This window comes from Pseudomonas sp. CFBP 13602 (assembly GCF_014842725.1).
Classification (GTDB): domain Bacteria; phylum Pseudomonadota; class Gammaproteobacteria; order Pseudomonadales; family Pseudomonadaceae; genus Aquipseudomonas; species Aquipseudomonas baltica.
In genome coordinates this window covers 459,424-573,544 of sequence record NZ_JACYVT010000001.1, presented here as the reverse complement: position 1 = coordinate 573,544, position 114,121 = coordinate 459,424, and the positions used below count along the sequence as shown (strand labels likewise).

Genomic DNA, 114,121 nt, shown 5'->3' with positions numbered 1-114,121 from the left:
TTAGCCATCGCCCGCTTCACGCGGTTGAAGTTCTCATCGCGCTGCCAAAGGCTGCTCTAGACCATGACCGGTTTCTTGCCTTCGGATTCAGCCTCGGCAAGCTTCCAGATTGCCTGGCGATCGAAGGTCATCAGCATGTCCATGGCGCAGACTGCCAGGCGCAGGTCGTCATAGTCGGGCCGCTCGCCTGAGCGTGACGCTTCAACAATTTCGCCGAGAGTTTTCATGACGTCACCACACGGCGAGCCCACTGCACATAGGGGCCGTCATCCGTATCGAAGATTCCCATCAGGAACCACTCAGGCCCTGGGGGTTCAGGATTCCACGCACTGCACGCGGCATCCTCGTCAGGAAGCTCTTCGAGCTCGTCGCCTGAGTGCCATCCTTTTAGCTCAAGGCCTTGCTCTTTCGTCCAGGCAATGTAGGGCGCAGGGTCCTCGCCGCCGCCAAAATCCGGAATGTCGGGGTGGTACCACCAGCCGTCTTTGTCACGAACCACGGCCACTGGCTGGATCAAAATAGTTTCTTCAGGCATGACTTCGTCCTCACCGCTAAAGCGGCTGACTTTGAATTGAAGGGGAAGGAATTACTTGGCGATGACGTCGGCGCTTGCGATGTAGCGGCCGAGGGGGCTGGCGATGATGCAGCCGAAGGCGAACCACATGGCCAGGACTATGCAGAGGGTCATGATGGTTGCTCCCCATCCGCGCAGCCGGGGCGGGCAAGGAGCTCATCATGTGTCAGCCCGCAAAGCGCGCGATCATCCAGGCCCATATGGCGCATCACCTGCCGCCAAGTTTCGTCCAGTGACCTACGATGAACATTGACCAAAGGCCTGTTGGCGACTTCTGCTTGCCAACGATAAACAACCCATTTCTCCGCTTCGGCCAGGCGCTGCTGGAGGGCAGAGACCTCCTCTCGGAGATTGTTAATTCGCAGCCCTTGACGGATTTGATTTTCATCGGAGAACGCCAGCGTCTTGCGCAACTCCGCCTCCCGCGCCAACCCTTCATCGCGCTGGGCAGCGAGAGCGTCATAGTCGGAGGCCAGCAGTGCATTGCTGCCCGAGCACACGTCGTCGCGGCTATTCGAGGCGACCTTGACGAAGAGGTGGGCATTCCAGTTCCTGGAGATTTGCTCGAATCGCTTGCTCGCGATCTCCGCGCCGAATATCGTTTCATCCGGCACTTCGGTATCGTCGAATTTGATTAGGTACAGCGGATGTATATTTACGTCACTCATCTAGTTACCTCAGATGTGGGTAAGCTATGATCGTCCGCCCCAAAAGACAGAGGACGTCATATGAAACGTTCGGAATTTATCGCGGCAATGCGTCGGTATAGAAATGGTGAGCGACCCTATAAATTTTTTGCTCCCAGTTGGTATTTCTTTGGGGAGGACGGATTTGCCTATCCACTGAAATATGTCTATGTCATGGCGTCGGGTTCGGCTCCTTTGGATGTTCATACCGGTGCCGCCAAGGTCGCAGCGGAGCGTGCGGGGTTTGAAATATTCGAGACGAATAGGGCGGCCAATACTGAGCTTGCTGGTATGAATTTCTGGTGGGTGAACCACAAGCAGACCCATCGCGACGAGTACGCGGGTGGTTACATTTGGTCGCCCAAGAAAAAGAAGAACAATGTAGCTAACGAGGGCTATCTCAACCTAACCCGCGTGATTGCTGGCGATCGTATCTTCTCTTACGCAGCCGGGGTTATTAAAGCAGTTGGTGTCGCAACGCAGTCACACGTTGAGGCCGTAATCCCACCGACACACTCAGATGCTGCGGACTGGGAAGAAGCTGGCTGGAAGGTGGGTGTCGAATGGATGTCGCTAGAAACTCCCATCCGTCCGAAGGATTATCTGGACTGGATCGTCCCACTGTTGCCCGCTAAATACTCTCCCATTCAGAAAAATGGAGACGGAAACCAAGGGTGTTACTTGGCTTCTATTTCTCGTGAGCTAGGAAGTCTTCTACTTGAACTCGCATCTCAGGCAGATTCCCACTCCATTCAGCTGGTTCATGAAATTGATACGGAAGCGGAGGAACTTCTAGAAGAGGAAATTTTGAAAAACTGCGATATCCCAGAAACAGAAAGGACTCAGCTTATACGCTCGCGTGTTGGCCAGGGAATCTTCAGGATGCGGGTCGCCCTACAGGAGAAGAAGTGCCGACTTACTGGGGTAGATAACTTGGCCTTTCTAGTTGCGAGCCATATCAAGCCATGGCGTGCTTGCAATAATGATGAACGCCTGGACGGAAGCAATGGCTTGCTACTATCTCCGCATGTAGACAAGCTTTTCGACCGCGGATGGATTTCCTTTACGGATGATGGGCATATTTTGATTTCAGACCAGGCGAGATCCGTATTGGATGCTTGGCGCCTGGATCATGCTTCATCTGTAGGCGCTTTCACCGCCAAACAGCGATCTTTTTTGAAGTTTCACCGAGAAAAAATTTTCGAAAAAGGTTTACAGATTGTATAGCTTCCGGTGGCTTGTCTGACGCCGCCGCGTTGTTTAATCCGGCAGCTTTGCGCGGGGATACACTGCACTTATCTTCTGTGTAAAATGCATGCTCCCAAACGTTGCGGATAGCGAAAACCCTCATGGAAGAGCAAGCAAAACAGCTTCAAGACCGTCTGGCCGAGGTTGATGTTCTGACCCGTCCATCCCGCAGTTCAGAAATGATGGAGCTCTTAATCAAACGTCTGCTGAGGCTTGGTATACGAATGGAGGCAGATCAACACGAGCGTGCGCATGTGCATATTGACTACGGCAAAGAGCGACATCACGCGAGCTATGCTGTCGACGATGGTTCTCGCCTGGCGGGAAGCTTGCATCGGAAATACGATCGGGTAGTTAAAATCTGGATAGAAGACAACCGAGAAGAGCTTCAGGCTCTTTGGGAAGCTATGAAGACAGGCTGTTCGCACAGCGTTGTCCTTGCAAAGCTCAAGGCTGATTAAGCCTCCCCTACAGCGTGATCTCCAGTTGTGGTGCTCGATGCCAGATCGATGAACTACTATGGGCCTCGATCCGGTCCGCGATCACGCACGCTCGCTGACCGGCCGTGGGAGGCGCGTATATACCAAAGCGTTTGATGCTGCCACCGTTGACGGCGGCGTTTGTGGAGTCGGCCGAGGAAAAAGGCAGGTGCTGGAAGATGCTTGGGTCGAGCATGCGCAGCCCGTGCAGGCGGCAGGCCGGCCGGCCTTTGTCGTCGCAGATGGCGTCCATGGCCGCGGCCATTCGCTTCCACCACGCCGCTGTGCCGGGCGAGCGCCATTGCCCTGAACTGCCGAAGGCCACCATCGACCACTCGCTGGCGAGCCGTTGCAAGCGCTCGAGCGATTCATGCAGATGCCATACTGGCACGCCGCGCAGCGCCCTTGGCCACGCTGCGAGCAACGCATCGTTCGCCGCTTCATCCCCATCGATCACATCGGGGATCAACGCCCAGTCGAAGCCTGGATGGCGGTGCCAGTCCTCAACCCAGCGGGTATAGCCGTCGACGTCGAGTGTCCCACCCTTGTTCCAGATGCTGAAGGCACCGTTGTCGAACACGAACGATTGGCACACCTCAGCGACTATCCCCACGTCGTCTTGGCGCGGGAAGGGCACCAGTGCGTGACGACCAGCAAGGAACCTGGCCCCATCCTGCCGGGTGCCCCCGACCGGGGTACCGTGGTAGTGGATCATCCGCTCAGCCTCACCGTTTCGATCTCGACGCCTTGGTGCACAGCCTTGATGGTTTGGTCACCACCCAGGCGCTCCGCCAGGTCATCGGCGATGCGCTCGTGATAGCCGGATTTGATCAGCGCCGTAGCGGTCCGGATGTGCTCGACCATCACCACGGCCAAAGAGCGAATTTCCAGGCTGTAGATGATCGTGTCCCCGTCCGACGGGCAGGTGGCCGCGAACGTATGCCGATAGATATTCATGGATACTCCAGACAGCCGCCCGCCTGCCGAGGCGTTCAGCGTGATAGGTGAAGGTAGGGGATAGCTATCCAGTCAGGATGTGGTGCGACGTCAGAAGTTCTGGCAGGCACAGCTCAGGTCGCTGCATTTGGACTGACCAACCCAGTCGGGCATTAGCTCTCCCTCGTAACGCTCGGTGGAGGAATGGGTGACACCGCTGCGGCGCAAATCGTTAATGAAGCGACCCAAGTCTGCGGCGTTGCCGGCGCGCTCTGGCTGATCCCAGCGGCTCATCACAATGCGGCCACATTTGGTCAGGCCCTGGTCCATGCGACCTAGATACTTCCGATCGGTATTCATGGCAATCTCCATGGTGCTGCCCCCGATATCTCGATGAGTGGCAAATAAGGGTAGGGTGGGCTATAGGTAATGACCGGCATCGTGCCGGTCCACGCGGGGTAACTATGGATATTCCAGTAAATAGACCACGAAATATCAGTTGGACCGGTCCTAATAAAGAGGCCGGAAGAATCGAGTTCAAATGGGGTGAATCTTCGAATCACGTTCCGAGAGGCGTTCGGATTTTGGTGGAAACCATCGATGGGCGTGGTCTTAAGCACGAAAACGATGACAAGTACGCGTCCTATGAAGAGAGTCGCGACCAAGCTATCAAACGCATGCAAGAGATGATGTGTTCACTGGAGATTTCCGGTTAGGTATCGTCCGAAAGCCGAACTGACGCTCGCTGGTAAGCCAGCTCCAGCCTCCGCGCTACAACCGGCGATACCGTGATCTCGTGGCGCGGCACTTCCAGCAAAGGCAGTACCCGATCAGGCCCTAATTCAGGCAGCCGGTGAATCATCAGGGTCAGCACCTCGCCCTTTTACTGGATGCCAGCCCTCTCCTAAGGCTTGGCCAGTGATTTTTGGGGATTTCCATTACAGGCGCCGCCCTTCGATATCTCGGTGAGTGGCAAATAGGGGTAGGGTTTAAGGATTGAGTACTAAGTCTCGACGGTGTTAGCGTGCGATCTCACCACTGGAGACTCGCCCATGAAGACGAAGCTGATGAAAATGCAGTTGGATAACGGTGTGATCGTTGAGTACGCCCGCATTACTTGGCGCGATCACTCATGCAGAGGTACCTTCCACGGAAAGTCAGTACTCATGTGTCGCCTGACGCCTCATCAGCAAGCGTGCGTAAGGGCTGGACTCGATATCTAGTCGGGTTTTATAGGCTCGCGGCAGTCGGCAACCACAGGCCGGATGCTGCGGGCAATCCCTGGTATTTTCGTAACCAGCCCCAGCTTCACCAGTGCGCCAAGGCGCTCGGTGACGCAGTTCGGCGTTACGCCTGCGGTAGCGGCCAGTTCGGCTATGGTAGGGGAGTACTGGTGAGCCTCAATGTATTCTTTGATGTGCTCCAGGGTTTCGAGTTGGACTTTAGTGGGCTTCTTGCTAGCCGGCATTGATTGCCTCCTTTGCTTGCAGAGTGGGCGGGCCTGACACAGGCCCGCGCATTTTTAGCGTGGATCGAACTGGCCCAGTGCAAGGCTCGCCGCTTCGCCGATCTTGTCCTCGAGCACTGCTTTGAATTCTTGGGCGATGTATTCGCGCTGGACCTCTTCCCCGATCCAACGCAGCTTCAGTACCGGCTGTTGGCCGCTGGTAATGACCGAGAGACGAAATTTGATCTGCTGCTCTGTCAGGCCTTCGAACGGGATGACGTTAAACAGCAGTGCTACCGGCAAGGTTTCCTTGCTGCGGGCCTCGATCTGGTCCATGGCGCTGCGGCTGGCGCTGGTATCCCCGACGGTTGTTTCCGATTCGCTGGTGGCCTTCACGGTGATGGTGCGCACCGCGGCGATAGCCTTGGCGATCGCGATGGCGGTTTCGTTCTCGTCGACCGGGGTCAGGTACTGGTGCCAGTCCTCGATCCAATCACTCATATCCTTCTGGGTCATCGCTTTGCCGTTGACCAACTGAGCGGCCTTGTAGCCTGCAGACGGCTTCAGCTTGAGCAAGGCACGGTCATCAGCGTGGCCCGGGCTGAGCTCGTCACCGATGTTGAAGAAAAGAGAGCAGGACATCTCGTCCTGGTCGATGAAGCCCTTGGCGCCAGGCATGTTGCGCTTGATCACATGGCCAACGAAGTCAGCCAGCGAATGGGTAGAGAAGGTGCCGCGGAAGCGGCTACGTCCGGCCATGTAGCGCTCAAGGTCGGCTACGCTCACCGCGTCTGGTATCAGCGCGATAGGTGTGTTGGTGGGTAGCATCTTGCCAGCGGCCGACAGTGCGGTCTCGGTAATCTGCTGGATTGCTTCTTTGGTCAGGGACATTTTTCTATTCCTGGTGGTGGGGTTCGAAATCAGGTGCGGGGTTTGATCGGGGCGTCTTCACGACTGAACAACTGGTCGTGCTTCTCTTGGAAGAGGCTGATGCGGCCGCCGGAGCCGACGTACATCGGAGTATCCAAGCTGGTGTTCTCACTGCGGGTGCCGCGCTTGGTGGGCACCTTGTAGTCAAGCTTGTGCTTGATCTTCACCTGGTGGGATTCACCGATCTGGCTGAAGTCCAGGGTGATGACCAGTTTCCCGGCCTTGCCGTGGTCGACAACGCCCGAGGCGACTTCGGACAGGGCATGGCCGATCTGGCTGGCGAAAGCGCCGCCGTTCAATTCCTCGAGGAACTCGGCGGTATCTGTTGGTGTAGGCATCACGTATCTCCAAGCAATGTTGTTCAGCTAGCCCAGCGGGTGCGGTACTTCACGATGTCCCGAGCAGTGGAAACACCGCAGCCGTACTTGGCCGCCAGATATTCGTAACCGCCAACGCCCGCTTCGTACTCGGCGCGCATGACGGCTACCTGTTCAGTGGTAAGTTTTGCCCGCTGGTGGCTGGCGCCGCAGCGATGGTTCGTGTGGTTTCGAGTGATCTTTTGCATACAGTCGCCCGTCGGTAAATCCAGCCAGGCCAGGCGTCGCCGCTGGCTTAGCGTCTTGGCGAAACACTTCAAGATTCGAACCCGGAGCCATCGATCAGCGCTTTGGCGTCAGCGCGCGATTCCATCTCCTGAGCGAAGTTGCTCGCTGCCTTCCAAGTGTCCCGCTCGCCAACTACCTGGCCGGTCGAGCGCTCCGTGACTTGGAAGGCGCCTGGGCCCTTGCCCACGATCTGATAGCGAATCTGCTGCACTGGTGAGCGTCTCCCGATGCGGGTGAAGAGGTCGACGGTGGCGGTGTTCATTCGAGCGCGCACGGCCTCAAGGACGGTTACGCGCTGATGCATCAAAGGGTGCATGTCTTTCTCCTTGTCAGAAGGCATTGGTCAGGACCCTGGGGCAGGGTGCTGGCTCATATCGACGGCCAAAGAAAAGCCCGGACATGCCGGGCTTTGCGCTCAAGTGGTACCACCCTACGAGAGCGGTGCGTGCTGCCCTGGGCGGGCACTGGTTATCGCTTCATGGGCTCAACCCTCCATCAGTACGCCGCTGGTATGGCAGCGGCACCCGTCAAGCGCAGTATTCGAAGGCCTCGGCCTTGCGCATCACACGCACCTCGGCGGTACGGCGTTCCGGCGCGCGGCGGTCGCGGCGCATTGAATGGTCATCAGCCACCGCGTGCATGGTGATGAGCGCGGCGAGCAGGATGCACACCGGCGAAATGATCTGACGCTTCATGGCCTCGGCCACCAGCGCGGCCCGGCGGTGCACACCTAGCTTGAACATGGCCACGTCCAAGCGCTTCTTCACGGTGCCAGGCGAGATGCCGAACACCTTGGCGATCTCCTTGGCTGTCATGCCGGCGGCGACAGACATGCAGTACTGCAGCTCTTTGGGCGCCAGACCTCGTCCAAGGTGGCCTTTCCATTCGCCGCTGATGATGGTTTCCATGATGATTCCTCAGACTTGGTAACTCGTTCGATTTCCCGTCTGGCCCTGTCGCCAAGGCCAGCCAGTGAAATCCGTGTCGCTTAAAGAACTTGGTTCCAGTCGATCCCTCGCGGGGCTGGGAGGCCAATTCGCTGGCCCCGTGCTAACTGGCGGCTTCACCAGTCGTGTCCCGAGTCGCTGTGGCGTCTCGATGGAGTAAATATGCACCAGTGCAATTAACGTGTCAATGCACCAGTGCATAATTTTATTCGTGCGCGCATCAGGGAAAAATACGAAAGATCAGGGTTCACATTTCCGAAGGTCGTCGCTATGCTTCGCCAATTACTGGATATACATACAGCTTTGGAGGTGCGGTATGGCGAGGCAGGTAGAGGCGGCGCAACAGGAGCGCCAAGGAATGTCAGGGATGGAGCGCCTGAGCTTGCGCGTATCCGAAATGATCAATCACCCGGTGGCGCAGCTTCAGCGCTGGGTACTGATTCACCGGCTTGATAGCGACGGCGAGCGGGAGTGGGAAGAGGCACTGAGCCAGATGTCGGCAACCGACGAGCTCGAGCTGGAGCACCGAGATAACGGTAGCGTGCTTGTGCGCTGGGAAGAGCCGGAGAAGACGGGCATACCAGGTGTGGACGAGTGGGAGCGGGATAACGAGGTAGAAAGCGATCCTTGGACGGCATGCCCTGAGACGGCGCCTTTCTAGCAGGCACAAAAAAGCCCGCTCAGTGGCGGGCTTTAGATTGAGATCAGCTTTAGCTGGTCTGGGGCAGGTACAGGTCACCGTGAATACGATTGCGGTCCCTCAAAGATTTCTGCACTACCTTGGCATCGTGTTCACTTTCATAAAAGCCGAGGATTAGGACCGCGCCATCTGGGGGCAACATAGGGTGTCCTAGGTGGCCGAGAGCCGCTTTCGTTGCCTCAATATCTTGGGGGCGGCAGGGTATGCGGATAGTCCATCCGTGAGTAATAGGTTGTGGAGGAGCTGGCTCAATGCTTGAGCCGCAGTGTTTGCACAAAATTGCTGCCTGATTTATCGGCTCTGCGCAAAACGGACAGGCCCTTGAGTCCCGCTGCGATGCCATCAACTCATCTGCCGAGGCCACGCTTCTCCTACCGCCAAAAAGGATCATGAGAAGCCCTGCCAAAGCCACAAATCCACCAATCATAGTTTGATTAGATCGCTCAGCCATCAAACCTATATTGTTGATTCTTCCGCCTGACCCTGTAGCCACAGAGACGTCAGATCCGGCAGCTACGATCAACCAAATCACACCTGCGATCAGGATGATTATTCCTAAACCACGCATAAATTTACCTCCCTGTTAACGACTTAGGAGTCTAACACGCAGGCTATCAGCCATCACTTATTAGCTGGACAAAACCTGTGCAGAAGAGGGCTACGATTCACACCGGAGGCGTGCATGCCGACCGCAAAGCTGCAGGTCGTTGGGGGAGTGGCAGGAGGTGCAGGGGGCATGCACAGGGAGGATTGACTACGACAGGGCAGGAACAAAAAGCCCGGCGCTGGGCCGGGCATGTTAGGCATAGGGCGCGCGGAGCTTTCATGGTCGCCAAAAAAAGCCCGCATATGGGCGGGCTTTTCTGGGATTAGCTTGAGAAATAGCAGTTTAGTCGCGCTTCATGATCTTAGGCCTCTCATCTGAACGTACACGAGTCTGAAGGAAAAAAAACCGGCGCGCAAGAGATTTCATCGCTCCGTATCATACTGGCTTTCAGGGTTCAATCCATCACGCTCAGTGCCATAAAAATGAGGCTCTGATTGTTCTGCCGCTTCGAGCCGGCAGGGCTTGAGGTTTTCTTGATCAGTACTAGGCGATACATCTTTTTCGATATCTGTATGCGTGTTGCTAGATGGGTTTGTATGAGTCTCGTCGAGACTTTCAGTTACAGTATATTTGTAGCCATACACGTTTTCAAATGCAGACTTAAACCAATGCGTTTCTCGGAACCATCTGAATAATGGCCACTCCCGATAGTGAGATTCCCTAAGTTCGCCGTCTTTGCCCATCCTTTGCATTAGCGTGGCCGCATCTTCGTACTTTTCAAGAAGAACCAGGTTCGCGAGTTTAAACTTGTTTGACAATGCTGAAAAATCTTCATTCGAAAGTAAAGGTGCGCAATCTTTTTCTTGGCCCTTGACCGCGATAGCTAGATTGATCAGGATTAAAAGTCTTGACTCTGCGTCAACCTTAGCAAAGTTTCTCTCTTTGCTAAGCTCAAGAATTGACTCAGCTAGTTTATACTGTTTTGATATAAGAAGATCATAAGTTGTTTGAATAAATGAGGCTTCAGCCTCCTTTAGGTCCTCAGGTAGGATTTTTCGCCAAATTACTTGATTTAATTTTAAGCCGATCTCTATAACACATGCGCAAGATCTTTTGTAGTAGTCGGGATCTATCTCAAGCTTATCCCCAACTTTTGTACCTTGTTTGACACTGATTTTGTATTTTTCGCACGTGTCTAAGTAATGGGCGCTGACCCTTGCGTCTGCATGGACTAAAAGATTTCTTCGCTCTGTGAGTTCTATGAAATCTATCCATGCGGGAAGCTTGGTAAGTATCACTCCCAGCCTTTTTTCTAATATTTCGAACTGAGTGATATGACTTTCGCGGAGTATCGTCTCAATTTCTTTTTCAACGAAATGTTGTTGCGCTGATTCAAAACTCCCAAAAGCTAACAGTTCAGAAAATGTTATTGATCTGCCGCTACTATGTAATAGCTCGGGCTTTATTAAAAGTATGCTTTTCAAAAGGCGAGCTAAATATGCATCGAACAAGCTTACTATCGATACAAAAGCCATTTTTGGAAGTGCGCTAGCGAATATCGAGAAGTCGCTATGATCATTCCTTAGTTTGCTATGTGCGGTATAGTGACCCTCTGGGACAATGTACTTTTTTATTGTCTGGTCTTTGTTGTATTCGATAGATGGCGAATGCGACTCAATAAATTTTATGAGTTGCTCATCGCAATCATTTGCTATTTTCTCTGCAGTATGTGCGAATACGGGTAGAGCGCGCTTCCTGCTACTCATTTGATTTAAAAACCAGTTTGCATCCTTGGTGAAGCTATGAGTGTAGCCAGTGTTGTCAGTCATAGTCGTCCTTGTTTCTTCATCACCGCAGTTGTTTAAGTAGCCAAGCTTTATTTGTCGTATCTAAACAGGCTGTCCATTCCATACGTAAAGCACACGCGCAAGGATATGCGTGTCGTCCACCCTAATCTCCTCAGGATCGTGACGCTCGTTGTCCGAGATCATCTTGAAGCGCTCCTTCCCCTTTTTCTGCAGGCGTTTCACGTACAGCATCTCGTCGTGCGAGAAGAGGTAGATCCCATCACCGGTGAACTCCCGGATCGTCACGTCCACCAGCAGCGGGTCGCGATCCTTGATCGTCGGCGCCATCGACTGGCCCCAGCCGGTGATCATCTTGAGGTGGAAGTGCTCCTTGAACCGGACTCCCATCTCCCGCAAGTGCCGAGGACTGACGCGCACGTCCTGGAGCATTTCAGGGTATTCATGCGGGATCTGCCCGCCGCCCATTGCCGCGCGGACGTCGTAGTGGGCAATCCACACTTCATCACCGACCTGACCTGGGCGAGAGAAGTCGGCGGTGATGACGTTGTCACCTTGTTCCGCCGTGGCAAGGATTCGCTGCTTCAGCCCGTCGGGCAGCTTCGACGCACGCGCAAGCATCTCCTTCACTGCATCCATAGTGGATGAGGTGCTGGGCTGCGCGACCGACTCCCCCTCAGCCGCCGGATCTAAGGGCAAATACCCTCGCAGCTGATCGGTGCTGATCTGGAAATGATCGGCGATCGGCCGTACTTGGGTATCGGTAGGGTTTTTGATTCCCTTGGGCCCGTTCGGCTTCAATATTCGCGAGATTGTCGGCTGCCCAACCTTCGTCAGTGCTGAAAGCCTGGCTTGGTTAAGGCCTTCGCGAGCCATCAGCTCAGCCAGAATTTTATCAATAGTTTTATGCATGAGTGCAATCGTCGCCTTGGGCGGTGCATACATCAATAGATCAGGCCGTTGACAGTTATGCACCAGTGCATGATCATGTGCATATCTACAAAAGGAGGCAGCCATGAGCGCTACCGATCTTCCGAAAAAACTGGATGCATTGCTGGGCTCTGGGCTGACCTACAAGGCCATTGCGGAGCGAGCTAAATGCGACATATCGACCATTTTCCGCATCCGCAACGGCCAGATCAGCAACCCCAGCTACATCGCGGGCATTGCGATCGACCAGATGCACGGTGAGCTGAGCAAGTCCGCCAAACCATCCAGCAAAAAATCTGCGGCGTAAACCGGTGGCGCTCGGGATGAGTGAATTATCCCGGTGTTGGCGGCTTGCCGGTAGTTACCACGCAGGGCTGTTGATTTAACCAGTAACAAAACGTAGACGAAAAAAAACCGCCTGGCCGGGCGGCTTCTTAAACAGCATCGAAACTGAGGTTGATTATGCACACCCAGATCACCCCCCGCAATACCCACGATGACGCGTCATTGATAGTTCAGAACAATGGCATAACGCGTCATGTCATGCCGTCGCGCGAGATCGCCGAGCTGACCGGCAAGCGGCACGACAACGTCAAGCGCACCATAGACAACTTGGTCGGCGACCGCGTGATCAGTTCTCCTCAGGTTGAGGAATACCCCGCCAGCATTGGCCGTCCAGGGAAACACTACCTAATCGGTAAGCGTGACAGCTTTGTGGTAGTTGCCCAACTCAGTCCTGAATTCACCGCCCGCTTGGTCGACCGCTGGCAGGAGCTCGAAGAGCAGGCTGCTTCGCGCATCCCCGCGAACTACGCCGAGGCTCTGCAACTGGCAGCAGACCAGGCGCGTGAGAACAGCCAGCTGCTTGGTGTTATCCAGCTGCAGGCCCCGAAGGTCGCCGCGATCCGCCGCTTGGCCGCCGCCGACGGCGCCATCTGCATCACCGACGCTGCCAAACAGCTGCAGCTCACTCCGTCGAAGCTCTTCACTTGGCTGCAGGCCAATCGCTGGATCTTCCATCGCGGAAGTTCAACGCGCTGGGTCGCCTATCAGCCGCGCATCACCGCCGGCTATATGGTGCACAAGGTCACCCAGCTCAAGCCTGACGCTCAGACCGGTGCCGATCGCGCGGCCTACCAACCCCTCATCACCCCGAAAGGCCTCGCGTGCTTGGCCGAGAAGAATATTGGAGCCTCGCTGTGAGCGTTCAAGCAATGTCCTGGGCTCTGTCCCGCCGCGACTTGGGTAAAGATTCGAGCGCGCGCCATGTGCTGCTGTGCCTGGCCAACTATGCCGCCGCCGACGGCCGTGGTGCTTTCCCATCGGCCAAGACCCTGACCGAAGACACTGGCCTGTCCGAGCGCACCGTTCGTTCGAAGCTGGACCTGCTGGAAGGTCGGGGCCTCATAGTTCGCGGCAATCAGGCTCTGGCCGCCGTGTACATTGATCGCCATGACCGCCGCCCGGTGGTGTACGACTTGATGCTCAAGCGGGGTGCAGTAGATGCACCCCGTGAAGAGGGAGCGGGGTGCAGCCAGCAACAGAACGGGGTGCAACCTATGACAGAACGGGGTGCAGCCATTGCACCCAATACATCACTTAACCATCAATTAACCGAACAGCAGCAGCCGCACGAGTTTGCGGGTGTCATCGCTGAGCAGGATCTGGCCGCTGTTGCAGCGCTGGATGGATCTGCAGAAGCTCGCCAGCGCTTTTCGATGCACGCTGACTGGGCCGTCAACCACGCCGCCCTGGCTGCCCAGCTCAAGATCATGGGGATCACCACGGCCCTCACCGACGAGACCTTCGGATCGTTCATGGGCTTCCACATTGCCAAGCCTGATATCCGCGACACCGACGGCAGCTGGCATCACCGGCTGGCCAAGTGGATCAAGCGGCAGGCTGCCGAGAAGAGTGCGGCCCCGGACTTCAACGACACCAGCTGGGCTGACGACTTGGGGGCGCTATGAACAAACCAAAGCCAACCCAGAGCATCAAGGCGATGATCGGCGACGTCCAGGATCGTACCCAGCTGACCGCCAAGATGAGCAGGATCCCCGTTTCTGCGCATGCTCCCAAGCAGTTAGCGCCCGGCACCGTCCAAGTCGTCAACACCCTGTTCATCGAGCTGATGGCCATCTTCCCAGCCTGGAAACAGGCCTGGCCGGATGATGAGTCCCTGGCCGCCGCCAAGCGCAGCTGGATCAAGGCGTTCATGGTTGCCGGGATCAACACGCTCGAGCAGATCAGGTTCGGCGTTGAGCGCTGCCGGGCGCTGGGCCGGCCATTCGCCCCGAGCGTGGGTGAGTTCGTCGCCATGTGCCAACCGACGCCGGAAATGCTGGGTATCCCTGCATACGACAAGGCGTTCCGCGAGGCGCTGGAAAACGCCCACCCGAGTCGGGCCAGCTCCCGCACCTGGTCGCATCCAGCCGTGCGCCACGCCGCACTGCAATGCGAGATGCACAACCTGGGCGACCAGATTTCCGAGCAGGCCAGCAAGATTTTCGACCGCGCCTACGACATCACCATCCGCCAACTGATGGCTGGGCTCCCGCTTGATGACATCGCTATCGGCATCGGGCAGGACAGCCAGAAGTCCGAGCTGGAGCTCGCCAATGAGCAAGCCGATCGGCAGACCCGGGAGCGAATCATTCAGCAAGGCATACCAGCAGACGGCGCCTCGGCGCGCGCGTTGCTGATGGCGAAATTTGGGAAGAGGGCTTCTTCATGACCAAGCGCAGCTGGCAGGTAACCGTCCCTGGCTACAACCCGTTCCGCATGGGCGGCGAACCTATGGATTACGACGAGGCCTTGGCCACGGCTCGTTCGATTTGGCCATTGGCCGAGGTGGACTGATGAATATCCGACAGACCCAGCTGACCAAGGCCGCCCGCGGCCGCGATTGCCAGGTGCGCGTGCCCGGTGGGTGCAACGGCAATCCAGAAACCACTGTGCTGGCTCACTACCGATTGGCCGGTACCAGTGGCATGGGCTTCAAGCCGAACGACTTCCAGGGCGCCTGGGCTTGCTCGGCCTGCCACGACTACGTTGACGGGCGCGGCTCAAGCCGCCGTGGCGTCGACCGCGAAGAATCCCGCTTGCTCCACGCCGAGGGCGTCATGCGCACGCAAGACATTCTGATCCGTGAAGGGAAGGTGGAATCGTGATAATCAGCGACAAGATGCGAGAGCAATTCGAAGCCTGGGCGGCAACGAAGGGCATGGGTATGCACCTGCCCCGCGCTAAATCCGGCCTGTACGTGAGCCGGGTCACGCAGAACTACATGGATTGTTGGTTGGAATCGCAGGCTGGCCAAGCGGCCGAGGTCCAAGCGCTACGCGATGCACTGTCTGCGGCTCGCCCGTATGTTGCTTTTGCTTTCAGCGAAGGTATGGATGGATCGCACGAAGCAGGGTTGCAACTGGACGCGGCCCTGACAAAGGATGCGTCCAATTGAAGGCTGCCGAGCTGATGCTGTTCAAGCCCAAGGTGGTACGTGCCAAACCGGGTGACCGTGAAGGCCGGGAGCAGGCCGCGCTCATGCGCGAGATCGAGCTGCGCTATCCGGATGTGTTCGTGCTGATCTACCACGTCCCGAACGGTGGGCATAGGCACAAGGCCGTCGCCGCTAAGCTGAAAGGGCAGGGCGTGAAGGCCGGCGTGCCGGACCTGGTCTTGCCAATGGCGCGTGGCGGGTTCTTTGGCCTGTACATCGAGTTCAAGGCCACATCGCCGAACGACGCCGCTGTATCGATCAGCCAGTACACGTGGATACGTCAGCTCACTGAGCAGGGTTATCTGGCGATCATCTGCCGTGGCCACTTCGATGCCATGGAACAGCTGCGGGCCTACCTGCGCCTGGAACCAACGAGGGTCGCTGTATGACCCTACTGGTCGCTTTTTCCGATGCCGAGCTTCGCCGCCGTGCAGATGACCCCTCTGCTGTGCTCATGCGCGACCCGCGTCATCCCGGCCTGTACTTCCGGTTTACCGAAGCGCGCCCGCGCGGCACCTGGAGTCTGGTCGTGCGCAAGAAGTGGATGCGGATCGGCTCCTACCCTGATCTGTCGGCCAAGGCTGTGCTGGCTGCGTTGCCTGAAACCCGCCAGCGGCTGGGCGCGGATGCCAACGCTACCGCTGCGGTATGCCCGTGGGCCACCTTGGGCGAGCTGTTGGCCTGGTACAGCGACCGGATGAGTCGAGACCGGCATCTGTCCGCCAAGCGCAAGGCCACGGCCAAGTCCGCCATTGCGTGCCATCTGATCCCGCGCGTGGGCGGCCTGGCCTTCACTGAGATTGATCGCGCTACGCTCGACACCAAGCTGATGTGGCCGCTGCAGGAGAAGCTGTCGTTGGAGTTCGTTCGGCTGATATTCGCGCTGCTGGTGCTGGCATGCCGGCAGGCATTCGTGCTCGGCATGATCCCCACCAATCCGATGGCCGGGATCAAGTTCAGCGATTTCTCCAAGACGAAGATCAAGGCCAAAGCGGCACGGCTGCGCGGTGTGCAGGTCCAGGATCTGCTCGAGCAACTGGTCGATGCCTTCAAGCGGCGCCCAGCCCACGGCATGCTGGCCTTGATGATGCTATGCCATGGCACGCGCGTCGGTGAGACACGCATGGCGCTTTGGTCGCATATCAGCCTGGCCGACCGCACCTGGCACATCCCGGCGGTGCACACCAAGACCCGAGTCGAGCATTCGCTACCACTGACCGATCAGCTGTGTGCACTGCTGGCCCGGTACCGTCAGCGCCAGACCGATATCGGCTACAGCGGGCAATACCTGTTCCCGGCCCGTCATGGCAAAGGCATGAGCGAGGGGCAGGCCAGCCTGGTGTTCACGCAGCTGGGGCAGGGCGAGTGGACCAGCCACGACCTGCGCAAGTTGGCCCGCACTGGCTGGGCTGACCTGGGTATCGACTTCCTGATCGGCGAGATGCTGATCAACCACGCCATGGGCCACAACGTGCAGGCCTACATCCATACCACTGTTGAAGAGCGCAAGCGCGAAGCCTTGGAGAAGTGGCACAGCCATTTAGACGCCAAGGGATTCAGCGTGATTCACGGGTTGGAGGGCGTCGAAAACAAAGAGTCCAGCATCGGTCTGGAAGCCGCGCCGCATAAGGGCTGCGAGCCAATTCAAGAATCAACCATAGGCGAGGTTTCAAAACCATGAAAAAGAGCCATGGGCCTGCTTTCCGTACTCCTCGCATCGAGCTCACCAGGTGCTCGGCCTGCAGTGGTCGCGCCGTGACGCAGGGTGTTTTCCATGAGTTGCCATGTGTGCAGTGCAATGCGTCCGGCTGGGTTTCGGCTGAAACCGGCCAATCGCTACCGCTCGAGGTGCTGGTGACTCACCTCAGCATCAGGCTGCAGGCCGCCGAACAGCAGATCGAACAGTTGAAGCGGCCGGCGCACGTGAGTGGACCGGCCGCTCATTACACACAGAACAATCGCCGCGGCGCCGGCGGCACGAATTACACAGGGGATTGAGCAATGGGCATCTATAAAGACGTGATGGGCACCCTGGTGCGCGTGCTGGCCGCAGACAACATCGACAACAGCACCAAGCAGTCCTGGCAGAAGTTGATCGATGCCGATCTGCGCCAGGGCGGTACCGGCAGCACGATATCGGTCCGCGACAAGTTCGACTATGACTGCTGCCTATACGCACTTCTGCACCGCGAGCTGGCATCCGCCCATTGGGATGTGCTGGTCGCCAAGTACTCAACCCACAAGGCCAACAAGGTCGCCGCAATTGGCCGTCTGGTAAGCCGCATGACAAGCCCGGCGCCGCAACTGTTTGTCTACAAAGCGCTCACCGCCTGGGCTATCCCTAAGCTCAAGGGTGCGCAGTCTGGCAAGCGCTCTACCGACATGATCATTCTGCCGCCTGAGTTCTACGACATGAACACTTGGGACCCCGAAGCCTCGCCGGAGCGTACCCGTCGCAACTGGCGCGCAGGAATCCATAAGCGCCTGGAGCAGTTAGAGGAAGCCGCCGTGATCCATGCGACTGAGATATTCGACGCCGAGCAAATCTTTCTGGACGCTGCTTGACCAAGATGGCCGATTGGCCGTAAATTAGCCCCATCATGTCGATCTTGCGTGCGGTGATGCGCAACGACAAAAAAATATCCGAAACCCGGCCATTGCGCCGGGTTTTTTCGTTTCTAGCTCCCCAGTTTGGGGAGGCATTCGGATTTCAATCATGCCAGAGAAAGACCCCGACCTCTGGGCTCAGGTATGGCTGCACCTTCGCCTGTACCTGGCCAACCCTCTCTGGCAAGGAGCGATCATGGCAACGGTAATTTCTGGGCTTCGTGTGTTGTACGAGGCCAAAGAGACCAGCAAGCGCCGCATCCTGCTGGAGTCACTGATTTGTGGCGGGCTAAGCCTGTCCGCGAGCAGCGTCATCGAGTGGATGGAGTGGCCTTCGAGCCTATCCGTTGCCGCTGGTGGTGCGATCGGCTTTGTGGGTGTGACCGTCATCCGCGAAATGATCGTGAAGTTTCTGGGACGCAAGGCGGACAGTCTATGAGCCTGCTCAAAAACATTGCCGCCGCACTGATCATCGCTTTGGTGGCTGCACTGCTCATTGCCATCCAGCAATACCGCGTTATCGCGCTGGAGGGGCAGGTGACGGTGCAGACACGGGCGGCCAAGGATGCAACCGAAGCCAACACCGAAAGCTTGAAGACCATCACCACGCTCCAGGCCGAGGCCAAGCGTAACGCCAATTACCTGGCCGATCTGCAGCAGCGCCTCAAGGCCAGCGAAGACAAGGCCCGCCAAGCGAGGAAGGACTTTGAAGACCTCAAGCGTAAAAGCCCGGCTGTTCGCAAGTGGGCTGATCAGCCTTTGCCTGACGGCCTGCGCGGCAAGCCCGCAGCCAGCGCCGGGAAAGACGTCAGCGGTAAGGCTGGAAGCGCCGGTAATGGTGCCGTGCGAACGGGTCAGCGATAGCGATGACAACCTCACGCTGAACGGTGACCTTTGGGCGCTAAAGGATCGAGCCATCAACCTGCTCGATACTTGCGCTGATCAAGTCGACGCGCAGATCAAGCGGAGCCAGAGCAGGTAGGCCGCGCCACAAGTTCACGGCGGCCATTTTGTGGCGCGCATCGAGGTGCAGTGATGGCCAGACTAAAGACGCTCGGCCCGCGTCTCAAAGAGTGCAGCACTTCAAGGGTCCAAGTGGTCACGACCGGTAGCTGGCGAAGCGGTATGACCAGCTCGCAGCGAGGCTACAACTACAAATGGCAGAAAGCTCGAGAGCGCTACCTCAATAGCAACCCACTGTGCGTTTACTGCCAGCAGATTGGACGCGTGATGGCGGCAAGCATCGTCGACCACATCGTGGCCCACAGGGGTGACATGGTCCTCTTCTGGGATCAGACCAATTGGCAAAGCCTTTGTAAGCCCTGCCACGATTCGGTCAAACAGGCAAAGGAAGCTACCAGCCGTGGAGGCTAGGGTGTTGGCCTGCGCGTAAAACTACGAAATCCGGACCTGGGCACGTCATTGACGTGCCTCAAGGGGGTAGGGGGGTTAAAAGCTTAGGGCGTTCCACTAGCTAGACCGCTTCCGACCCCACGTACAGATTTTTTCCCGCTCAGGATTTTTTGTTAATGGCCCTCACCCCCAAAAAAAGCGCATTTGTCGATGCGTTGAGGGGAGGTGCGTCTAATAAAGATGCAGCCATAGCCGCAGGATACGCGGCTTCCAGCGCTGCGCAGGCCGGCGCTCGGCTGGCGAAAGACAGGTTTGTCATAGAGGCTTTGACAGACCCGGCAGTTAACAAAAAAGTTAACAAATTTGTTAAAGGCAGCCCACCTGCAGCGGCGGCACTCTCGGTACCTGCCGGTGACGATCAACCGGCTGAAGAGCAGCCCGACGCAGGCGTCGATCTGTCGAAGGCTCTGCGATTTTCTGATCCGAAAGATTTCCTGCTGGCGACGATGAATGACTTCGAGGCTGAGGCCAAGCTGCGCGTGGACGCAGCCAAGGCGCTGATGCCGTTCATTCATCCGCGCAGAGGGGAGAGTGGCAAGAAGGAGGCCGCCAAGGACAAGGCAGCGAGTGCTGCCCAGGGCAAGTTCGGCGTGCGTAAAGGCCCGCTGTCGGTGGTGAAATGATGGAATGGTCAACGGCCTGTACAGACTGGGAGCAGCGCATTGTTGCCCGCCGGAGCTTGATACCGTTCGAACCTCTATTCCCTGATCAAGCGGCCGAGGCACTGGAAGTCTTCGGCGGCCTGCGAATGGTAGATGCCACCGGCAGCCCGCTGATGAGCGAGACCGTGCGATCCTGGGTGAATGAGTTCGTCGGCGCTATCTTCGGTGCCTATGACCCGTACAGCGGTCGTCGCCTGATCAGCGAATTCATGTTGCTGATCAGCAAGAAGAACGGGAAATCGACTATTGCTGCCGGCATCATGCTGACGGCTCTGGTGCTGAACTGGCGGACGTCGGGTGAGTTCATCATCCTAGCCCCGACCAAGGAGATCGCTGACAACTCCTACATCCCGATTCGGGACATGGTGAAGGCTGACGAGGAGTTGTCCGCCTTGCTGAAGGTGCAAGACCACCTACGTACCGTGACCCACATGGAGACCGGTGCCACGCTGAAGGTGGTGGCGGCTGACAGCGAGACTGTGTCGGGCAAGAAAGCCATCGGCGTGTTCATCGACGAACTATGGGTGTTCGGCAAGCGAGCCAACGCCGAAGCCATGTTGCGCGAGGCCACCGGCGGCCTTGCGTCACGGCCGGAGGGATTCATCATCTGGGCAACAACTCAGTCTGATGCGCCGCCGGCAGGCGTCTTTCGGCAGAAGCTCATGTATGCCCGCAAGGTGCGAGACGGCGAGATCAAAGACCCCTCGTTTCTTCCGGTGTTGTATGAGTTCCCGAAAGCCATGCTTGACGCCGGCAAACATCGCGAATTTTCCAACGCTTATGTCACCAACCCCAATCTAGGGCTGTCGGTCGATGAGCCGTTCATTGAGCGCGGTTACACGCAGGCTCAGCTCGACGGCGAAGAGTCGTTCCGTGGCTTCCTGGCCAAGCACCTCAACGTCGAAATCGGCTTGGCGCTGCTTTCTGATAGGTGGGCAGGGGCGGAATTCTGGGAGGTGCAAGCCTCCGAGCTGTGTCGCACGCTGGAAGACCTGGTCGAGCGCTGCGAGGTGATTGACATCGGCGTCGACGGCGGCGGGCTGGATGACTTGCTGGGTTTGGCTGCGGTCGGGCGTGAGCGTGACACAAGGCGCTGGCTGACCTGGACTCATGCGTGGGCTCACCCCTCGGTGCTCGAGCGGCGAAAGGCAGAAGCACCGCGCATCCGTGACTTCGCGAAAGATGGGCACCTGACCTTGGTCGAGCGCATCGGCGATGACATAGAGGAGGTGGCACAGCTGGTAGCGCAGGTCGAGCAGGCCGGCCTGCTGGATAAGGTCGGCCTTGATCCAGCAGGCGTTGGCGCAATTCTCGATGCGCTGGAGGCTTTAGGCATCCCGCGCGAAAAGATCGACGGCATCTCACAGGGCTGGCGCTTGGGCGGGGCGATCAAGACTACCGAGCGCAAGCTGGCCGAGGGCACGCTGCTGCACGGTGGTCAGCCAATGATGGCCTGGTGCTGCGGCAACGCCAAGGTCGAGCCGCGCGGCAACTCGATCCTGATCACCAAGCAGGCCAGCGGCTCAGCCAAGATCGATCCGCTGATGGCGCTGTTCAACGCCGTGACGCTCATGGCCCTCAATCCAGAGGGGCAGGGCGGAATGGAAAATTTCATGGCCGGCATTCGGGACCCATTGATCGCATGAACGCATTTCACTACTTCATTATCTGCGCGCTGTCCGCGTTCGGCCTGGCCTGCGGCGGGGTATGGGTGCTGTTCGGCACGGGCTGGTCACTGCTCGCCGGCGCGGCCAGCTTGTTCAGCATCGCAGCATTCATCCGACGAGGGCTGAGCAGTGATTAGATCCCTCACCCAGGCGCTGGGTACCGCTGCAACGAAGCCATCCGCTAGCGTAAGCAGCTGGCTTGGCAAAAGCATCCGCCTCTCTGATGGCGGCTTCTGGAACGCCTTCATGAACGCGCAGTCCAGCAGCGGCAAGGCGGTCACGGTCGACAAGGCCATGCGGCTTTCAGCCGTCTGGGCGTGTGTGCGGATTATCTCTACGTCCGTCGCAGGGTTGCCGCTCAGCATCTACCGTCGTCTCCCCGACGGGGGACGCGAGACAGCCCGGGACTTCCCGCTCTACGACGTTGTGCACAACAGCCCGAATGAGGACATGGCGGCCTTCCACTTCTGGCAAGCGGTCGTCGCTTCGATGCTGCTGTGGGGCAATGCTTACTGCGAGATTCACCGGGCTGGCGGTCGGGTGATCGCGCTGGACTTCCTGTTGCCGTCGCGGGTGACGCCAGAAACGGACGACGATGGTCGGCTGCGCTACTTCTTCCAACCACGTAAAGGCGCTCGCCGGGAGATCGCCCGGGGAGACATGCTGCACATTCCGGCCTTCACCTTGGATGGCAGGATGGGCTTGTCGGCCATTCGCTATGGCGCTGATGTATTTGGCTCGGCGATGTCGGCTGATGATGCGGCGAACACCACATTCAAGAACGGGATGATGCCCACCGTAGCCTTCTCGGTGGACAAGACGCTCAACCCAACGCAACGCGCTGAGTTTCGTGACTACGTCAAGACGATCTCCGGCGCGCTCAATGCGGGCAAGAGCCCAGTGCTCGAGCAGGGCGTGAAGCCCGAGATGATCGGCATCAACCCGGCTGACGCTCAGTTGCTCGAGTCGCGCGGCCACAGCATCGAGGAGATCTGCCGGTGGTTCGGCGTGCCGCCCTGGATGGTGATGAAGACTGACAAGGGCAGCAACTGGGGTACCGGTCTTGAACAACAGCAGATCGCTTTCCTCACCTACTGCATCATGACCTACACCGCGCCGATCGAGCAGTGCGTCAACAAGCGCTGCATGACGGCGGTGGACCGGATCAAGCATTACTCGGAATTCTCGCTGGAAGCTTTCCTGCGCGCTGACAGCGCTGGCCGTGCCGCCTACTTGAGCACCATGAGTCAAAACGGCCTGATGACGCGAAACGAGGGCCGGCACAAAGAGAACATGCCGAGCAAACCCGGCGGCGACATCCTTACGGTGCAATCGAACCTGGTGCCGCTTGAGCAGTTGGGCAAACAGAACGACAGCCAAGCCGCGCGCAACGCGCTGATGAACTGGCTCAAGAGCGAATCCGAGGAGTAACCATGAAACACAAGATCCAGTCTCGCGGCCTACGCAGCGAGATGAGCCCGCGTGCGCTCGACAAATGGAATCCTGCCATCCAGGCGGCCGTGGAAAACACCTCTGAGGCCATCACGATCTACGGCGTGATCGGTGAGGACTGGTACGGGGAGGGTGTGACCCTCAAGCGTATCGATGCGGCGCTGCGAGCGATCGGCGACCGTGAAGTGACGGTGTACATCAATTCGCCGGGCGGAGACATGTTTGAGGGCATCGCTATCTACAACCGCCTGCGTGAGCACAGCCAGAAGGTCACCACCAAGGTGCTCGGCATGGCCGCCAGCGCTGCCTCGATCATCTATCTAGCCGGCGCCGATCGCCAGGTGGCCAGCAGCGCTTTCCTGATGATCCACAACTGCTGGACTTTCCTCGCCGGCAATCGTCACTACCTGCGCGATGTGGCCGACGACATGCAAGAGTTCGACGCCGCGATGGCCGACCTTTATGCCGAGACCAGTGGCCAGCCAGTCGACGGCATGGCCGAGCTGATGGATGACGAGACGTTCATTCGCGGCAAACGGGCGGTGGAGCTTGGTCTGGCTACTGGGTTGCTTTCCGCCAATGAGGTCGTCGAACGCGAAACCGAGGACACCACTCAGACCAATGCTCTCAAGGCCATGGACGCTGCATTGGCCAAAGCGGGCATGACCCGCTCCGAGCGCCGCGAGCTGTTCGCCAGTTTCAAGTCCGGTACGCCTCGCGCTGCCGGCGGGGGTACGCGTAACGCTGCCCCGACCGATAAGCCCAGCGCTGTCGCGCCAGACCTCTCCGCCTCTCTGAGCGCGGCAACCGATCTTCTCAAATCTCTGAAAGGAAAGTGACCATGGACTACGAAGCCCAAGTCAAGGAATTCAACGCCACCCTCAAGGGCATTGGCGACCAGATCAAAGCCCAAGCTGAAGCCACCGAAAAGCAGATCAAGGCATCCGGCGAGATGAACGCCGAAACCCGCGCCAAGGTTGACGAACTGCTGACCAAGCAGGGCGAAGTGTCGGCGCGCCTGCAAGAAGCCGAGCAGAAGCTGGTTAACGCTAGCCGTGCTCCGGCTGACCGCGAAGAGCCGCAGAAATCGGTCGGCGCTTTGGTCGTTGGCAGCGAAGAAATGCAGGGCATGAATTCCTCCTTCCGTGGCTCGCGCCGTGTGTCGGTTCCGCGTGCCGCTATCACCACGGCCACCGGCGGCGCTCTGACCACTGCAGATCGCCAGCCAGGCATTATTGCTCCCCCTCAACGTCGCCTGACCATCCGCGACCTGGTGGCACCTGGTACCACCGAAGCCAACTCGATCGAGTATGTGCGTGAAAGCGGTTTCACGAACAACGCTCGAACCGTCGCCGAGAACACGGCCAAACCCTACTCGGACATCGCGTTCGAACTGGCCACCGCCAACGTGCGCACCATCGCGCATCTGTTCAAAGCTAGCCGTCAGATGCTCGACGATGCGCAGGCGCTGCAAAGCTACATCGACGCTCGTGCGCGTTATGGCCTGCTGATGGCTGAAGAGGCCCAGCTGTTGTACGGCAATGGCACTGGTGCCAACTTGCAGGGCCTCATGACCGTCGCGCAGCTGTATGCCGCTCCCGCAGGCGTGGCAGTGGTTGGCGAGCAGCGCATTGACCGCCTGCGCCTGGCCTTGCTGCAGGCCGAGCTGGCCGAGTTCCCCTCGGACGGCATCGTCTTGAACCCGATCGACTGGGCTGCTATCGAGTTGACCAAGGATGGCGAAGGTCGCTACATCATCGGCGAGCCACAGGACGGCACCACTCCACGTCTGTGGAACCGTCCGGTTGTCTCGACCCAGGCTATGACACAGGACGACTTCCTAGTCGGCGCATTCAAGTTGGGTGCACAGATCTTCGACCGTATGGAAATCGAAGTGCTGATCTCCACCGAGAACGACAAGGACTTCGAGAACAACATGGCAACCATCCGCGCCGAAGAACGTTTGGCCTTCGCCATATATCGTGGCGAGGCCTTCGTTACCGGCCCGCTGACCGGCAGCGGTTCGTAACCCTCCATCCCAAGGCACCAGCGATGGCGCCGTACAGGAGCGATACCCATGGCTAGTACCAAGAAGCAGGACAAACCCAGCACGGTAACGGAGCAGGCGACGGCCACGCCCGGTGATCAGGCTTTGAACTCGCCGCTCAGTGGCAACGATGCCACGAGCGCGAACGCGACCACAGGCGATGCCGCGCTCATTACGCCCAGTACCGACTCTGGACTCAGCACCACGCTAGAAGAGGGCGGCCCGGCGACTCCGCTACCGGTGGAGCCGGCTCTGGTGAACCCCTCGACCGCTGGTGCTGCAAGCGCTGGCGCTTCGCCGAGCCAAGTGGGTCAGGCTGACGACACGCTTGAAGTCGCCGACGACCCTGCGGCGCCGGGGGAGCTCGCCCTAAGCGCCCTAGTCCAGGTGAACCCGACCAAAGTCGAGGTTTACCCGTTGCGGTCGTTCATGGACGAGGGCGAGTTGCGCCGGCGCGGCGGGCCGAGTTACCAGGTGCCCAGGCTTCATGCTGAGGAGCTCGAGCAGCGGAAGCTGATATCGCGCACGCCGTTGGAGGAGTGACCAATGTCAGTGATCAGCATGGCGCAGGCCCGCGCCCACCTGCGTGATCCAGACGATGACGACGACTACTTGCAGTTGCTGATCGATTCGGCTGAGCAATCGGCCGTGAGCTATCTCAATAGGCAGGTCTACGCCGATGTGCAGTCGATGGCAGAGGCGGTGGCAGCAGAGGTGGCCGGGGAACAACCCATGCTCAGCAACGCCCCGTTCAAGTCGGCGTGTCTGCTGATCCTGGGGCACCTATACGCCAACCGTGAGGACGTTGTGACTGGCACGATCGCTACCGAGTTACCCAGAGGATCGCAAGCATTGCTAACTCCTTACCGGGTCGGGTGGGGCATATGAGGGCTGGGCCGCTTCGGCACTTGTTCAAAGTGACCTTCCGGCATGAGGAGCGAACCAGGTCCGGGGGCGCAGTTGTCACTTGGCTTCCTGCCGCTCGCCCAGAAATGTGGGGTGAAGTACGAACCCCATCTGGGCGGGTAATCGCGGTGGCCGAAAAGCTGAACGCAATAGTGACGGTCGAAATCATCGGCAGACCTAGAACTGACATGTTTCCAGGCGCGCGGCTGACGCGACGGGGTGTCACGTACCAGGTTGAGGCTGTACTACCTGATAACGAAAACACACTGATGAGACTTCTTTGCTCATCGGTACCGAACCCATGAGGTGAACTATGAAAATCCGTGCATTAGGTCCGCTGACCGGCGCCTTAGGCGAACGCCAGAAAGGTGAGGAATTTACCGTCGCAAAAGAACACGGCGAGGGTCTGATAGCCTGAGGCTACGCCGAAGAGGTTCCTGAGGCTGCCGCCAAGCCAGTGAAAGCCGATCAGGCTAAGGGGTAGCTATGGCCCGCCGCTCGAAGATGCGCGGCGATATACGCCTTCGGCGGACGCTGCGCAATATCCACCAGACGATGGACAACGAACTGACGCCGGCCATGCGCAAGGCGGCTGAGCGTGTCCTGGCCACCCAGCAACAGTTGATGCTCAGAGACACGGGCGCTGCCGCAGCCGCGCTGAAAATCTATGTGGCGCCCAGCGGCCTTGACGCGCAGATCGGCATCCGCGGAAAGCGCGACAACCGAAGGTTTTTTTACCTGCGCTTCATCGAATACGGCACCAAGGGCTACACGGGCGGCAAGCGAGGCAGCAACCGCAACCGACGCACGACCAACAAGAGCGATGGCGTAAATTTTTTTGGCAAAACGCCGGACATTCCGGCTCGGCCGGCGCACCCGTGGCTTCGCCCCTCCATCGACGTGAATCGAGAATATGTGATGGCTGATATCGAGGAAGCCGTGCGCCGCACACTACGGAAGGCGAGCCAGGGGGTGGGTAATGCCTGACCCCTCAGTTGCCCTGCAAGAGGCCATTTTTGCCAGACTGAACACTGGGGTCAGCTGCCCAGTTTACGACGGTGCGCCTATGAACGCCGACATGCCGTACGTCTCAATCGACCGAGAGGTGTCGGTCAACGACAGCCCTATCTCAGGACGTAAGCGCGAGCAGCGCCTGCTCTACCTGTCGGTTTGGTCGGATTCTGTAGGCCAGGCGGAGGTCAAGCGCATCAACGGCGAGGTTATTGCCGCGCTGGACGAGCGTCCGCTGGCGCTGGAGGTTGGTCGCGCTGTCTCTGTACGCGTTATCCAGGCCGATTCCCAGCGCGATGCCGACGGCATCACGTATCAAGGGTCGATTACGGTCCGCGTCATCACCACTCACTGATTCAACATCGGCCGCCTCGCGGCTTTATCCAATGTGCCTTTTGGAGGAATTTCCATGGCCGACAATCTGAACACCGCCGCCGGGTGCCGCCTCGGCATTGGCACCAAAGCCGCTGCCAGCACCGAAGCTGATTACAAAAAAGACGTCTACGTCGACGTGGGCGAGATCGAGGATCTGGGCGAGTTCGGCGACACCTTCAGCAGCGTGAACTTCACGTCGCTCAAGGATGGCCGCGTGCGCAAGTACAAGGGCACTGCTGACGCGGGCGACCTGACGCTGACGGTGGGCCTCGATAACGGCGACCTGGGCCAGAAAGCCGTGAAGGTCGCGCACAAGGACCGTACCAAGGGTGACTACAACATCAAGGTCACGCTGAACGATGGCGACCCGACGGCCAACCCGGTGGTGGTGCCGACCACCTTCTATTTCCGGGTGAAGGTGATGAACAACACCGTGGCACCGGGCGCTGCCGACAATGTCGTCCGCCGCAACATCACCATGGGCATCAACTCCGACATCATCGAAGTGATCGCCGGTCCTGCCGTCTGATAGCCGGGGCTTCGGCCCCGCTTCCCAAGGAATTGATCCATGAGCAAAACCCTACACGGCGCGACCTCGGTGCAGGTCGGTGACGAATCGTTCGACCTGACCATTACCCTGTCTGCGGTGCGCAAGATCGAAGCGCACTTTGGCGGCCTGCGCGGCGCCGCCGAATCGCTGCGTGTACTGAGCGTTGACGGTGTGGCGCTGATCATCGCCGCCGGTGCCGGGCTAAGCGCCGATGCCTCCCGCGAAATGCCGGAAAAGGTATGGCTGGCCGGCGTGTCCGGCATTGCTGCGCAGCTAACCGGTTACCTCGGCGCGCTGTACAACCCCCGCGGCGACACGCCGGGAAACGTCGAAGCGGGGAAGGCGTAAGCGCTGTCGAAGACGGCAGCTATGTGGACCGCCTCTTTGCAGTGGCCACAGGCTGGTTAGGCTGGGCACCCGATGTTGCCTGGCGAACGCCTCTCCCCGAACTCTTCATTGCCATGGACGCCAAGATCGAATGGGCTCGTATCACCAACCCATTTGGTAATGGCCGATCGGCAGAAAAACCAAAACCCACAACTGTGGCTGAAAAGCTGCGCCAGGCACTGACCGGGCGCAAGGCTGCGCAGTAGATCCGTGAACCATCACTAGGGGCCCCGCATGGCTGATTCCGACGTCCAAGGGATGCTCGTACGTATCGAGGCCACCACCGCTCAGTTGCGCCAGGAGCTGGCGCGGGGCGAAACGGCCGTGGCCAAAACGTCCGGCCAAATCGACAACAGCCTGGGCGTAGTCGATAAAGCCTTCGACCGAACCGGTGCCAATGCCAGCGTGCTACAGCGCTCGATCAGTACGGCATTCACGGGCATGGGCCTGGCTGCAACGGCTGCGATCGCGGGGCTGGTGGCAATTACCACCAGGACGACCGAGTACGCGCAGGAGGTGCGCAACCTCTCCACGCTGTCGAACACGTCCACCACCGAGTTCCAGCGCATGGCTGCCGGTGCGCGAACCGTTGGCGTGGAGCAGGAAAAGCTTGCCGATATCTACAAGGACACCACCGACCGCGCCGGCGAATTCATCTCGCGCGGCGGTGGCGAGATGGCGGACTTCTTCAAGGAAATCGCGCCTCGGGTGGGCGTCACTGCCCAGATGTTTGCCAATCTGTCCGGGCCCCAAGCCCTGCAGCTCTACTACAACTCGCTGGAAAAGGCAGGGCTCAACCAGCAGCAGATGACCACCTACATGGAGGCCATGGCGGATGAGGCGACAGCGCTGATTCCACTGCTCAGGAACAACGGCGCAGGTTTCAAGCAGCTTGGCGATCAAGCTGAGACGGCTGGCAACATTCTTTCGAACATTCAGGTCGCCCGCCTGGTGGAGGTCAACCAGTCCATCAAGACGCTGGAGGCATCGTTTGCAGGTGCTTCGCGCCAGTTGGTGGCCGGGATGCTCCCTGGCATCGAAAGCGTCACGCAGCGCCTCAATGCGATGTCGAAGAATGGCATCACCGAAGGCTTGGGCACTGGCATCGGCTTTCTTGCCGACAACCTGAATATTCTGGTAGCGATCCTCGGCGGCAAGGTGGCGGCGGCCTTCGTCGGCTATTTGTCGAACCTGGCTGCGAGCACTGCGGCCAGTGTGCAGTCGCGCTCCGCGAATATTGCCCAGGCAGCCAGCGCAGTGCAGGTGGCCACCGCCAATCAGATCGCGGCGCAATCGGCCGCACTCCGGGCGGAGAAGGAAGCCATCGCGGCGCGCGGCACGGCAGTCCAGACGCAGATGTCGATCCAGTTGGCCGAGGCTCGGATGGCGGAGCGAGCGGCAACTGCGCAAGTTGCCGCGGCGCAGGCCACGTTGAAGACTGTTTCCACCGGCATCCTCTCGTTGCTGGGCGGCCCCGCCGGGATTGCGGCTCTGGCGGTCGGCGCAGGTATTGCGTTTCTGACCATGCGCGACAGCACCAACGAGGTCGCCAGTAGCCTGGACGCCCTGAAGCGTCCGCTGAAGGAAGTCCGCGAAGAGTTTCGAAAGCTGACTCAGGATCAGCAGGGCGCCGAGTTGGTAAAGGTCGCGCGGGATCAGGAGCGGGCGGTGTCCGCCGCTGATGAGGCCTACGGCGACTTCCTGAAGACAGTCCGGCAGAACCTCGGCTCTACGGTGGGCACGCGCGTAGGCGCTGAATTCGATGCTGCGCGTGCGTCCGGCAAGCAGCTTTCAACGGTGGTCGACGACCTCACGAAGCGTTTCAACATCCCTGAGGAAAACCTCAGGTCGATCCGTGAAAGCGCAGGCGCGTTCAGCTCGGCCGACAAGGCCGCGGCCAAGCTCACCAAAACTCAGCAGGCGCTGACGAAAGATCTGGCGGCCGGCCCGACGGCACCTGTGCCGGATAACACGGCCGCGATCAACGCCGGCAACACTTACCTGCAGCAGCTCGACAAGCAGATCCAGACGCTGAAGGACAAAACAGCGCTCGAACAGGCTGAGACGCTGATCCTCCAGGAGAAGATCGACCCCGAAAGCGCATTGGCCGCCAAGATTCGCGAGCGTGCCAAAGCCGTCGATGCGCTGAAGGAGGCTGATAAAGCCGCGACGAAGGAAGAGTCGGCTGCCGAGAAGGCGCGCAAGGCTGCCAATAGCGCGCTGGAGCAACGGGTCAAAACGGCCCAAGCATCGTTCGATGCCTTGAAGAAGGCCTTCGACCCGGTAGGCGCTGCGCAAGACGAGCTCAAGACGAAGACCGAAGAGCTCGACCTGCTGTTCCAAAGCAAAAAGCTTTCGCTCGACGAGTACACCAAAAGCCTCGGCTGGCTGAAAGATCAGTACGACACAACGGTTGCCTCGGCGACTGGCCTATCCCAGGCCATGCAGTATCAGGCCGATCTGGAAAAGCAGCTCAGCAATGCTCGTGCTTCCTACGACTCCATGGCATCGGCTGTCGGTTTGGGCGACAAAGAATCGGAACGCGCGCAGGCACGTCTCGACCTGGAGCGTCAGACCAACGACAAAATCCTGTCGCTACGCACCGACCTGGCCACGGCTACCACCGAAAAGCAACGGCAGGACCTGCAGAAGCAGATCGAGCTGACCGAGGAATACGGCACCCGGCAAGTGCAGGTCATGCAGGAAGGCTGGCAGAAGATCGACCAGGCCCAAAGCGACTGGAGCAATGGCGTAAGCCGGGCGTGGGGAAACTACCGCGACAGCGCTGCCGATGTTGCTGGCCAGACTGAATCGCTGTTCTCCAACGCGCTCAGCAGCACCGAAGACGCCATCGTGCAGTTCGTCAAAACCGGCAAGCTGTCTTTCAAGAGCCTGGCCGACTCCGTCGTCGAGGATTTGATCCGTATCCAGGCCAAGCAGGCCTTGGTCGGGCTTGCCAGTTCCGCCTTCAGCTTTCTGTCCGGCGGTAGTGCGGCTTTGGGGCAGGGAACCATGACTGGATTCGGCGGGGGATCATTCGTCGATACAGTTCAGGCTAAAGGCGGGGTTTGGGATCGGGGCGTGCAGAAGTTCGCCAAGGGTGCAGCGTTCACCAACTCCATTGTCGACTCCCCAACGTTGTTCGATATGGCTGGCGGAAAGACCGGCATGGCTGGCGAAGCGGGACCGGAGGCAATCATGCCGCTCACTCGCTCGGCCGACGGATCGCTCGGTGTGCGCATGGTGGGCGACGACAGTACCAATACTGCCGCTACGACTTCGAGCACCCTACCAGGCGTGACCCAGCACTTTCATTTTGGTGGTGGGGGCGATGCGGTTTCTAGAGCAGACCTCAAGCAGGCGGCGCAGGAAGGCGCCCAGGCCGGGTACCAAATGGTACTCGGCGATCTCAAAAGAAACGGGGCAGCCCGACAACTGATCAATCGCCGGTGACCGGCTTTAGGAGTACCCATGGCGCTTGAGTGGCCTGAATCGTTGGAGCCGACCGAAACCTCGTGGGGCATGACGTACAACAACCAGGCGTTCACCTCGACGCTCTCCAACGCGCAGCAGATCGTTGGCTACCCCGGCGCCTACTGGATATGCACCCTGACCTTCGGCGTGCTGTTTGAAGAGGATGAGCGGCAGCTGACGGCGTTGATCGGTCGACTGCACGGGATGTTCGGCACGGTAAAGATTTCCGCGCTCACCCGCACCCGCGAGGATGACGTTGGCGCGGCGGTGGTCGTTTCCGGAGTTGCCCAGGCCACTACCATGGTCATCGGCGGCGTTACTCCAAATGTCAGAGTTTTTTCGCTGGGCGACTACCTGACGATTGAAGGCGAGATGTTCGAGGTCGTGCAGGACGCCTCCGCGAATGCCCAGGGTCGGGTAACGGTGATGCTGAACAAGCGTATCCGTCGCGCGCTCCAGGCGGGTACCGCGGTGGAGTACCGCAACCCGTACTCGGAGATGCGCCGCGTCGTGGATACCCACGAGGTGGCCATTCAGCCGATCGTGTCCAACTGCACCCTGCAATTTCGGGAGGCCTTCTGATGGCTACTTCATTTCCATTCAGCCAGAGCGTCATCGACATCCTGGCTACCGGCCGCTTCATGGTGGTCTATGCCTGCCAGTTGGATTTCGTCGACGGCATGGTGTACGCGCACACGGGCACTGGCCAGATTGTCATCGATGGGATTACCTACGATGGCGTCGGCGTGTTCGGGGAGATTGGGCAGTCTCAGGAGAGCGACAATTCAGGATCTCCCATGTCGGTCGACCTGAGGCTGTCGGGCCTGGACGCGTACATCCTGCGCGAGACGAATATTCGCGGGTGTCGGGGCAGGCCTGGCAAGCTCATGTTCGTTGCGTTCGACGAGGCGGGCAACTACGCGGCCGACATCCTGTTCTCCGGCCGCATGGACGCCGCCGCTTTCCAGTTCGGTGGCAATGGGAACGAGGGAAACTCCATCACTGTGCCAGTCATTGACCGGATGGCGGAGTGGAATCGCACGGGCACCGAGCGCTGGACGGATGAAAACCATAGTGCGCGACATGGCGGCGATCGCTTCTTCTACGCGGTTGCGCAAATGGCCGAATGGCCCCTGTACTGGGGCGCTGGCAAGGACGCTCCTGCGTTTACCTACGAAAAGTGACCCTATGCGCAATAGAGATTGGACCACACGTCTGAACGACGTCATCAAGGCCGCCCTGGAGCGGCCTTTTTCATGGGGCGAATTTGACTGCTGCCTGTTCGCTGCCGACTGCGCTGTGGCCGTTTGCGGGATCGATCCTGCTGCGCTTTACCGCGGCAAGTACAGGACCGAGGCGGGCGCCAAGCGCGCGCTGAAGAAGAACCACGGCAGCCTCGAGGCAGCGTGGGATGCCTGCTTTGCCAGGGTGGCACCGGCATTCGTTCAGCGCGGTGACGTCGCCATGTACGACGGGCCTCAGGGTAAGGCAATCGCCGTGTTCTGGGCTGGCGAGTTCTGGGCGGCGACTGACGACGGCGCCGCCCGGGTGGTGTGTGAGCCGACAGCAGTGTGGAGAGTTGAATGAGCAGCGGAATCAAGAAAATTGCCCAGGTAGCCGTAGGCGCTGTCGTGGGCTTTGTTCAAGGTGGTCCGATTGGCGCCGCCATCGGGGCCGGGCTGGCGCTTTATGCTGCTACCCAGCAGGAGGCGCTAACCAACAGTTCGTCCACGCGCGCCAGTGAGCCATCTGCTCAGACGGTGCGGTCATCCAAGGCCCCTATTCGGTTCATCCTTGGACGGGTCAGTACGGGCGGCGTGCTCGTCTGGGCCCAGGAGCAAAGTGGCGCCGAAGGGGCTGGCGAGTGGGTTCACTTGGTCTATGTCCTCAGCGAAGGCCCCGTAAGCAGGCTGGAAGATATTTTTCTGGGGCAGGAGTCGATCAGCAAGTTTGGCGCCGATGCCACTTACGAGCTCGTGGTCAACCCGACCACGGTCAATGCCTTTCTCAAGGCCAACTGCCCGGATTGGAAAGACACTCAGATCGGTAGGGGGCTGTCCTATGTGCGACTCTCGCTGCGTTACAACGGCGAGAAATTCCCCTCCGGTATCCCGGACGTACGATTTTTGGTGCAGGGGCGAGATGACGTCTACGACCCGCGCACTGGCAACACTGGATATACCCAGAACACGGCGCTGCACATCCTCTGGTACCTGCGTACCCGTTGCGGCGTGCCTGACGATGAGATTGTGTTTTCCACCTTCGCCAGCGCTGCCAATCTGTGCGACGAGCTGGTAACCAATGCGGACGGTACCAGTAGCCAGCGCTATACCACCGCATGCGTGATTGCCGCCAATGAGCAGCGCACCCAGGTCATCCAGAAACTGGAAGCGTCGTGCGCAGGCAAGCTTATTCGGGTGGGCGGCCGTTGGATGCTGCAGGCTGGTGCCTACTGTGGCCCTTACGACTTCGAAATCACTGAAGACATGGTGATCGGCACTATCAAGGGAGGTACTGAATCCACCAACGATGCGGCGATCAACACAGTGCGCGGCACGTTCATCGACACCACCCAGGCATGGGCCGAAACGGACTATCCCGAGGTGGTGGTCAGCCAGTGGCTGGCCGAAGACGGCGGTGAAGCGGCGGAGACGTTGAGCTATCCCTATGTGACGAACGCCTACCAGCCGCAGCGCCTGGCCAACATCGAGTTGCGCCGGCGGCGCGCGGGCGGTGCGATCAGCATTCCGATGAACTTCGCCGGGTACAACTGCCGTCCCGGCCGTGTGGTGCGCGTGAACCTGCCTTCGCTGAATATCCTCGGCGAGTTCATCGTCACCAACTGGGCAATGGGCGCCAAGGAAGGCTGCACGGTGTCCTTGGCGCAGTATGAGCAGGCAATCTTCGATGACGCCGTGGGCCAGCCCTACAATCCGCTGGGTTTTATCAATCTGCCTTCCGGTGGGCTGGGGGCGCCTACCGGTGTCGCATGGTCGGCTGAGACAGTGGCTGAGGTCATTCAGGGCGTTCTGTCCTGGGCACCACCGGCCGGTATCGTGACGGAATATGTGGTCACTGTCCGGCAGGCCTCCGCGGTAGTGCAGGCTCATACTGTTCCTGCCAGCAGCCTCAACTGTAATATCACCGGGTTGATTTCTGGCAACTACACGATGAGCGTGGCGGCTGTGGGACCCGTGGCCAGGTCAGGCGAAGTATCGATCAATGTTTCAATCAACGGGCCGCCCACACCAGAGGCTTGTGCGGTGCACTCCTCAATCGATTCGATCACGCTGGTTCCAAGCAATGCGCGCAACGGCTTGAATAGCGGGTTCTACGAATTCTTCTACAGCATGAACCCCAAGGCTACCGCTGCGGCCGCGCAGTACCTGGGGCAGGGCCTGAGCTTCACCCACGCAGGGCTGGCTTTTTCCACGATCTATTACTACTTCATCCGCTCGGCGAACGCCTATGGAAAGAGCGACTTTCTGTATGTGCCTGCCACGACATCCAATGATGTCAGTACATACCTCCAGGCTCTCGCAGGTAAGGTAGGGAAATCTGCCTTGGGCAAGGAACTGGCGGCCGACATCGAGCTGATCAGCGGCAACGGCCCGGACTCCGTGAATGAGCGCCTGCAGGAAGCCAAGAGCTTGCTCGCCGAGCAGATCGCCGCTGTCGACACCGAATTGGAAGGCGTGAAGACCGAGCTGCAGGGACAGATTAACGCGATCGCCGATCTTGCCGACTCGATGCCGTACAAGCCCGATCAGACCTACGCCGTGGGGCAGGGCGTACTGGGCGCTGACGGCGTTATCTATCAAGCGGTCAAAGCTGTTCCGGTCAAAAACCCGCCACCGAACACCACGTACTGGCTGAACGTGGGGCAGGCGGTGGCCACTGCAAACGGTCTCGCAGCGCGCGTGCAGACTGTAGAAACGAAGGTGACCTCGGTCGAAGGGGTGAACACCGCCCAGGCGCAGCAGATCAGTGGGTTGCGCACGGACGTGGACGGTAAGGCGTCGGCGAGCAGCGTGCAGAGCATCGGCAACCGGGTGACCACTGCTGAAAACTCGCTTTCAAGCCAGGGGTCGGCCATCACCGGCCTGAACAACGGCCTGACCACGACCAACACCAATGTCAGCACTGCTCAGGCGGCAGCGAACAACGCAGCCGCGCTGGCCGGTAGCAAAGGCAAGGTGCTGGTGCAGACGGCGGCGCCAGCGGCCGCGGACCAGTTGGCACAGAACCTGTGGATCGATATCAGTGGCGGGGCCAATACGCCCAAGCGCTGGAACGGCTCGGCCTGGGCGGCTGTTACCGACAAGGTCGCAACAGATGCGGCGAATGCTGCAGCCAGTGCGTTGACCCAGGTGCAGACCAAGGCCGACGCCGGCTCCGTGGCGGCGTTGACCAACCGTGTCACCGCTGCCGAGGGCGCTGTCACATCGGCCAGTAGCAACATCGTCAGCCTCACCAACTCTATTGGGGCAGGTAACTCTGCGGGGTCCAACATTATCCCGAATGCCTCGTTTGATCCGGCCTATAACCAAATGGGCTTTACAGTAGTGGCTTCTACCACTTCGGGCGTCCCTGCAAACTGTCCATTTAAGTATGTAGCTAAATTGGCTAGCCGCGATCATGTTCCCTTGCTGGCGGTAGTGCCATACACCCCCGCTAAGCCGGGTGACGTTTGGAGGGTGAGTGCGTTGGTTGCCTGTGGTGCTGGTACGGCCCCCTTCAACTTTTACTTTAATCGAGGGTCCGATCCAAACACTTATGCTGCTGTGGGCAACGGTGCGGGCAACATTGCCCCTACTGCTACCTGGACCCGTGCAGCTTGGGATTATACGGTCCCAGCAAACACGTTCTTTATTCAACCCTTTTTGCAGATTGAACAGCCGCACGGTGGGTCTGGGACCATATGGTATGCAACAGATTGGCGGGTTGAGAACATCAGCGCCGCAAAGGCTGCGCAAACAACTGCCGATGCAACCTCGCTTGCAGTCTCTTCGCTCAGCAGCACCGTCAATCAACAAGGTAATGCTCTCACTTCGGCGAGTAGCAATATTGCCAATTTGACAAACAGCATCGGCAATGCTGGCGGGGAAAATCTTTCCCGGAACCCTGATTTTAACAAGGCTGCATCGGCGGCCAATGATTTGCCAGACGGTTATCTTGCTGACGGGCCCGGTACACCTGGGGCATCAACTGGGGTATTTGCTCTTGTTCCATCCTTCATGAACAGTGGAGAGAAGGCGCAGCGCATCACAGTAACGGGGATCAATATAAGCGCCCTGTATCGCTCGATTAGGAATGCACCGAACCGTCTACCAAAAGTTATTGAAGGGCAGCCATTTTGTTCCTCGATCTACATCAAGGGTACGGTAGGTTTGGGTTTTCGAATATTCATCCAACAGATCAATTCGGCAGGGGGGCTTATCACGACCACTCCGAGCGATATGTACTACCTGACCGGCTCCCCCCAACGGATCGCTATGGCGATACAATCCCCTATGGCCGGGACTACGCAAATCGTTATGTTCTATCGTGTCTACGGTAGTGCAACCGTTTCTGACGGTTTTATCGAGATGGCTCGTCCACAGGTAGAGTATGGATCGGTGCCTACGGGCTGGAGCAACAATGGTCAGGTAGAGTCTCTTGCAAGGGCCGCTACCTCCAGTGCAGTGGATGCTCTTACGTCATCCGTGACCCAGCAAGGCGGTACGCTCACCAGCGTATCGGGTCGGACCACTTCTCTTGAGAACACCATCAACAGCAGCACCAACGGTCTCGCCACCAAGGCAAGCGCCAGTGCTGTCGGTGATCTATCAAGTCGGGTGATGTCTGCTGAAGGCGTGCTGACCAGCCAAAGCTCTGACATCACCTCGCTCAAGAGCAGTGTGGGTTCGGCAGGATCATTCGTGGCTGGCTTAGCCTTTGAGTTCTTGAATTCCAACCAAGGATGGGCACCACAATACGCAGGGGCAACCATGACCCCCGGCCCACTCTTCTCCACGCTGAACAAATACACAACGGTCCAGCGCAATGGCATGAGCATCAACGGCTCTGAGAACCCATTTCTGCGATTCCGCTTTCGCCGCAGGAACACGACCCGCATCACAGGCTCGGTCTACTGGGCGAACCAGGATGGCGGCTTGGCCGAGGCACGCAGGGCTAACTTCACCATCACAGGGAGTGAGGACTGGCAGGACGTGGAGATTGATCTTTCTGCAAACACCGGGTGGGTCGGCAAGACAATTACCTCCATCCGCCTGGACTTCATGAACAGCAGCGATACCACTGCCATTGTTGATCTGGGGTATGTGGCAGCAGGGCGCAGGTCGGCTGCAGCTTCTGCGCAGGCTGTATCCGCTCTGACCAGCGAAGTGACCCAGCAGGGCGACACACTGACGAGTCAGGCTACAAAGGTGGCATCGCTGCAGGCTGCAGTGGGCAATGCCAATACGGCCATTCAGACCGAAGCCACAGCCCGCACGAACGCCGATACCGCGCTCGGCCGACGCGTTGACACAGTGCAGAGCTCCTTGGGCAATACGAACGCGTCCGTGCAAGAAACCTCAACCGCGTTGGCCGGGCTGAACGGCCAAGTTCACGCGCAGTATTCCGTGAAAGTTATGACGACCAGCAGCGGAATGAAGGTGGCTGCAGGATTTGGCCTGGGCTTGGAAAGTGAAGGAGGGCTGACGCAATCCACCTTCGCAGTCAGCGCTGACCGGTTTGTGGTGCTGAATGCAAATTTAGGGGGTGGGGCAACGCTGTCGTCGCCTTTCGCCATTGAAAACGGCCAGGTTTTTATCGCAGATGCCTACATCAAGAAGGCAACAATACAGCAAGGGATTGTCGGGCAAGGCTTGTATTCGAGGACTTTCACGAACTACGGCTCGCCGGTAATGAACGTGGACTTCGATGCCGGACAGATCCTTATCCAAAATAAGACTACCAACGGCGCTTATATGTTTATCCGGCAGGACGGCATATTTATGGTGCAGAACGGCGTTGTCATAGTTGAGTTAAGTATGGGGTAGTATCGTCATGGCTGGATTGATTCTGCGTAACCCAGCGAACGGGCAAGAGATTCTGAACATGACCGGTAATTACAGTCAGGACCTGGGATCGGTCGTGACAGGCGGGGTGAATGGGGCGACTGCCATTGCTGCGCCCCCGGCGGGCAAGACGCTATTTTATGTCGTCTTGCCGCTCGTCGACTTGCAAAGGGAAAAGGGTAAACGTCCCGGTGTAACGATTTCAGGAAATACTCTCTCGTGGACCTATTCATATAATACGAATGGCTGGGGATATTTTTCGGCAAATTGTAGGATTTTTTATGGGTACTACTAGTGGCTGGATTAAAAGTCAGGAAGCCTGACGGCACTTTGTTGCTCGATAGCGAAAAAATCACGTATGGCCTGGTAAAAAGTGGGCGCCTTACGCAGGGAGAACGATGGCCAAGGAAGTATCTGCGGTCCATCCAGCTCGACCCGAACAATGGTCAGAATTGGGTGGAGAGTGCTGGTCTCACCGATCAGGTCTGGAGCTTCACCGTCCCGAATGCTGTAGCGCCGATGTTGTTCCTTGTCGGAAATGGCACCCTTAATGGCTCGACAATATCAGGAGACACAATTACGTATTTCTACTTGAATGCCGACGCTAATACCAAGATTTATGCGTTCGATCAGATGCGTGACATGGGGTCTGGCCCTCGACTTCGCTGTCGCAGCATGAGCGGTGCCATAACTTTCAACTCATACATGGTGCCGTTGAATGTGCTTGCAGCCGTGAAGGCTCCTTCGATTCCAGGCGTTCCATCACCACCATTTGGCTCTGGTATTGATAACGGCACCCGGCTTACAACATATTTGAACGGTTATAATCAAGAAGTGACGTTCGGAAACAGCCAGACAGTAGCCTCCGTAATTTACTCGAAGGTGGACGTTCCTTTGGCTGCTGAGGAGTACGCCGCGCATCTGACCTTTACCCGCGGCGCCACTGTTCAAATGCAAACGCCCAGCGGCGCCAACTTTCAGTTTGGCATGGAGGAAGGCTGCGGCGGATACAACGGCGGAATCCGCTTCATGTTTGGTCCTGCTGGAGGTACGCCGCAGCAAACCTCAAGCGGCAGTTGGACGTTATTCTATGGCATTCCTACCGACCGCTACCCCACAGCTCTCGTTGTCCGAACATCAAACCTGCCTTTCCCTTTCAATTAAAAACCCGGCCGTCATTGAGCGGCCTTTCCTCTGGAGATACATCATGCCTTACATCGTCATCAACGGTGCGAACCCGTACGACCCGAACAACCAAGTGGAATACGCCACCGAAGCCGAAGCGGACGCCAAAGCGCGAGAGATCCTGCAGTCGTTCCCCCAATCGTCGATCCGCACTGCGCAGTTGCTCAACAGCTACAGCGCTAAGGTAACGATCAGCGCCAAGGCCGTACCGGAGCCTTCACCACCGGCTGAATCGCCCACTGCTGAGTAAAACCTAACAGTCCACATGCCCGCCTCGAGCGGGCTTTTTTACGCCTGCAGGAAAGCGAAACCATGAACATCCCGATTGAAACCATCCGGCAGGCCCTGGGCTTTCTGCCCGCGAAGATGGCCGGCTGCCGCGCCATGACCATGATCATCGCCATCGGCCTGCAGGAGTCCGGCTTCCTTGCCCGTCGCCAGTACGAAAACGGCCCGGCGCGCGGCTTCTGGCAGTTCGAGCGGGACGGCGGCGTGAAAGGGGTGATGGAGCACCCGGACACCACCTCATACGCGGCGGCTATCTGCTTGCAGCGGGGCGTCCCATTCGAGCGAGCCAACGTGTGGGCGGCGCTGGAGACTGACGACCTGCTGGCGGTGGTGTTCGCGCGGCTGCTGCTGTGGAGCGATCCCAAGTCGTTGCCAGCCGTCACTGAACCCGATGCTGCCTGGAAGCTGTACCTGCGCACCTGGCGTCCCGGAAAGCCGCATCCGGAGAAGTGGCCCGAATGTCACGCCAATGCGCTCAGGGCGCTGGCCTGACTCCCTGCCTTCCAGCCGAAATCGAACAACCATCACGCGCTGCACTGCGTGACTTCTATAGGTGACAACTGATGGCTCCATACAGCGTTCAACATATCTTTCCTCATCGTGTTTCCAATCGACCAGTCGTGATAACTGTCGTGATCAAGTCGGGCACGGTCATCGTCGAGAAAACGGCCGGCGAAACGTGGGTTCCTGCCTTCACGTTCTTAGAAACTGGCTGCCAGGCCTTGTGGTTGGGGCGCGGCCGATTCCGCGTAACTCCGACTGGGAGCGCAGTCTATGAGGTCGATGAGTTATGACAGTCACGGCAGGCGTCGGCCTTGCTGCCGGTAGCGGTTTGGTTGCCGCGATCAGGGGGGTATTGACGGATGGCGCCTCGCCCCTTATGTGGCCGCTGAGCTTTGATCGCGGCATCAACATCTCGGGCATGGAGTTCAGCGAGAAAACCTATCCCGGCATTGAGGGTACTCACTACTTCGCCCCGCAAGAGGCTGATTTCGCGTATGCGAGCCGCAAGGGATTTACCATGGCCCGCATACCGTTCCTCTGGGAACGTGCGCAGCCCACGCTGAACGGTGCCCTGGCTCAGGTGTTTCTTCAGCAAATGGACTTCTGCGTTGCGATGGGCAAAAAATACCGCATTCGCCTGATTCCCGACATGCACAACTACGGTGGGCGCTATGTTGATCCCGCGATCACAGCCGGCGAGCGAGTGAAGATCGGATCGTCAACCCTGACCATCGCGCACTTCGTGGACTTCTGGACCAGATTTGCTACACGGTACAAGAACGAGCCCTTCATGTACGGCTATGACTTGATGAACGAGCCAGTGGGCATGCCGGTCGAGTGCAACCCTATGACCTACAACCCGTTCACTCCGAGCACGCAACTTCAGTTGATCCCGAACTACAAGTTCGCAGCCGACCTCTCGGGGTGGTCTGCCGACTCAGCTTACGTGCGCAAGACGGACCCCGCAGTGAATGGGGGTAATCCGTTCATTGAGTACACCGGGGTTTCTGGAAACTTTAGCAACTTCACGACTGCCAACGATGCTACCTCTGGCCTGTCCGTTGCCGCTTCCACGACCTACATAATCAGCGGCACCGCTACGGCGAGCTTTACCGGAAACTACCCGCAGATACAGGTCAACACCGGCGCGGATGATGGGCAGGGTCACGCCTATCCTGGCACCACGCTGGCGTCTTATCGCTTCGTGGCGGTAGCTACGGAAACCCGCTGGTCGTTCCAGTTCACCACAGCGGCTGACACCAAAAAGGTTTGGATTCGATTCCAGGGACTTGGCGGAGTTGGTCTGCTCCGATTCATGAAGCTGAACATCACCAAGGACGCGACCGTCCAGCCTTATCGCGATTTCGCGTACAACGGCCAGACGGCAACCACAAGCCTGATGAACCAGGCCGCTATCGCAGCCATTCGCACGCAGGATATGAACGTGCGCATCATCATGGAGAATGACAAGTACGCGGGGCTTCACCAGTTCACGGCCAACTTCGGGGCTAACCCTGATCCTTGGTGGAACGATCCGGCGAACAGAACCATGCCGTCTTTCCACTACTACCAGGACCTAGAGCATCGCGGTGTCTATGAGGCTGCTGATGCACAGTGGACGCAAGCCACACGCGACCGCCTGCGCAGCGATTGCCTGCCTGCGTTCCAGTGGTGCCGTCAAAGAAGGATTCAGCCCTTCATGGGTGAAATAGGCGTACCAAGTCGAAATGATACCAGCGGCAACAACTACCGCATTGACCTTGATACGCTTTTGGGAATCCTAGACGAGTTCGAAGTGCCAGCGACCTACTACGCCATGGGTCGGAACTACATGTCCGAGATCAGCGTATCGCCGGAGGCTAGCTACACCGTCGACAAGTCGCAGATGCCGATACTGACCGCCCACCTTGGCAAATGAGAAAGAAAGCGTATGACTCGCTTCTGACGGTGAAGACATCTCCTCCGCCCTGACCTCATCACGCGCCATCGAAATACTAGAAAGAAGCGACCGTCCACCATGCGTCAACATAGCGGCCGGCCGCCAAACCGCAGATTACTCCTGCAAGTCCAGCCAAGGCTTCCTGCTTCGTGCACAAAGCGAAGCGAGCCTAGCACCTGTTAATCCATACAGTAAAGGCTTGCCCAATCATGTCGAATCCTGTCATACCTTGGATGGGTGGCAAACGCCGCCTGGCCGATCGTCTCATCCCCTTGTTCCCGCCGCATGAATGCTACGTTGAGGCCTTTGCAGGCGGCGCGGCGTTGTTTTTTCTGCGCCCGCAACCTGCACCGGTCGAGGTGCTCAACGATATCAACGGTGATTTGGTTACCCTCTATCGGGTGATTCAGAATCACTTGGAAGAGTTTGTCCGCCAGTTCAAATGGGCGCTCAGCTCACGCCAGGTGTTTGAGTGGCAGAAGGCGACGAGGGTTGAAACCCTGACAGACATCCAGCGCGCAGCACGCTTCTTCTATCTCCAACATCATGCCTTCGGCGGTAAAGTTTCTGGGCAGACCTTCGGCACGGCTACCACTGGGCCGGCCATCAATCTGCTGCGAATCGAAGAAAATCTGTCGGCCGCCTGGCAGCGCCTGGCGGGTACCTATGTCGAGCACTTGCCCTGGTACGACTGCGTTCAGCGTTATGACCGATCGCATACGTTTCATTACATGGATCCGCCGTACTGGGAAGCTGCGGGCTACGGCGTCGATTTTCCGTTCGAGAACTACACTCTAATCGCGGATTTCATGCGGACATGCAAAGGCAAGGTGATGGTTAGTATCAATGATCATCCCGACATTCGGCAGGTGTTCAAGGGCTTCCATTGCGAAAGGCTGGATATCCGCTACACCACGACCAACCAGAGAAATGGACAGTCTGACCTGGTCGGGGAATTGGTGATTACAAACTGGAAGCCGTCGGATCTGGGCCAGCTGTTCTAGCGCATACGTGCCATGACCCTGCCGCCGGACTTGGTAAAGTGCTGCAGTGGGCTGCGGGCCGGAGCTCCCCTCCATGCGCGCTCCACTAGGTTCGCCCGGCAGCAGTCGTTAGAACGGGAAGGCGTGTCCTTGGCGATACGTTAGACCTTATCTGGTGGTGGCTTCACGGATTGGCCTAGCGTGAGCTTGAGTCACCTGGCAAACGATCATGGCTTTAGATAATTCACATTCGAAAATTTTAAGCCTTGATTTCTTTTGCGGAGCGCCACCTCGAATTAACATGGAATGGACCTAGGTCAAATGAGGAAGCTGCTGTGAACCCTGATGAGCTCGTCAAATACCTGCAGGACCATCACCTGTACCTGACCACGGCGGAGTCCTGCACCGCCGGCCGAATAGTGTCGCTACTCGCCGAGGTGCCTCACTGCGGTGAAGTGCTCGAAAGCGGCTATGTGGTCTATTCCCCCGAAGCTAAGCAACGCCTGCTGGGGGTGAGCCTGCAAACCGTCGAGCATTTCAATCTGACTAGCAATGAAGTGGCACGCGAAATGGCCATGGGCGCGCTGCATGACAGTCCTGCCAACTGCGTTATTGCGACTACTGGCCTATGCGGTACCGAAGATGTGGATGGTATTCCTGCAGGGACCGTCTGTTTTGCCTGGGGGTTCATCGTCAACAGGAAGATCGCGCTCTTTACTCGACGGCATCGTTTCTTCGGCGACCGCCACCGCATGCAAGAAGATGCGGCACTATACGCGCTGAACTGTTTGCCTCATTTCCACCAGCGCGTATTGGCGGGCGAAACTTGTTAGCCAAAACACGCGTTCGTCTGCAAAGCTCGGCTATTGTCAAATTCTATTGAACCCATAGCTGCCTACCGTTCGTCAGGGATTGGGCGGCTTCCGGGGATAGTTTGCGCAAGTCCGCCCCTCAGAAAAAAGGAAGGCGCTGCTGTATTTCCTCAAGCTTTAGAGCGAAGCAGCGCCCCATACCTAGATCGCCGCCTGAGGAAATGAACATGTTCGTACACAACAAGCGTCTCCAATACACTGTCCGCGTCGCTGCGCCTAACCCCGGCCTGGCCAACCTTCTGCTTGAGCAATTCGGAGGGGCCCAAGGTGAGCTTGCAGCCGCGGGCCGTTACTTTACTCAAGCCCTCGCCGAGGATGATCCAGGCCGCAAGGATCTCCTGATGGACATCGCCACCGAAGAGCTCAGTCACCTCGAAGTCGTCGGCTCCATCATCGTCATGTTGAATAAAGGCGCCAAGGGCCAGATGGCCGAAGGTGTACAGGAAGAGGGCGAGTTGTACCGCTCACTCAACGGTGCGGGTAACGATTCGCATATCACCAGCCTGCTCTACGGCGCCGGTGCACCGCTAGTCAATTCTGCGGGCGTACCGTGGACCGCTGCCTATATTGATACCATAGGCGAGCCCACGGCAGATTTTCGCTCCAACATCGCTGCAGAGGCGCGAGCCAAAATTGTCTATGAGCGTTTGATGAACGTCACCGACGACCCTGGTGTGAAGGAGGCGCTGGGCTTTCTCATGACGCGTGAAATCGCGCATCAACTTTCATTTGAAAAAGCTCTGCATGCGATCCAGCCTAACTTCCCCCAAGGCAAGTTGCCCGGTATGCCGGAGTTTACCAACAAGTACTTCAACATGTCCGGTGCGCCCAACGTGCGTGGTCCATGGAACGAAGGTCCGGAGTGGGAGTATGTCGAAACGCCAGAGCCTGCAGTGGACGGTGGCGATGGCTTGGCGTCGGTCACCTTGCCGGCTGCTGATGCCCAGGTGTTGGAAGCAATGAAAATCCGCACGGCCTCCAATCCTATGAGCAATCCGGTAACTGGTGCTGACTTGGGAGCGGGGCTTGTACCAAGTGAAGACGTCTGAAGGAGCTCGCGACCCCTTAGGGGTCGCGTCATCCTGACCCGCTAAGAGGAGATTCAAATCATGTCATTTGATACCTATGCTTCTGATGAGAACCCAGAAGATGCTACCAAAACCCCGCTTGATTACGACGAGTACGGGTACGAGCCTCAACAGGACGAGGATTCTCCAAAACCCGATGAAGCTATGACTGACCCAGCCTAGGCATCGGTATGAGCAACTGGTGGTAAAGAAATGAGAAACGAAGAAAAAATTCGACAAAAAGCGTATGAAATTTGGGAACTGGCCGGGCGGCCAGATGAAAAGCATGATGCTCATTGGGACCAAGCTATTCTTGAAATCTACGGGCGAGATTTGACGGGCCCAGAGTCTTCTGAAGAGGTGAATAGCGCAGCGACGCTTGCACCAAAAACCAAACCAAAAGCTGCGATCAGAGGGAGGAAAAAATAGGCATGCCGCAGGCGTAAGAGTGACCCTGCTCAAAAAGGTGCTTTCCAGAGCACTTTATCTTGAGCGATCTCTGGACTCGAGCGAGGAGAACAAAATGGAAATATCGATCTTAATGTGGATACTAGGCGTTGTCATCATACTGCTCGATGTATGGGCGCTGGCAAGCGTGTGGCGAACGACCAAGCCGATGGGTACGAAGGTCGGTTGGACGGTATTAATACTTTGCTTGCCGATGCTTGGCTTAGCGATTTGGGGCATCGCAGGTCCACGCGGCGTTGCGATCCCCCCTACCTCACAAAGACATAGCAAGGGGTAGAGGCTGACCTATGGAGGCTACTATCCAGTCCCTTATAAAACCTGCATGTCATGAAATAGAGCTAGGGATTAGTGTCGATTTCTCATGACACGCTATTAGATCATCGAATAATTGCATGCGGGTTCTTTCAACTAGCCGAGCATCGATTACGGCAAATCCCATTCCTAAGCCTCATATGTCCGTAGCTTTGGCAACAAAGCGCGAGTGGGATGTTCGGCGGCGGTTCGGTTCGGGTTCAAATAGGGGAGCAGGATTGCAACTGGGCCTATTAACTTGTCAGCGCCACGTAGCGCGCGCCATGGCTGTCCTAGTAGGCCTCCTGAACGTTGCCAACGATCCACAGCAGGTCGCGCCACGGAAATCGGCTCTGGCCACCCATCAGCTTGCAATTCGGGCTGTGCACGAACGGTTTGCTCGAGTCGCGAAGCTGCTGGTACCCGTCGCATATCCTGCAGCGGATGTGAGGAAAGGGATCATCGTGCACTGACCAGAGCTTTGACCAAGTGTCGACGTCACTCAGCTTGGGTGTGAGGTTTAGCCATTCCAGCGTGTCCATATGCGCCTCCGTTGTCCTTACGCAAGAATAGCCGGAATTACCGGTTCTTGCTGCTAGATCGCATACGGTCGTGAGAGGGTGGCTGTACTTTGGGTCGCTAGTAGCGCGGCCAGCAGAAGGTTTGCTCATTTGATGCACCCGTGCCGCCATGATGCGTTTCCAGCTGATTGCTCAGGCTGACGATGCGCATAAGGTAGACGACGAATACTGCAGAGACGGCCATGCTCACGTATGAGCTGCGAAGATACGCGAAAGGGGGAAGTTAATAGATCATGTCTGTGGAGACTAAGGACTTGAGCTCCTTCCAAGGCGTTTTGCTCACCTCGCGCGACGGGCATGTGTCCGAATGGCGCAATTCGCTATCTCCGTCCTCTTCCATCTGCACTGATCCACATTTACGGCAGCAGAGGGAGTTGCCGTCGAGCTGCCAAGCATGGTGCCAATCCAACAATTTGGACGCTGTCATTATCATGCTCCCGATACCATAAGGTTGGGGTGGTCGCATCGGCTATGGTTCATATTATAAGACGGGCGGTAGCTATTTCTCGTGAAATCACAGTCATGAAACCATAATCCTTGCTTCACAGCGGTAAAATCGGTTGCATAGCCGTAGCGATTAGCCGGTATAGGCTTATCTACGTCTTTGGAGGGCAGTTATGAAAGTGACGGTTGTGACACTGATGGGTACAGACCTACCTGAAAACCTGAGGGAAAAGGGTTTGCCGTGGGCGTACAAAGTGACAAGCTATGATGGCTCAACATGATATTTGAGACTGGTTCAGAGGCTGCACAACACGCTAATCACTTGCATAGAGAGCACCGGGCAGCGAATGGTCTCTATAACGACCGCGGCGAGTAACCTACCTAAATGCGCAGTGCGATCTGTGTTCGAGACACGTCAATGAGCCCTTTGGGATTTTGCCAAGGGGGCTGAGGAAATACACGGGGTTTAGCGCAGTCAGGACGATGCGTAAATAGCCCTCCAAAATTCTGCATCAACTAATGCGCGTCTGAGCATCGGCATCGAGCGTGTGGCACCGGCCCATCCTATGACGTCTACATTGCGCCCCATCCAATCAGACGTTATTGCGGTGGTGTAGCCTTAGCATCTTCATCGGTTCCATAAGCGCTTCTGGTTTGCTTAAACAGCATATCCGCTCGTCCCGTTCCTCGCCGCACAATTGCAAAGGCTCGCTGGCTAGTGCAAGAATACTGTACAGATGAACAGTAGAAGTGCCACGCCATGCACCACCCATTCCAATCGCGATACCTCAATACTTCCCTAGATGATCTGTTGTGTATTCGCGAGCCTGGCAACTACTTGGTGCGCGTCGCCGGTAACAGCATGACCCGCGCGGGGATCTTCGACGGTGGTCTACTGATTGTCGACAGAGGCGCAGGTGCGAAGCAGGGACAGGTGGTGATCGGGGTTGTAAACCAGGAACCTATGGTGAAGCGCCTGGACTATGTGCACGGCATACCGGTGCTGAGGTCCGAGGCCGCCGGCCACAACCACCGCTTCATCATGGAAGGGGATGAGTTCACCCTGTGCGGCGTAGTCACCCACAGCGTTCGCCAGCACGGCATTGAGCCATGAGGTGCCAGGTGACACAAAGGATGCGCTTGGGCAAGCCTATTGATTCGGCGGAAATCCGGGGCCTGACGGCGACCGTGGGGGATCTGCGAATTAACGAAGAATTGTGCCAAGCACTGGGCCGGAACTCGAAGACGGCCAGCGTCAAAGGCATGAACTCCATTGGTCCAAGCGAGCTGCCTTTGCTGCATGGGGCCGTGCTTTCGTGGATGGCGCCGAACGGGTTCGTGCTGAGCGGCTTGGAGGAAGAGGGGGGATGCCTCTATGCGCAATCGTGGTGGTGCAGGAATATGGGGTAAGAGTAACCAGAACGTTCGGTCCGGATACCATCTTATCAACGATCCACGCTATCCCTAGCGTGAAATCGCTGTGGTGCACCTTGACTGGGTCAGATGCCCAACCGCCTTACCGCGCCGATGAAACAAGTTTCGTGATCACGGAAGTTAGTTCTTCAAGCGGAACCGGCTTGCCAACGCACACATCGAACCGCCCCTCTCCGTGATAGTTGTCTGCCTCCCCAGCGCCATAGCCGGTCAATGCAATAGCGGGGACGGCACGGTAGTCATCCAGCTTACGCAGCTTTGCGAGAAACTGATGACCATCCATTTCAGGAAGCCCGATATCGGAAATGATGACGTCGACGCGGTTGGACTCTGCAACGCTCAAGGCTTTGGCGGGGTGATCGAAGGCCAATACCTTGGCATCCTCCAGTTCGAGCAGAAGTTGCATGGCTTCCAATACCTCAGGTGAATCATCAACGAGCAGGATTTTGATTCCTACAAGTTGACCTTGAGCCTCATACTGCTGGCTCGATTCTGCGGCGTTCGCCGAGTCCGCAAGTGGCAGGGTCATCGTGAAACGTGCGCCATGTCCTGGACCGTCGGAATGCGCCTCAATCCGTCCATGATGGCTTTCGACCAACTGTTCAACCAGTGCCAGTCCGATGCCAAGACCACCCCGATGTTTACCCGCAGGTCGATGATTAGCCTGGCCGAACATCTCGAAGATGCGACTCAACTGATCCTTCTCGATGCCTGGGCCTGTGTCGATCACATCAATCCGCACTGATTGCTCGTGCTGAGTGGTCACCACGCGCACGCGGCCTTCAGCAGGCGTGAACTTGATCGCATTGGTCAGCAGGTTCCAGATAATCTGTTCTATCCGCGTCGGATCGGCATCGATGTACAGGCTCTGCTGTGGCGTATCGAATTCAATCTTGCAGGCAGGCTCGGCTTTGACTACAACCTGACGGATCTCTTCGAGCACTGCAGCAAGATCGATGATTTTGCATTGCAGCTGCAACTTCCCGTTGCGTACTCGTGCTACGTCCATCAGGTCGTCAATGATCCGAGCCTGACTATTTACCGCATCGGTAATAGTGGAAATGGCTTTCTGTAACATCGCGTCTTTTTTGGCGACGGGCAACCGAAGAGCCACTTGAGCATTAAGCTGGATGAGGTTGAGCGGATGCTTGAGCTCGTGGGACATGACTGCAAAGAACTGGTCTTTCTGCTGGATGGAGTTCAACGAGGCCGCGAGATTTTGCTGTTGCTCTTCCTGCAGCTTTATATGGTCGCTCATGTCGCGCGCGATCTTGACGAAACCCTGGAAGCCCTTGCTGGCCAGCGCCGTTACCTCGCCGCTGCAATAGAACCGGCTACCATCCTTGCGTACATGCCAACGCTCATCATCACTACGGCCGTTGCTCCGTGCGCCTATCAGCTCCTGTTCTGGAACACCCGCCTGGTTGTCCTCTTCTGTGAAAATGAAACGGAAATGGCGTCCTTCGGCTTCGGCTCGGCTGTATCCGAATGTATGGCGCGCTCCCTGGTTCCAGTCGGTGATGAAGCCTTCGTCATTGAGAACGATGATTGCATAATCGTGGGTGCTTTCGGTCACCAGGCGGATGCGTTCTTCGCTCAAACGCAACTCTTGCTCAGCTTCTTTGCGCGAGGTGATGTCGAGGAAGGTTAAAACGATGCCGCCGATCTGATCGACATTGGAACGATAGGGAAGTACCCGCACGATGTACCAGCGCCCGTCGGTGCTGGCGATTTCACGCTCTATACCTTTGAGCGATTCGAACACCTTCACGGTGTCTTCGACCAGATCCCCATATTTGAGTCGATGAGTGATATCCATCAACGGTCTACCAGCATCCACGGCCAGCATGTTGAAAATGTCAGTAGCGCGCGGAGTGAACCATTTGATTCGCAGCTCCCTATCGACGAATACGGTGGCGATATCTGTTGAACTGATTAAGTTACTGAGGTAATCGTTGACCTGATCAGTTTCCTCAACTTTAATCTTGAGTTCGTGGTTCACTGTTAACAATTCTTCATTGATCGATTGCAGTTCCTCTTTGCTGGTTTCCAGCTCTTCGGATGCCGAGCGCAGTTCTTCATTTATCGCCTGCATCTCCTCGTTCGAGGCTTTGAGTTCTTCACTCGATACCTCGGCCTGCTCGATAACGTCCTGCAACTGAAGCTTGGTCCGCTGCAATTCACGGTCCAGATTGGACAACATTTGATTTTCTGCTTGGAGTGTCACATTTGAGCTAACATTCTCAGCATCGATCTCTTGTTCGCTGAATACGATGTAGAGGCAATTCAGCTCCGTTTCGGCATCCACAAAAGGATGCACATCAATCTGCACCTGAAAGTACTGAGAGCCGCGCTGCTGGTTGAGCGCACGAGCACGTGCCGACTGCCCCAGTTGCAGTGCTTGGAAAAGCGTGGTGCGCAACTCCAGGCGCAGTTGGCCACTGACTAGAGAAAGGAGGTTGTTACTCACCTCCCCAGCCATGTGCTCCAGATATCGGCCTGCACCCTGACTGATATAGAGAATGTCAGCGTCATGGTTGACGATGATGCCAGGCGGGGAGAAACGCTCTGTTGCACGCTGGTAAAGCTCGGCCGTTGATGGCTTTTTGATTGCGCGGACGATACCAGGGGTAGATGGGGAGATTGCCCTTGCATAGCCGCCCCGAGGCATGGTCGGCAGTCGTTGGGTATGAGCGCCGGTCCGCGCGCGAAAGATGCGGTTCTTTTTGTCTACCGTGGTAAACAGCTCGGGGCATGCGTCTGCTGACTCCGACGTACCAAGAAACAGATAACCGCCTCCACGCAATGCGAAATGGAACATCTGCAAGATTTCGCGCTGAATCTCTCGGTCAAGATAGATGAGCAGGTTGCGGCAGACGATCAGGTCGATCTGCGAGAACGGCGGGTCCGCCAGCAGACTGTGCTTGGCGAACAAGATCCGCTCGCGAATATCCTTGCGAACCCGATAATTGGCTTCTTCCTTGAGGAAATACTGTCGCAGGCGTACGGGCGAGACGTCGGTGATGATGGCTTCGGAATACAGCCCAGCGCGGCCTGCGCTGATGGAACGATCGTCGATGTCGCTGGCGAACACCTGAATGTTGAGGTCCGAAGAGGTCTCATTCTTGTAGTCGTTCAAGAGGATAGCAAGGGAATACGCTTCTTCGCCGGTTGACGTCCCCGCCGACCAAACGCGTACTTCCTTGTTATGATCAGGCCCGCTTTCTCGCGAGAACAGTTGCGGTATGACTTCGCGCTCGAGAGCTTCAAAAGATTCGCGATCACGGAAAAAATTTGTTACCCCGATGAGCATGTCGTCCAGCAGCGCTCTGGTCTCTTCCCCATGGTCGCATAGATAACGATAGTACCCTGTCAGATCTGATTGCGTCGTGACCTGCATCCGCCGTTCGATTCGGCGCAGTACGGTGGCGCGCTTGTAGTGCTTGAAATCATGACCGGTGCCTGCGCGCAGCTTGGCAAGAATATCCAGCAAAGCCTGCTCTGCCAGCGCCGCATCGGCTGGATTGACGTCATGATTAGGGACCGGTTCCAGAGCGGGTGCCAGCGGGATCTTGATGCGTTGTGCGTTGCTCCACAGGTCCATCAGCTTTTGCGGAATATCAACCACCGGAAGCACGAAATCGACCATCTCTGTAGAGATGGCTGCTTGAGGCATGCCTTCATATTCAGCATCTTCGGGATGTTGCGCGAGAGTAACCCCTCCCTGTTCCTTGATGCGCGACAAGCCTACGGCCCCGTCTGACCCCGTACCCGAGAGTACTACACAGAAGGCATGTTCCCTGTGCGCATCGGCTAGATCCCGGAAGAACAGATCGATCGTCACCCTGCTACCCTTTTTCAGAGAAGCAGGAAGAGGGCGAAGATAACCATCATTCATGGCCAGGCGCTGTGCTGGGGAGATGACATAGATGCTATTACGCTCGATTGGCGTAGGCGCATCTAGCTGAACAACGGGCATTTTGGTTTTTGTAGCGATCAACTTCCCCGCACTGCTTTGATGGTCTGGAGATAGATGAAGGACCACGACGAAGGCCATGCCATTCTCCGTCGGCATGTTCTCGAAGAATGTTTGCACCGCCTGAAGGCCGCCGGCTGAGGCGCCGATACCTACCACCGGAAAACCAAGGTGGCTGGGCTGGATGTCATGTCGCTGAGGGCGGTCCGTTTCGGACTCAGGTAGGGTAGTCATCACGTAAGTCCTGTCGTGGTTTTGCCAGCGTATAATCTACCTTCTGAGCTGGATCGTAAGAGTACAAATCTATAACGACCCGGTGTGAACGCGAGCAAACACCACAAAAGGATGCAGAAAAAATTTCATTCTAGATAATAGCAAATGAGCTGTACAGGGGGTAGCTGCTCAATCGAGGGAGGCTTGTCAGGGTCTAGATCAACAATGATGTTCAAATGCCAGTTGTACAGCAGCAATAGCTGTACAACTATTGTATAAGTATCATATATTTAGAAACACCCTCCTGTTCAGTCTATAGCGTCTCTAAACAATGTTGCGTCACTATTGATACCTTCGCTTCAGTTCAGGCGTACTAAGAGGCAAGTCTGAAGAACCGGACCTCGCTAGAGATGCCTTGATTTTCAATGCCAAAAGGTATCTCGCTTCGCCGATCAATTCGACAATGGCTCGGGACGAGCGAAGCTCATCGAATGCAATGCCGCGTAAACTGATCTGACATGACTCATGGTTCGCGCTTGTAACTGTTATGCTGAATCGACCATCGCTTGTCTCAACGAACCGGCAATGATCAGGAAGCAACGCACGTTCGATGAGTGCTCTGATTTCTAAGATAGATAATCCATAAATGTTCATAAACCCTCCAAGTGAAAAATGGTTGACGAGGAGGATTGCTCTTTGTTCCATTTAATTGTTATACGAAAATTTTTTTTTGTATAACTTTTGTGTACGAATACAAAATGTGTGCGCGTAGATATTTAAGGCATTAAAAATAAAAAAATATAAGTTAGGTATATTGCTTGACGTCTTAAGTTCGGCATTCCCCATAGGGGTGCAAGGAGTGGCCTGCTAGCACCGCTTGAGCATGGAGGCCATCCAGCGCTGGAGGTAGATAAGATGGCCATCCAAATCGGCGCACGCTATTTGTTGAGATGTTTTTGCACATCGGCAACCATTGGCCCTACTGCTCTAACGGCGTCCTCGAGCTGTTGCTCGGTGACGCCAAATTGCTTCGTCCAGTAGGACAGCTCCCACTGCTCGGTAGTATTTACCCGCGCTCGGTCCTGTGGGCCCCGGTTCTTCAAATCATCAGCCATTGCTCGATTCCTGTTCAGTGAGGGAAGGGTAGATCTCCACTGCATAAGCGTAGACGATCATGTAAAACTCAAGCCTCTAGTCAAACGGCTTTCGTTTTTTTCAGGCTACGAATGATACAAATGCTACGCAACTAGCAGCGTTGCATAGGAGCGCAGATTGCTCTAAGTGCAAGTGGGGTATTGGAGTAGGATAGGGTAGACGTTGGCCCGAAGCCAAGGGAAGGTATGCCGAATCGGCATACGTCTAGAAGGCGTCATCTGATACCAATTTTGATACCAATGGCGGTGTTTTGCTGGTTTCCAGTGAGCGCTATTAACCGGTAAGCGCCCGAAAACATTGACCAACAGCCAACATAGGCAACCACTTAAGACTGCATGGTGATGTTAGCGGTGGAGATCAAGGAGCTTACCTATCAATAACTGGGGGAGCGATGGTTTCGGTGGCCGAACTGCTGGGCGATACGCGGGGAATTCAAACCGGACATTGTGCGTATTGTCGCATAGGTATGGCAGCAGTTGTACGGCGCCCGACAGTCAATTCCCCCAGCAGATGCATCCTCACTTGAGCACCAACAACCGATACTCCCCCCCATCGCTTTCAATGCCATGGGTGTCATGGGTAAACCCCGGGAATGACCGGTCGAAGCTCTCCAGAGCCCGCAGGTAGGCCAGCAGCGGTCCATCGGCGGCGCCGGCGTTTTCTCCAGGCATCAGCAACGGAATGCCAGGCGGGTAGGGCACTATGCCTGTGGCGGCGATGCGTCCGGCTGCGTTCTCCAGAGTGACCTGTTCCACTTCGTTCCTGACCAGCTTCTCGTAGGCTTCCACCGGGCTGAATTCGGCCTTGGGCAGCATGCCAAAGGCCGCGGCCATGGCTGCAGTGGTGCGGGTTTCCTTCATTGCCGCGAAAATTTCTTCGGCCAGATCGCGCAGGCCCATGCCGCTGTAGCGCTGTTGGGTGGCAGCAAGCAGGTCGGGCAGGCACAACTCCAGCTCCAGGTTGGCATCGTAATCGCGCTTGAAGTCCAGCAGCGCATTCACCAAGGTGCCCCACTTGCCTTTGGTGATACCGATGGAGAACAGGAAGAGCAGGGTGAAGTCGGTGGTCTTCTCGACCACGATGCCCTGCCGGCCCAGATACGCGCTGATCACGCACGCCGGTACGCCGAAATCCAGAAGCTCGCCGTCGTCGCCCATGCCCGGGCTCAGGATCGACACCTTGATCGGGTCGAGCATGCAGTAGCCGTCTTCGATGTCGCCGAAACCGTGCCAGACTTCGTTGGGGTGCAGGACCCAGCAGTCGGGGTCGGATTTGAGCTTGATCGGGTCGACTTCATGGAACGCGATGGCGGCACCGCCGACCGCTATCGACGGCGGCTGCCAGCAGGACACGAACCAGTCGCCGTTGGCGAGCATGTCGCTGTGCATGCGCGAGATCACCTGGCGGAAAGCGATGGCCTCCTCAAGGGATTCGTTGGTGAGAATCTGCCCGCTGGGTGCCTCCATCATGGCCGAGCTGACGTCGCACGACGCCATGATCGCGTAGTTGGGCGAGGTCGAGGCGTGCATCATGTACGACTCGTTGAAGCGTCCGTGGGGGATCGGATTGCGCCCGTTGCGCACGTGGATCATCGACGCCTGGGACAATGCTGCGAGCAACTTGTGGGTCGACTGCGTGGCGAACACCGTGGGCTTGGACGCGTCGTGATCGTCGGGGCTGCCGTGCATCGCGAAGCGGTCCTTGTACAACGGATTGAACCGCGCATAGCCGTACCAGGCCTCGTCGAAGTGCAGGCGGTCGACGCTTTGCCCGAGCAATTCCTCCACGCGCGTCACGTTATAGGTCAGGCCGTCGTAGGTGGAATTGGTGACGATGGCGTGCACCGGCGTAGGGTCGATGTGACTCTTGACCAGCGGGTTGCCTGCAATCGCCGCGCGCACCCCGTCGGCACTCAAGGTCTGCGGCAGGATCGGACCGATGATGCCGAAGCGATTGCGCGTCGGCACCAGGTAGGTCGGAATCGCCCCCGACAGCGTCATCGCGTGCTCGGCAGACTTGTGACAGTTGCGGTCGCACAGCGCGATCTGGTCGCGGGTGACGCTGGCCATGAGGATCACCCGGTTGGACATCGACGAGCCATTGGTGACGTAGTAGGTGCGATGCGCGCCGAACACCTTGGCCGCGTAGCGCTCGCCCTGGCCGATGGGCCCGCTGTGGTCGAGCAGGGAGCCCAGCTCGCCCACCGAGATGGACAGGTCGGAACGCAACAGGTTTTCCCCGAAGAACTCGTAGAACGCCCGGCCCGCCGTGCTCTTCAGAAACGCCGTGCCGCCGGCATGCCCCGGCGTATGCCAGGAGTATTCATAGCTGCGGGCAAACTTGAGCAGCGCGCCGAACATCGGCGGCAACACCGCCTGCCGATAGCGCTCGATGGCGGCCATGATCCGCCCACTGAGAAAGCGGCTGGTGTCTTCCGGCAGCCAGATGAAATCGTCGGCGTGTTGCATGACGATCAGCGGCACATTGGCGGCAGTGCTGCGATCGCTGATCAGAAACACCGGGACCCGAGTATTGCGTTCGCGCAGGGTGACGAGCAGGTCGATGCATTGCTGGTGGTGATCGCTCTCGTCCATTTCCCAACTCAGCAGCACGCACTGGATCGCCGGGTCGGTGCTCAGGATGGCCTTGGCGTCGCGCACGCTTTCCGAAGTGATCACGCTGACCGCGCGCTCTTCCACATCGGCGATGAGCTGGATCAGCGCCCGGCCGAATACCGTGCGTTTGTCGGGCTGGTTGCTGACCAGCAGTGCCAGCATCCCCAGCAGGTTTCTATGTTCCGTCATGGTCGTGCCTCCAGTTCAGGGGTATTCAATGTCGAGTGGGGCAGGCCGTTCACGGGAATCGGCTCGCCGACGATGTGCTGGGCCGCGACGGTCTGGGTCGGGGCGCTGTTGTTGACCGCTTCCAGGCGGATCAGGCGGTTGTTGACGAAACCGAACAGCGTATAGCCGACGATGGTCGCTACACCGCCAAGCATCAGCGCCTGGGCGCCCGAGCTATACAGCGCCAGGTAGCTGTAGGCCGCTGCGATCCAGGCGACGATGTTGGTCACCAGGGCTTTGTTGGCCGGTACGTTGGACACTTTCTGCAAGGTCATCAGGGTGGCCATCGACAGGATGTAGGGCACCAGGTTGGTGACCACCGCCAGGTTCACCAGGGTATCGAACTGCTTGGCCAGGTCGGGGCTGATGGTCAGCAGGGCCAGGGCCGTCTGGATTGCCAGCAGGACCAGCATGCTGATGATCGGCACACCGTGCTGGTTGACTTTGGCGAAGATCGGCAGGAAGTAACCGGTGTCGGCAGAACTCTTGAACACCTGTGCGACCGTGAACTGCCAGCCCAGCAGCGAGCCGATGCAGGCCAGGACCATCAGGCCCATGACCAGATTGCCGATCATCGGCGTGAACATCGTGGCGAACACCAGGCCGAACGGTGCGGTAGAGGACACCAGCTCGGCATTGCCGACGATGCCCGCGATGACGTTGGTGGAGACGATGTAGATCACCGCCGCGCCCAGGGTCCCCCCCAGCACGGCGATAGGCACGTTCTTTTCCGGGTTTTCCACGGCATCGCCGTTGGCGCAGGCCGACTCCAGGCCCAGGAACGCCCACAGCGTGATTGCCACCGAGGCACCGGCCGCTTCGTACCAGGGCATGTCGTGGGGGTTCCAGCCCGCCGCATAAGTGCTGCTGTCGAACCAGAACCAGCCGACCGTCGATACCAATACGACCGGGGCAATCACGCCCCACACCGTGATCGCACCGATCTTGCCGGTAATGTTGGCCCCGCCGAAATTGGCGAAGGTGGTGATCCACAGCAGCGCAATGGTCGCCAGGCCCACTTGCAGCGAATCGAGTTTGATATCGAACAACGTCTGGATATAACCAACGGCGGTAATGCTGATGGCCACATTGGCGATCAGCAGTGACAGTCCATACGTGTAGTTGGTGATGTAGTTGCCCGACTTGCCGAACGTATATTCCGCATAGCCACCCATGCCGCCGGTCTTGCGGCTGAGCATGCCACACCGGGCGAAGGCATAGGCCAGGGCCAGCGAGCCGGTGGCCGTGATCAGCCAGGAGAGAATCGAGATGCCGCCGACTTCGGCGAGTTTGGTGGGTAACAGAACGATGCCGGACCCCAGCATGTTGACGGCTGTCAGCATGGTCAGCTGACTTACACTCATCTTCTTCATGACGGCCACTCCATTGCCAGGATCATCAGCGAGGCCTTTAGCTATAGCAAAGAATCGACAGAAGACAAGGCGACGCGTGGTTGGTCGAAGTCAGGATGCCGCTCGTCAAGCCGACGGCACTTCCAGCGCGGTTGCCGTCTCCCACTATCAGGCGCGGATGAACCGTGCCACGAAAGGAGACATATCATGGTCCAAGACAACAACCACCCGGATAACCCCTATCAAGGGCCGGCCGAGCCCGGCAGCGGGGAAGAGGGTTACCCTGATATTCACGAGAAGGACGAGAAGGACGAGAAGCACGACGAGCACGACGATGATCAGGACGGCTCGCCGGGCAACAAGGCGGTAGATGAACCAGGCCGCAACGCGCTTGTCGATGAAGACGAAGAACATTCCCTCGGCAACAGCCTTTAAGCCATACGTTTGACCACCAGGCACACCTGCACCCTGCCGAGTGCGGGGTGCTCTTGTGCAGCGTGATTCGTCAGCTCTCTTTCAGCCCGTTGAGTTGCATGTATTCATCCCATGGCATACCGGCCATCTCGGCCACTTCCTTGTGCACTTCCAGGCGCTGGGTTTCGAACTCCTGCGGTGTAGCCGCAGTGAGTTGCAGGGTCAATTCCCAGGCAAACATGCCTTGCGCATCGGCGAATTCCTCGAACGCCTCGTGCAGGCGCTCTGCACGGTATTCCGTGACGCTGACCCCGGCTGCACGTGCGGCCAGCGGGTTGAGAGTGTCCAGTTCGGTTTGCAGCTCGGGACGCGCTTCGAGAAAGCGGTCCAGGGCGGCCTGGTGACGCGAATCGGGTTCTGCCATGGGGCCTTCGATGGGTAATGAGAGAGCAGGGATTGTGCAGGCACGGATGCAGGCAGGCAATGCCGCTGATGCGCGCTTTTGTGACGAGGTGCACGCAACGCTTTGGAACGAGCCCTGCAGCGAGGGCACTAAGGCCTATCTTCATTCATCACCGCGGGACCTTGCGATGGCCTATGTGTTGTTGCTGTTGGCAGGCGCCGTATTGGCGACTTCGGCCGCTTTGTGGCCGCAATTGTACGGCGTGTACGGCGCACCTCGGCGTTCCCGCCTGGGCGCCTGGGTGCTGGGTCATTTCGAGGTGCTTGGCGCTTTCGTTCTGTTCCTCATGGCCATGCATCTTTGTCAGTGATGGGTCGGTGATGCCGGCATCACGTGGCAGTGATACATTCGCGGTTTATTTCGAATGGAAACGACGATGCGCATCATCGCAGCAGCACTGGGCTTGTGTGTACTTACCGGTTGCACGGGCCTGAACATGAAACAGGCGCGCAGCGCAGCGCCTGTGCAAACCATGAGCTCGGAAAAAACCGCGCAGAAAATAGCCCAGTGCGTTCAGTTCAGCTGGCAGGACGAAGCCATGTTCGGTGTCATGACCGATGCCTCTTCGGAGGCCAGCGAGGGCGGGTACACGGTGTTCACACCTGCGGCGACCTATTTCGCCGACATCCGCCCGCGCGGCGCCGGCAGTCTGGTCAGCTTCTATGCCCGCGAGCAGGGCGAGGTGGCCACACGTCGCCTGGCTTCGCTGGCTACCTGCCTCTGAGCGCAAGGCCTTGCGCTGCAAAGTAATCTGCACCTCGGCGCTGCGACGGCGTCATATGCGCTGAATCCCATGTGCTTTCAGCGAGGATGATATGGCACCCAGCAGTTCGACGCAGATTCCCGACCCTTTGGATCGTCCCAACGATCCGATCGAACCCGAGCCGTTTGCCGAGGGCAAGCCTGCCGAAGACCCACGTCCCGGCGACGAGAATCTTTCGCCCGTACCGATGGACCGCGATCGGGAGATGGATCCGCGTGAGGTCCGCACCCAGACCGGTGAGACTGACATGAGCCCTGACGATTCCGCCTGAAGCTACCAACTGATGCGCACCCCCAGGCTGCCTTGCAGGCTTTCCTGGGGTTGTGAGTCCAGGCTGCGGGCGTAGTCGGCATTGAGGTACAGGCTGACATCGCTGCTCAATCGGGCTGCGATGCCCAACCCGAGCTGAGCCTGCGTGCTGCGATGCTGGGTGCGCAAGGTGTCGCTGTCATCGAACGTCACTGCGTCTTCGCCCTGGAAGGTGTGCCACAGGTTGGCCCGTACGTAGGGCTCGACCGGCGTACCGCTGACACGGTACTTGCCCTTCAAGCGCGCGCCCAATCTGGCGCGCCAATAGTCTTCGCTGTCGAAGTCCACTTTCGATACCGGGTCGCGAGCCGTGTCCAGCGTGATCCTCTGGCCGATCAGTTGCGCCTGCGGCTCCAGTGTCCAGTCCCCGGATAAAGCAATCGGATAGCCGCCTTCCACGGAAAGGGTGATGCCGTGTCCATCGAGATCCAGGCTATAGCCGCGTTCGGAGCGGCTGCGTCCGGTGAACCGGGTGCCCATGGCCACCACGTCCACGTAGCCGTCGGCCGGGCCCACCAGGGTCCAATAGGCACCTAGATTGTCGGCGCGCAGGCGGATGTCGCCGGAGGGGGTGTCGTCGAACCCCAGGGCGAAGCCACGCACCTGGCCGTCCACACGTGAATGCCCAGCGAACAGTCCTGCATGCTGGCGATAGCCGCCGTCGCCGAGGGTGGCGAACAAGTCGTGACCGACCTGGTAGCCGCGGGTGTTGCCTTTAAGGCTTGGCGCTGCGGCCCCGGCCCATTTCTGCCGCCCGTGGCTGCCGAATGTGCGTGCCCAGCCCGCCGCCAGGGCGCCGCGCTCACCAAGCAGGCTTTGTTCGCCCTGCCGCTCGTGGAAGCTGCCCAGGCTGTCCAGCGCCAGCAAGGCGGCAACCGGGGGTACGACGCTGTAGGCCGGCACCTCGATCCGATAGAGCACGATACGCTGGCCCGGAGTGGCCTGCGGCAAGGTCGGCGTGCCGACCGCAGCAACGGGTGCCTGGGCGGCTGGAGCGGGTTGCGTTGGTGTTGGTTCGGCCACAGGTGTTTCCGGCTGCACGGGCGCCGGCGGCACGAATGGCTCGACCGGGGTCTCCTCGGGCAGCTCGGCGTCCGGCGGTGTTACCGGTGGCGGCTCATCGACCGGGGGTTGCGTCACCGGAGGTTGGACAACGGGCGGCTCGATGATCGGAGGTTCGGCTATCGGGGGTTCGACCACCGGGGGCGCGATGATCGGCGGTTCGACCACAGGCGGTGTCACCGGCGGCGCTGCCACCACGGAAGACCGCAGGAACCAGCTGTTCTCGCTGCCTGCGGTCACGCCGCCCTTGAACAGGTAATACTGATAGGCCCCGACCGACAAGTCTTGCGCCAGGTTGAAAGCGCCGTCAGTGCTGGTCGCGCCCTGCGTGGCCTCGACCACGGCAATGCCGTTGGCGAGGGTCAGCGCGCCCTGGCCGTCGAGGTTGTCCACCGTGATCGCCGTGCTGCCGCTGATGGTGCCGCGCGCCACGATCAGCCGGTCGGCAGGCGCGTCGTCACCACCCAGCACGCTCTGCAAGCGCAAACGCGCGTCATTGCCCACATAGTTGCCAATCACAGTCAGCCGGTCACTCGCGTCGGCGCCACTGCGGGTCAGATCGATCAGGCCGGCGTTGTTCAGGGTCACCGTTTGCCCGGCGACTATCGGCCCGACCCAGCCCTGGGTGGCGCCCAGTGTACTGGTGCGGTCAAGGTTGAGCAGACCGCTGTCCAGCGGCGTCGAGTCATCGGCCAGGCTCAGCCGGTCGGGCAGGTCCAGCACCGAGCCGTTGTTCAGGTTGATGGTTTCCCAGTAGCTGTAGCGCGCGCCGCCGGTGGTGCGGCTGTTGTCCAGGGTCAGGGTATCGACTCCGGCATCACCGTAGACCAGGCTGGGGGAGGCCAGTTGTGTCTCGCCCAAGTTGCTCAGCAGTGCCGTATCGTTGCCTGGGCCCAGGCTGATGGCGCCGTGGATCAGGCCCGCGTCGCGCCAGATGAAACGGTCGTCGCCAAAGCTGAGCAAGATGTTGCCGCCGATATCACCACCGCTTACCGTCACCTGGTCGGTGCCGCCACTGACGCTGATGTTGCCGCCGATGCTGCCTGCGGAAACGGCGATGGTGTCATTGCCGAAGCCGGCAACCAGGTTGCCGTTGATGCGCCCGCCGGACAGCTCGAACAGGTTGTTGTCGAGCTTCATGTCGACCCGGCCGATGGTGCCGCCGCTCATCCGCGCGATGTCGCCGTCCTCGAAGGCGCCGACGATGGTGCCGTCGGTCATGAGAAAGGTATCCAGCCCGTCACCTTGCCCCAAAGCCTGGATCTGCCCGCCGCGCATGATGAAGTTGTCGATGCCGCTGCCTTGGTTCACCGTACCGCTGACGGTGCCGCCAACGACTTCGAGCGTATCGGCGCCATCGCCTTGGGTCAGGGACAAGAGGCGCCCGGCGCTGATGAACACGGTGTCTGCGCCCGCGCCGGTGTTCAGTGCGCCGCCCACAGTGCCCGAGCGTATCAACACGCTGTCCTGGCCAGGGCCGAACTCGACCGCGCCGGTGATGGTGCCCGTGCCGTCGGCGGGCAGGGTAAGGCTGTTGTTGCCCAGCAGGTCGGAAAGCCCCGGCGCCGTTCCGCTGTCGCACACGTAGGCGTCATTGCCGACGCCGGGACTGAAGATGCAATCGGACCGGGCGTATTCGCACGGTACGGCCAGTGCGGTCAGTAGACTGGTGCGTATCAACAACTCGTTGGTATTCATTGGCAACTCCCACAGCCAAGCGCGCGGATTAAACAAGGCGCGGTGGGCGATCAGGTGGTCAATGCAGACTTGCAATGCAACGAGTGTAGTCGAGAGGTTTTTAAAGTTGGTATTAAAAGCAGCTTTATATCAAGTTATTCAATAACGGTATTGATGAAAATATCTATTCATCAATACCGTTGGCAGTGAGCGCATTGTTGCTGTCTATCGATATTCAAGAAGCCTTGCGCGGGCTGCGACGTGCAGGCGTTTTTTTCGTCGCGGATTTTTCCTTGGCAGGCTTGGCCTTCGACGTGGTGGGTGATTTGCCAGCGAGGCTGCGCTTGAGCAGTTCGGTCAGGTCGATGACATCCGCAGTCTTGCGCGCTTCCTGGCCGACCTCGGTTTCCACGTCTTCGATCTCGCCCTTGTTGGCCTTTTTTTCCACCAGCGCCATGATCTTCTGCTCGAACTTGTCGACATACTCTTCAGGCTGCCAGTCGCCACTCATGTCTTCGACCAAGCGTTTGGCCATGTCCAGTTCCTTCTTGGTCAGTTCGGGTTTCCTCACCTCTTTGCCCAGCTCGAGTATGTCCAGGTCGCGAACTTCCGAAGGCCAGCGCAACTTGACCATCACCAGCGCGCCGTCCAATGGCATCAGTGCCGCCAAGTACTGGCGGGTGTGCAATACCACCAATGCAAGTGCAACTTTCTTGGTACTGATCAGCGTTTCGCGCAACAGCGCGTAGACTTTCTCGCCACGTCGGTCAGGCGCCAGGAAGTAGGGTGTGTCGATGTTGGGCAGGGGAATCTGGTTGCGGTCGACGAAGGAGAAAATATCGATGGTCTGGGTTGAAACAGGGTGAGCGGCGCGGATCTCGTCTTCACTCAGCACCACGTAGCGGCCTTTTTCGTACTGCACGCCTTTTACGATGTTTTCCTTGTCCATCTCCTTGCCGGTTTTCTTGTTGATACGCTTGTAGCCGACCGGGTCCATGCTGCGTTTGTCCAGCCAGTCGAAGTCGACGCCCTGGGAGGCAGTGGCCGATACCAGCGCTACGGGAATATGAACCAGCCCGAAGCTGATCGCGCCTTTCCAGATTGCTCGTGCCATGGTGAAGGGTGCTCCTGCGCGGTGTGTTTGCAGGTGACCTTGCAGCCGCTCGCTAAGTTTCAATGCGCTGAATGCTGTGCAATTTGCAACGCTGTTGCACCTGGATATTGCACAATGCACGATACGGTCAGGCGCTTTAGTGGGTAAGTGTTTGATTTGTATGGCGAGTGCATGGCGGGGCGTGGGGCATGGAACGTGCACTGTATTCGGGCAAGCCCGATCTCAGGGATAAGACCAAGAATGGAGTGTCATCATGTTGTCCACCCTTGAACTGCGCAATATCATTGAAAGCAGTTTTCTGCCGCAACGCTGCCAATGTACCCAAGCCCATGACCGTTCGCTGACCGTGCGCGTGTTCGACCGTACTTCGCACAAGGTGGATTACATGCTCAGCGGCATTCGCACCGAGCAATTGACCAGCAGCCGCGCGATCTCGAACCTCATCGCAGACATGCGCACCGACCTCAAATTGCAGCACCAAAGGCCCAAGGCGGTTGGCGAGTACCTCTAACCTTGTAGCAGCGGCCTTTTTCCGCTGTAGGAGCGGTCTGTGGCCGCGAACCAGACACCGCGGTGCATCCGCAGGTACGCGTTGGGCCTTCGCGGCCGCTGACCGCTCCTACAGATGCTCGTCAATCGCGGTAGAACACCTGCACCAGGTGATAACCGAACTTGCTTTTCACCGGCCCGTGCACCGTACGCAGCGGTTTCTTGAAGATGATCTGGTCGATGGCGCCAACCATCTGCCCCGGTCGCACTTCACCCAGGTCACCGCCGCGCTTGCCTGACGGGCAGGTCGAATACTTCTTCGCCAGCACATCGAACGCCTCACCTTTGGCAATCCGCAGGCGCAGCGCCTCCGCCTCCTCGGCGGTCTTGACCAGAATGTGCCTTGCTTGTGCCTTCATTGCCCGATGCTCGCTGGAAAAAGCCGCTGATTATGCCGCAAATCACGCCAGGTTGATCATGTCGCGGATCTTGCTGCCCAGGCGCTCGATGGAAAACGGCTTGGTGATCATGTCCATGCCCTCGGCAAGAAAACCGTAGCGTTCCGCCGCTTTCTCGGCATAGCCGGTGATGAACAGCACCTTCAGGCCTGGCCGCTGCTGCCGCGCGATCTCCGCCAACTGCCGGCCGTTGAGCCCTGGCAGGCCCACATCGGTCACCAGCAGGTCGATGTCCAACCCCGCGTCGAGCAGGGCCAGCGCCGCCGTGGCCTCGCCGGCGGAATGCGCGGCGTAGCCCAGTTCGTCGAGCACATCGAGCACCAGCATCCGCACCGCTGGATCGTCCTCGACCACCAGCACGCTTTCACCGTCCCGGGCCATGGGCAACACGGCCGGAGCGCGCTGCTCGGCCAGGGCATCGGACGGTTCGCTGTGCCGCGGCAGGTACAGGCGCACGCAGGTGCCCTCGCCGGGACGGCTCTGCAGCGTTACCTGTCCGCCCGACTGCTGGGCGAAGCCGTAGATCATCGACAGGCCCAGGCCGGTGCCCTGACCGATGGGCTTGGTGGTGAAGAACGGATCGAATGCCTTGGCCAGCACCGGGGCACTCATGCCGCTGCCGTTGTCGCTGACCCGGAACATCACGTAGGCACCCGGCTTGACCGGCTCCAGCGTAGCGCCTTCGGGGGTGGCGTCGAGCTCGCAGTTGGCGGTTTCGATGGTCAGCACACCACTGTCGGGCATAGCGTCGCGGGCATTGATCACCAGATTGAGCAGGGCGTTCTCCAGCTGGCTGGCATCGGTGTTCACCGGCCAGACGTCGGGCGCCAGTTGCAGCTGCAACTGCAGATGTTCGCCGAGCGTGCGGCTGAACAGCTCTTCGAGCGAATGCACCAGCGCGTTGGGTGCCAGGCGCTTGCGGTCCAGCGACTGCCGTCGCGAAAACGCCAGCAAGCGATGGGTCAGACCGGCGGCGCGATGGGCCGAGCTGACCGCGGCCTCGCTGAAGCGCTTGATTTCGCTGCTGCGCCCGGCGTCGATGTAGCGCTGCATCAGGTCAAGGCTGCCGATGATGCCGGTGAGCATGTTGTTGAAGTCGTGGGCGATGCCACCGGTCAACTGCCCCAGCGCTTCCATCTTCTGCGCGTGGCGCAACGCCTCTTCGGCGCGTTCGCGCTCCTGCATTTCGTTCTGCAGGCGCAGGTTGACCTCGGCCAGGGCCTGGGTCCGTTCGCTGACGCGGGTTTCCAGATGCTCGTTGAGCTCGCGCAGCGCCTGCTCCACCTGACGCCGATTCTGCACGTCTTCGGTCATGCCGAACCATTGCCGGATCACGCCGTCGGCATCCAGCTGAGGCAGCGCCCTAGCGTGCATCCAGTGGTAGCTGCCGTCGGCCATGCGCAAACGGTACTCGGCATCGTAGGGACGGCCAGTGCTCACCGCCAGATGCCAAGCGTCGAGGGTTGGCAGGTGATCGTCCGGATGCACCAGCTGCGCCCAATCGTCGTCCGGTCGCAGGCTGCGCATGCCGGTCAGCTGGCGCCAGCGCTCGGTCTGGCTTTCGCCGTCGGTGCGGCCATTGGCATCGGCGGTCCAGTGCACCGCCGGGGACAGCTCGATGGCCATGCGGAAATGCGCCTCGCTGTCGCGCAGCTCCTGCTCGGTGCGTTTGCCCACCGCGCTCACTTCACGGCGCTCGTTGGCCTCGATGGCCGTGACCAGAATGCCGGCGACGCGCTCGTTTTCGTCGCGAATCGGGCTGTAGGTGAGGTCCAGCCAGACCCGCGCCGAATGCCCTTCGCGCGGCAAATTGAAGCCCTTCTCGGTGAAGGCACGCACTTCGCCGCGCATCACCGCGGCGTAGATGGGATCGGAAAACGGCTTGAGCTCGGGCCAGATGCGGTCCACCGGCTGGCCCAGGGCGCGGGGGTGGTTGCTGCCCACCAGCAAGGCAAAGGCGTCGTTGTACAGCTGGCACAGTTGCGTGCCCCACAGCAGCAGCATCGGCATGGGCGAGTGGGTGACGATGTCCACGGCCGTGCGCAAGCTCTGTGGCCAGGCATCGGGGCCGGGCAGGGGGCTGTCGGTCCAGTCCATGCTGGCGATCAATGTCGCGACCTTGCCGCCCACAGGTGAGGCATTCATTGCGTTATCCTTTGATTTACCGCGGCTGCTTATCCAGCCAAGCTATAGCGTACTTTCTATCGACCGCCTTTACAGGATCCCAAGCCTATGGAAATCCAGGCATTGCTCAAGCTCCTGGCCAGTCAGGATGGCTCCGACCTCTACCTGTCCACTGGCGCGCCACCCTGCGCCAAGTTCAACGGCGTGCTCAAGCCGCTCAGCGCCGAAGCCTTGAAACCAGGCGACATTGCCGCGATCGCGGCCAGCATCATGGACGCCGAGCAGCGTATCGACTTCGAGCGTGAGCTGGAAATGAATCTGGCGTTGTCGATCCACGGGGTAGGGCGCTTTCGCGTCAATATCTTCAAGCAGCGCAACGAAGTGTCCATTGTCGCACGCAACATCAAGCTCGACATTCCCAGCTTCGAAGACCTCAAGCTGCCGCGCAAGCTGCTCGACGTGATCATGGAAAAGCGCGGCCTGGTGCTGTTCGTCGGCGCGACCGGTTCCGGCAAGTCGACGTCGCTGGCCGCATTGATCGACTACCGCAACCGCAACAGCAGCGGGCACATCATCACCATCGAGGACCCGGTGGAGTTCATCCACCGGCACAAGAAGTCGATCATCAATCAGCGTGAAGTGGGGGTCGACACGCGCAGCTTCCAGGCCGCCCTGAAGAACACCCTGCGCCAGGCGCCGGACGTGATCCTGATCGGCGAGATCCGCGACCGCGAAACCATGGAACACGCACTGGCATTCGCCGACACCGGCCACCTGGCGATTTCCACCTTGCACGCCAACAACGCCAACCAGGCGCTGGACCGCATCATCAATTTCTTCCCCGAAGACCGCCGCCCGCAGTTGCTCAACGATCTGGGCAACAACCTGCAGGCGTTCGTCTCGCAGCGGCTGGTACGCACCACCGACGGCAAGCGCCGCGCCGCGGTCGAGGTGATGCTGGGCACGCCGACGATTCGCGACTTCATTCACCGCAACGAGTTTTCCGAGCTCAAGGGCATCATGGAGAAATCGGTGAACCTGGGCATGCAGACGTTCGACCATGCTTTGTACGAGCTGGCCATCGAGGGGGCGATCAGCGAGGAAGAAGCGTTGAAGAATGCCGATTCGGTGAACAACCTGCGACTGCGCTTGAAGCTGCATGGCGAGGAGGGCGTGCAGCACACCTCGGCGCCCGCCCCGCCCACGCCTGCATCCGACCGCAAAAGCGCAGATTGGGACCTGGTGAGCGACGACCCCGAAAGCCAGCAGTGACCCGCCAATGATCCTTGTAGCAGCGGCGCGAGCCGCGTCCGGCCTCATCGCGGTTTTACAGATACACCGCAGCGCACCCGGACGCGGCTCGCGCCGCTGCTACAAGGGTCTGCGCTACAGATGAATCTCAACCGCCAACGGCAAATGGTCCGACAGGTGCGTCCACGGCTTGTTGCCCAGAATGATCGGCCCGTGGCTGGTGGCGTTGCGCACATAGATCCGGTCCAGGCGCAGCAGCGGAAAGCGCGCCGGGTAGGTCTTGGCCAACTGCCCGTTGTGCCGCTCGAATGCCTCGTGCAGATCCTTGCGCTTGGCCAGCGTCGCATTGCCGCGCAACTGCCAGTCGTTGAAATCGCCGGCAATGATCACCGGCGCATCCTCGGGCAACGAATCGAGCAGCTGGCTCAGCAGCGCCAATTGCTGTTGCCGGTGGCTTTCCAGCAGCGACAAGTGCACACAGATCGCATGCACCTCATCATGCCCCGGCACCTGCAACACGCAATGCAGCAAGCCGCGGCGCTCGGGTCCGGTGATCGAGATGTCGAGGTTGCTGTAGCGCAGGATCGGGTACTTGGACAGCACCGCGTTGCCATGGTGGCCGTCCGGGTACACCGCGTTGCGCCCGTAGGCGAAATCGCTCCACATGCTATCGGCGAGAAACTCGTACTGTGACATCTGCGGCCAGTTGGAGAACTTCGACGCATGGCCGTCGTGGCCGCCCAGCACTTCCTGCAGGAACACCAGGTCGGCGCTAGTGCTGCGCACCGCCTCACGCAATTCGGGCAGGATGAAACGGCGGTTGAATGCGGTAAAACCCTTGTGTGTATTCACCGTCAGCACCCGCAGGCGATGCACTTCACGGGTCTGGTCCGGCGCTTGCGGGCCGAGCGGTTCGCTGGGGGGAGCGATGGTCACAGAAGCTCCTTGCACATGGTAATGTCCTTACTCCGACTTTGCCGGCACGGGGCGGTTCCCCGCGTCATTGCGCCAGCCAGCCACCGTCGATGTTCCACGCCGCGCCGCGCACCTGGCTGCCGGCCTCGCTGCACAGAAACATCACCAGTTCGCCCAGATGCTCGGGCGTGACGAATTCCAGCGAGGGCTGTTTTTCCGCAAGCAATTCGCGCTGGGCGTCGGCCGGGTCACCACCCTTGGCTGCACGATCATCGATCTGCTTCTGTACCAGCGGAGTCAGCACGAAGCCGGGGCAGATGGCGTTGCAGGTGATCTGCGTGGTCGCGGTTTCCAGGCCGACCACCTTGGTCAGGCCGATCACGCCATGCTTGGCGGCGACGTAGGCGGCCTTGCCGACCGAGCCGACCTGGCCGTGCACCGAAGCGATATTGACGATCCGCCCCCAGCCTTTCTCACGCATGCCCGGCAGCGCCAGGCGAGTGCCGTGAAACACCGATGAAAGGTTGATCGCGATGATCGCATCCCAGCGCTCAACGGGAAATGCCTCGACCGCCGCCACGTGCTGGATGCCGGCGTTGTTGACCAGGATATCGACACCGCCGAACGTCGCTTGCACGTACTCGAACAGCTCGGCCAGCTGCGTCGGGTCACTCACGTCGGCACCGTGGTGGGCGACCTGGGTGCCATGCCGGCGCACTTCCGCGAGGGCCGCCGCCGGATCGCCGAAACCGTTGAGCACCACGTTGGCGCCGTGGCGGGCCAGCACCGAGGCAATGCCCAGGCCGATGCCGCTGGTGGAGCCGGTAACCAAAGCCGTCTTGCCGTCGAGTGCCATATGCATTGCCTCTGGGGTTGTCCTGCAATCTATACCACGCTACACCAGCGCCGCCTGCAGCAATTCCTGGGTGTAGGGATGCCGAGGGTCGGTGAACAGTCGGTCGGTAGGGCCGTACTCCACCACCTGGCCGTCCTTGACCACGATCACATCATGGGCCAGCGCCCGCACCACCGCCAGGTCATGGCTGATGAACAGGTAGGTCAGGCCGTGGCGCTCCTGCAACTGACGCAGCAGTTGCACCACCTGCTTCTGCACCGTGCGGTCGAGGGCCGAGGTCGGCTCGTCCAGCAAAATCAGCGCCGGGCGCAGCACCAGTGCCCGCGCGATGGCGATACGCTGACGCTGGCCGCCGGAAAATTCGTGGGGGTAGCGGTGCCGTGCCGCGGGGTCCAGGCCGACTTCGCGCAGCACCTGGATGACCTGCTCGTCGCAGGCCCGGGCGTTGGCGCCGCTGTGCACTTCCAGACCTTCGCTGATGATCTGCGCCACCGACATGCGCGGGCTGAGGCTGCCGAAGGGGTCCTGGAAGACCACCTGCATCTGCTTGCGCCACGGCCGCATCTGCTTCTGATCCAGACCATCGAGTGCCTGGCCCTGGAAGCGAATGCCGCCCTGGGAGTCGAGCAGGCGCAGGATCGCCTGGCCGAGGGTCGACTTGCCCGAACCGGACTCGCCGACGATGCCCAGGGTCTTGCCCTGCTGCACGCTCAGGCTGATGCCGTCCACTGCCTTGACGAACTCGCGCGGCTTGCGAAACAGACCGCCGTCCAGGGGGTACCAGACCTTCAGGCCGTCGACCTGCAACAGTTCCGGCCGATTCTCCTGGCACAGCACCGCACCGGCCGGTTCAGCGTCCAGCAGCAGTTGGCTGTAGGGGTGCTGCGGTGCACTGAACAGCTGCTCGCAAGCGGCCTGCTCGACGATTTCGCCGGCACGCATCACACAGACATGCTGGGCAATGCTGCGCACCAGGTTGAGGTCGTGGCTGATCAGCAGCAGCGACATGCCCAGGCGCTTCTGCAATGACTGCAGCAACAGCAGGATGCGCCGTTGCACCGTCACGTCGAGGGCGGTGGTGGGTTCGTCGGCGATCAACAGCTGTGGCTCGCAGGCCAATGCCATGGCGATCATCACGCGCTGGCGCTGGCCACCGGACAACTGGTGCGGGTAGGCCTTGAGGCGTTTGCGCGGGTTCTGGATGCCGACCATCTCGAGCAATTCCAGGATGCGTGCCTCGGCCTGCTTGCCGCCCATGCCCTTGTGCACCAGCAGGGTTTCACCGATCTGCTTGTGCACGGTGTGCAAGGGATTGAGCGAGGTCATGGGCTCCTGGAAAATCATGGCGATGCGGTCACCGCGCATGCGGCGCAGGGTCGCTGCATCGGCGCCCATCAGTTCCTGCCCCTGGTAGCGCACGCTGCCGCTGCTGGTGCAGGCGGTGCCGGGCAACAGTTGCAGGATGGAATGGGCAGTCACCGACTTGCCCGAACCCGATTCCCCGACCAGGGCCACGCACTGGCCGACGGGAATGTCGAAGCTCACGTCCTTGACTACCGAATGGCCATTGAACGCCACGCTCAGGTCGCGGATTTCGATGAGGTTTTCAGCGGTCATGGGCAGGGCCTTCTGCGGGTACTGGGATACCGCGTTCGCGGCCACTGGCCGCTCCTACAGGGATTGGTGAAGTGCCTGCATCCACTGTAGGAGCGGTCAGCGGCCGCGAATGAACCCCCACAAATCCCCAGTCAAGCACGCGGATCGAACGCATCGCGCAGCCCCTCTCCAATGAACACCAGCAGCGACAGTATCAGCGCCAGCGTGAAAAACGCGGTAAACCCCAACCAGGGTGCCTGCAGGTTCTGCTTGCCCTGGGCAATCAATTCCCCCAGCGAAGCGCTGCCGGCCGGCATGCCGAAACCGAGGAAATCCAACGCCGTCAGCGTGGAAATCGCCCCGGTCAGAATGAACGGCAGAAAGCTCAGGGTCGCGTTCATGGCGTTGGGCAGAATGTGCCGCAGAATGATCTTGCGGTCCGACAACCCCAGCGCTCGCGCTGCCTTGACGTATTCCAGATTGCGCCCGCGCAGGAACTCGGCGCGCACCACGTCCACCAGCGCCAACCAGGAAAACAGCGCCATGATCCCCAGCAACCACCAGAAATTGGGTTCGACGAAGCCCGACAGGATGATCAGCAGGTAAAGCACCGGCAGCCCAGACCAGACCTCCAGCAGACGCTGGCCGAACAGGTCCACCCAACCGCCGTAGTAGCCCTGCAGAGCACCGGCGCCGATGCCGATCAGCGAGCTGATCAAGGTCAGCGCCAGGGCGAACAGGATCGACACTCGCGCACCGAAGATGACCCGCGCCAGCACATCGCGCGACTGGTCGTCGGTGCCCAGCCAGTTGGTGGTCGACGGCGGGCTGGGCGCCGGTTGGCTCAGGTCGTAGTTGGGCGTGTCGGCGCTGAACGGAATCGGCGGAAACAGCATCCAGCCGCCGCGCGCCTCGATCAACTGCCGCACATACCCGCTGCGGTAGTCGGCCTGGAACGGCAGCTGGCCGCCGAATTCCTGCTCGGTGTGGCGCTTGAACACCGGGAAATACAGCTCGCCGTCGTACTTGAGCACCAGCGGTTTGTCATTGGCGACCAGTTCGCCGCCCAGCGTCAGGGCGAACAGGGCCAGGAACAGCCACAGCGACCACCAGCCGCGACGGTTCTGCTTGAAGCGGTCCAGGCGACGACGGGCCAGGGGCGACAGGCGCATCAGGCATTCCTCGCACTGAAGTCGATGCGGGGATCGACCAGGGTGTAGCACAGGTCGCCGATCAGTTTGATCAGCAGCCCCAGCAGGGTAAAGATGAACAGCGAGCCGAACACCACCGGATAATCCCGCGCCACGGCGGCCTCATAGCTCAGGCGACCGAGCCCGTCGAGGGAGAAGATCACCTCGATCAGCAACGAACCGGCGAAGAACACGCTGATGAACGCCTGTGGCAGGCCGGCCACCACCAGCAGCATGGCGTTGCGGAACACGTGGCCGTACAGCACCCGTTGCTCGCTCAGGCCCTTGGCCCGCGCCGTCACCACGTATTGCCGGGTGACCTCGTTGAGGAAGGAATTCTTGGTAAGAATGGTCAAGGTAGCGAAACCACCGATCACCAGCGAGGTGACCGGCAGCACCAGGTGCCAGAAGTAGTCGGCGACCTTGCCCAGCACGCTGAGCTCGGCGAAATTGTCCGAGACCAGCCCGCGCACCGGAAACCAGTTCAACGAGGTGCCGCCGGCGAACACCACGATCAGCAGCATGGCGAACAGGAACGCCGGCATGGCATAGCCGATGATGATCAGGCTGCTGCTCCAGATGTCGAAGCGGCTGCCATGCTGCACCGCCTTGCGGATGCCCAGCGGGATCGACACCAGGTAGGTGATCAAGGTGGCCCAGAAGCCCAGCGAGAGGGTCACCGGCATCTTGTCCAGGATCAGGTCGGTGACCTTGGCGCCGCGAAAGAAGCTGCTGCCGAAATCCAGCACCGCGTAGCTCTTGATCATCAGCCACAGGCGCTCGTGGGCCGGTTTGTCGAAACCGTACTGGCGCTCGATGTCCTTGATCAGTTTCGGGTCCAGGCCACGGCTGGCCCGCGAGCCGCCCTGCAGCGTGTCGCCGCCGCCACCGGTGACGCTGGCGCCGCCTACGCCCTGCAGGCGCGCGATGGCTTGCTCGACCGGGCCGCCCGGCGCGGCCTGGACGATGGCGAAATTGACCAGCAGGATCGCCAGCAAGGTCGGCACGATCAGCAGCAGGCGACGTAGCGTGTAACCCAGCATCAGTGAGTCTTCCCTGTCAGGCGGTCACGCATCTGTTCGGTGGTCAGCGCCGTCGCGCTGACCTCCCACCAGGTTTCGATGGCCGGGTCATTGGGCGCTGGCGAGGCGGGCATGCCGAAGCGGTTCCACCACACCGTGGAGGTGCCCGGCGGGTAATAGTTGGGCACCCAGTAGTAGTTCCACTGCAGCACTCGGTCGAGGGCGTGCGCGTAGTCGCGCATCTGCGGTTGCGTGCTGGCCGCGCCGAGGCCATTGATCAACTGGTCCACGGCCGGGTCCTTGAGCACCATCAGGTTGTTCGAGCCGGGGTCGGTGGCCACGCTCGAGCCAAAGAAGTTGTACAGCTCGATGCCCGGCGTCGGGGTCACCGGGTAGCCGCTGATGATCATGTCGTAGTCGCGCGCCATCAAGCGGTTGACGTACTGCGAGGAATCGATGCGACGAATCTCCATGGTGATGCCGATCTGCGCCAGGTTGCGTTTCCACGGCAGCAGCAAGCGCTCCAGACCGTTCTGGGTATTGAGAAAGGTGAAGCTCAGCGGCTGGCCTTCGGCGTTCACCAGACGGTCGCCGTCCGCATGCCAGCCGGCCAGTTGCAGCAAACGCAGCGCCTGCAGCTGCTTGTCGCGGATCACCCCGGAGCCGTCGCTGACGGGCGCATGAAAGACTTTGCTGAACACTTCATCCGGCACGTGGCCACGCAGTTTTTCCAGAATCTGCAATTCGCCGTCGCTGGGCAATTCACGGGCGGCCAGCGGGCTGTTGGAGAAGAAGCTCTGCTGCCGGATGTACATGCCGCGCATCATCTGCCGGTTACTCCATTCGAAGTCCCAGAGCATGGCCAGCGCCTGGCGCACGCGGCGGTCCTGGAACACCGGTCGCTGCAGATTGAAAATGAAGCCCTGGGCCGATTGCAGGCCCTGCTTGGCCAGGTGCGCGCGTTGCAGGCGGCCATCGTCGAGCGCCGGGCCGTTGTAGCCGATGGTGTAGGCGGTAGCGGAGAACTCGCGGTTGTAGTCGTAACCGCCGCCGCGCAGCACCTGGCGGGCCACGTCGGTGTCGCCGAAGTACTCGATGCTGAAGCGGTCGAAGTTGTACATGCCGCGTGCTTCGGGCAGGTCCTTGCCCCACCAGTCGGGGTTGCGCTGGAAGGTGATGCTGCGGCCGTTGTCGATCTTGTCGATACGGTACGGGCCGCTGCCCAGCGGTGCCTCGAAGCCGCCGCCGTTGGCGAAGTCGCGGGTTTTCCACCAGTGTTCGGGCAGCACCGGCAGCGTCGCCAGGTCCAGCGGCAGGGTGCGGCTTTCGGCGCTCTTGAAGTTGAAGCGCACCTGCCGTGGGCCCTCGACCTGCACGTCCGCCACATTGGCGAACTGCGTGCGGTAGCCCAGGCTGCCTTCGCGCATCAGCAGTTCGAAGGTGTAGCGCACGTCCTGCGCGGTGATCGGCTGGCCGTCGGCGAACACCGCCTTGGGGTTGAGGTAGAAGCGCAGCCACAGGCCGTCTTCACTGCGCTCCATGCGCTCGGCCACCAGCCCGTACACGGTGTACGGCTCGTCCAGCGAGCGCACCGCCAGAGGGGCGTAGAGCAGGCCGTCCACCTGGCTGACGCCGATGCCTTTGTCGATGTACGGCAGAATGTGGTCGTACTGGCCGATCTCCACCGCCGAGCGGCGCAGGCTGCCGCCCTTGGGCGCATCGGGATTCACATAGTCGAAATGCTGGAAGTCGGCAGGGTAGCGGGGCGCTTCGCCGTAGACGGTCAACGCGTGCTGCGGCGCAGCCTGGGCATTGCTCGCGGTAGTGAACAGGGCACAAAGAACGAATGAGAGGAAAGCTGCGCGCATTGTCTGCCTGAGTCGAAGAGCGAAGGGTGCAGCCTAACATCATGGCCCGGTGGCATTGCAAATGCAGAACGGCCCGCGATAGACGGGCCGTTCGGGTGTAACGCAGACCGTGGACCGATCAGTCCTGACGGCTGGTCACTTCCAGCAGGTGGTAACCGAACTGGGTCTTCACCGGGCCCTGCACGACGTTGATCGGCGCGCTGAATACGACGGTGTCGAATTCCTTGACCATCTGGCCTGGGCCGAACGAACCCAGGTCGCCACCTTGGCGGCTGGACGGGCAGGTGGAGTTGGCCTTGGCGATCTCCGCGAAATCGGCGCCGCCTTCGATCTGGGATTTGAGGTCGATGCACTTGGCTTCGTCGGCGACCAGGATGTGGCGGGCAGTGGCTTTAGCCATGATGATTCTCCTTTCTGAAAAAGTGGGCAGGGTACCCGATTGAGGGGGCATTTTCCTGCAAAAGTTCCATACGAATGTGTACGGACGCTCAGTCGCGGCAATGCACCTGGCGCCCTGCGGCGTAGGTCTGCAGCACCGCGCGGTCGTCGCCCAGGGTCATCAGCACGAACAGCACTTCCTCGAAGGTCTTGGCCTGGCCGATGCGATAGCTCAGCAGCGGCGTGGCATGGTAGTCGAGCACCACGAAGTCGGCGTCGGTGCCTGGTTGCAGCGTACCGATACGGTCTTCCAGGCGCAGTGCGCGAGCGCCGCCCAGGGTCGCCAGGTACAGCGACTTGAACGGGTTGAGCTTTTCGCCCTGCAACTGCATGACCTTGTACGCCTCGTTCAGGGTCTGCAACAGCGAGAAGCTGGTGCCACCACCGACATCGGTGCCCAGGCCGACATTGACCTTGAAGCGCTCGGCCTGGGGCAGGTTGAACAGGCCGCTGCCCAGGAACAGGTTCGAGGTGGGGCAGAAGGCGATGGCCGAGCTGGTTTCGGCCAGCCGCTGGCATTCCTCGTCGCACAGGTGCACGCCGTGGGCCAGCACCGAGCGCTCGCCGAGCAATTGGTAGTGGTCGTACACGTCCAGGTAGTTGCGCCGCTCGGGGAACAGCGCCTTGACCCACTCGATTTCCTTGAGGTTCTCGCTGATGTGGGTCTGCAGGTAGACGTCCGGGTGTTCGCGCAGCAACTGCCCGGCCAAGGTCAACTGCGCCTCGCTGCTGGTCGGCGCGAAGCGTGGCGTCACCGCGTAGTGCAGACGGCCCTTGCCGTGCCAGCGCTCGATCAGCGCCTTGCTCTGGGCATAGCTGCTCTCGGCAGTGTCGGTCAGATAGTCCGGGGCGTTGCGGTCCATCATTACCTTGCCGGCGATCAGCCGCAGGTCCAGCGCCTCGGCGGCCTCGAACAGGGCGTCGACCGATTCGGGGTGAACGCTGCCGAACACCAGCGCGGTGGTGGTGCCGTTGCGCAGCAGTTCCTTGAGGAAGATATCCGCCACTTGGTCGGCATGGGCCTTGTCGCTGAACTGGCCTTCGCACGGGAAGGTGTACTCGTTCAGCCAGTCCAGCAGTTGCTCGCCATAGGAACCAACCATGCCGGTCTGTGGAAAATGAATGTGGGTGTCGATGAAACCGGGGGTGATCAAGGCATCCGGGTAATGAGTGAGCTCGACGGTGGCCGGCAGGGTCGGCAGCACCTCGTCGGCCGCGCCCAGCGCCAGGATGCGACCGTCCTCCACCACCAGCACGCCATCGGCGAAGTATTGGTAGGAAGCCTGGACACCGACCAGGGCAGGGTCGTCGAGGCTGTGCAGGATCGCGGCGCGATAGGCTTTGCGGGTAAGGCTCATGGTGCATCTCTCAAGGTAACGGGGCTGCGGCGCGAGCGCGGCAGCAGTTGGGCGACCTCCGGCGAGCTGGCTGTCCCCGGCTCGGCGCGGGCGCCAAAGTGCGCATTGTAGGTGGCGATGATCTCGGCGGCGATGGAAACGGCGATTTCCATTGGCAGTTTGCCTTTCACCGCCGCCAGGCCCATGGGGCAGCGCATGCGCTGCACCACACTGGGCGCGATGCCGCGGTCGCGCAGGCGGTGCTCGAAGCGGGCGCGCTTGGTGGCCGAACCGATCAGGCCGAACCAGGTGAAATCGTTGCGTTCGAGGATGGCCCGGGTCAGCTCCAGATCGAGCGAGTGGTCATGGGTCATGACGATGCAGTAGCTGCCCGCCGGCAGGCTCGCCACTTCATCCAGCGGCTCGTCGGTGACCACCTGGCAGACCCCATCGGGCAGGCTTGACGGAAACTCGTCGGCCCGCGAATCGACCCAGCGCACCCGGCACGGCAGGCTCGCCAGCAAGGGCACCAGCGCGCGACCGACGTGGCCTGCGCCGAACACCACTACCTGAGCTTGCGCCTGCAGCATGGGCTCGAACAGCAGCACCGTGGCGCCGCCGCAGCATTGGCCCAGGCTGGCGCCCAGGCTGAAGCGTTCCAGACGCGTGGCGCGAGTGCCTTCGGCGAGCATCTGTCGAGCGATGTGCAGGCACTTGTACTCCAGATGACCGCCGCCGATGGTGTCGTACAGGGCGGTGGCACTGACCACCATCTTGGCCCCGGCGTTGCGCGGCGTAGAGCCCTTTTCTTCGATGATGGTCACCAGCACGCAGGCTTCGCCGCGGGCCTGATGCTCGGCCAGCGCGCCGATCCAGTCAATCATGGGCAGTGCTCCCCTCGGTCGCCTTGCGCATCTGCTCGCAGCCCCAGAGCACCCGTTCCGGGGTGGCGGGGGCGTCGATGTTCGGTTGCAGGCGGTAATCACCCAGGCTCGCCACGGCGTCCTTGATCGCGCACCAGGCGGCGATGCCCAGCATGAACGGTGGCTCGCCCACGGCCTTGGAATGGAACACCGTGTCTTCCGGGTTCTTGCGGTTCTCCACCAGGTGCACGCGCAGATCCTGCGGCATGTCGGCCACCGCCGGAATCTTGTACGAGGCCGGCCCGCTGGTCAGCAGCTTGCCCTGGTCGCTCCACACCAGTTCCTCGCAGGTCAGCCAGCCCACCCCTTGGAGGAAGCCGCCTTCCACCTGGCCGAGGTCGATGGCCGGGTTCAACGAGGCGCCGACGTCATGCAGGATATCGGTGCGCAACAGCTTGTACTCGCCGATCAGCGTGTCGATCAGCACTTCGCAGCACGCCGCGCCGTAGGCGAAATAGTAGAACGGTCGGCCGCGCGCCAGGCTGCGGTCGTAGTGGATCTTCGGCGTCTTGTAATAACCGGTGCTGGACAGCGACACCTGGCCCATCCACGCCTGCTGCACCAGGCTCTGGAACGTCAGCAACTGGTCTCGTACGCGCACGTGGCCGTTGCTGAACGCCACGTCTTCTTCACTGACCCGATAATGCCGGGCGGCGAACTCCACCAGCCGCTGCTTGAGGATCAGCGCCGCGTTCTGCGCCGCCTTGCCGTTCAGGTCGGCGCCACTGGAAGCCGCGGTGGGGGAGGTGTTGGGCACCTTGTCGGTATTGGTCGCGGTGATCTGGATGCGGCCGATGTCGACCTGGAACACCTCGGCCACCACCTGCGCGACCTTGACGTTCAAGCCCTGGCCCATTTCGGTGCCGCCGTGGTTCAGGTGAATGCTGCCGTCGGTGTAGATATGGATCAGCGCCCCGGCCTGGTTGAGGAAGCTGGCGGTGAACGAGATACCGAACTTCACCGGCGTCAGTGCCAGGCCTTTCTTCAATATCGGGCTGTCGGCGTTGAACGCGCGGATCGCCTCGCGGCGCGGGCCATAGTCGCAGCTGGCTTCGAGCTCGGCGGTGATCTCTTCGAGCAGGTTGTGCTCCACCGTCTGATAGTAGTGGGTGACGTTGCGCTCGGTCTTGCCGTAGTAGTTGGCCTTGCGCACCGCCAGCGGGTCGAGGGCCAGGTGGCGGGCGATGCGGTCCATCACTTCCTCGATGGCGACCATGCCCTGGGGGCCGCCGAAGCCGCGGTAGGCGGTGTTCGACGCGGTGTGGGTCTTGCAGCGGTGGCCATTGATGGTGGCGTCGCCCAGGTAATAGGCGTTGTCGGCATGGAACATCGCCCGGTCGACGATGGATGCCGACAGGTCAGGGGAGTAGCCGCAGTTGCCGGCCAGGTCCAGGTTGATACCGTGCAGGCGCCCGCTGTCGTCGAAACCGACGTCGTACTCGATGTAGAAGGGGTGGCGCTTGCCGGTCATGAGCATGTCCTCGACCCGCGGCAGGCGCATCTTGGTCGGCTGCCCGGTCAGGTGCGCCACCACCGCGCACAGACAGGCCGGGCTGGCCGCCTGGGTTTCCTTGCCGCCGAAGCCGCCACCCATGCGGCGCATGTCCACCACCACTTGGCTCATCGACACGCCCAGCACTTCGGCCACCAGCTTCTGCACCTCGGTGGGGTTCTGCGTCGAGCAGTAGACGATCATGCCGCCGTCCTCGGTGGGCATCACCGAGCTGATCTGCGTTTCCAGGTAGAAATGCTCCTGGCCACCGATGTGCAGGCTGCCCTGCAGGCGATGGGTGGCGCTGGCCAGGGCGGTCGCCGAATCGCCGCGCTGGTGGGTGTGGCTGTCGAGCACGAAATGCTTCTGCCGCAGCGCCTCGACCACGTCCAGCACCGGCGGCAGATCTTCGTACTCGATCACGGCGGCCATCGCCCCGCGGCGGGCGCTGTCGAGGTCGCGCGCCGCCACGGCCAGCACCGGCTGGCCAACGAACTCGACCTTGTCGATCGCCAGCAGCGGGTCGCCCGGCAGCAGCGGGCCGATGTCCTTGAGGCCGGGAATGTCCTCGTGGGTGATTGCCAGGCGCACGCCGGGAATGGTGTAGCAGGCCGACGTGTCGATGCGCACGATGCGCGCGTGGGCACGGTCGGAAAGCCGGGCGTACACGTGCAGCTGGTTGGGGAATTCCAGGCGGTCGTCGATGTACACCGCCTCACCGGTGACGTGCTTGTCGGCGCTGTCGTGCTTGACGCCCCGGCCAACGCCGGTGGTCAGGCCCTGGGCGAACAGTTCAGCCATGCGTGCCTGGCTGTCGGGCGCTGGATGCTCAGACATGGGCGCTCACCCGCGTTTGAATGTGTGGCGACTGCAGCTCGAGGAAACACTTGCGCAGCAGGTTCTGTGCGGTCAGCAGGCGGTACTGCTTGCTCGCGCGAAAATCCGACAGCGGTGTGAAGTCCTCGGCCAGGGCGGCGCAGGCGGCCTCGACGCTGGCCTTGTTCCAGGCCTTGCCGAGCAGTGCCGATTCGCAGGCCGCAGCGCGTTTGGGAATTGCCGCCATGCCGCCAAAGGCGGCGCGCACCTCGTGCACCACACCGTCTTCGATCAACAGGTCGAACGCCGCACAGACTGCGGAAATGTCATCGTCCAGGCGTTTCGACACCTTGTAGGCGCGGAAAGCCCGGCGCGGGTCGGCGCGGGGCACGATGACCTTCTCGATGAACTCGCCGTCTTCGCGAGCGGTGATGCGGTAGTCGATGAAATAGTCCTGCAGGGGCAAAGTGCGGCTGCGCGAGCCTTTGCGCAGTACCACCTGTGCGCCCAGGGCCAGCAGCAGCGGCGGGGTGTCACCAATCGGCGACGCATTGCCGATGTTGCCGCCCAGGGTGGCCTGGTTGCGGATCTGCAACGAGGCGAAGCGGTGCAGCAGGTGGCCAAAATCCGCGTACTCGTTCGCCAGTGCCTGGTAGCAGTCGGTCAGCGGCGTGGCCGCGCCGATCTCCAGGCGGTCTTCGAACGTTTCGATGCGCTTCATCTCGGCTACGTGGCCCACGTAGATCATCACCGGCAGCACCCGGTGCGCCTGGGTGACCTCCAGCGCCAGGTCGGTGCCGCCGGCCAGCAGTCGTGCTTCGGGCTGCTCGCTGTACAGCTCGGCCAGATCGGCCACGGTCAAGGGCACCAGGCAGCGGTTGTTGCCGCCGTGGAGTTCGTCGGTGTGCGCTGGTGCAATGGTTTTCAGCCTGGCGATGGTCTGCGCCTGCTGGCTGTCGAACTGATCGGGCAGGGTGGGTCCGCCGCAGGCCTGGGCCGCGGCGTCGAGGATCGGCCGGTAGCCGGTGCAGCGACACAGGTTGCCGGCCAGTGCTTCGCAGGCCTGCTCGCGGCTGGCCTGGGGTTGGTTCTTCTGCAGGGCAAACAGCGACATGACGAAACCGGGGGTGCAGAACCCGCACTGCGAGCCATGGCAATCGACCATGGCCTGCTGCACGCTGTGCAGGCGGCCCTGATGCTTGAGGTCCTCGACACTGAGCAGTTGCTTGCCGTGCAGGCTGGCGACGAAGGTCAGGCAGGCGTTGCTGCTGCGATAGCGCATGTGCGCCTGCGCGCCGTCTTCTACCAGTTCGCCGATGACCACCGTGCACGCACCGCAATCGCCGCTGGCGCAGCCCTCTTTGGTGCCTGGACGCGCCAGATCGGTGCGCAGGTAGTCGAGCACGGTCAGGTTCGGGTCCAGGGCGTGCTCGGTATGCAGCTGTTGATTCAAGAGAAACTGGATCACGGATGGCCTCACGACACCTGATTCTTGGGTCTGCCTTGAGCAGAATCTATGCGGCGGCCGGGAAGGGGTCAACGATTAGCTGACCTGCGGGTCAGGAAGTTTCGCGAACCCGTTGCCTGCACCCCGGCAGTCATGCCTTTGCCAAGCCACATCCGTGCCAACTGCCGCCTTTGCCGTTCAATTGGAGTACACTGCGCCGCATGCTTTGATCACAGCTTGCCGATTACCGATTGTCGAAGGAAACCCATGACGTTCAAGGCGCCGGACAGCCTCGCCGAGCAAATTGCCCATCATCTGGCCGAGCGCATCATCAGCGGTGAGCTCAAGCCGGCCGAGCGCATTCAGGAACTCAAGGTCACCCAGGCGCTGAACGTCAGCCGCGGCTCGGTGCGCGAAGCCCTGTTGATTCTCGAGCGCCGCCACCTGGTCGAGATCCTGCCGCGGCGCGGCGCCCAGGTCAGCGAACTCACCGAGCACAAGGTGCGCAGCCTCTGTGCCCTGATGGGCGAGATGTACATCATGCTCGGCGACGCCGTGGCCCAGCGCTGGCAGACCGAGGCCGACCTCGCACCGTTCCTGGTCATCCAGCAACGCCTGCAGACCAGCTACGAGCGCCAGGACATCAACGCCTTCGTCGAGGACAGCTTCAACGTCATGCGCGCCGCCTATCCGTTCGCCAACAACCCGTACCTGCAGGAAACCATCGAGAACCTCCAGCCGGCCATGAACCGCACCTATTACCTGGCGCTGGAGCAGCGCAAGGCCTCGATGAGCGAATACCTGGCCTTGTTCGGGCGGCTGCTGCAGGCGGTTTCCGCGCGCGATCCGCAGCTCATCCGCAAGGTTCTCGGCGAATACTGCCAGCGCAGCTGCGAACTGGTGCTCAGCGCCCTGGCGGCGCGCTGAGCATGCGCCTCAAGTGCATTCGCCTGGCCGGTTTCAAGTCGTTCGTCGACCCGACCACAGTCAACTTCCCCAGCAACATGGCTGCCGTGGTCGGGCCAAACGGTTGCGGCAAGTCCAACATCATCGACGCCGTGCGCTGGGTCATGGGCGAGAGCTCGGCGAAGAACCTGCGCGGCGAGTCGATGACCGACGTCATCTTCAACGGCTCCACCAGCCGCAAGCCGGTCAGCCAGGCCAGCATCGAGCTGGTGTTCGACAACAGCGACAGCACGCTGGTGGGCGAGTACGCGGCCTACGCGGAAATCTCGATCCGCCGCAAGGTCACCCGCGAAAGCCAGAACACCTATTACCTGAACGGCACCAAGTGTCGGCGCCGCGACATCACCGACATTTTTCTCGGCACCGGCCTGGGCCCGCGCAGCTACTCGATCATCGAGCAGGGCATGATCTCCAAGCTGATCGAGGCCAAGCCCGAAGACCTGCGCAACTTCATCGAGGAAGCCGCCGGCATTTCCAAGTACAAGGAGCGCCGCCGCGAGACCGAAAGTCGCATTCGCCGTACCCATGAGAACCTGGCGCGCCTGACCGACCTGCGCGAAGAGCTGGAACGCCAGCTCGAACGCCTGCACCGCCAGGCCCAGGCGGCCGAGAAATACCAGCAGTACAAAGCCGAGGAACGCCAGCTCAAGGCGCAGCTGTCGGCCTTGCGCTGGCAAACCCTGAACGAGCAGGTGGGCCAGCGCGAAGCGGTCATTGCCGATCAGGAGGTGGCCTTCGAAGCGCTGGTGGCGGAACAGCGCAACGCCGATGCGGGCATCGAGCGCCTGCGCGATGGCCATCACGAGCTGTCCGAACGCTTCAATACCGTGCAGGCGCGCTTCTATTCCGTGGGCGGTGACATCGCCCGTGTCGAGCAGAACATCCAGCACGGCCAGCAGCGCCTGCGCCAACTGCAGGACGATTTCAAGGAAGCCGAACGCGCTCGCCTGGAAACCGAATCGCACCTGGGCCACGACCAGACCCTGCTGGCGACCCTGGGCGAAGAGCTGGACATGCTCGAGCCCGAGCAGGCAATCAGCAGTGCCGCCGCCGAAGAAGCGGCGGCGGCGCTGGAAGAAGCGGAAACCCGCATGCACGGTTGGCAGGAGCAGTGGGACCGGTTCAACACTGACTCGGCCGAGCCACGGCGCCTGGCCGAAGTTCAGCAGGCGCGCATCGCCCAGCTCGAACTGTCGATGCAGCGCCTGGCCGAGCGGCAGCGGCGCCACAGCGAAGAGCGCGAACTGCTGGCGGCCGACCCTGAAGACGCGGCCATCCTCGAACTGGCCGAACAGCTGGCCAGCAGCGAAATGCTCATCGAAGAGTGGACCGCCGAGGAACGGCAGCAGGCCGAACAGCTGGACGCTACCCGTCAGCAACTGCAACAGGCGACCCAGGCCCAGCAACAGGCCCAGGGCGAGCTGCAGCGGCTCAACGGCCGCCTGGCTTCCCTCGAGGCTTTGCAGCAGGCCGCGCTGGATCCGGGCACGGGCACCGCGCAGTGGCTGGATCAACAGGGGCTGGCCCGCCATCCGCGCCTGGCCGAAGGGCTGCGCGTCGAGCCCGGCTGGGAGCTGGCGGTGGAAACCGTGTTGGGCGCCGATCTCCAGGCAGTGCTGGTCGATGATCTGCAAGGCCTCGACCTGGCCGGCTTCGATCAGGGCGAACTGCGCCTGATCAGCGCGGCTGCGGGCGTCGTAGCCTTGCCAGACAGTCTGCTGCACAAGGTCCACAGCCAGGTCGACCTGAGCCCCTGGCTCGCGGGGGTGCGAACGGTCGCCGACCTCGACACCGCGCTGGCCCAGCGCAGCCAACTGGCCGCGGGCGAAAGCCTGGTCAGCCAGGACGGCTATTGGCTGGGTCGGCACTTTCTGCGCGTCAGCCGTGGCAACGACGCCAGCCGCGGGGTTCTGGCCCGTGGGCAGGAGCTGCAGGCCCTGCAATTGGACGTCGAGTCGCGCGAAGCGACCCTGGCGCAATTGCACGAACAGCTTGCGGCCTGCCGTGAACGGCAGGATGCCCAGGAACAGCTGCGCGACCAACTGCGCCGCCGCATCCAGGATGAAAACCGCCAGCAGGGCGAACTCAAGGCCAGGCTTTCGGCCAGCCGCGCCAGGGCCGAGCAGTTGGCACTGCGTCGCCGTCGCCTGGACGAAGAACTGGATGAGTTGGCCGAGCAGCGCGCCCTGGAACACGAGCAGCTCGGTGAGTCGCGCCTGCAGTTGCAGGACGCGCTCGACGCCATGGCCACCGACACCGAACAGCGCGAACAGCTCATGGCCCAGCGCGACAGCCTGCGCGAAGGCCTGGAGCGCATTCGCCAGGACGCCCGCCAGCACAAGGATTGCGCGCATCAGTTGGCGGTTCGCCTGGGCTCGCTGCGCGCCCAGCACGACTCCACTGGCCAGGCGCTGGAACGCCTGCAATTGCAGGCCGAGCGTTTGGGCGAGAAACGCGAACAATTGAGTCTGAACCTGGAGGAGGGCGAAGCCCCGCTCGAAGAACTGCGCCTGGACCTCGAAGGCCTGCTCGAGCAGCGCATGGCCGTCGACGAAGAAATGCGTCACGCGCGGCTGGCACTGGACGATGCCGATCGCGAGCTGCGCGAGGTCGAAAAACGTCGCACCCAGGCCGAGCAGCAGAGCCAGCTGTTGCGCGGCCAGCTGGAACAGCACCGCCTGGAGTGGCAGGGCCTCAGCGTGCGGCGCAAGACCCTGCAGGAGCAGCTGCAGGCCGACGGCTACGACCTGCACGGCGTGCTCGCCACCCTCGACGTGCTGGCCAGCGAGCAGGAGGCCGAGGAAGAACTGCAGCGTATCGATGGGCGCATCCAGCGCCTGGGCGCGATCAACCTCGCGGCCATCGACGAATACCAGCAGCAATCCGAGCGCAAGCGCTATCTGGATGCGCAAAACGCCGACCTGGCCGAAGCGCTGGACACCCTGGAAAACGTCATTCGCAAGATCGACAAGGAAACCCGCAGCCGCTTCAAGGACACCTTTGACCAGATCAATGCCGGTTTGCAGGCACTTTTTCCAAAAGTTTTCGGTGGTGGCAGTGCTTATCTGGAACTGACGGGCGAAGATTTACTCGATACAGGGGTGACGATCATGGCGCGTCCGCCCGGCAAGAAGAACAGCACCATTCATTTGCTCTCCGGTGGAGAGAAAGCCTTGACCGCACTGGCCCTGGTTTTCGCTATCTTCAAACTGAATCCGGCGCCGTTCTGCATGCTCGACGAAGTCGATGCACCGCTGGACGACGCCAACGTCGGTCGTTACGCCCGGTTGGTGAAAGAGATGTCGCAGACGGTGCAGTTCATCTATATCACCCACAACAAGATCGCCATGGAGATGGCGGATCAGTTGATGGGGGTGACCATGCACGAACCTGGTTGCTCGCGACTGGTGGCCGTGGACGTGGAAGAAGCATTGGCCATGGTCGAGGCCTGAAAAACCCTTATCATGGCGTTAAAATCGACCAAATGCGACAGACGGTGTAAAGTTGTTTCTGGTCGTGCTAGTTTTACCAAAGTCTTGTTTACGCGTGGGAAAACGCCTGTCAGAACATACAGTTGGCGCCACGTCTTAAAGAGGGTTCACACCCTTTATTTTTCAGCATTTTTATAGAGGCACGGGATTACATGGAAATCGGTCTGCGCGAGTGGCTGATCCTCATCGGCATCATTGTCATTGCCGGTATTCTTTTCGACGGCTGGCGCCGGATGCGTGGCGGCAAGGGCAAGCTCAAGTTTCGCCTGGATCGCAACATCAACAACCTTCCCGAGGAAGACACGGGCGCCGAAGTGCTCGGTCCGCCTCGCGTACTCGATGCTCATAAAGAGCCGCAACTGGATGAGCATGACCTCCCGTCCATGAGCGCCCAGCGCGACGGCGGCAACCAGCGCGCCAAGCGCGAGCCGTCGGCCGACCACGCTGATCTCAACCTGGCCGTGGAGCCGGACGAGATCAAGGAGCCCCGCGAGGCCCGGCCGACCAAGCCTGCACGCGAGCCCAAGCCGGCCAAACCGCAGCCTGCGATGAAAGCGGCGCGTGACGCCCACGACGATTTCGCCAGCGAGGGCAAGGGTTTTTCCAGCAGCGGTGCCCCGGCCGTGGAGAAAGACCTGCCACCGGTCGAAGAGGTGCTGGTGATCAGCGTCATCTCGCGCAGCGAGAGCGGTTTCCGCGGCCCTGCGTTGCTGCAGAACATCCTGGAAAGCGGCCTGCGCTTCGGCGAAATGGACATTTTCCATCGTCACGAAAGCATGGCCGGCAATGGCGAAGTGCTGTTCTCCATGGCCAATGCGGTCAAGCCGGGCATCTTCGATCTGGACGATATCGACCATTTCAGCACCCGCGCCGTGAGCTTCTTCCTCGGTCTGCCCGGCCCGCGTCATCCCAAGCAGGCCTTCGACGTGATGGTGGCCGCAGCGCGCAAGCTGGCCCATGAACTGGACGGCGAGTTGAAGGACGACCAGCGCAGCGTGCTGACCGCGCAGACCATCGAGCACTACCGCCAGCGCATCGTCGAATTCGAACGCCGCGCCATGACTCACAAGCGCTAAGTCCGATACTGCCGCAGCCCGTGCCCTTGTAGGAGCGGGCAGTGCCCGCGAACGGAGCGCCGCCAAACCCAGATCCAACCCAAGAGCAGCCCAGGCTGCTCTTTTGCTTCAAGCGAGAACCGATCATGACCGACGCCACCCGTATCCTCGAACTGCGTGCCGAACTCGACCAGCACAATTACCGTTACCACGTGCTCGACGAACCCAGCATCCCCGACGCCGAATACGACCGTCTGTTCCATGAACTGAAAGCGCTCGAAGCCGCCCATCCCGAGTTGGTCACGCCCGACTCGCCCACGCAGCGCGTCGGCAACGCTGCATTGACCGCGTTCTCCCAGGTGCGCCACGAAATCCCCATGCTCAGCCTGGGCAACGCCTTCGAAGAGGTCGACCTGCGTGAATTCGACCGCCGCGTCACCGAAGGCCTCGACCTGCCCACCGGTGATCTGTTCGGCAGCGGCGCGGCCATCCACTACAGCTGCGAACCCAAGCTCGACGGCCTGGCTGTTTCCCTGCTGTATCAGGACGGCGCCCTGGTTCGCGGCGCCACCCGCGGCGATGGCACCACCGGCGAAGACATCAGTGTCAACGTGCGCACCATCCGCAACATCCCGCTCAAGCTGCACGGCAGTGGCTGGCCACCGGTGCTGGAAGTGCGCGGCGAGGTTTACATGTCCAAGGCCGGCTTCGAGCGGCTCAACGCCAGCCAGATGGAAGTCGGCGGCAAGACCTTCGCCAACCCGCGCAACGCCGCGGCAGGCAGCCTGCGTCAGCTCGACTCGAAGATCACCGCCAGCCGGCCCCTGGAGTTCTGCTGCTACGGCATCGGCCAAGTTACCGAAGACATCGCCACCACCCACACCGGCAACCTCGAACAGCTCAAGAAATGGGGCATGCCGATCAGTCGCGAGCTCAAGGTCGCGGAAAACATCGAGCAGTGCCTGGAGTACTACCACGACATCGGCGCCCGCCGAACCCAGCTGCCCTATGAAATCGACGGTGTGGTGTTCAAGGTCAACAGCGTGGCCTCCCAGCGCGAGCTGGGCTTTCGCGCGCGCGAGCCGCGCTGGGCCATTGCCCATAAATTCCCCGCCATGGAAGAACTCACCGAACTGCTCGACGTGGAATTTCAGGTCGGCCGCACCGGCGCCGTTACACCTGTGGCGCGGCTCAAGCCGGTCAAGGTGGCAGGTGTCACGGTGGCCAACGCTACCCTGCACAACATGGACGAAGTGGCGCGCCTGGGCCTGATGATCGGCGATACCGTGATCATCCGTCGCGCCGGTGACGTCATTCCCCAGGTCATGCAGGTGGCGGTCGAGCGTCGGCCGGACAACGCCCGTGCGGTTCAGGTGCCGGAAACCTGCCCGGTGTGCGGCTCCCATGTCGAGCGCACCCAGCTGGTCAAGCGCAGCAAGGGCAAGCAGACGGTCAGCGAAGGCGCGGTCTATCGCTGTGTCGGGCGGTTGGCCTGTGGTGCGCAACTCAAGCAGGCGATCATACATTTCGTCTCGCGGCGGGCGATGGACATCGACGGGCTCGGTGAAAAGAGCGTCGAGCAGTTGGTCGACGAAGGCCTGGTCAGTTCGCCCGCCGACCTCTACACGCTGCAGTTCGACGACGTGGTCAAGCTGGACGGCTTCGCCGAGGTGTCCAGCAACAACCTGCTCAAGGCCATCGCCGACAGCAAGCAGCCGAGCCTGGCACGCTTCATCTATGCCTTGGGTATTCCTGATGTGGGCGAGGAGACTGCCAAGGTGCTGGCGCGCTCCTTGGGCTCGCTGCAGCGCGTCAGCGAAGCGCTGCCGCAGGTGCTGACTTATCTGCCGGACGTCGGCCTGGAAGTGGCCTTCGAGATCCACAGCTTCTTCGAAGATCCGCACAACCGCAGCGTCATCCAGCAATTGCTCGAGCGCGGCCTGCAGTTGCAGGAGGAGGGCGACGTACACCCCGAGTACGCCGCCAGCACCACCCTGGCCGGCATGATCGCCAAGCTGGAGATCAATTCGGTAGGGCCGACTGGCGCCGAGAAGCTGGTGGCCAAGCTGGGCAGCCTGGACCAGATCATCGCCGCCGACGGCATCGACCTGCGCCAGGCGCTCAACGCCCGGCAGGCGGAGGCGGTGCGCGAGTACTTCAAGGAGCCGCGTAACGCCGAGACGGCCAAGGCCGTGGAAGCGCAGTTGCAAGCCTTCGGCATGCACTGGGCAAGCGAGAAAAAAGTCGTCGAAGGCCTGCCCCTGGCGGGGCAGACGTGGGTACTGACCGGCTCGCTGGAGCAGATGAGCCGCGACGAAGCCAAGCAGAAGCTCGAAGCCCTTGGGGCCAAGGTCTCCGGCTCGGTTTCCGCCAAGACCCACACCGTGGTGGCAGGCCCCGGCGCCGGCTCTAAATTGGCCAAAGCCAGCGAACTGGGCATCAAGGTCCTCGACGAAGAGCAGTTCCTGAAGTTTCTTGACAATATGTAACATCATGACATGACGCACCCCAAGTTTGCCCCAAACTGCGATGCACCCCAGCAATCAGAGCCCAGGGCCACCCCCCCCCTGTAGCAGCGGCGCAAGCCGCGTCCGGTTCTACCGCGTTCATTCAGACTGACTGCGGCCACCGTCGACGCGGCTCGCGCCGCTGCTACACGACCTTCTTCAACCTCCCATCCGCATTTCCGCCCAACCTCCACCGCAAATGAAACCTTTCCCACGCCGGCAAGCTCTAGTCATGGCAGGCCACCGGAGATCGCCATGTATCGTTTTTTCGAACAACTCAGCACCCGAATCACCGCCCCATTCGCCAAACCGGAAAACCGTCACAGCAAGGTATGGGAATGCACCTGCGGGCAGTCGATCTTCTTCCGCAACAGCCAGTGCCTGGCATGCAATGCCTTGCTCGGTTTCTGGCCGGCCAAGAACGTGCTGTCCACGCTCGACGCAGGCCCCGAAGCAGGCAGCTGGCGCCTGCATGCCGCCCCCGACGCAGGCCTGTTCCGCCGCTGCGCCAACCTCGATACCCCCGCAGCCTGCAACTGGCTGGTACCGGCAGAGAAGGGGCCCGCAGCCCTGTGCACCGCCTGCAACCTGAACCGGACCATCCCCGACCTGAGCATTCCGGAAAACCCCGAACACTGGCGCAAGGTCGAAACGGCTAAGCGCCGTCTGATCGCCCAACTGATCAACCTCGGCCTGCCGGTCATCGCCAAGACCGAAGACGAAGCCACCGGCCTGGCGTTCGACTTCATCGGCACCGACCTCAACGGCAACGCGCCCACCACCGGCCACGCCAATGGCCTGGTTACCCTGGATATCAAGGAAGCCGACGACGCCCACCGGGAAAAGGTTCGCGTGCAGATGCGCGAACCGTACCGCACGCTGCTCGGACACTTCCGGCACGAAGTAGGGCACTACTACTGGGACCGGCTGATCGCCGACACTCACTGGGTGGCCGACTACCGCCGCCTGTTCGGCGATGAAAGCCAAAGCTACGCCGACGCGCTGCAGCGCCATTACGACCAGGGTGCCCCGGCCGATTGGCAACAGAACTTCGTCAGTGCCTACGCCACCATGCACCCATGGGAAGACTGGGCGGAAACCTGGGCTCACTACCTGCACATGATGGACGCGGTGGACACCGCGTTGGGCTTCGGCATGAGCGCCAAGGAAATGGACCTCGACTACACGCCGTTCCCCTTGGCCACCCTGTACGACCCGGACCACACCAGCGGCCCGGCATTCCTCGCGTTCGTCAACGCCTGGATCGAACTGGCCGGCATGCTAAACGAACTTTCCCGCGCCATGGGCCAGCCCGACTTCTACCCCTTCGTGCTGCCACCGGCCGTGATCGCCAAGCTGCACTTCATCCACGTCGTCGTCCAGGAAGCCGGCGGCCGCGCCGACGACGTCCTGCAGGTGTGACAAACCGGCCGATGCCCGCACACCCCCCCCTGTGGGAGCGGGCTCTGCCCGCGAAGAGGCCCGCACATTCACCGCCTGATCCGAAATGTGCACCGCCCATTCGTACGCCTTCGCGGGCAGAGCCCGCTCCCACAAGTTTCTGCAGCGCCACAATCCCAGGGCTACCCACGACCCCCTGTGGGAGCGGGCTCTGCCCGCGAATAGGCCCGCACATCCACCGCCTGATCCGAAATGTGCACCGCCCATTCATAAGCCTTCGCGGGCAGAGCCCGCTCCCACGAAGGCGGGGTAGCGCTGCTGCAAAAAGAGCTGCTGCCTCTAAAGCGCAAGCACGAACCTGCGCTCATAACCAATCCGTCCACGGTACGCTTCACCGCGATCCACCCACCCCAGCGCCTTGTACAACCCAATGCCCGCCACATTGTCAGCATCCACCGACAACTCCAGCTGTTGCACCCCAGGCCACGCACCGCGCGCTGCATCAGGCAGGCCCTGCAGACAAGCCCGCCCCAGCCCACGTCCCTGCATGCGCCGATCCACCTGCAATGCATGCAAGGTCGCCGCCTGCGGATGCGCCCATTCCGGCACGAATCGTCCATGCTTGAGCAGCAGAAATCCTTTCGGCACCTCATCCACCAGCAGCGCGAAACCTTGTATCTCACCGTCGGTGCAGCCCAGCAAGGTATACAGCGCCATGTCCACGTCCCCGGAATACTGCTTCTGCTCCGGGCGAATCTCGATATCCATCAATTGCTGCAGCTGTGTAGGCGACAAGTCGGGGTAGGGCGTCAGAACATTCATCGCAAGCACCAGGCAGGGGACATGTCGCGACGTTACCAATTCACATCACGGCTGTCGCTTGTCTTGCGCGCAAGCAATCCGCACCTACGCTGTACCGTACAAAGCAGTCCACGCCAAGTCCCTGACAGCCCTACAAATTTTATCTCGCGCAACGGGTTGTAACTTCTGTCAGGACCGGTACAATGGCCCCCGCTCGCTACCAAGCGAGTGTCGTTATGGTGACCCTGCCGGTCCCCCCGCAACGATTACCCGTGAACCTGGTCAGATCCGGAAGGAAGCAGCCACAGCGGGAACATTGTGTGCCGGGGTGTGGCTGGTAGGGTTGCCACCTCTTCCAGAATTCGTCTTCGCACGGATTCATCGCATCACCCATCCCAAACCGATACCCAGGCGAAAACTCGCCATCGCTGATCTTTGCCGATGTTTTTTCAGGCGAACTCAGCAATAGCGCAGGGCACGGATGCAATTTCGGGCCTGCTCCATTAGCATTGGCGCTCTTCCGCTTTCATGTCGCGACGGTTTTCGATGAGTTATCAGGTTCTTGCACGTAAATGGCGTCCGCGCTCGTTCCGCGAAATGGTCGGCCAGACCCATGTGCTCAAGGCATTGATCAATGCGCTGGACAACCAGCGGCTGCATCACGCCTACCTGTTTACTGGCACTCGGGGCGTGGGCAAGACCACCATCGCGCGGATCATCGCCAAGTGCCTCAACTGCGAGACGGGCATCACGTCAACGCCGTGCGGTGAATGCTCGGTCTGCCGCGAGATCGACGAGGGTCGCTTCGTCGATCTGATCGAGATCGATGCCGCCAGCCGTACCAAGGTCGAAGACACCCGCGAGCTGCTCGACAACGTGCAGTACGCACCCAGCCGTGGGCGCTTCAAGGTTTACCTGATCGACGAAGTGCACATGCTGTCCACGCACTCGTTCAACGCGTTGCTGAAGACGCTGGAAGAGCCGCCGCCCTACGTCAAATTCATTCTGGCCACCACCGATCCGCAGAAGTTGCCGGCGACCATTCTGTCGCGCTGCCTGCAGTTCTCTTTGAAGAACATGACGCCGGAGCGGGTGGTCGAGCACTTGAGCCATGTGCTGGGTGTCGAGAACGTACCCTTCGAGGACGACGCGCTGTGGTTGCTTGGCCGCGCCGCCGATGGCTCCATGCGCGACGCCATGAGCCTGACCGACCAGGCCATTGCCTTTGGCGAGGGCAAGGTGCTCGCAGCCGATGTTCGGGCGATGCTGGGTACGCTGGACCACGGTCAGGTTTACGGCGTGTTGGAGGCATTGCTCGAAGGTGACGCCCGCGGTGTGCTCGAGGCCGTGCGCCATCTGGCGGAGCAGGGGCCGGACTGGAATGGCGTGCTGGCTGAAATTCTCAACGTGCTGCACCGCGTGGCCATCGCCCAGGCGCTGCCCGAGGCGGTAGACAATGGCCAGGGTGATCGCGAACGGGTGCTGGCGCTGGCGCAGGCGCTGCCGGCCGAAGACGTGCAGTTCTATTATCAGATGGGCTTGATCGGCCGTCGCGACCTGCCACTGGCCCCGGAGCTGCGTGGCGGTTTCGAAATGGTGCTGCTGCGCATGCTCGCGTTCCGCCCCGCAGGCAGCAGCGATGGGCCCAGTCAACCGCTAAAGACAGTGGGGATCAGCGCGGCCACAGTTGATTCCACCCACTCCGTGGCAGCTGCAACCCCCGTAGGAGCCGTCAGCGGCCGCGAAGGCCTCGTTGCGGATACCCAGGCAGACCGCGTCGCGCCGTTCGCGGCCACGGACCGCTCCTACGAGATGCCCGCACCCTCGAATCCCCCCGTAGGAGCGGTCACCGGCCGCGAAGGCCCCACTGCAGATACCCAGACAGACCGCGTCGCGCCGTTCGCGGCCACGGACCGCTCCTACGAGATGCCCGCGCCCTCGAATCCCCCCGTAGGAGCGGTCAGCGACCGCGAAGAATCCCCCGCGCATTCCCAGGCAGCCCCCGAACCCGTTATCGATCTGCCCTGGAACGACCCGGTAGAGCCCGCAGCTGCGCCCACCCAGGAACCGATCCTGGATGTCGTCGCCGAGCAGCCCGCATTGACTCCAATGCCGGCGCCCACGCCTGCCAGTGCCGTGCCGGACGCCCCGGAAACCCAGACAGCCCCGCCTGCCGACGATGCCGAGCCCGCCGATTACACACCAGCCGGCATGGACCGCGACGACGAGCCGCCGCTGGACGAAGATTACTACGCCCCGGAAACCGATGGCGCCGCCTACAGCTACCTCGACGAGCTGGCCAGTGAAACCGTCCACGACACGCCTGTCGAAGCCGAGCCCGAAGTGCTGCCTGCCGCACAGCCAGCGAGCGGTCTGGCTCTGCAATGGCTCGAGCTGTTTCCGAAACTGCCGATCTCGGGGATGACTGGCAGCATCGCCGCCAACTGTACCCTGATCGCCGTGGAGGGCGACGACTGGCTGCTGCACCTGGACCCGGCGCACAGCGCGCTGTTCAACAGCACCCAGCAGCGGCGCCTGAACGATGCGCTGAACCAGTATCATCAGCGCACGCTCAACCTGACCATCGAGCTGATCCGCCCGGAACAGGAAACCCCGGCGCAGGCCGCCGCGCGCTGGCGTGCGAATCGCCAGGCCGATGCCGAACAGTCGATTCAACAAGACCCGTACGTTCAACAAATGCTGCAACAGTTCGGTGCCATCATTCGCGACGATACGATTGAACCAGTCGAGGCGGTGGCCGGCCCAACGCGTTAAGTGCTCCTACCCAAGCCCGCGCAGGACGCCTTCGGCACTGCGCGGTCATACCCATTGACCTTTGAGGTGAACCCCATGATGAAAGGTGGCATGGCCGGCCTGATGAAGCAGGCCCAGCAGATGCAGGAAAAAATGGCCGAGATGCAGGAAGAGTTGGCCAAGGCGGAAGTGACCGGCCAATCGGGCGCAGGCCTGGTGAGCGTGGTAATGACAGGTCGTCACGACGTCAAGCGCGTGAGCCTGGACGACAGCCTGATGCAGGAAGACAAGGACGTGCTCGAGGATCTGATCGCCGCCGCCGTCAACGACGCCGTGCGCAAGATCGAAGCCAACAGCAAGGACAAGATGTCTGGCATGACCTCCGGCATGCAACTGCCGCCCGGCTTCAAGATGCCGTTCTGACCCAAAAATGCCAGGCCCCAAGCCTGGCATTTTTGTATCTGAGTGACCCAAGTGGAAGCGCCCCCCCGTAGGAGCGGTCATCGGCCGCGAAAGCTAAACCGCGGTCTACCAGACACATCGTGTGCCCCCTTCGCCGCCACAGACCGCTGCTACAAGGTGCGCGCGCAATCCAATCCCCCCGTAGGAGCGGTCATCGGCCGCGAAAGCTACACTGCGGTCTACCAGACACATGGTGTGCCCCCTTCGCGGCCACAGACCGCTCCTACAGGATACGCGCGCAATCCAATCCCCCGGTAGGAGCGGTCATCGGCCGCGAAAGCTACACCGCGGTCTACCAGACACATCATGTGCCCCCTTCGCGGCCACAGACCGCTCCTACAGGATACGCGCGCAATCCAATCCCCCCGTAGGAGCGGTCATCGGCCGCGAAAGCTATACTGCGGTCTACCAGACACATGGTGTGCCCCCTTCGCGGCCAAAGACCGCTCCTACAGGATACGCGCGCAATCCAATCCCCCCGTAGGAGCGGTCATCGGCCGCGAAAGCCACGCCGCCGGCTGTTTGCCAAGCACCCAGTTGAACATCCCGCCACCCCATGCTGTCCTTTTCCTATAGCCACTTGCTGAAGGAATACCCCGCAATGTCCCAAGACCTGACCCTCAACCAGCGCTTCGTTCTTGCTTCCCGTCCGACCGGGGCGCCGACGCCGGAGAATTTCCGTCTGGAGCGCGAAGCCTTGCCGGATCTTGAAGACGGCCAAGTCCTGCTGCGCACTCTGTACCTGTCCCTGGACCCCTACATGCGCGGCCGCATGAGCGACGCACCGTCCTACGCCGCACCGGTGGACATCGACGAAGTCATGACCGGTGGCACTGTCAGCCGCGTAGAAACTTCCAAGCACCCCAAGTTCCGCGAAGGTGACCTGGTCGTCGGCATGACCGGCTGGCAGACCCACTGCATCTCCGACGGCAGCAATCTGACGCCGCTGCCCGCCGGCATCCCCAGCCCGTCAATGGCACTCGGCGTTCTGGGCATGCCCGGCATGACCGCCTACATGGGCCTGACCCACATCGGCCAGCCCAAGGAAGGCGAAACCCTGGTCGTCGCAGCCGCCTCCGGCGCAGTCGGATCGGTAGTGGGGCAGGTGGGCAAGATCAAAGGCCTCAAAGTCGTCGGCATTGCCGGCGGGCCGGAAAAATGCCGCTACGTCGTTGAAGAACTGGGCTTCGATGCCTGTGTCGACCACAAAAGCGAAACCTTCGCCGACGACCTGGCCAAAGCCTGCGACCAGGGCATCGACATCTACTTCGAAAACGTTGGCGGCAAAGTCTTCGACGCCGTCATGCCGTTGCTCAACGCTCGCGCGCGCATTCCAGTGTGCGGCCTGATCGCTGGCTACAACGCCACCGACCTGCCAGAAGGTCCGGACCGCTTCGCGCTGTTGCCGCGCACCTTGCTCACCAAGCGCATCCGCATGCAGGGCTTCATCGTGTTCGACGACTTTGGCGATCGCCATGCAGAATTCTTCTCTGCCATGGTGCCGTGGGTTCGTGACGGCAAGATCAAGTTCCGCGAGGACATGGTCGACGGTCTGGAGCGAGCGCCGGAGGCGTTCATCGGCCTGCTGCAAGGGCATAACTTCGGCAAGCTGGTGGTCAAGGTTTCCGACGCCTGAGCATTTGACGTGACCCGGAGGCGCGGGTATAAACCGCGTCTCGTCGTTACGTCAGGCCGCCTTCCATGAGCTTCAGCCCACTGATCCGTCAACTGATCGACAGCCTGCGCACCTTGCCCGGCGTTGGCCAGAAATCCGCCCAGCGCATGGCCCTGCAGCTGCTCGAACGCGACCGCAGCGGCGGCAGTCGCCTGGCCCAGGCGTTGAGCCAGGCCATGGAAGGCGTAGGCCATTGCCGCCAGTGCCGCACCCTCACCGAAGAAGAACTTTGCCCGCAATGCGGTGATCCACGTCGCGACGATACGCTGCTGTGCGTGGTGGAAGGGCCGATGGACGTCTATGCTGTTGAGCAGACCGGCTACCGCGGCCGCTATTTCGTGCTCAAGGGGCACCTGTCGCCCCTCGATGGTCTGGGCCCGGAGGCGATCGGCATCCCGCAACTGATGAGCCGTATAGACGAGCAGGGCACCTTCGCCGAAGTCATCCTGGCGACCAACCCGACTGTCGAAGGCGAAGCCACTGCTCATTACATCGCCCAGCTGTTGGCGAAGAAAGGCCTGGTGGCTTCACGCATTGCCCACGGCGTGCCCTTGGGTGGCGAGTTGGAACTGGTCGACGGCGGTACCTTGGCCCATTCCTTCGCCGGCCGCAGACCCATCACCCTCTAACCAACCCACCCCCTGTAGCAGCGGCGCAAGCCGCGTCGGCGGCACACGCGGTAGGTCGGAAGAATCACGGTGCTGCCGGACGCGGCTCGCGCCGCTGCTACAGAAAACATGCGAACCTGCGCCACACACCCCTGTAGCAGCGGCGCAAGCCGCGTCGGCGGCACACGCGGTGGGTCGGAAGAATCACGGTGCTGCCGGACGCGGCTCGCGCCGCTGCTACAGAAAACATGCGAACCTGTGCTACGTCTCCACACCTCCATTTCCAGGGCCGACCATGCACCGTCTAGCGTTCAAGCAAGTCGATGTCTTCACCACCCAGCGCTTCAAGGGCAATCCGCTGGCGGTCATCCTGCAGGCCGAAAGCCTGACGCGCGAACAGATGCAAGAAATCGCCCACTGGAACAACCTCTCTGAAACCACCTTCGTGCTGCCCGCCACTCGCCCTGAAGCGGACTACCGCGTACGCATCTTTACCCCGAACTCCGAGCTACCCTTCGCCGGCCACGCCACCCTCGGCAGCGCCCATGCCCTGATGGAGGCGGGCCTGATCGAGCCGCGCAACGGCCGTCTGGTGCAGGAGTGTGCATTGGGTCTGATCGACCTTGATGTGGTCCGCCAGCCGGATGGCTCGCAGCTGATTACCTTCGAATTGCCGCCCGCAACGATCCAGCCGGTCAACGACAGTGATCATCGCGAGCTGCAGGCCGTACTGGGGGTAAGCGTGGTGCGCGACCGCAGGCCGTGCTTCGTGACCGTTGGCCCGCGCTGGCTGGTGGTGCAACTGCGCGACGCACAAACCGTGCTGGCGGTCATTCCTGACCTGGCGCGCATGGCCATCAACGACCACCGCACCAGCACCACTGGCGTGGTGATCTTCGGCCCGCACCCCGAAGGCAGCAACGAGCACATAGAAGTCCGCACCTTCGCGCCCACCTGCGGCATCACAGAAGATGCAGCCTGCGGCAGCGGCGGCGGGGCGGTCGCCGCGTTCATTCGTGCCACCGGGCAGACCGCCTCGCTGGGATCGCACCTTCGAGTCGCCCAGGGCGCTGCGTTGGGTCGCGCTGGCAAGATGCAGCTGTCGATCACCGACCAGTCGATCAAGGTCACCGGTGCCTCTGTGACCTGCCTCGACGGCTTCCTCAATCCCTAGGCTTCCCCAGGGCCGCGGTCAGCGACCCACCACCTCGATGCCGCCATCGTTGTGTTGCCGATACAGCGTATAGGGCAGCATCAGCGTGTCGAGGATTGCCGAGACGCCGATGTCCAGCGCGACGAAACTCATCTGCGGTCCGCTGCGCGAGTGGCCGGGCTTGGGCGCCTGGCCATGCAGCAGGCAGAAGTCATAGACCACGCCGCTGTACACCCGAGGTACAGCGCCGCAGAACGACTCAGCTTCCTTCAAGTTGTCGCTGGTCACCACATCATCGCGAAACACCGTATTGATCGTGCCGCAACCCGCCAGCAGTCCCGCGACAACGACGCCTATCAACGCTTTCATTCCTGCCACTCCTTGTGTGAGATCGGCACTATAACCGTTTCCATCAACTGGTTTCGCCAGGGTCGTGTTGCGCCTTTCGTCAGATGAAGGGAACTGTCATATACGAAAAGACGAAATGCGTTGTCCATTGCCTCGCAAATCGAACAGGCCCGGTATCCGGACGCCAGATGTGAACGATCGGTTACCTCTCGTAACAACTTTTTTGGCAGTGTGTTCAACCGGTGTTACAAACCTCGCTGTCGGCCCGTATGTGCCGTGGGGACAGGCCTTGGGTGGTTTGGTATCATCCGGCCTTTGAAAATCATGCATGCGTCAGACGCGCCCTGAATCGATCCAGCGCGTCTCATTTTTAACTTGATGGTGTTGTTTAACGTGAAAATCCTCGTAACCGGTGGTGCAGGCTTCATTGGCTCGGCAGTCATTCGCCATATCCTGGCAAATACCGACGACGCCGTGGTCAATGTCGACAAATTGACCTACGCCGGTAATCTGGATTCGCTCATGGGCAGCGAGCGCACGCCGCGCTACGCCTTCGAGCACGTCGACATCTGCGACCGCGCGCAAATGGATCGAGTGTTCGCCGAGCACCAGCCGGATCTGGTCATGCACCTGGCTGCCGAATCCCATGTCGATCGCTCGATCACCGGGCCTGCCGCGTTCGTCGAAACCAACGTGATCGGTACCTACACCTTGCTCGAAGCCGCGCGCCAATACTGGTCGCAACTCGACGCCGAGGCCCAAGCCGCCTTCCGCTTCCATCACATCTCCACCGATGAAGTGTATGGCGACCTCGAAGGCCCGGAAGACCTCTTCACCGAAACCACGCCTTACCAGCCCAGCTCGCCGTATTCCGCGAGCAAGGCCAGCTCCGATCACCTGGTCCGCGCCTGGCAGCGCACCTACGGGCTGCCGACGTTGATCACCAACTGCTCGAACAACTATGGGCCGTGCCATTTCCCGGAAAAACTCATTCCGTTGATCATCCTCAATGCCCTGGAAGGCAAGGCTTTGCCCATTTATGGCAAAGGTAATCAAATTCGCGACTGGCTGTATGTCGAAGACCATGCACGTGCGCTGTATCAAGTAGTGACCGAAGGTGAGGTAGGGGAGACCTACAATATCGGCGGCCACAACGAGAAACAGAACATCGAAGTCGTGCACACGGTCTGCGCCTTGCTCGACGAGCTCTGCCCGCAGTCACCCCATCGTCCTCATGCGCATTTGATCACCCACGTACAAGATCGCCCCGGCCATGACGTTCGCTACGCCATCGACGCCAGCAAGATCCAGCGCGAGCTGGGCTGGACGCCGGTAGAAACGTTCGAGTCCGGTATTCGCAAGACCGTGCAGTGGTATCTGGATAATCCCGAATGGGTCAACCGCGTGAAGAGCGGCGCCTACCAGCAATGGATCGATACGAATTATCAAGGGCGTGAACTGTGAAAATATTGCTCCTGGGCAAGAACGGTCAGGTGGGTTGGGAGCTGCAGCGTGCCTTGGCGCCGCTGGGCAAGGTAGTCGCACTGGGCAGGAACATCGATGAAGCCGGTCTCTGCGGAGACCTGGCATCGCTTCAAGGGCTGGCCGAAACGGTGCGGCGCATCGCGCCGAACGTTATCGTCAACGCTGCCGCCTATACCGCCGTGGACAAGGCCGAGAGCGAAAAGGACACCGCCGACCTGATCAATCACCGGGCCAGCGCCGTGCTCGCCCGTGAAGCGCTCGATCTGGACGCCTGGCTGGTGCATTACTCCACCGACTACGTGTTCGACGGCACGGGCGAAAAGCCCTGGCAGGAGAGCGACACCACTGTCCCCGTCAACTACTACGGCGCGAGCAAGCTGGCCGGCGAAGAAGCCATTCGCAAGTCCGGCTGCAAGCACCTGATTTTCCGCACCAGCTGGGTCTACGCAGCCCGTGGCAACAATTTTGCCAAGACCATGCTGCGCCTGGCCAAGGACCGCAAGAGCCTGAGCGTCATCAGCGATCAGATCGGCGCACCCACCGGCGCCGAGCTGCTGGCCGACGTCGTCGCCCATGCCATTCCCATGGCCGTGGCGAACCCTGACCTGGCCGGTACCTACCACCTCGCCGCTACAGGCGAAACGTCCTGGCACGCCTTTGCCAAGCTGGTCATCGAAAACGCCCGCCGCCAAGGCACCAAGCTGGCCGTGGAAACGGTCGAGGCCATTCCCACCAGTGCCTACCCGACACCCGCCCTGCGCCCGCTGAATTCGCGCCTGGACACCACCAAACTGACCGAGCGTTTCGGCCTGACCCTGCCGCATTGGGAAGTGGGCGTGAAGCGAATGCTGGCCGAGATCAGCACCAAGCAATGATCGCTGAACTACTGGGCCAGGCCGGGTGTCCAAGCGCGAACGATTTGCGCTTGGCCCCGGGTTTCCTGATATTCTAGCCGCCACTTCCTTGACTCATCAGCAGCGAGCGGCTTCAGGGTTTGACGTATATGTTGTCTGCGGCGCAGGGAGCCGCCAGATCTTCGATGCGCAGCGGTGGTTTCCACCCCATGTACAGCTGGTCTACAGATCGATTTTCACAGTGCCGCTACACCGGCAAACAAAGGATCCAATACGCATGAACCTGATCCCCGTTATTCTTTCCGGCGGCGTTGGCAGCCGGTTGTGGCCCGTTTCGCGCGAGGCCCATCCCAAGCCATTCATGGCACTGCCTGACGGCCAGAACCTGATCCAGAAGACCTTCCTGCGCGCCTCCAAGCTCGAAGGCGTGTCCGAAGTGCTGACCGTTACCAACCGCGAACTGCTGTTCAAGACCGAAGACGAATACCGCACCGTCAACAAGACCGGCCACGCCCAGGGCTTCATCCTCGAGCCGTTCGGCCGCAACACCGCCGCCGCCGTCGCCATGGCCGCGCTGCAGCTCAATGACTCCCACGGTCCCGACGCCCACATGCTGGTGCTGGCGGCCGACCACCTGATCCAGAACGAAGCCGCGTTCTCCGCCGCCGTCGCCAAAGCCGTCAAGCTGTCGGCCGAAGGCTGGCTGGTCACGTTCGGCATCCAGCCGCAGTACCCTGAAACCGGCTTTGGCTACATCGAGGCCGGCGTCGGCACCGGCCTGGAAGGTACCCTGAAAGTCGCGCGCTTCGTCGAGAAGCCAGACCTGGAAACCGCCAAGGGCTACGTTGCCGCCGGTAACTACTTCTGGAACTCGGGCATGTTCTGCTTCCAGGTCCGCAGCGTCCTCGAAGAACTGAAGAAACACGCGCCGGACGTTCTTGCCGCCGCCGTTGCCGTCAAGGAAGCCTCGCGCCTGACCGAGGCACCGAACTACCGCTGCCTGGCATTGGACGCCGACGCGTTCGCCCAGGTCCCGGATATTTCGGTCGACTACGCCCTGATGGAGCGCTCGGACAAAGTGGCCACCGTGCCGTGCGACATCGGCTGGAGCGACATCGGTTCGTGGAACGCCGTCAGTGAGCTGACCGGCGCTGACGAAAACGGCAACCGTTTCGAAGGCGAAGTGCTCTCGCACAATGCCCGCAACAACTTCGTCCACAGCGAAGACCGCCTGACCGCACTGGTCGGCGTCGAAGACCTGCTGGTCATCGACACCCCGGATGCCCTGATGATCAGCCACAAGGATCACGGCCAGGACGTCAAGCACATCGTCGGCCAGCTCAAGGCCAGCGGCCACCACCTGCACAAGCTGCACCGCACCGTGCACCGTCCGTGGGGCACCTACACCACCCTGGAAGAGGGTGAGCGCTTCAAGATCAAGCGCATCGTGGTCAAGCCCCAGGCGTCGCTGTCGCTGCAGATGCACCATCACCGCAGCGAACACTGGATCGTGGTCAGCGGCATGGCCGTGGTGGTCAACGACGACCGCGAGCTGATGCTCAACACCAACGAGTCGACGTTCATTCGTGCCGGCCACCAGCATCGCCTGAAGAACCCGGGCGTGATCGACCTGGTGCTGATCGAAGTGCAAAGCGGCGACTACCTCGGTGAGGACGACATCGTCCGTTTCGAAGACGTCTACGGCCGCGTTGACAAGGCCTGACCGATAAACCCCGCTTCGGCCTCTGCGCGTGCCTCCAATGCATGCGCAGGGGCCGAACTGCGCTGGTCGTTCGTCAGCGACCGTCCAATCTACCGACGTCCGCGCTCATCGCGCGTCGGCCACATAGAGCGAGCGATTGCCATGTATCCCCCTCTCCAGACCCGTTGCTTCAAGGCCTACGACATTCGTGGCCAAGTCCCTGCCGACCTCAATGACGACATCGCCTACCGTATCGGTCGCGCGCTGGTGTCCGAACTGCACGGCAAAGCCTATGTCGTCGGGCGCGACATGCGCCTGGAAAGCCCAGGCCTGGCCGCCGCCCTCATCAAGGGCCTGACCGAGGCCGGCGCCGACGTGCTCGACCTGGGCCTGTGCGGCACCGAAGAAGTCTACTTCGCCACCAGCCACCTCAAGGCCGATGGCGGCATCATGATCACCGCCAGCCATAACCCCAAGGGTTACAACGGCATGAAGCTGGTGCGCGAGCATTCCAAGCCGATCAGCGGCGACACCGGCCTCGACGCCATTCGTGCCCGCGTTGAAGCCGGCAGCTTCGACGACAAGGCCGCCACCGCTGGCCACGTGCGCGAAGTGTTCGACAAGAGCGCCTACATCGAGCACCTGCTCACCTACATCGACGTCAAGTCGCTCAAGCCCCTCAAGGTGCTGGCCGACCCCGGCAACGGCGCCGTCGGCCCGACCATCGAACTGCTCAAGGCCAAGCTGCCACTGGAACTGATCGTCATCAACGGCGAACCAGACGGCAACTTCCCCAACGGCGTGCCCAACCCGCTGCTGCCGGAAAACCGCGAGCTGACCCGCAAGGCCCTGCTGGAAAACGGCGCCGACATGGGTATCGCCTGGGACGGCGACTTCGACCGCTGCTTCTTCTTCGACGACAAGGGCCGCTTCATCGAGGGCTACTACCTGGTCGGCCTGCTGGCTGAAATGCTGCTGAAGAAGCACCCCGGCAGCAAGATCATCCACGACCCACGCCTGACCTGGAACACCATCGAACAGGTCGAAGCCGCCGGCGGCGTCGCCATCCAGAGCAAGACCGGCCACGCCTTCATCAAGGAGCGCATGCGCGCCGAAGACGCCGTCTACGGCGGCGAGATGAGCGCTCACCACTATTTCCGCGACTTCGCCTACTGCGACAGCGGCAATATCCCGTGGCTGCTGGTCGCCGAGCTGATGAGCGTCACCGGCAAGACCCTGGCCCAACTGGTGGACGAGCGCATCCAGGCGTTCCCGTGCAGCGGCGAGATCAACTACGAAGTCGCCGACGTCAAAGGCTCGATCGAGAAGATCCTCGCGTTCTACACCGCACAGAACCCCAGCGTCGACCGCACCGACGGCATCAGCGTCGAGTTCGCCGACTGGCGCTTCAGCCTGCGGGGCTCGAACACCGAGCCACTGCTGCGCCTGAACGTGGAAAGCCGCGGCAGCGAAGAATTGGTGGCTCAGCGTGTTGCTGAGATTGAGCGTTTGATCAAAGGATAATTATGTTTGGCATGTTGAGAGGCATCTGGGACTACAGAGGCTTCATTGTAACTTCCATCAAGAACGAGTTTGTTGCGCGCTTTGCGCGCAGCAAACTGGGTGGCCTCTGGATGATCATTCATCCGCTGGCCCAGGTCGCCATCTACGCGCTCATCCTGTCCAACGTGCTCGGCGCCCGCTTGCCGGGCATCGACAACAAGTACGCCTACGCGCTGTACCTGATTGCCGGCATCCTGGCCTGGAACCTGTTCGCGGAAATCGTCGGGCGCTGCCTGACGGTGTTCATCGAGCAGGGCAACCTGATGAAGAAGATGCGCTTTCCGCGCATTGCGTTGCCGGTCATCGTGGTGGGCTCGTGCCTGCTGAACAACCTGCTGCTGTTCGTGGCCGTGCTGATCATCTTCACGGTGCTGGGCCACTCGCCTAACATTCAAATGCTCTGGCTCATTCCTCTGACCCTGGCTGTGGTCGCCCTGGCGGTCGGCATCGGCCTGGTGCTGGGTGTGCTGAACGTATTCCTGCGCGACATCGGCCAAGTGGTGCCGATCATCCTGCAAGTGTGGTTCTGGTTCACCCCCATCGTCTATTCGGTCAACATCGTGCCTGACTACCTCAAAGGCACGCTGGACATCAATCCGATGTACCCCATCGTCACCGCCTACCACAACGTGCTGGTCTATAAAGTCTCGCCTGACCTGCAACAGATCGGCGTGACGTTCCTGATCGCTGTCGGCTTGATGCTGCTGGGGCTGTTCCTGTTCCGCCGGGCATCCGCAGAAATGGTGGACTCGCTATGACCCTTCTTGCAGTCACCAACGTTGGCAAGGCCTACCGTGCCTACCGCTCTGAATGGCAGCGCATGGCGCGCTGGTTCTACTTGCCGGTCAAGGCCAGCCAGGAACACTGGGTGCTCAAGCACATCAGCTTCAACATCGAAGCAGGCGAGGCGATCGGTATCGTCGGCCAGAACGGCGCGGGTAAATCCACGCTGCTGAAGATGATCACCGGTACCCTGCAGCCCACCGAAGGCACAGTACAGGTCAACGGGCGCATCGCGGCGATTCTGGAACTGGGCATGGGCTTCAACGCCGAACTCACCGGTCGCCAGAACGTCTACCACGCTGCCGGCCTGATGGGTTTCAACACGGCCCAGATCGACGGCGTGATCGGCGACATCGAGGCCTTCGCCGAGATTGGCGAATACTTCGACCAGGCCGTACGCATGTACTCCAGCGGCATGCAGATGCGCGTGGCTTTCTCCGTCGCCACTGCCTTCCGCCCCGAGATCCTGATCATCGACGAAGCGCTGTCGGTAGGCGACAGCTACTTCCAGCACAAGAGCTTCGGTCGCATCAAGGAATTCCAGAAAGCCGGCACGACGCTGCTGATCGTCTCGCACGATCGCGGCGCCATCCAGGCGCTGTGCAACCGCGCAATCCTTCTGGAGGGCGGCACCGTCATCAAGGACGGCTCGCCGGAGGAGGTGATGGACTACTACAACGCCATCATCGCCCAGAAGGAAAACTCGACGGTCGAAGTGCACACGCTTGCCGACGGTGGGATACAGACGCGTTCAGGTAGTGGCAAGGCCGTTATCGACAGCGTGGCGCTGTACAACACCGACGGTGTTCCCGTCGAGTACGTCGCAGTGGGCGACGATGTCTGCCTGACCATCAACGTAAAGGTCAACGCCGAGTTGCCGGAGTTGGTGGTTGGATACGTCATCAAGGACCGCCTTGGCCAAGACGTATTCGGTACCAACACGCACCATCTCGAATGCGTTCGGACCGGTCTGCACGAGGGCGACATGCTCTCGTACACGTTCCGCTTCAACGCCAGCCTGGGTGTGGGCTCCTACTCGGTGGCCATCGCTCTGCACGCGACCGACAGCCACATCGCCGACAACTACGAGTGGCGCGATCTGGCCTTGGTGTTCAACGTGGTCAATATGTCGAAAAGTACTTTTGTAGGTCTGGCCTGGATGCCGCCGACTGTGGAGTGCAAGTAATGGATGACGGTTTCTACCGTGCGTTCGAAGACCGCTATCGTGGTTCGCGTGAACTGATCACCGAGCGCCTCAAAGCCTATCTACCGTTTCTATCCCCGCTCAAAGCTTTGTATCAGGATTATCCCGTCCTGGACCTGGGCTGCGGCCGGGGAGAGTGGCTGGAGCTTCTGACTGCAGAAGGCTACGCCCCAACAGGCGTGGATCTGGACGAAGGCATGCTTGAAGCCTGCCGGGCGCTCGACTTGCCTGCGCGTAAGGCTGATGCCTTGAGCGCCTTGAAAGAGCTGGCAGACAACAGCTTGATTGCCGTGACCGGCTTTCACATTGCCGAACACATTCCATTTCCAGTGTTGCAGGAGCTGGTCGCCGAAGCTCTGCGCGTACTGCGCCCGGCCGGTTTGCTGATTCTGGAAACACCCAATGCCGAAAGTCTGGTGGTGGGTACCAACTCCTTCTACCTGGACCCGACTCACGAGCGGCCGTTGCCCAACTTGCTGATGTCGTTCCTGGCCGAGCACGCTGGGTTTGCCAAGTCGAAAATCGTCCGGCTGCAAGAGCGCCCGGAGCTACGCGAAGAAAGCACCAGCCTCGGCTTGTGGGAGGTTCTGGCCGGTACCAGTCCGGACTACGCGGTCGTAGGCCAGAAGCAGGCCGTGACTGAGCAGCTTGAAGACTTTGCACCTGTATTCGACGCCGCCTACGGCGTCTCGCTGGACCAATTGGCAGTTCGTTACGACCAAGCGCTGGAGCGTCGATTGAAGGGTATAGAAGGAGAGCTGGTTGCGGCTCGGGATGAATTCGTTACGCACGATGGGCTGCAAGCGCTCATGGACCGACTTCATGCGCAGCAGACGGACCAGCTGGTCTTGCTCCAGGATCGGTTCAGCCAGGACGTAGACGCGCAACAGCAGCGCTTCAATCAAAGCATCCTGAGTCTGCAACAGCACTGCTCGGGTCTGCAGACCAGCCTGACCAACGTGCAGAAAAGTCATGGCGAGGCCATTGCCCAAACCGAACACGTTCGCCAGGAACTCAATGCATCGTTGGGCAACGCGCATCATTGGTACCTGCGCGCAGTAGCCTACGAACAGCAGCTGCAAGCAGTGCACGCCAGCACTTCATGGCGTCTCACTGCGCCTTTGCGTGTAGTCATGCGTGCCATTTACTGGCCGTTCCGGTCAGGTAAATCTTCCGTGGGCCGTACCTTGCGCAGGATCGTGCCGCATGCGCGTCTATGGGTCGGCCGTCGGCCGGCCATCCAACGACCGCTGATGGCGGTGCTCAATCGCAGCCCATGGCTTGCTGCCAAACTGCGTCAGCTGCACCAAAGTGCCGTCCACGCCGATGCGGCCAGCAACGCCAGCGACCCACAACATGGCGTGATCGATCATGCGCCATTGACCGAACGGGGCCGCGATATCGAGCGCGCCTTGATGCAAGCTATGACGAAGGACCTGAACTGAATGCGTATCGTAATCGACATGCAGGGTGCGCAAACCGAAAGCCGTTTCAGGGGGATCGGACGCTACAGCCTGTCCCTGGCGCAAGGCATCGCCCGCAATCGCGGCGAGCACGAAGTGTTTCTGGTGCTCAACGGCATGCTCAGCGAGAGCATTGAGAACATCCGCGCTGCCTTCATCGGGCTGTTACCGCATAGTCACATCCGCGTCTGGTATGCAGAAGGTCCGGTGAGCGATCGCGATCCCGCCAATACCCCGCGGCGTCAGGTGGCGGAGTTGGTTCGCCAGGCGTGCATCGACGACCTGCGTCCCGATGTGGTGCATGTCACCAGCGCCGTTGAAGGCTATATCGACGATGCCGCGATTGGCAGCCCGTTGCTGGACAAGAACGCGTTGGTCAGCGCAACGCTGTACGACCTTATTCCTCTGGTCAGTGCCAAGCAGTATCTGGATCCGAATCCGGGTTACAAGAAGCACTATCTGGAAAAAGTCGAAGCCTTCAAGAACTATGACCTGCTGCTATCGATTTCGGAGTTCGCCCGAGAAGAAGCACTGTCGTTCCTTCCGCTTGAAGCCGCGAATATCGCCAACGTCTCCACCGCAGCCGATGATGTGTTCCGCCCCATCTCCCTCAGCCTCGAAGAACGGTCTGTGGTCGAGAAGAAGTTCGGCCTGCACGACAAGTTCGTGCTCTATTCGGGCGGCGCCGACGACCGCAAGAATCTGCCGCAACTGATCAAGGCGTTTGCCAATATCAAGGCCGAGTTGGGTGACATACAGCTGGTCTTCGCCGGCAAAATGCCGGAATACCATATCAACAGCTACAAGACCCTGGCACGCGCTCAGGGGTTGGGTAACTCGGACCTGGTGTTCACCGGCTACATCACCGACGAAGAGCTGGTCGCGCTGTACAGCCTGTGCCGGCTCTACGTATTCCCGTCCTGGCACGAAGGCTTCGGTCTGCCGCCCCTGGAGGCGATGAAGTGTGGAGCGCCGGTTATCGGCGCCAACACGTCCAGCGTGCCGGAGGTGATTGGTTGGGACGAGGCAATGTTCGACCCATTCGACATCTCGGCCATTGCCAAGAAGATGCGCCAGGCACTGGTGAATGACGACTTCCGGGCCGAGCTTGCTGCGCACGGCCTGACACGCGCCGAGGAGTTCTCGTGGGACCGCACCGGCAAAGCCGCTGTAGCAGCGTTCGAAACCGCTTTGTCCAAGCGAGACTCGTTGCCATCCGCCTGGGCTTACCCAGACCTTGACCAAACCCAGTCGCTCATCGATGCCTTGGCCGCTACCGGACACTTGAGCAGCGGTGCGGTAGATGTTTCGCGCCTGGCCAAAGCCATCGATTATTCGATTCAAGGCGATGTCGGCAAGCCGACACTGTTCGTCGATATCTCCGAGCTGTGCAAGCACGACGGCAAAAGCGGTATTCAGCGCGTGGTGCGCAGCATTCTGCTGGAATGGCTGACCAACGCCCCGGCAGGTTACGTCGTCAAGCCGGTGTACACGAAGGCGGGTGAGCCGTTCTATCGCTATGCAGCCAAGTTTACGACAATGTTCCTGGGCAAAGAGGCAAGCGAAGCGGAAGTCGATGAGGCTATAAGCTACCGCGCGGGCGATGTCTACATCTGCCTCGATCTGCTGATGGATGTGCTTCCTCACAAGCAGTCGTACCTCAATACCTTGCGTTCGCACGGTGTCAGTATCTTCTTCGTTGTGTACGACCTGCTGATCCTGCAACTGCCGCACTGCTTCGTGGAAAGTTTGCAGGCGCACTACATCAAGTGGATCAACGCCGTGGCGCACTACGATGGCGCGATGTGCATTTCCCATGCGGTGGCGGACGAGCTACGCGAATGGCTGGTGGAAAATGCACCAGAGCGCAGTCGACCGTTCCACATTGGCGCCTTCCACCTGGGGGCCGACATCGACCAGTCCATGCCATCCTCGGGCGTACCGGAAAGCCCTGGGCTGCGCATCGAATCGCTGCGTCCTGCGCCAAGCTTTCTGATGGTAGGCACGCTTGAGCCGCGTAAAGGCCACGCGCAGGCCCTCGACGCGTTTGAACTGCTATGGAAGGCGGGCCATGACGCCAACCTGATCATCGTCGGCAAGCACGGTTGGCTGGTGGACGAACTGGCCGCGCGCCTGACCAGTCATGCCGAGTTGGGCAAGCGTTTGCTGTGGCTGGAAGGTGTGAGCGATGAATACCTCGAACACCTCTACAACGAGGCCGACTGCCTGGTGGCCGCGTCCTACGGTGAGGGTTTCGGATTGCCCCTGATTGAGGCCGCTCAGTACAACCTGCCTATTTTCGCGCGGGATCTGCCGGTGTTTCGCGAAGTGGCAGGGGAGTATGCCTATTACTTCGAGGGTACAGAAACCCAGGAAATCGCAGATCGACTGGCTGATTGGTTGGCGTTGTATGAGAAGAACGAGCACCCGCGCTCAAACGAAATGCCGTGGCTGACCTGGAAGGAAAGCGCCAAGCAGTTGATTGCCGAGTTGGATCGGGTCTGTGGTGCCTGAGTACGGCACCCGGCACAAGCAGAGTCGGCAGTGGCGCCCGGGATCATCCGGGTTTCATGCCGGCGCTGACACAAACTGGACGGATCAAGGTATTCTTGCGCGCTGCCCCGTACCTGATCCCGTGGCAGAGACCACAGAGCAGTAAGTCGTTGGTCGGCTATAGCCCGGAACGACTCACGGCCGAATAGCTTGAGAAACCGGTGAATCATCCCGGTTTTCCTGAGGCGCGAGGTAACTTTCTCTGCAAGAGAAAGTGATCGCCGATGACATTGAATGGAGCTGTAAATGCTAGTAAACGATGTGAAAGTAGCTGTAGTCATTCCGAGCTACAAAGTCAAAGCACACATCCTTGGTGTCATCGAAAGTATCGGGCCTGAAATCCAGACGATCTATGTGGTCGACGACTGCTGTCCCGAGGGTTCGGGAGACTTCGTCGAGCAGAACAACCAGGATCCGCGCGTGGTGGTCCTGCGCAACCCTGAAAATCAGGGGGTGGGCGGTGCGGTGATGACTGGTTACCAGGCCGCACTGAATGATGACGTGGATATCGTCGTCAAAATTGATGGCGACGGCCAGATGGATCCGACACTCATCGAAAGCTTCATTTCGCCTATCCTTCTGGGTCATGCCGACTACACAAAAGGCAATCGCTTCTACGATCTCGAAAAGATTTCGGCGATGCCGAAAATGCGTCTGTTCGGCAACGCTGTCTTGTCGTTCATGACCAAGCTGTCATCCGGGTACTGGGATCTGTTCGACCCTACCAACGGTTTCACCGCCATTCATACCGATGTTGTGCGCCATCTACCGTTCAACAGAATCAGCCGCCGCTACTTCTTTGAAACAGACATGCTGTTTCGTCTGAACACATTGCGGGCTGTGGTGATCGACATCCCGATGGACGCGAAGTACGAAGACGAGGTCAGCAATCTCAAGATCTCGAAAGTGGTCGGTGAATTCCTGTTCAAACACATCCGCAACTTTGGCAAACGGGTTTTCTACAACTACTATTTGCGTGGAATGTCGTTGGCCTCTCTGGAGCTTCCGATCGCGCTGGTACTGCTGGTATGGGGTGGCATCTTCGGTGTCTCGCACTGGATCGACTCGCTGAACACGGACATTCCCACACCGGCTGGAACCGTCATGCTCTCGGCCTTGCCCGTGATCATAGGGGTACAGCTGCTGCTCGCGTTCATCGGCCATGATATTGCATCCAGCCCTCGACATCCGTTCCATCGAACCCGTAAAAAGGTCAAGGTCAAAGCGCGGGACAACGTTCAATGATCTACTTGGTGGCTGTACTGTGTGTTCTGGGCATCGCCGGTGGGCAGATACTCTTCAAATTGAGCGCGGCATCGCTGCAGCGCGTGGGTATCTTCGACCCTCAGACACTGATCACGTTGTTCACCGCCTTCGCGCTCTACGGTATCACCACCATTGCGTGGGTATGGGTGCTGCAGAAAATCGAATTGGGTAAGGCCTATCCGTTGATGGCAATGGCCTTCGTACTGGTCCCGATTGGCAGTCACTTCGTGTTCGGGGAGCGATTCAGCGTGCAGTACTTTGTTGGCGTAGCACTCATCATGAGTGGGATCGTAGTGGCTTTGAAAGCCTGACAGTCCGAGTTCTTCGCCTTCATTCCTCCAGCCGAGCAGTGGACCAACACTTCATGGAAGTTCAAAAGCATCAATCTGTACAGTCATTGCGATCGGCAGGAAAAATACTGTTCCTGCTGGTTGCGATGTGTTTTTTCCTCTACATCCAGTTCAGGGTGCAGATCAATAACGGTTTTTCCGTTCTCTATGGCGACAGCTACGATGCCGCCATTGTCGTAGCTATTCTCGAACATTGGTTGAATGTGTTTCGCGGCGATTCGCCATGGTCGCAGCTGTATTACTTTTATCCCTATAAAAATACGCTCGCGCAAACAGACGGCTATTTTCTGATTGCGGTGATCTATTCAGTCATTCGGCAATTTGGTCCCGATTCGTTTCTGGCTTCCGAATTGAGCAACATCGTCGTCAGAGCAATTGGTTTCCTTGGCTTCTACTGGATGATGCGCAAGGTCTTCCGAGTTTCCTACGGATGGGCCGTTCTGTCGGCAGGGCTGTTCCTGATCGCCAACAACCTCACGGTGCACGGCACACGGGTTCAACTGGCGACATTGGCATTTGCCCCCATCGTCACGGTCCTGCTGCATCAGGCGTACGTGGCGTTGCTCGCCGGCGACAGGGTCAGGTTGGGCGTCAGGGGCGGCTCGGCGGGCATCGCGCTGGGTGCGTGGGCACTGACCTGTTTCTATATCACCTGGTTCTTCATTTTCTTCACGGTGATCCTGGCTTTCGTCCTGCTCTGTGTCGCGGATCAGCAGCAGCGTCGGGCGCTATGGCAGGCCACGCTGCGCCATTGGTGGGTGGTTGCCAGTGTAGGTTTGATAGCCATCATTGCAATGATTCCGTTGCTCAGTGTCTACCTGCCCAAGGCAGCCGAGTCTGGAGTGCGTTCGTACGAGTCTGCCCTGAAGTACGTGGTGGAACTGCCTGGCATTCTGCAGGTGGGCGAAACCAACATACTATTCGGCACCATCTACAACAACGCTATAAAAGTGATATTTCCCGGTTACACCTGGGAGGGCGAGTACTACAACACAGGCATCGCGCCCATCATCTTCGTCCTGTTCTGCTTTGCAACCGTTGCCATTTTTCGTCAGCGTAAACAACACCCGATTACACAGTTTACCTGGGCGGTGAGCTTGGCCGTGTTGA

General features: G+C 60.1%; 115 protein-coding genes and 1 other RNA gene (1 of these 116 cut by a window edge). 78 read left to right on the top strand and 38 right to left on the bottom strand.

The features are described 5' to 3' along the window. Positions 1-56: 56 nt before the first annotated feature. The 3 genes from IFU31_RS21640 to IFU31_RS02470 form a co-directional block, all read right to left on the bottom strand. Positions 57-227, bottom strand: a complete 171-nt coding sequence (locus tag IFU31_RS21640; RefSeq protein ID WP_244657609.1) for a hypothetical protein — start codon at positions 225-227, stop codon at positions 57-59. Then, complete coding sequence (locus IFU31_RS02475) at positions 224-535, bottom strand: hypothetical protein (protein ID WP_192102198.1); 312 nt, start codon at positions 533-535, stop codon at positions 224-226. Before IFU31_RS02475 ends, IFU31_RS21640 begins: the two co-directional genes overlap by 4 nt. A gap of 149 nt (positions 536-684) precedes the next feature. Then, on the bottom strand, positions 685-1,242 hold the full coding sequence (locus IFU31_RS02470; protein WP_192102197.1) for a hypothetical protein: 558 nt from the start codon (positions 1,240-1,242) through the stop codon (positions 685-687). 60 nt (positions 1,243-1,302) lie between these two features. Between IFU31_RS02470 and IFU31_RS02465 the strand changes: the two genes are divergently transcribed. Next, positions 1,303-2,487: an HNH endonuclease gene (locus IFU31_RS02465; RefSeq protein WP_192102196.1), complete on the top strand. Its 1,185-nt coding sequence runs from the start codon at positions 1,303-1,305 to the stop codon at positions 2,485-2,487. 122 nt (positions 2,488-2,609) lie between these two features. Further along, positions 2,610-2,969, top strand: coding sequence for a DUF4160 domain-containing protein (locus IFU31_RS02460; RefSeq protein ID WP_192102195.1), 360 nt, complete (start codon positions 2,610-2,612; stop codon positions 2,967-2,969). Between the two features lie 7 nt (positions 2,970-2,976). Here the strand turns inward: IFU31_RS02460 and IFU31_RS02455 are convergent, their stop codons facing one another. The 9 genes from IFU31_RS02455 to IFU31_RS02415 form a co-directional block, all read right to left on the bottom strand. Further along, positions 2,977-3,702, bottom strand: coding sequence for a hypothetical protein (locus IFU31_RS02455; RefSeq protein WP_192102194.1), 726 nt, complete (start codon positions 3,700-3,702; stop codon positions 2,977-2,979). Then, a complete protein-coding gene (locus IFU31_RS02450; protein ID WP_192102193.1) occupies positions 3,699-3,944 on the bottom strand; it encodes a hypothetical protein in 246 nt (81 codons plus the stop codon). Before IFU31_RS02450 ends, IFU31_RS02455 begins: the two co-directional genes overlap by 4 nt. A gap of 90 nt (positions 3,945-4,034) precedes the next feature. Further along, positions 4,035-4,283: a hypothetical protein gene (locus IFU31_RS02445; protein WP_192102192.1), complete on the bottom strand. Its 249-nt coding sequence runs from the start codon at positions 4,281-4,283 to the stop codon at positions 4,035-4,037. An 859-nt stretch (positions 4,284-5,142) separates the two neighbouring features. Beyond that, a complete protein-coding gene (locus IFU31_RS02440) occupies positions 5,143-5,391 on the bottom strand; it encodes a LexA family protein (RefSeq protein WP_192102191.1) in 249 nt (82 codons plus the stop codon). Between the two features lie 54 nt (positions 5,392-5,445). Continuing rightward, positions 5,446-6,261, bottom strand: coding sequence for a DUF2303 family protein (locus IFU31_RS02435; protein WP_192102190.1), 816 nt, complete (start codon positions 6,259-6,261; stop codon positions 5,446-5,448). A 29-nt stretch (positions 6,262-6,290) separates the two neighbouring features. Then, complete coding sequence (locus IFU31_RS02430; RefSeq protein ID WP_192102189.1) at positions 6,291-6,638, bottom strand: hypothetical protein; 348 nt, start codon at positions 6,636-6,638, stop codon at positions 6,291-6,293. 23 nt (positions 6,639-6,661) lie between these two features. Then, positions 6,662-6,865 (bottom strand): hypothetical protein, encoded by a 204-nt coding sequence (locus IFU31_RS02425; RefSeq protein WP_192102188.1) that lies wholly within the window; start codon positions 6,863-6,865, stop codon positions 6,662-6,664. A 68-nt stretch (positions 6,866-6,933) separates the two neighbouring features. Next, on the bottom strand, positions 6,934-7,221 hold the full coding sequence (locus IFU31_RS02420) for a hypothetical protein (protein ID WP_192102187.1): 288 nt from the start codon (positions 7,219-7,221) through the stop codon (positions 6,934-6,936). 211 nt (positions 7,222-7,432) lie between these two features. Then, a complete protein-coding gene (locus IFU31_RS02415) occupies positions 7,433-7,813 on the bottom strand; it encodes a helix-turn-helix transcriptional regulator (RefSeq protein WP_043188907.1) in 381 nt (126 codons plus the stop codon). Between the two features lie 355 nt (positions 7,814-8,168). Between IFU31_RS02415 and IFU31_RS02410 the strand changes: the two genes are divergently transcribed. Beyond that, positions 8,169-8,513, top strand: a complete 345-nt coding sequence (locus IFU31_RS02410) for a DUF1654 domain-containing protein (RefSeq protein ID WP_192102186.1) — start codon at positions 8,169-8,171, stop codon at positions 8,511-8,513. Positions 8,514-9,521: 1,008 nt separating this feature from the next. Here IFU31_RS02410 and IFU31_RS02405 read toward each other — a convergent pair. Both IFU31_RS02405 and IFU31_RS02400 read right to left on the bottom strand, forming a co-directional pair. Then, positions 9,522-10,928 carry a hypothetical protein gene (locus IFU31_RS02405; RefSeq protein ID WP_192102185.1) on the bottom strand — a complete coding sequence of 469 codons (1,407 nt, stop codon included), beginning with the start codon at positions 10,926-10,928 and terminating at the stop codon, positions 9,522-9,524. A 60-nt stretch (positions 10,929-10,988) separates the two neighbouring features. Next, positions 10,989-11,816 (bottom strand): LexA family transcriptional regulator, encoded by an 828-nt coding sequence (locus IFU31_RS02400; protein WP_192102184.1) that lies wholly within the window; start codon positions 11,814-11,816, stop codon positions 10,989-10,991. Between the two features lie 103 nt (positions 11,817-11,919). On the opposite strand from IFU31_RS02400, the gene IFU31_RS02395 reads away from it, so the two are divergent. From IFU31_RS02395 to IFU31_RS02185, 45 genes are all read left to right on the top strand, one after another. Continuing rightward, positions 11,920-12,141 (top strand): helix-turn-helix domain-containing protein, encoded by a 222-nt coding sequence (locus IFU31_RS02395; RefSeq protein ID WP_192102183.1) that lies wholly within the window; start codon positions 11,920-11,922, stop codon positions 12,139-12,141. Between the two features lie 155 nt (positions 12,142-12,296). Continuing rightward, positions 12,297-13,037, top strand: a complete 741-nt coding sequence (locus IFU31_RS02390; RefSeq protein ID WP_342345277.1) for a phage antirepressor KilAC domain-containing protein — start codon at positions 12,297-12,299, stop codon at positions 13,035-13,037. Positions 13,038-13,048: 11 nt separating this feature from the next. After that, on the top strand, positions 13,049-13,804 hold the full coding sequence (locus IFU31_RS02385; protein WP_192102182.1) for a DnaT-like ssDNA-binding domain-containing protein: 756 nt from the start codon (positions 13,049-13,051) through the stop codon (positions 13,802-13,804). Then, on the top strand, positions 13,801-14,568 hold the full coding sequence (locus IFU31_RS02380; protein ID WP_446731013.1) for a replication protein P: 768 nt from the start codon (positions 13,801-13,803) through the stop codon (positions 14,566-14,568). The genes IFU31_RS02385 and IFU31_RS02380 overlap by 4 nt, the downstream gene beginning before the upstream one ends. After that, positions 14,565-14,693: a hypothetical protein gene (locus tag IFU31_RS21730; protein WP_274598177.1), complete on the top strand. Its 129-nt coding sequence runs from the start codon at positions 14,565-14,567 to the stop codon at positions 14,691-14,693. The genes IFU31_RS02380 and IFU31_RS21730 overlap by 4 nt, the downstream gene beginning before the upstream one ends. A gap of 5 nt (positions 14,694-14,698) precedes the next feature. Then, positions 14,699-15,004 (top strand): nuclease domain-containing protein, encoded by a 306-nt coding sequence (locus tag IFU31_RS02375; protein WP_192102283.1) that lies wholly within the window; start codon positions 14,699-14,701, stop codon positions 15,002-15,004. Continuing rightward, positions 15,001-15,294 carry a hypothetical protein gene (locus tag IFU31_RS02370; protein ID WP_192102181.1) on the top strand — a complete coding sequence of 98 codons (294 nt, stop codon included), beginning with the start codon at positions 15,001-15,003 and terminating at the stop codon, positions 15,292-15,294. Before IFU31_RS02375 ends, IFU31_RS02370 begins: the two co-directional genes overlap by 4 nt. Beyond that, the gene (locus tag IFU31_RS02365; RefSeq protein ID WP_192102180.1) at positions 15,291-15,722 is read left to right on the top strand and encodes a VRR-NUC domain-containing protein; all 432 of its coding nucleotides are present in this window, start codon (positions 15,291-15,293) and stop codon (positions 15,720-15,722) included. The genes IFU31_RS02370 and IFU31_RS02365 overlap by 4 nt, the downstream gene beginning before the upstream one ends. Next, on the top strand, positions 15,719-17,014 hold the full coding sequence (locus IFU31_RS02360; protein ID WP_192102179.1) for a tyrosine-type recombinase/integrase: 1,296 nt from the start codon (positions 15,719-15,721) through the stop codon (positions 17,012-17,014). Before IFU31_RS02365 ends, IFU31_RS02360 begins: the two co-directional genes overlap by 4 nt. After that, positions 17,011-17,331 carry a hypothetical protein gene (locus IFU31_RS02355; protein ID WP_192102178.1) on the top strand — a complete coding sequence of 107 codons (321 nt, stop codon included), beginning with the start codon at positions 17,011-17,013 and terminating at the stop codon, positions 17,329-17,331. The genes IFU31_RS02360 and IFU31_RS02355 overlap by 4 nt, the downstream gene beginning before the upstream one ends. Positions 17,332-17,334: 3 nt before the next feature. Beyond that, on the top strand, positions 17,335-17,898 hold the full coding sequence (locus IFU31_RS02350; protein ID WP_192102177.1) for a hypothetical protein: 564 nt from the start codon (positions 17,335-17,337) through the stop codon (positions 17,896-17,898). A 151-nt stretch (positions 17,899-18,049) separates the two neighbouring features. Then, positions 18,050-18,379, top strand: a complete 330-nt coding sequence (locus IFU31_RS02345; protein ID WP_043188925.1) for a phage holin, lambda family — start codon at positions 18,050-18,052, stop codon at positions 18,377-18,379. Then, on the top strand, positions 18,376-18,804 hold the full coding sequence (locus tag IFU31_RS02340; protein WP_192102176.1) for a hypothetical protein: 429 nt from the start codon (positions 18,376-18,378) through the stop codon (positions 18,802-18,804). Before IFU31_RS02345 ends, IFU31_RS02340 begins: the two co-directional genes overlap by 4 nt. Further along, positions 18,692-18,922, top strand: coding sequence for a hypothetical protein (locus IFU31_RS21630; protein WP_342345279.1), 231 nt, complete (start codon positions 18,692-18,694; stop codon positions 18,920-18,922). Before IFU31_RS02340 ends, IFU31_RS21630 begins: the two co-directional genes overlap by 113 nt. A 53-nt stretch (positions 18,923-18,975) precedes the next feature. Beyond that, complete coding sequence (locus IFU31_RS02335) at positions 18,976-19,314, top strand: HNH endonuclease (RefSeq protein WP_192102175.1); 339 nt, start codon at positions 18,976-18,978, stop codon at positions 19,312-19,314. A gap of 155 nt (positions 19,315-19,469) precedes the next feature. Then, on the top strand, positions 19,470-19,976 hold the full coding sequence (locus IFU31_RS02330) for a terminase small subunit (RefSeq protein WP_192102174.1): 507 nt from the start codon (positions 19,470-19,472) through the stop codon (positions 19,974-19,976). Further along, the gene (locus IFU31_RS02325) at positions 19,976-21,661 is read left to right on the top strand and encodes a terminase large subunit (protein WP_192102173.1); all 1,686 of its coding nucleotides are present in this window, start codon (positions 19,976-19,978) and stop codon (positions 21,659-21,661) included. The genes IFU31_RS02330 and IFU31_RS02325 overlap by 1 nt, the downstream gene beginning before the upstream one ends. Continuing rightward, a complete protein-coding gene (locus IFU31_RS02320; RefSeq protein ID WP_192057270.1) occupies positions 21,658-21,819 on the top strand; it encodes a hypothetical protein in 162 nt (53 codons plus the stop codon). Before IFU31_RS02325 ends, IFU31_RS02320 begins: the two co-directional genes overlap by 4 nt. Further along, on the top strand, positions 21,812-23,113 hold the full coding sequence (locus IFU31_RS02315) for a phage portal protein (RefSeq protein ID WP_122795635.1): 1,302 nt from the start codon (positions 21,812-21,814) through the stop codon (positions 23,111-23,113). The genes IFU31_RS02320 and IFU31_RS02315 overlap by 8 nt, the downstream gene beginning before the upstream one ends. 2 nt (positions 23,114-23,115) lie before the next feature. Beyond that, the gene (locus tag IFU31_RS02310; protein WP_192102172.1) at positions 23,116-23,973 is read left to right on the top strand and encodes a head maturation protease, ClpP-related; all 858 of its coding nucleotides are present in this window, start codon (positions 23,116-23,118) and stop codon (positions 23,971-23,973) included. Between the two features lie 2 nt (positions 23,974-23,975). Continuing rightward, a complete protein-coding gene (locus IFU31_RS02305; protein ID WP_192102171.1) occupies positions 23,976-25,163 on the top strand; it encodes a phage major capsid protein in 1,188 nt (395 codons plus the stop codon). 48 nt (positions 25,164-25,211) lie between these two features. Continuing rightward, complete coding sequence (locus IFU31_RS02300; RefSeq protein WP_192102170.1) at positions 25,212-25,724, top strand: hypothetical protein; 513 nt, start codon at positions 25,212-25,214, stop codon at positions 25,722-25,724. A gap of 3 nt (positions 25,725-25,727) precedes the next feature. Next, entirely contained in the window at positions 25,728-26,069 is a 342-nt protein-coding gene (locus IFU31_RS02295; RefSeq protein ID WP_192102169.1) for a head-tail connector protein, read from the top strand. Next, the gene (locus tag IFU31_RS02290) at positions 26,066-26,392 is read left to right on the top strand and encodes a head-tail adaptor protein (protein ID WP_192102168.1); all 327 of its coding nucleotides are present in this window, start codon (positions 26,066-26,068) and stop codon (positions 26,390-26,392) included. Before IFU31_RS02295 ends, IFU31_RS02290 begins: the two co-directional genes overlap by 4 nt. A 181-nt stretch (positions 26,393-26,573) precedes the next feature. Beyond that, entirely contained in the window at positions 26,574-27,074 is a 501-nt protein-coding gene (locus IFU31_RS02285) for an HK97 gp10 family phage protein (protein WP_192102167.1), read from the top strand. Then, complete coding sequence (locus IFU31_RS02280) at positions 27,067-27,453, top strand: DUF3168 domain-containing protein (RefSeq protein WP_192102166.1); 387 nt, start codon at positions 27,067-27,069, stop codon at positions 27,451-27,453. Before IFU31_RS02285 ends, IFU31_RS02280 begins: the two co-directional genes overlap by 8 nt. 54 nt (positions 27,454-27,507) lie before the next feature. Further along, entirely contained in the window at positions 27,508-28,002 is a 495-nt protein-coding gene (locus tag IFU31_RS02275; protein ID WP_192102165.1) for a hypothetical protein, read from the top strand. A gap of 39 nt (positions 28,003-28,041) precedes the next feature. Next, positions 28,042-28,371: a hypothetical protein gene (locus tag IFU31_RS02270; RefSeq protein WP_192102164.1), complete on the top strand. Its 330-nt coding sequence runs from the start codon at positions 28,042-28,044 to the stop codon at positions 28,369-28,371. Between the two features lie 113 nt (positions 28,372-28,484). After that, on the top strand, positions 28,485-28,616 hold the full coding sequence (locus IFU31_RS21785; RefSeq protein ID WP_446731012.1) for a hypothetical protein: 132 nt from the start codon (positions 28,485-28,487) through the stop codon (positions 28,614-28,616). A 28-nt stretch (positions 28,617-28,644) separates the two neighbouring features. Next, a complete protein-coding gene (locus IFU31_RS02260; RefSeq protein ID WP_192102163.1) occupies positions 28,645-31,863 on the top strand; it encodes a phage tail tape measure protein in 3,219 nt (1,072 codons plus the stop codon). Positions 31,864-31,881: 18 nt separating this feature from the next. Further along, positions 31,882-32,466, top strand: a complete 585-nt coding sequence (locus tag IFU31_RS02255; RefSeq protein ID WP_192102162.1) for a hypothetical protein — start codon at positions 31,882-31,884, stop codon at positions 32,464-32,466. Next, positions 32,466-33,068, top strand: a complete 603-nt coding sequence (locus tag IFU31_RS02250) for a hypothetical protein (protein ID WP_192102161.1) — start codon at positions 32,466-32,468, stop codon at positions 33,066-33,068. Before IFU31_RS02255 ends, IFU31_RS02250 begins: the two co-directional genes overlap by 1 nt. 4 nt (positions 33,069-33,072) lie before the next feature. After that, positions 33,073-33,471, top strand: a complete 399-nt coding sequence (locus IFU31_RS02245; RefSeq protein ID WP_192102160.1) for a DUF6950 family protein — start codon at positions 33,073-33,075, stop codon at positions 33,469-33,471. Next, on the top strand, positions 33,468-38,930 hold the full coding sequence (locus IFU31_RS02240; RefSeq protein ID WP_192102159.1) for a phage tail protein: 5,463 nt from the start codon (positions 33,468-33,470) through the stop codon (positions 38,928-38,930). Before IFU31_RS02245 ends, IFU31_RS02240 begins: the two co-directional genes overlap by 4 nt. Positions 38,931-38,937: 7 nt before the next feature. Beyond that, on the top strand, positions 38,938-39,243 hold the full coding sequence (locus IFU31_RS02235; RefSeq protein ID WP_192102158.1) for a hypothetical protein: 306 nt from the start codon (positions 38,938-38,940) through the stop codon (positions 39,241-39,243). Next, positions 39,243-40,112: a hypothetical protein gene (locus IFU31_RS02230; RefSeq protein ID WP_192102157.1), complete on the top strand. Its 870-nt coding sequence runs from the start codon at positions 39,243-39,245 to the stop codon at positions 40,110-40,112. The genes IFU31_RS02235 and IFU31_RS02230 overlap by 1 nt, the downstream gene beginning before the upstream one ends. 43 nt (positions 40,113-40,155) lie before the next feature. Continuing rightward, positions 40,156-40,383 (top strand): hypothetical protein, encoded by a 228-nt coding sequence (locus IFU31_RS02225; protein ID WP_192102156.1) that lies wholly within the window; start codon positions 40,156-40,158, stop codon positions 40,381-40,383. 62 nt (positions 40,384-40,445) lie between these two features. After that, complete coding sequence (locus tag IFU31_RS02220; protein WP_192102155.1) at positions 40,446-40,913, top strand: hypothetical protein; 468 nt, start codon at positions 40,446-40,448, stop codon at positions 40,911-40,913. A 298-nt stretch (positions 40,914-41,211) separates the two neighbouring features. Next, a complete protein-coding gene (locus tag IFU31_RS02215) occupies positions 41,212-42,843 on the top strand; it encodes a cellulase family glycosylhydrolase (protein WP_192102154.1) in 1,632 nt (543 codons plus the stop codon). Positions 42,844-43,073: 230 nt separating this feature from the next. Continuing rightward, complete coding sequence (locus IFU31_RS02210; protein WP_192102153.1) at positions 43,074-43,868, top strand: DNA adenine methylase; 795 nt, start codon at positions 43,074-43,076, stop codon at positions 43,866-43,868. A gap of 314 nt (positions 43,869-44,182) precedes the next feature. Next, positions 44,183-44,680: a nicotinamide-nucleotide amidohydrolase family protein gene (locus IFU31_RS02205; RefSeq protein ID WP_192102152.1), complete on the top strand. Its 498-nt coding sequence runs from the start codon at positions 44,183-44,185 to the stop codon at positions 44,678-44,680. Positions 44,681-44,886: 206 nt separating this feature from the next. Further along, the gene (locus tag IFU31_RS02200) at positions 44,887-45,768 is read left to right on the top strand and encodes a manganese catalase family protein (protein WP_192102151.1); all 882 of its coding nucleotides are present in this window, start codon (positions 44,887-44,889) and stop codon (positions 45,766-45,768) included. A gap of 60 nt (positions 45,769-45,828) precedes the next feature. Then, positions 45,829-45,969 (top strand): hypothetical protein, encoded by a 141-nt coding sequence (locus tag IFU31_RS02195; RefSeq protein WP_192102150.1) that lies wholly within the window; start codon positions 45,829-45,831, stop codon positions 45,967-45,969. Between the two features lie 30 nt (positions 45,970-45,999). After that, entirely contained in the window at positions 46,000-46,215 is a 216-nt protein-coding gene (locus IFU31_RS02190; RefSeq protein ID WP_192102149.1) for a DUF2934 domain-containing protein, read from the top strand. A 94-nt stretch (positions 46,216-46,309) separates the two neighbouring features. After that, the gene (locus IFU31_RS02185; protein WP_192102281.1) at positions 46,310-46,531 is read left to right on the top strand and encodes a PLD nuclease N-terminal domain-containing protein; all 222 of its coding nucleotides are present in this window, start codon (positions 46,310-46,312) and stop codon (positions 46,529-46,531) included. A gap of 307 nt (positions 46,532-46,838) precedes the next feature. Here the strand turns inward: IFU31_RS02185 and IFU31_RS02180 are convergent, their stop codons facing one another. Next, positions 46,839-47,087: a hypothetical protein gene (locus IFU31_RS02180; protein WP_192102148.1), complete on the bottom strand. Its 249-nt coding sequence runs from the start codon at positions 47,085-47,087 to the stop codon at positions 46,839-46,841. Positions 47,088-48,330: 1,243 nt separating this feature from the next. Between IFU31_RS02180 and IFU31_RS02175 the strand changes: the two genes are divergently transcribed. Further along, entirely contained in the window at positions 48,331-48,684 is a 354-nt protein-coding gene (locus IFU31_RS02175; RefSeq protein WP_192102147.1) for a LexA family protein, read from the top strand. A gap of 26 nt (positions 48,685-48,710) precedes the next feature. Then, positions 48,711-48,980: a hypothetical protein gene (locus tag IFU31_RS02170; RefSeq protein ID WP_192102146.1), complete on the top strand. Its 270-nt coding sequence runs from the start codon at positions 48,711-48,713 to the stop codon at positions 48,978-48,980. A 106-nt stretch (positions 48,981-49,086) separates the two neighbouring features. Here the strand turns inward: IFU31_RS02170 and IFU31_RS02165 are convergent, their stop codons facing one another. The 5 genes from IFU31_RS02165 to potE all read right to left on the bottom strand — a co-directional run bounded on the left by IFU31_RS02165 (position 49,087) and on the right by potE (position 58,573). Beyond that, a complete protein-coding gene (locus tag IFU31_RS02165) occupies positions 49,087-53,214 on the bottom strand; it encodes a CheR family methyltransferase (RefSeq protein ID WP_192102145.1) in 4,128 nt (1,375 codons plus the stop codon). Between the two features lie 321 nt (positions 53,215-53,535). Continuing rightward, positions 53,536-53,847: a DUF1652 domain-containing protein gene (locus tag IFU31_RS21780; RefSeq protein ID WP_192102144.1), complete on the bottom strand. Its 312-nt coding sequence runs from the start codon at positions 53,845-53,847 to the stop codon at positions 53,536-53,538. Between the two features lie 284 nt (positions 53,848-54,131). Then, positions 54,132-54,308 (bottom strand): DUF3606 domain-containing protein, encoded by a 177-nt coding sequence (locus tag IFU31_RS02155; protein ID WP_192102143.1) that lies wholly within the window; start codon positions 54,306-54,308, stop codon positions 54,132-54,134. Positions 54,309-54,866: 558 nt separating this feature from the next. Next, the gene (locus IFU31_RS02150) at positions 54,867-57,152 is read right to left on the bottom strand and encodes an Orn/Lys/Arg family decarboxylase (protein WP_192102142.1); all 2,286 of its coding nucleotides are present in this window, start codon (positions 57,150-57,152) and stop codon (positions 54,867-54,869) included. Next, a complete protein-coding gene (gene potE / locus IFU31_RS02145; protein ID WP_192102141.1) occupies positions 57,149-58,573 on the bottom strand; it encodes a putrescine-ornithine antiporter in 1,425 nt (474 codons plus the stop codon). The genes IFU31_RS02150 and potE overlap by 4 nt, the downstream gene beginning before the upstream one ends. A 177-nt stretch (positions 58,574-58,750) precedes the next feature. On the opposite strand from potE, the gene IFU31_RS02140 reads away from it, so the two are divergent. Then, positions 58,751-58,978 (top strand): hypothetical protein, encoded by a 228-nt coding sequence (locus IFU31_RS02140; protein ID WP_192102140.1) that lies wholly within the window; start codon positions 58,751-58,753, stop codon positions 58,976-58,978. A 70-nt stretch (positions 58,979-59,048) separates the two neighbouring features. Here IFU31_RS02140 and IFU31_RS02135 read toward each other — a convergent pair whose 3' ends face one another. Continuing rightward, on the bottom strand, positions 59,049-59,381 hold the full coding sequence (locus IFU31_RS02135; protein WP_122478456.1) for a DUF6388 family protein: 333 nt from the start codon (positions 59,379-59,381) through the stop codon (positions 59,049-59,051). A 10-nt stretch (positions 59,382-59,391) separates the two neighbouring features. Here IFU31_RS02135 and IFU31_RS02130 point away from each other — a divergent pair, with 10 nt between their 5' ends. The 3 genes from IFU31_RS02130 (at position 59,392) to IFU31_RS02120 (ending at position 60,454) form a co-directional block, all read left to right on the top strand. After that, complete coding sequence (locus IFU31_RS02130; RefSeq protein ID WP_192102139.1) at positions 59,392-59,730, top strand: hypothetical protein; 339 nt, start codon at positions 59,392-59,394, stop codon at positions 59,728-59,730. Positions 59,731-59,796: 66 nt separating this feature from the next. Next, a complete protein-coding gene (locus IFU31_RS02125) occupies positions 59,797-60,144 on the top strand; it encodes a hypothetical protein (protein WP_192054434.1) in 348 nt (115 codons plus the stop codon). Between the two features lie 91 nt (positions 60,145-60,235). Next, the gene (locus IFU31_RS02120) at positions 60,236-60,454 is read left to right on the top strand and encodes a hypothetical protein (protein WP_192102138.1); all 219 of its coding nucleotides are present in this window, start codon (positions 60,236-60,238) and stop codon (positions 60,452-60,454) included. Between the two features lie 2 nt (positions 60,455-60,456). Here IFU31_RS02120 and IFU31_RS02115 read toward each other — a convergent pair whose 3' ends face one another. Then, positions 60,457-63,252, bottom strand: a complete 2,796-nt coding sequence (locus tag IFU31_RS02115; RefSeq protein WP_192102137.1) for an autotransporter outer membrane beta-barrel domain-containing protein — start codon at positions 63,250-63,252, stop codon at positions 60,457-60,459. Positions 63,253-63,466: 214 nt separating this feature from the next. After that, positions 63,467-64,345 (bottom strand): non-homologous end joining protein Ku, encoded by an 879-nt coding sequence (gene ku / locus IFU31_RS02110; protein WP_192057232.1) that lies wholly within the window; start codon positions 64,343-64,345, stop codon positions 63,467-63,469. 253 nt (positions 64,346-64,598) lie between these two features. Between ku and IFU31_RS02105 the strand changes: the two genes are divergently transcribed. After that, positions 64,599-64,856: a DUF1652 domain-containing protein gene (locus IFU31_RS02105; RefSeq protein ID WP_192102136.1), complete on the top strand. Its 258-nt coding sequence runs from the start codon at positions 64,599-64,601 to the stop codon at positions 64,854-64,856. A 121-nt stretch (positions 64,857-64,977) separates the two neighbouring features. Here the strand turns inward: IFU31_RS02105 and IFU31_RS02100 are convergent, their stop codons facing one another. Both IFU31_RS02100 and IFU31_RS02095 read right to left on the bottom strand, forming a co-directional pair. Further along, positions 64,978-65,253, bottom strand: a complete 276-nt coding sequence (locus IFU31_RS02100; protein WP_043189034.1) for a peptidylprolyl isomerase — start codon at positions 65,251-65,253, stop codon at positions 64,978-64,980. 42 nt (positions 65,254-65,295) lie between these two features. Then, the gene (locus IFU31_RS02095; protein WP_192054444.1) at positions 65,296-67,437 is read right to left on the bottom strand and encodes an ATP-binding protein; all 2,142 of its coding nucleotides are present in this window, start codon (positions 67,435-67,437) and stop codon (positions 65,296-65,298) included. Positions 67,438-67,524: 87 nt separating this feature from the next. Between IFU31_RS02095 and IFU31_RS02090 the strand changes: the two genes are divergently transcribed. Further along, entirely contained in the window at positions 67,525-68,688 is a 1,164-nt protein-coding gene (locus IFU31_RS02090) for a PilT/PilU family type 4a pilus ATPase (protein ID WP_192102135.1), read from the top strand. Positions 68,689-68,802: 114 nt separating this feature from the next. On the opposite strand, the gene IFU31_RS02085 is transcribed toward IFU31_RS02090, so the two are convergent. From IFU31_RS02085 to xdhA, 11 genes are all read right to left on the bottom strand, one after another. Then, positions 68,803-69,597, bottom strand: a complete 795-nt coding sequence (locus IFU31_RS02085; protein ID WP_122714227.1) for an endonuclease/exonuclease/phosphatase family protein — start codon at positions 69,595-69,597, stop codon at positions 68,803-68,805. Positions 69,598-69,667: 70 nt separating this feature from the next. Next, a complete protein-coding gene (hbdH, locus tag IFU31_RS02080; RefSeq protein ID WP_185794164.1) occupies positions 69,668-70,438 on the bottom strand; it encodes a 3-hydroxybutyrate dehydrogenase in 771 nt (256 codons plus the stop codon). Between the two features lie 39 nt (positions 70,439-70,477). Next, the gene (locus IFU31_RS02075; RefSeq protein ID WP_192102280.1) at positions 70,478-72,055 is read right to left on the bottom strand and encodes an ABC transporter ATP-binding protein; all 1,578 of its coding nucleotides are present in this window, start codon (positions 72,053-72,055) and stop codon (positions 70,478-70,480) included. Positions 72,056-72,186: 131 nt separating this feature from the next. After that, on the bottom strand, positions 72,187-73,209 hold the full coding sequence (locus tag IFU31_RS02070) for an ABC transporter permease (protein WP_192102279.1): 1,023 nt from the start codon (positions 73,207-73,209) through the stop codon (positions 72,187-72,189). Then, positions 73,206-74,267, bottom strand: a complete 1,062-nt coding sequence (locus tag IFU31_RS02065) for a microcin C ABC transporter permease YejB (protein ID WP_192102134.1) — start codon at positions 74,265-74,267, stop codon at positions 73,206-73,208. The genes IFU31_RS02070 and IFU31_RS02065 overlap by 4 nt, the downstream gene beginning before the upstream one ends. After that, the gene (locus IFU31_RS02060) at positions 74,267-76,114 is read right to left on the bottom strand and encodes an extracellular solute-binding protein (RefSeq protein WP_192102133.1); all 1,848 of its coding nucleotides are present in this window, start codon (positions 76,112-76,114) and stop codon (positions 74,267-74,269) included. The genes IFU31_RS02065 and IFU31_RS02060 overlap by 1 nt, the downstream gene beginning before the upstream one ends. A 118-nt stretch (positions 76,115-76,232) precedes the next feature. Continuing rightward, positions 76,233-76,514: a peptidylprolyl isomerase gene (locus tag IFU31_RS02055; protein WP_122714191.1), complete on the bottom strand. Its 282-nt coding sequence runs from the start codon at positions 76,512-76,514 to the stop codon at positions 76,233-76,235. Between the two features lie 88 nt (positions 76,515-76,602). Next, positions 76,603-77,910, bottom strand: a complete 1,308-nt coding sequence (gene guaD / locus IFU31_RS02050; protein ID WP_192102132.1) for a guanine deaminase — start codon at positions 77,908-77,910, stop codon at positions 76,603-76,605. Next, entirely contained in the window at positions 77,907-78,773 is an 867-nt protein-coding gene (xdhC, locus tag IFU31_RS02045) for a xanthine dehydrogenase accessory protein XdhC (protein ID WP_192102131.1), read from the bottom strand. The genes guaD and xdhC overlap by 4 nt, the downstream gene beginning before the upstream one ends. Continuing rightward, positions 78,766-81,141 carry a xanthine dehydrogenase molybdopterin binding subunit gene (gene xdhB / locus IFU31_RS02040; protein ID WP_192102130.1) on the bottom strand — a complete coding sequence of 792 codons (2,376 nt, stop codon included), beginning with the start codon at positions 81,139-81,141 and terminating at the stop codon, positions 78,766-78,768. Before xdhB ends, xdhC begins: the two co-directional genes overlap by 8 nt. Then, positions 81,134-82,588, bottom strand: a complete 1,455-nt coding sequence (gene xdhA / locus IFU31_RS02035) for a xanthine dehydrogenase small subunit (RefSeq protein ID WP_192102129.1) — start codon at positions 82,586-82,588, stop codon at positions 81,134-81,136. The genes xdhB and xdhA overlap by 8 nt, the downstream gene beginning before the upstream one ends. Before the next feature lie 246 nt (positions 82,589-82,834). Between xdhA and IFU31_RS02030 the strand changes: the two genes are divergently transcribed. The 5 genes from IFU31_RS02030 to IFU31_RS02010 all read left to right on the top strand — a co-directional run bounded on the left by IFU31_RS02030 (position 82,835) and on the right by IFU31_RS02010 (position 92,008). Beyond that, positions 82,835-83,494, top strand: coding sequence for a GntR family transcriptional regulator (locus IFU31_RS02030; RefSeq protein ID WP_122795688.1), 660 nt, complete (start codon positions 82,835-82,837; stop codon positions 83,492-83,494). A gap of 2 nt (positions 83,495-83,496) precedes the next feature. Next, complete coding sequence (gene smc / locus IFU31_RS02025; protein WP_192102128.1) at positions 83,497-86,985, top strand: chromosome segregation protein SMC; 3,489 nt, start codon at positions 83,497-83,499, stop codon at positions 86,983-86,985. Between the two features lie 191 nt (positions 86,986-87,176). Continuing rightward, positions 87,177-88,100: a cell division protein ZipA gene (gene zipA, locus IFU31_RS02020; protein WP_122478420.1), complete on the top strand. Its 924-nt coding sequence runs from the start codon at positions 87,177-87,179 to the stop codon at positions 88,098-88,100. Between the two features lie 125 nt (positions 88,101-88,225). Beyond that, positions 88,226-90,568, top strand: coding sequence for an NAD-dependent DNA ligase LigA (gene ligA / locus IFU31_RS02015; protein WP_192102127.1), 2,343 nt, complete (start codon positions 88,226-88,228; stop codon positions 90,566-90,568). Between the two features lie 273 nt (positions 90,569-90,841). Beyond that, positions 90,842-92,008, top strand: a complete 1,167-nt coding sequence (locus IFU31_RS02010; protein WP_122478416.1) for a zinc-binding metallopeptidase family protein — start codon at positions 90,842-90,844, stop codon at positions 92,006-92,008. A gap of 318 nt (positions 92,009-92,326) precedes the next feature. On the opposite strand, the gene IFU31_RS02005 is transcribed toward IFU31_RS02010, so the two are convergent. After that, positions 92,327-92,809: a GNAT family N-acetyltransferase gene (locus IFU31_RS02005; protein ID WP_192102126.1), complete on the bottom strand. Its 483-nt coding sequence runs from the start codon at positions 92,807-92,809 to the stop codon at positions 92,327-92,329. A 225-nt stretch (positions 92,810-93,034) separates the two neighbouring features. Here IFU31_RS02005 and ffs point away from each other — a divergent pair. From ffs to IFU31_RS01975, 6 genes are all read left to right on the top strand, one after another. Next, positions 93,035-93,131: signal recognition particle sRNA small type (gene ffs, locus IFU31_RS02000), an RNA gene on the top strand. 203 nt (positions 93,132-93,334) lie between these two features. Continuing rightward, positions 93,335-95,563, top strand: a complete 2,229-nt coding sequence (dnaX, locus tag IFU31_RS01995; RefSeq protein ID WP_192102125.1) for a DNA polymerase III subunit gamma/tau — start codon at positions 93,335-93,337, stop codon at positions 95,561-95,563. A gap of 75 nt (positions 95,564-95,638) precedes the next feature. Further along, on the top strand, positions 95,639-95,965 hold the full coding sequence (locus tag IFU31_RS01990; RefSeq protein WP_122478410.1) for a YbaB/EbfC family nucleoid-associated protein: 327 nt from the start codon (positions 95,639-95,641) through the stop codon (positions 95,963-95,965). Positions 95,966-96,605: 640 nt separating this feature from the next. Then, complete coding sequence (locus tag IFU31_RS01985) at positions 96,606-97,640, top strand: NADP-dependent oxidoreductase (protein WP_192102124.1); 1,035 nt, start codon at positions 96,606-96,608, stop codon at positions 97,638-97,640. A 65-nt stretch (positions 97,641-97,705) separates the two neighbouring features. Continuing rightward, positions 97,706-98,308 (top strand): recombination mediator RecR, encoded by a 603-nt coding sequence (gene recR, locus IFU31_RS01980; protein ID WP_185793511.1) that lies wholly within the window; start codon positions 97,706-97,708, stop codon positions 98,306-98,308. A gap of 274 nt (positions 98,309-98,582) precedes the next feature. Then, positions 98,583-99,461, top strand: a complete 879-nt coding sequence (locus tag IFU31_RS01975) for a PhzF family phenazine biosynthesis protein (protein ID WP_192102123.1) — start codon at positions 98,583-98,585, stop codon at positions 99,459-99,461. Positions 99,462-99,479: 18 nt separating this feature from the next. Here IFU31_RS01975 and IFU31_RS01970 read toward each other — a convergent pair whose 3' ends face one another. Beyond that, positions 99,480-99,809 (bottom strand): YceK/YidQ family lipoprotein, encoded by a 330-nt coding sequence (locus IFU31_RS01970; protein ID WP_122478402.1) that lies wholly within the window; start codon positions 99,807-99,809, stop codon positions 99,480-99,482. Positions 99,810-100,181: 372 nt separating this feature from the next. On the opposite strand from IFU31_RS01970, the gene rfbB reads away from it, so the two are divergent. From rfbB to IFU31_RS01915, 11 genes are all read left to right on the top strand, one after another. After that, entirely contained in the window at positions 100,182-101,252 is a 1,071-nt protein-coding gene (gene rfbB / locus IFU31_RS01965; protein ID WP_192102122.1) for a dTDP-glucose 4,6-dehydratase, read from the top strand. After that, entirely contained in the window at positions 101,249-102,148 is a 900-nt protein-coding gene (gene rfbD, locus IFU31_RS01960) for a dTDP-4-dehydrorhamnose reductase (RefSeq protein WP_122478400.1), read from the top strand. The genes rfbB and rfbD overlap by 4 nt, the downstream gene beginning before the upstream one ends. Before the next feature lie 256 nt (positions 102,149-102,404). Next, positions 102,405-103,850 (top strand): mannose-1-phosphate guanylyltransferase/mannose-6-phosphate isomerase, encoded by a 1,446-nt coding sequence (locus IFU31_RS01955; protein WP_122478398.1) that lies wholly within the window; start codon positions 102,405-102,407, stop codon positions 103,848-103,850. A gap of 141 nt (positions 103,851-103,991) precedes the next feature. Then, the gene (locus IFU31_RS01950) at positions 103,992-105,353 is read left to right on the top strand and encodes a phosphomannomutase (protein ID WP_192102121.1); all 1,362 of its coding nucleotides are present in this window, start codon (positions 103,992-103,994) and stop codon (positions 105,351-105,353) included. A gap of 2 nt (positions 105,354-105,355) precedes the next feature. After that, positions 105,356-106,150 carry an ABC transporter permease gene (locus tag IFU31_RS01945; protein ID WP_122478394.1) on the top strand — a complete coding sequence of 265 codons (795 nt, stop codon included), beginning with the start codon at positions 105,356-105,358 and terminating at the stop codon, positions 106,148-106,150. Continuing rightward, positions 106,147-107,361: an ABC transporter ATP-binding protein gene (locus tag IFU31_RS01940; protein ID WP_192102120.1), complete on the top strand. Its 1,215-nt coding sequence runs from the start codon at positions 106,147-106,149 to the stop codon at positions 107,359-107,361. The genes IFU31_RS01945 and IFU31_RS01940 overlap by 4 nt, the downstream gene beginning before the upstream one ends. Continuing rightward, entirely contained in the window at positions 107,361-108,824 is a 1,464-nt protein-coding gene (locus IFU31_RS01935; protein WP_192102119.1) for a class I SAM-dependent methyltransferase, read from the top strand. The genes IFU31_RS01940 and IFU31_RS01935 overlap by 1 nt, the downstream gene beginning before the upstream one ends. Beyond that, on the top strand, positions 108,825-111,356 hold the full coding sequence (locus IFU31_RS01930; protein ID WP_192102118.1) for a glycosyltransferase family 4 protein: 2,532 nt from the start codon (positions 108,825-108,827) through the stop codon (positions 111,354-111,356). A gap of 285 nt (positions 111,357-111,641) precedes the next feature. Beyond that, the gene (locus tag IFU31_RS01925; RefSeq protein ID WP_122478386.1) at positions 111,642-112,640 is read left to right on the top strand and encodes a glycosyltransferase family 2 protein; all 999 of its coding nucleotides are present in this window, start codon (positions 111,642-111,644) and stop codon (positions 112,638-112,640) included. Then, positions 112,637-112,972 carry a 4-amino-4-deoxy-L-arabinose-phospho-UDP flippase gene (locus IFU31_RS01920; protein WP_192102117.1) on the top strand — a complete coding sequence of 112 codons (336 nt, stop codon included), beginning with the start codon at positions 112,637-112,639 and terminating at the stop codon, positions 112,970-112,972. Before IFU31_RS01925 ends, IFU31_RS01920 begins: the two co-directional genes overlap by 4 nt. A 53-nt stretch (positions 112,973-113,025) precedes the next feature. Further along, positions 113,026-114,121, top strand: partial view of a hypothetical protein gene (locus tag IFU31_RS01915; protein WP_192102116.1) — the 5' portion only. 569 nt of this gene lie beyond the right edge of the window; 1,096 of the gene's 1,665 nt are visible here — the first part of the coding sequence; the start codon lies at positions 113,026-113,028; its stop codon lies beyond the right edge, outside the window.

Coding starts and splice junctions, on each gene's coding strand:
- IFU31_RS02255 (WP_192102162.1), top strand. CDS start 31,882: ATGGCGCTTGAGTGGCCTGAATCGTTGGAGCCGACCGAAACCTCGTGG.
- IFU31_RS02345 (WP_043188925.1), top strand. CDS start 18,050: ATGCCAGAGAAAGACCCCGACCTCTGGGCTCAGGTATGGCTGCACCTT.
- IFU31_RS02420 (WP_192102187.1), bottom strand. CDS start 7,221: ATGCACCCTTTGATGCATCAGCGCGTAACCGTCCTTGAGGCCGTGCGC.
- ligA (WP_192102127.1), top strand. CDS start 88,226: ATGACCGACGCCACCCGTATCCTCGAACTGCGTGCCGAACTCGACCAG.
- IFU31_RS01920 (WP_192102117.1), top strand. CDS start 112,637: ATGATCTACTTGGTGGCTGTACTGTGTGTTCTGGGCATCGCCGGTGGG.
- IFU31_RS02310 (WP_192102172.1), top strand. CDS start 23,116: ATGAAACACAAGATCCAGTCTCGCGGCCTACGCAGCGAGATGAGCCCG.
- IFU31_RS21730 (WP_274598177.1), top strand. CDS start 14,565: ATGACCAAGCGCAGCTGGCAGGTAACCGTCCCTGGCTACAACCCGTTC.
- IFU31_RS02185 (WP_192102281.1), top strand. CDS start 46,310: ATGGAAATATCGATCTTAATGTGGATACTAGGCGTTGTCATCATACTG.
- IFU31_RS02095 (WP_192054444.1), bottom strand. CDS start 67,437: ATGAATGCCTCACCTGTGGGCGGCAAGGTCGCGACATTGATCGCCAGC.
- IFU31_RS02010 (WP_122478416.1), top strand. CDS start 90,842: ATGTATCGTTTTTTCGAACAACTCAGCACCCGAATCACCGCCCCATTC.
- IFU31_RS02200 (WP_192102151.1), top strand. CDS start 44,887: ATGTTCGTACACAACAAGCGTCTCCAATACACTGTCCGCGTCGCTGCG.
- IFU31_RS02415 (WP_043188907.1), bottom strand. CDS start 7,813: ATGGAAACCATCATCAGCGGCGAATGGAAAGGCCACCTTGGACGAGGT.
- IFU31_RS02275 (WP_192102165.1), top strand. CDS start 27,508: ATGGCCGACAATCTGAACACCGCCGCCGGGTGCCGCCTCGGCATTGGC.
- IFU31_RS02425 (WP_192102188.1), bottom strand. CDS start 6,865: ATGCAAAAGATCACTCGAAACCACACGAACCATCGCTGCGGCGCCAGC.
- IFU31_RS02470 (WP_192102197.1), bottom strand. CDS start 1,242: ATGAGTGACGTAAATATACATCCGCTGTACCTAATCAAATTCGACGAT.
- IFU31_RS02350 (WP_192102177.1), top strand. CDS start 17,335: ATGGGCATCTATAAAGACGTGATGGGCACCCTGGTGCGCGTGCTGGCC.
- IFU31_RS02430 (WP_192102189.1), bottom strand. CDS start 6,638: ATGCCTACACCAACAGATACCGCCGAGTTCCTCGAGGAATTGAACGGC.
- IFU31_RS02190 (WP_192102149.1), top strand. CDS start 46,000: ATGAGAAACGAAGAAAAAATTCGACAAAAAGCGTATGAAATTTGGGAA.
- IFU31_RS02240 (WP_192102159.1), top strand. CDS start 33,468: ATGAGCAGCGGAATCAAGAAAATTGCCCAGGTAGCCGTAGGCGCTGTC.
- IFU31_RS02295 (WP_192102169.1), top strand. CDS start 25,728: ATGTCAGTGATCAGCATGGCGCAGGCCCGCGCCCACCTGCGTGATCCA.
- ku (WP_192057232.1), bottom strand. CDS start 64,345: ATGGCACGAGCAATCTGGAAAGGCGCGATCAGCTTCGGGCTGGTTCAT.
- IFU31_RS02165 (WP_192102145.1), bottom strand. CDS start 53,214: ATGACTACCCTACCTGAGTCCGAAACGGACCGCCCTCAGCGACATGAC.
- IFU31_RS02450 (WP_192102193.1), bottom strand. CDS start 3,944: ATGAATATCTATCGGCATACGTTCGCGGCCACCTGCCCGTCGGACGGG.
- IFU31_RS01970 (WP_122478402.1), bottom strand. CDS start 99,809: ATGAAAGCGTTGATAGGCGTCGTTGTCGCGGGACTGCTGGCGGGTTGC.
- IFU31_RS02100 (WP_043189034.1), bottom strand. CDS start 65,253: ATGAAGGCACAAGCAAGGCACATTCTGGTCAAGACCGCCGAGGAGGCG.
- IFU31_RS02440 (WP_192102191.1), bottom strand. CDS start 5,391: ATGCCGGCTAGCAAGAAGCCCACTAAAGTCCAACTCGAAACCCTGGAG.
- IFU31_RS02325 (WP_192102173.1), top strand. CDS start 19,976: ATGGAATGGTCAACGGCCTGTACAGACTGGGAGCAGCGCATTGTTGCC.
- IFU31_RS02125 (WP_192054434.1), top strand. CDS start 59,797: ATGCGCATCATCGCAGCAGCACTGGGCTTGTGTGTACTTACCGGTTGC.
- IFU31_RS02390 (WP_342345277.1), top strand. CDS start 12,297: ATGCACACCCAGATCACCCCCCGCAATACCCACGATGACGCGTCATTG.
- IFU31_RS02340 (WP_192102176.1), top strand. CDS start 18,376: ATGAGCCTGCTCAAAAACATTGCCGCCGCACTGATCATCGCTTTGGTG.
- IFU31_RS02105 (WP_192102136.1), top strand. CDS start 64,599: ATGTTGTCCACCCTTGAACTGCGCAATATCATTGAAAGCAGTTTTCTG.
- IFU31_RS02215 (WP_192102154.1), top strand. CDS start 41,212: ATGACAGTCACGGCAGGCGTCGGCCTTGCTGCCGGTAGCGGTTTGGTT.
- IFU31_RS01935 (WP_192102119.1), top strand. CDS start 107,361: ATGGATGACGGTTTCTACCGTGCGTTCGAAGACCGCTATCGTGGTTCG.
- IFU31_RS02435 (WP_192102190.1), bottom strand. CDS start 6,261: ATGTCCCTGACCAAAGAAGCAATCCAGCAGATTACCGAGACCGCACTG.
- IFU31_RS02155 (WP_192102143.1), bottom strand. CDS start 54,308: ATGGCTGATGATTTGAAGAACCGGGGCCCACAGGACCGAGCGCGGGTA.
- IFU31_RS02400 (WP_192102184.1), bottom strand. CDS start 11,816: ATGCATAAAACTATTGATAAAATTCTGGCTGAGCTGATGGCTCGCGAA.
- IFU31_RS02135 (WP_122478456.1), bottom strand. CDS start 59,381: ATGGCAGAACCCGATTCGCGTCACCAGGCCGCCCTGGACCGCTTTCTC.
- IFU31_RS02410 (WP_192102186.1), top strand. CDS start 8,169: ATGGCGAGGCAGGTAGAGGCGGCGCAACAGGAGCGCCAAGGAATGTCA.
- IFU31_RS02090 (WP_192102135.1), top strand. CDS start 67,525: ATGGAAATCCAGGCATTGCTCAAGCTCCTGGCCAGTCAGGATGGCTCC.
- IFU31_RS01990 (WP_122478410.1), top strand. CDS start 95,639: ATGATGAAAGGTGGCATGGCCGGCCTGATGAAGCAGGCCCAGCAGATG.
- IFU31_RS02115 (WP_192102137.1), bottom strand. CDS start 63,252: ATGAATACCAACGAGTTGTTGATACGCACCAGTCTACTGACCGCACTG.
- IFU31_RS02380 (WP_446731013.1), top strand. CDS start 13,801: ATGAACAAACCAAAGCCAACCCAGAGCATCAAGGCGATGATCGGCGAC.
- IFU31_RS02335 (WP_192102175.1), top strand. CDS start 18,976: ATGGCCAGACTAAAGACGCTCGGCCCGCGTCTCAAAGAGTGCAGCACT.
- IFU31_RS02150 (WP_192102142.1), bottom strand. CDS start 57,152: ATGACGGAACATAGAAACCTGCTGGGGATGCTGGCACTGCTGGTCAGC.
- IFU31_RS02245 (WP_192102160.1), top strand. CDS start 33,073: ATGCGCAATAGAGATTGGACCACACGTCTGAACGACGTCATCAAGGCC.
- IFU31_RS01985 (WP_192102124.1), top strand. CDS start 96,606: ATGTCCCAAGACCTGACCCTCAACCAGCGCTTCGTTCTTGCTTCCCGT.
- xdhC (WP_192102131.1), bottom strand. CDS start 78,773: ATGATTGACTGGATCGGCGCGCTGGCCGAGCATCAGGCCCGCGGCGAA.
- IFU31_RS02225 (WP_192102156.1), top strand. CDS start 40,156: ATGCCTTACATCGTCATCAACGGTGCGAACCCGTACGACCCGAACAAC.
- xdhB (WP_192102130.1), bottom strand. CDS start 81,141: ATGTCTGAGCATCCAGCGCCCGACAGCCAGGCACGCATGGCTGAACTG.
- IFU31_RS02395 (WP_192102183.1), top strand. CDS start 11,920: ATGAGCGCTACCGATCTTCCGAAAAAACTGGATGCATTGCTGGGCTCT.
- IFU31_RS02465 (WP_192102196.1), top strand. CDS start 1,303: ATGAAACGTTCGGAATTTATCGCGGCAATGCGTCGGTATAGAAATGGT.
- IFU31_RS02330 (WP_192102174.1), top strand. CDS start 19,470: ATGGCCCTCACCCCCAAAAAAAGCGCATTTGTCGATGCGTTGAGGGGA.
- IFU31_RS02270 (WP_192102164.1), top strand. CDS start 28,042: ATGAGCAAAACCCTACACGGCGCGACCTCGGTGCAGGTCGGTGACGAA.
- hbdH (WP_185794164.1), bottom strand. CDS start 70,438: ATGGCACTCGACGGCAAGACGGCTTTGGTTACCGGCTCCACCAGCGGC.
- IFU31_RS02405 (WP_192102185.1), bottom strand. CDS start 10,928: ATGACTGACAACACTGGCTACACTCATAGCTTCACCAAGGATGCAAAC.
- guaD (WP_192102132.1), bottom strand. CDS start 77,910: ATGAGCCTTACCCGCAAAGCCTATCGCGCCGCGATCCTGCACAGCCTC.
- IFU31_RS01940 (WP_192102120.1), top strand. CDS start 106,147: ATGACCCTTCTTGCAGTCACCAACGTTGGCAAGGCCTACCGTGCCTAC.
- IFU31_RS02120 (WP_192102138.1), top strand. CDS start 60,236: ATGGCACCCAGCAGTTCGACGCAGATTCCCGACCCTTTGGATCGTCCC.
- IFU31_RS21780 (WP_192102144.1), bottom strand. CDS start 53,847: ATGAACATTTATGGATTATCTATCTTAGAAATCAGAGCACTCATCGAA.
- IFU31_RS02140 (WP_192102140.1), top strand. CDS start 58,751: ATGGTCCAAGACAACAACCACCCGGATAACCCCTATCAAGGGCCGGCC.
- IFU31_RS02130 (WP_192102139.1), top strand. CDS start 59,392: ATGGGTAATGAGAGAGCAGGGATTGTGCAGGCACGGATGCAGGCAGGC.
- IFU31_RS02290 (WP_192102168.1), top strand. CDS start 26,066: ATGAGGGCTGGGCCGCTTCGGCACTTGTTCAAAGTGACCTTCCGGCAT.
- IFU31_RS02280 (WP_192102166.1), top strand. CDS start 27,067: ATGCCTGACCCCTCAGTTGCCCTGCAAGAGGCCATTTTTGCCAGACTG.
- IFU31_RS02005 (WP_192102126.1), bottom strand. CDS start 92,809: ATGAATGTTCTGACGCCCTACCCCGACTTGTCGCCTACACAGCTGCAG.
- dnaX (WP_192102125.1), top strand. CDS start 93,335: ATGAGTTATCAGGTTCTTGCACGTAAATGGCGTCCGCGCTCGTTCCGC.
- IFU31_RS02180 (WP_192102148.1), bottom strand. CDS start 47,087: ATGGACACGCTGGAATGGCTAAACCTCACACCCAAGCTGAGTGACGTC.
- IFU31_RS21785 (WP_446731012.1), top strand. CDS start 28,485: ATGGACGCCAAGATCGAATGGGCTCGTATCACCAACCCATTTGGTAAT.
- IFU31_RS02075 (WP_192102280.1), bottom strand. CDS start 72,055: ATGACCGCTGAAAACCTCATCGAAATCCGCGACCTGAGCGTGGCGTTC.
- IFU31_RS02250 (WP_192102161.1), top strand. CDS start 32,466: ATGGCTACTTCATTTCCATTCAGCCAGAGCGTCATCGACATCCTGGCT.
- IFU31_RS02065 (WP_192102134.1), bottom strand. CDS start 74,267: ATGCTGGGTTACACGCTACGTCGCCTGCTGCTGATCGTGCCGACCTTG.
- IFU31_RS02300 (WP_192102170.1), top strand. CDS start 25,212: ATGGCTAGTACCAAGAAGCAGGACAAACCCAGCACGGTAACGGAGCAG.
- IFU31_RS02305 (WP_192102171.1), top strand. CDS start 23,976: ATGGACTACGAAGCCCAAGTCAAGGAATTCAACGCCACCCTCAAGGGC.
- IFU31_RS01945 (WP_122478394.1), top strand. CDS start 105,356: ATGTTTGGCATGTTGAGAGGCATCTGGGACTACAGAGGCTTCATTGTA.
- IFU31_RS02235 (WP_192102158.1), top strand. CDS start 38,938: ATGGCTGGATTGATTCTGCGTAACCCAGCGAACGGGCAAGAGATTCTG.
- IFU31_RS02460 (WP_192102195.1), top strand. CDS start 2,610: ATGGAAGAGCAAGCAAAACAGCTTCAAGACCGTCTGGCCGAGGTTGAT.
- recR (WP_185793511.1), top strand. CDS start 97,706: ATGAGCTTCAGCCCACTGATCCGTCAACTGATCGACAGCCTGCGCACC.
- IFU31_RS02260 (WP_192102163.1), top strand. CDS start 28,645: ATGGCTGATTCCGACGTCCAAGGGATGCTCGTACGTATCGAGGCCACC.
- IFU31_RS01925 (WP_122478386.1), top strand. CDS start 111,642: ATGCTAGTAAACGATGTGAAAGTAGCTGTAGTCATTCCGAGCTACAAA.
- IFU31_RS02195 (WP_192102150.1), top strand. CDS start 45,829: ATGTCATTTGATACCTATGCTTCTGATGAGAACCCAGAAGATGCTACC.
- IFU31_RS02055 (WP_122714191.1), bottom strand. CDS start 76,514: ATGGCTAAAGCCACTGCCCGCCACATCCTGGTCGCCGACGAAGCCAAG.
- IFU31_RS01955 (WP_122478398.1), top strand. CDS start 102,405: ATGAACCTGATCCCCGTTATTCTTTCCGGCGGCGTTGGCAGCCGGTTG.
- IFU31_RS02355 (WP_192102178.1), top strand. CDS start 17,011: ATGAAAAAGAGCCATGGGCCTGCTTTCCGTACTCCTCGCATCGAGCTC.
- IFU31_RS02360 (WP_192102179.1), top strand. CDS start 15,719: ATGACCCTACTGGTCGCTTTTTCCGATGCCGAGCTTCGCCGCCGTGCA.
- IFU31_RS01950 (WP_192102121.1), top strand. CDS start 103,992: ATGTATCCCCCTCTCCAGACCCGTTGCTTCAAGGCCTACGACATTCGT.
- IFU31_RS02285 (WP_192102167.1), top strand. CDS start 26,574: ATGGCCCGCCGCTCGAAGATGCGCGGCGATATACGCCTTCGGCGGACG.
- IFU31_RS02210 (WP_192102153.1), top strand. CDS start 43,074: ATGTCGAATCCTGTCATACCTTGGATGGGTGGCAAACGCCGCCTGGCC.
- IFU31_RS02445 (WP_192102192.1), bottom strand. CDS start 4,283: ATGAATACCGATCGGAAGTATCTAGGTCGCATGGACCAGGGCCTGACC.
- IFU31_RS02175 (WP_192102147.1), top strand. CDS start 48,331: ATGCACCACCCATTCCAATCGCGATACCTCAATACTTCCCTAGATGAT.
- IFU31_RS02455 (WP_192102194.1), bottom strand. CDS start 3,702: ATGATCCACTACCACGGTACCCCGGTCGGGGGCACCCGGCAGGATGGG.
- IFU31_RS02030 (WP_122795688.1), top strand. CDS start 82,835: ATGACGTTCAAGGCGCCGGACAGCCTCGCCGAGCAAATTGCCCATCAT.
- IFU31_RS02385 (WP_192102182.1), top strand. CDS start 13,049: ATGTCCTGGGCTCTGTCCCGCCGCGACTTGGGTAAAGATTCGAGCGCG.
- IFU31_RS02320 (WP_192057270.1), top strand. CDS start 21,658: ATGAACGCATTTCACTACTTCATTATCTGCGCGCTGTCCGCGTTCGGC.
- IFU31_RS02220 (WP_192102155.1), top strand. CDS start 40,446: ATGAACATCCCGATTGAAACCATCCGGCAGGCCCTGGGCTTTCTGCCC.
- zipA (WP_122478420.1), top strand. CDS start 87,177: ATGGAAATCGGTCTGCGCGAGTGGCTGATCCTCATCGGCATCATTGTC.
- IFU31_RS01930 (WP_192102118.1), top strand. CDS start 108,825: ATGCGTATCGTAATCGACATGCAGGGTGCGCAAACCGAAAGCCGTTTC.
- IFU31_RS21640 (WP_244657609.1), bottom strand. CDS start 227: ATGAAAACTCTCGGCGAAATTGTTGAAGCGTCACGCTCAGGCGAGCGG.
- smc (WP_192102128.1), top strand. CDS start 83,497: ATGCGCCTCAAGTGCATTCGCCTGGCCGGTTTCAAGTCGTTCGTCGAC.
- IFU31_RS02060 (WP_192102133.1), bottom strand. CDS start 76,114: ATGCGCGCAGCTTTCCTCTCATTCGTTCTTTGTGCCCTGTTCACTACC.
- IFU31_RS02475 (WP_192102198.1), bottom strand. CDS start 535: ATGCCTGAAGAAACTATTTTGATCCAGCCAGTGGCCGTGGTTCGTGAC.
- IFU31_RS01975 (WP_192102123.1), top strand. CDS start 98,583: ATGCACCGTCTAGCGTTCAAGCAAGTCGATGTCTTCACCACCCAGCGC.